The sequence below is a fragment of the Faecalimicrobium sp. JNUCC 81 genome, from assembly GCF_053667625.1.
In genome coordinates this window covers 3,632,539-3,747,881 of the sequence record NZ_CM132203.1, presented here as the reverse complement: position 1 = coordinate 3,747,881, position 115,343 = coordinate 3,632,539, and the positions used below count along the sequence as shown (strand labels likewise).

General features: G+C 32.0%; 107 protein-coding genes, 4 tRNA genes, 9 rRNA genes, 2 riboswitches and 2 other annotated features (2 of these 124 only partly in view). Of the genes, 115 read left to right on the top strand and 5 right to left on the bottom strand.

The window, feature by feature from the left end:
- The 39 genes from rplW to rrf (JNUCC81_RS18190) all read left to right on the top strand — a co-directional run.
- A protein-coding gene (rplW, locus tag JNUCC81_RS18380; protein WP_454094752.1) for a 50S ribosomal protein L23 crosses the window boundary here: on the top strand, nucleotides 1-75 show its end. 216 nt of this gene lie to the left of the window's left edge; the window shows 75 of its 291 coding nt (coding positions 217-291); its start codon lies off the left edge, out of view; the stop codon is at nucleotides 73-75.
- Nucleotides 76-106: 31 nt separating this feature from the next.
- Nucleotides 107-937 carry a 50S ribosomal protein L2 gene (gene rplB / locus JNUCC81_RS18375; RefSeq protein ID WP_454094751.1) on the top strand — a complete coding sequence of 277 codons (831 nt, stop codon included), beginning with the start codon at nucleotides 107-109 and terminating at the stop codon, nucleotides 935-937.
- 35 nt (nucleotides 938-972) lie between these two features.
- A complete protein-coding gene (gene rpsS, locus JNUCC81_RS18370; protein ID WP_454094750.1) occupies nucleotides 973-1,254 on the top strand; it encodes a 30S ribosomal protein S19 in 282 nt (93 codons plus the stop codon).
- Nucleotides 1,255-1,285: 31 nt separating this feature from the next.
- Nucleotides 1,286-1,621, top strand: a complete 336-nt coding sequence (gene rplV / locus JNUCC81_RS18365) for a 50S ribosomal protein L22 (RefSeq protein ID WP_208333411.1) — start codon at nucleotides 1,286-1,288, stop codon at nucleotides 1,619-1,621.
- A 22-nt stretch (nucleotides 1,622-1,643) separates the two neighbouring features.
- Nucleotides 1,644-2,513, top strand: coding sequence for a 30S ribosomal protein S3 (gene rpsC / locus JNUCC81_RS18360; protein WP_208333410.1), 870 nt, complete (start codon nucleotides 1,644-1,646; stop codon nucleotides 2,511-2,513).
- Nucleotides 2,514-2,546: 33 nt separating this feature from the next.
- A complete protein-coding gene (gene rplP, locus JNUCC81_RS18355) occupies nucleotides 2,547-2,978 on the top strand; it encodes a 50S ribosomal protein L16 (RefSeq protein ID WP_208333409.1) in 432 nt (143 codons plus the stop codon).
- Nucleotide 2,979: 1 nt separating this feature from the next.
- Entirely contained in the window at nucleotides 2,980-3,183 is a 204-nt protein-coding gene (gene rpmC / locus JNUCC81_RS18350; RefSeq protein WP_208333408.1) for a 50S ribosomal protein L29, read from the top strand.
- A gap of 22 nt (nucleotides 3,184-3,205) precedes the next feature.
- Nucleotides 3,206-3,460, top strand: coding sequence for a 30S ribosomal protein S17 (gene rpsQ, locus JNUCC81_RS18345; RefSeq protein ID WP_208333407.1), 255 nt, complete (start codon nucleotides 3,206-3,208; stop codon nucleotides 3,458-3,460).
- A gap of 27 nt (nucleotides 3,461-3,487) precedes the next feature.
- Nucleotides 3,488-3,856, top strand: coding sequence for a 50S ribosomal protein L14 (gene rplN / locus JNUCC81_RS18340; RefSeq protein WP_042278261.1), 369 nt, complete (start codon nucleotides 3,488-3,490; stop codon nucleotides 3,854-3,856).
- Nucleotides 3,857-3,878: 22 nt separating this feature from the next.
- Nucleotides 3,879-4,184, top strand: coding sequence for a 50S ribosomal protein L24 (gene rplX, locus JNUCC81_RS18335; RefSeq protein ID WP_208333416.1), 306 nt, complete (start codon nucleotides 3,879-3,881; stop codon nucleotides 4,182-4,184).
- A 25-nt stretch (nucleotides 4,185-4,209) separates the two neighbouring features.
- Nucleotides 4,210-4,752 (top strand): 50S ribosomal protein L5, encoded by a 543-nt coding sequence (gene rplE / locus JNUCC81_RS18330; protein ID WP_042278262.1) that lies wholly within the window; start codon nucleotides 4,210-4,212, stop codon nucleotides 4,750-4,752.
- 47 nt (nucleotides 4,753-4,799) lie between these two features.
- Nucleotides 4,800-4,985, top strand: a complete 186-nt coding sequence (locus tag JNUCC81_RS18325) for a type Z 30S ribosomal protein S14 (RefSeq protein WP_021127555.1) — start codon at nucleotides 4,800-4,802, stop codon at nucleotides 4,983-4,985.
- 33 nt (nucleotides 4,986-5,018) lie between these two features.
- Entirely contained in the window at nucleotides 5,019-5,417 is a 399-nt protein-coding gene (gene rpsH / locus JNUCC81_RS18320) for a 30S ribosomal protein S8 (RefSeq protein ID WP_208333406.1), read from the top strand.
- Nucleotides 5,418-5,447: 30 nt separating this feature from the next.
- A complete protein-coding gene (gene rplF / locus JNUCC81_RS18315; RefSeq protein WP_208333405.1) occupies nucleotides 5,448-5,990 on the top strand; it encodes a 50S ribosomal protein L6 in 543 nt (180 codons plus the stop codon).
- A gap of 34 nt (nucleotides 5,991-6,024) precedes the next feature.
- Nucleotides 6,025-6,393 (top strand): 50S ribosomal protein L18, encoded by a 369-nt coding sequence (gene rplR / locus JNUCC81_RS18310; protein WP_454094749.1) that lies wholly within the window; start codon nucleotides 6,025-6,027, stop codon nucleotides 6,391-6,393.
- Between the two features lie 27 nt (nucleotides 6,394-6,420).
- A complete protein-coding gene (gene rpsE, locus JNUCC81_RS18305) occupies nucleotides 6,421-6,930 on the top strand; it encodes a 30S ribosomal protein S5 (protein WP_454094748.1) in 510 nt (169 codons plus the stop codon).
- A 14-nt stretch (nucleotides 6,931-6,944) separates the two neighbouring features.
- Nucleotides 6,945-7,130 carry a 50S ribosomal protein L30 gene (rpmD, locus tag JNUCC81_RS18300; RefSeq protein ID WP_026899695.1) on the top strand — a complete coding sequence of 62 codons (186 nt, stop codon included), beginning with the start codon at nucleotides 6,945-6,947 and terminating at the stop codon, nucleotides 7,128-7,130.
- Between the two features lie 35 nt (nucleotides 7,131-7,165).
- The gene (gene rplO / locus JNUCC81_RS18295; protein WP_042278274.1) at nucleotides 7,166-7,609 is read left to right on the top strand and encodes a 50S ribosomal protein L15; all 444 of its coding nucleotides are present in this window, start codon (nucleotides 7,166-7,168) and stop codon (nucleotides 7,607-7,609) included.
- A 43-nt stretch (nucleotides 7,610-7,652) separates the two neighbouring features.
- The gene (gene secY / locus JNUCC81_RS18290) at nucleotides 7,653-8,921 is read left to right on the top strand and encodes a preprotein translocase subunit SecY (protein WP_454094747.1); all 1,269 of its coding nucleotides are present in this window, start codon (nucleotides 7,653-7,655) and stop codon (nucleotides 8,919-8,921) included.
- A 15-nt stretch (nucleotides 8,922-8,936) separates the two neighbouring features.
- Nucleotides 8,937-9,587, top strand: a complete 651-nt coding sequence (locus tag JNUCC81_RS18285) for an adenylate kinase (RefSeq protein WP_454094746.1) — start codon at nucleotides 8,937-8,939, stop codon at nucleotides 9,585-9,587.
- The gene (map, locus tag JNUCC81_RS18280; RefSeq protein WP_454094745.1) at nucleotides 9,587-10,333 is read left to right on the top strand and encodes a type I methionyl aminopeptidase; all 747 of its coding nucleotides are present in this window, start codon (nucleotides 9,587-9,589) and stop codon (nucleotides 10,331-10,333) included. The genes JNUCC81_RS18285 and map overlap by 1 nt, the downstream gene beginning before the upstream one ends.
- A gap of 79 nt (nucleotides 10,334-10,412) precedes the next feature.
- On the top strand, nucleotides 10,413-10,631 hold the full coding sequence (gene infA / locus JNUCC81_RS18275) for a translation initiation factor IF-1 (RefSeq protein WP_085283662.1): 219 nt from the start codon (nucleotides 10,413-10,415) through the stop codon (nucleotides 10,629-10,631).
- Nucleotides 10,632-10,664: 33 nt separating this feature from the next.
- A complete protein-coding gene (gene rpmJ, locus JNUCC81_RS18270) occupies nucleotides 10,665-10,778 on the top strand; it encodes a 50S ribosomal protein L36 (protein WP_002509257.1) in 114 nt (37 codons plus the stop codon).
- Between the two features lie 148 nt (nucleotides 10,779-10,926).
- A complete protein-coding gene (rpsM, locus tag JNUCC81_RS18265; RefSeq protein WP_208333401.1) occupies nucleotides 10,927-11,298 on the top strand; it encodes a 30S ribosomal protein S13 in 372 nt (123 codons plus the stop codon).
- A gap of 23 nt (nucleotides 11,299-11,321) precedes the next feature.
- Nucleotides 11,322-11,720 (top strand): 30S ribosomal protein S11, encoded by a 399-nt coding sequence (gene rpsK / locus JNUCC81_RS18260; protein WP_042278289.1) that lies wholly within the window; start codon nucleotides 11,322-11,324, stop codon nucleotides 11,718-11,720.
- A 34-nt stretch (nucleotides 11,721-11,754) separates the two neighbouring features.
- Nucleotides 11,755-12,378, top strand: a complete 624-nt coding sequence (gene rpsD, locus JNUCC81_RS18255; RefSeq protein WP_042278291.1) for a 30S ribosomal protein S4 — start codon at nucleotides 11,755-11,757, stop codon at nucleotides 12,376-12,378.
- Nucleotides 12,379-12,453: 75 nt separating this feature from the next.
- Nucleotides 12,454-13,401 carry a DNA-directed RNA polymerase subunit alpha gene (locus tag JNUCC81_RS18250; protein WP_042278293.1) on the top strand — a complete coding sequence of 316 codons (948 nt, stop codon included), beginning with the start codon at nucleotides 12,454-12,456 and terminating at the stop codon, nucleotides 13,399-13,401.
- 19 nt (nucleotides 13,402-13,420) lie between these two features.
- Entirely contained in the window at nucleotides 13,421-13,762 is a 342-nt protein-coding gene (rplQ, locus tag JNUCC81_RS18245) for a 50S ribosomal protein L17 (protein WP_208333400.1), read from the top strand.
- A 211-nt stretch (nucleotides 13,763-13,973) separates the two neighbouring features.
- Nucleotides 13,974-14,807, top strand: a complete 834-nt coding sequence (locus JNUCC81_RS18240) for an energy-coupling factor transporter ATPase (protein WP_454094744.1) — start codon at nucleotides 13,974-13,976, stop codon at nucleotides 14,805-14,807.
- On the top strand, nucleotides 14,795-15,661 hold the full coding sequence (locus tag JNUCC81_RS18235) for an energy-coupling factor transporter ATPase (RefSeq protein WP_454094743.1): 867 nt from the start codon (nucleotides 14,795-14,797) through the stop codon (nucleotides 15,659-15,661). The genes JNUCC81_RS18240 and JNUCC81_RS18235 overlap by 13 nt, the downstream gene beginning before the upstream one ends.
- Nucleotides 15,655-16,452 (top strand): energy-coupling factor transporter transmembrane component T family protein, encoded by a 798-nt coding sequence (locus tag JNUCC81_RS18230; protein ID WP_454094742.1) that lies wholly within the window; start codon nucleotides 15,655-15,657, stop codon nucleotides 16,450-16,452. Before JNUCC81_RS18235 ends, JNUCC81_RS18230 begins: the two co-directional genes overlap by 7 nt.
- A gap of 11 nt (nucleotides 16,453-16,463) precedes the next feature.
- Nucleotides 16,464-17,195 carry a tRNA pseudouridine(38-40) synthase TruA gene (gene truA, locus JNUCC81_RS18225; RefSeq protein ID WP_454094741.1) on the top strand — a complete coding sequence of 244 codons (732 nt, stop codon included), beginning with the start codon at nucleotides 16,464-16,466 and terminating at the stop codon, nucleotides 17,193-17,195.
- Nucleotides 17,196-17,315: 120 nt separating this feature from the next.
- Entirely contained in the window at nucleotides 17,316-17,747 is a 432-nt protein-coding gene (rplM, locus tag JNUCC81_RS18220; protein WP_208333396.1) for a 50S ribosomal protein L13, read from the top strand.
- A gap of 28 nt (nucleotides 17,748-17,775) precedes the next feature.
- Nucleotides 17,776-18,168: a 30S ribosomal protein S9 gene (gene rpsI / locus JNUCC81_RS18215; protein WP_454094740.1), complete on the top strand. Its 393-nt coding sequence runs from the start codon at nucleotides 17,776-17,778 to the stop codon at nucleotides 18,166-18,168.
- A 90-nt stretch (nucleotides 18,169-18,258) separates the two neighbouring features.
- The gene (gene cwlD / locus JNUCC81_RS18210; protein WP_454094739.1) at nucleotides 18,259-18,966 is read left to right on the top strand and encodes an N-acetylmuramoyl-L-alanine amidase CwlD; all 708 of its coding nucleotides are present in this window, start codon (nucleotides 18,259-18,261) and stop codon (nucleotides 18,964-18,966) included.
- Nucleotides 18,967-19,219: 253 nt separating this feature from the next.
- Nucleotides 19,220-20,722, top strand: a 16S ribosomal RNA gene (locus JNUCC81_RS18205).
- A gap of 134 nt (nucleotides 20,723-20,856) precedes the next feature.
- Nucleotides 20,857-20,932: transfer RNA gene (locus JNUCC81_RS18200), tRNA-Ala, on the top strand.
- Nucleotides 20,933-21,102: 170 nt separating this feature from the next.
- Nucleotides 21,103-24,004 (top strand): 23S ribosomal RNA (locus JNUCC81_RS18195).
- A 66-nt stretch (nucleotides 24,005-24,070) separates the two neighbouring features.
- Nucleotides 24,071-24,187, top strand: a 5S ribosomal RNA gene (gene rrf, locus JNUCC81_RS18190).
- Together the 16S, 23S and 5S rRNA genes with 1 tRNA gene alongside form the textbook arrangement of a ribosomal RNA operon.
- A gap of 156 nt (nucleotides 24,188-24,343) precedes the next feature.
- Here the strand turns inward: rrf (JNUCC81_RS18190) and JNUCC81_RS18185 are convergent.
- Entirely contained in the window at nucleotides 24,344-25,528 is a 1,185-nt protein-coding gene (locus JNUCC81_RS18185) for a pyridoxal phosphate-dependent aminotransferase (protein ID WP_454094738.1), read from the bottom strand.
- A gap of 540 nt (nucleotides 25,529-26,068) precedes the next feature.
- Between JNUCC81_RS18185 and JNUCC81_RS18180 the strand changes: the two genes are divergently transcribed.
- The 19 genes from JNUCC81_RS18180 to JNUCC81_RS18090 all read left to right on the top strand — a co-directional run bounded on the left by JNUCC81_RS18180 (nucleotide 26,069) and on the right by JNUCC81_RS18090 (nucleotide 46,823).
- Nucleotides 26,069-28,420 (top strand): anaerobic ribonucleoside triphosphate reductase, encoded by a 2,352-nt coding sequence (locus tag JNUCC81_RS18180; RefSeq protein WP_454094737.1) that lies wholly within the window; start codon nucleotides 26,069-26,071, stop codon nucleotides 28,418-28,420.
- Between the two features lie 26 nt (nucleotides 28,421-28,446).
- Nucleotides 28,447-28,983: an anaerobic ribonucleoside-triphosphate reductase activating protein gene (gene nrdG, locus JNUCC81_RS18175; protein WP_454094736.1), complete on the top strand. Its 537-nt coding sequence runs from the start codon at nucleotides 28,447-28,449 to the stop codon at nucleotides 28,981-28,983.
- Nucleotides 28,984-29,510: 527 nt separating this feature from the next.
- Nucleotides 29,511-31,013: ribosomal RNA gene (locus tag JNUCC81_RS18170) — 16S ribosomal RNA — on the top strand.
- Nucleotides 31,014-31,321: 308 nt separating this feature from the next.
- Nucleotides 31,322-34,223 (top strand): 23S ribosomal RNA (locus tag JNUCC81_RS18165).
- Nucleotides 34,224-34,388: 165 nt separating this feature from the next.
- Nucleotides 34,389-34,505 (top strand): 5S ribosomal RNA (gene rrf / locus JNUCC81_RS18160).
- Between the two features lie 5 nt (nucleotides 34,506-34,510).
- Nucleotides 34,511-34,599 (top strand) — tRNA-Leu (locus tag JNUCC81_RS18155).
- Between the two features lie 10 nt (nucleotides 34,600-34,609).
- Nucleotides 34,610-34,686 (top strand) — tRNA-Ile (locus JNUCC81_RS18150).
- Nucleotides 34,687-34,796: 110 nt separating this feature from the next.
- Nucleotides 34,797-36,299 (top strand): 16S ribosomal RNA (locus JNUCC81_RS18145).
- A gap of 124 nt (nucleotides 36,300-36,423) precedes the next feature.
- A tRNA-Ala gene (locus tag JNUCC81_RS18140) sits at nucleotides 36,424-36,499 on the top strand.
- Nucleotides 36,500-36,669: 170 nt separating this feature from the next.
- Nucleotides 36,670-39,571 (top strand): 23S ribosomal RNA (locus JNUCC81_RS18135).
- 124 nt (nucleotides 39,572-39,695) lie between these two features.
- Nucleotides 39,696-39,812: ribosomal RNA gene (gene rrf / locus JNUCC81_RS18130) — 5S ribosomal RNA — on the top strand.
- Nucleotides 39,813-39,997: 185 nt separating this feature from the next.
- Entirely contained in the window at nucleotides 39,998-40,189 is a 192-nt protein-coding gene (locus JNUCC81_RS18125; protein WP_208334288.1) for a DUF378 domain-containing protein, read from the top strand.
- A gap of 171 nt (nucleotides 40,190-40,360) precedes the next feature.
- Nucleotides 40,361-41,773: an aminotransferase class I/II-fold pyridoxal phosphate-dependent enzyme gene (locus JNUCC81_RS18120; protein ID WP_454094735.1), complete on the top strand. Its 1,413-nt coding sequence runs from the start codon at nucleotides 40,361-40,363 to the stop codon at nucleotides 41,771-41,773.
- 107 nt (nucleotides 41,774-41,880) lie between these two features.
- On the top strand, nucleotides 41,881-42,570 hold the full coding sequence (locus tag JNUCC81_RS18115) for a dTMP kinase (protein ID WP_454094734.1): 690 nt from the start codon (nucleotides 41,881-41,883) through the stop codon (nucleotides 42,568-42,570).
- A 2-nt stretch (nucleotides 42,571-42,572) separates the two neighbouring features.
- A complete protein-coding gene (locus JNUCC81_RS18110; protein WP_454094733.1) occupies nucleotides 42,573-43,508 on the top strand; it encodes a DNA polymerase III subunit in 936 nt (311 codons plus the stop codon).
- Nucleotides 43,505-44,386, top strand: a complete 882-nt coding sequence (locus JNUCC81_RS18105) for a PSP1 domain-containing protein (RefSeq protein ID WP_454094732.1) — start codon at nucleotides 43,505-43,507, stop codon at nucleotides 44,384-44,386. Before JNUCC81_RS18110 ends, JNUCC81_RS18105 begins: the two co-directional genes overlap by 4 nt.
- A 126-nt stretch (nucleotides 44,387-44,512) precedes the next feature.
- Nucleotides 44,513-45,265, top strand: a complete 753-nt coding sequence (locus JNUCC81_RS18100; protein WP_454094731.1) for a tRNA1(Val) (adenine(37)-N6)-methyltransferase — start codon at nucleotides 44,513-44,515, stop codon at nucleotides 45,263-45,265.
- Nucleotides 45,266-46,099: a 16S rRNA (cytidine(1402)-2'-O)-methyltransferase gene (rsmI, locus tag JNUCC81_RS18095; protein ID WP_454094730.1), complete on the top strand. Its 834-nt coding sequence runs from the start codon at nucleotides 45,266-45,268 to the stop codon at nucleotides 46,097-46,099.
- Between the two features lie 19 nt (nucleotides 46,100-46,118).
- Nucleotides 46,119-46,823 (top strand): HD domain-containing protein, encoded by a 705-nt coding sequence (locus tag JNUCC81_RS18090; protein ID WP_454094729.1) that lies wholly within the window; start codon nucleotides 46,119-46,121, stop codon nucleotides 46,821-46,823.
- Nucleotides 46,824-47,013: 190 nt separating this feature from the next.
- On the opposite strand, the gene JNUCC81_RS18085 is transcribed toward JNUCC81_RS18090, so the two are convergent.
- Nucleotides 47,014-47,442: an Lrp/AsnC family transcriptional regulator gene (locus tag JNUCC81_RS18085; RefSeq protein ID WP_454094728.1), complete on the bottom strand. Its 429-nt coding sequence runs from the start codon at nucleotides 47,440-47,442 to the stop codon at nucleotides 47,014-47,016.
- A 103-nt stretch (nucleotides 47,443-47,545) separates the two neighbouring features.
- Entirely contained in the window at nucleotides 47,546-48,976 is a 1,431-nt protein-coding gene (locus JNUCC81_RS18080; RefSeq protein WP_454094727.1) for a nicotinate phosphoribosyltransferase, read from the bottom strand.
- Between the two features lie 149 nt (nucleotides 48,977-49,125).
- On the opposite strand from JNUCC81_RS18080, the gene JNUCC81_RS18075 reads away from it, so the two are divergent.
- The 13 genes from JNUCC81_RS18075 to JNUCC81_RS18015 all read left to right on the top strand — a co-directional run bounded on the left by JNUCC81_RS18075 (nucleotide 49,126) and on the right by JNUCC81_RS18015 (nucleotide 65,309).
- A complete protein-coding gene (locus JNUCC81_RS18075) occupies nucleotides 49,126-49,689 on the top strand; it encodes a nucleoside recognition domain-containing protein (RefSeq protein ID WP_454094726.1) in 564 nt (187 codons plus the stop codon).
- Nucleotides 49,689-50,210: a spore maturation protein gene (locus tag JNUCC81_RS18070; protein ID WP_454094725.1), complete on the top strand. Its 522-nt coding sequence runs from the start codon at nucleotides 49,689-49,691 to the stop codon at nucleotides 50,208-50,210. Before JNUCC81_RS18075 ends, JNUCC81_RS18070 begins: the two co-directional genes overlap by 1 nt.
- A 72-nt stretch (nucleotides 50,211-50,282) precedes the next feature.
- Nucleotides 50,283-50,491: a binding site (T-box leader), on the top strand.
- A 261-nt stretch (nucleotides 50,492-50,752) separates the two neighbouring features.
- The gene (locus JNUCC81_RS18065; protein ID WP_454094724.1) at nucleotides 50,753-51,580 is read left to right on the top strand and encodes a transporter substrate-binding domain-containing protein; all 828 of its coding nucleotides are present in this window, start codon (nucleotides 50,753-50,755) and stop codon (nucleotides 51,578-51,580) included.
- A gap of 24 nt (nucleotides 51,581-51,604) precedes the next feature.
- Nucleotides 51,605-52,327 carry an amino acid ABC transporter permease gene (locus tag JNUCC81_RS18060; protein ID WP_454094723.1) on the top strand — a complete coding sequence of 241 codons (723 nt, stop codon included), beginning with the start codon at nucleotides 51,605-51,607 and terminating at the stop codon, nucleotides 52,325-52,327.
- A 14-nt stretch (nucleotides 52,328-52,341) separates the two neighbouring features.
- The gene (locus JNUCC81_RS18055) at nucleotides 52,342-53,064 is read left to right on the top strand and encodes an amino acid ABC transporter ATP-binding protein (RefSeq protein ID WP_454094722.1); all 723 of its coding nucleotides are present in this window, start codon (nucleotides 52,342-52,344) and stop codon (nucleotides 53,062-53,064) included.
- Between the two features lie 134 nt (nucleotides 53,065-53,198).
- Nucleotides 53,199-53,420, top strand: a binding site (T-box leader).
- A gap of 47 nt (nucleotides 53,421-53,467) precedes the next feature.
- Nucleotides 53,468-55,405 carry a methionine--tRNA ligase gene (gene metG, locus JNUCC81_RS18050; RefSeq protein WP_454094721.1) on the top strand — a complete coding sequence of 646 codons (1,938 nt, stop codon included), beginning with the start codon at nucleotides 53,468-53,470 and terminating at the stop codon, nucleotides 55,403-55,405.
- Nucleotides 55,406-55,423: 18 nt separating this feature from the next.
- Nucleotides 55,424-56,197, top strand: coding sequence for a TatD family hydrolase (locus tag JNUCC81_RS18045; protein WP_454094720.1), 774 nt, complete (start codon nucleotides 55,424-55,426; stop codon nucleotides 56,195-56,197).
- Nucleotides 56,198-56,319: 122 nt separating this feature from the next.
- Nucleotides 56,320-56,403: riboswitch (cyclic di-GMP riboswitch) on the top strand.
- A 46-nt stretch (nucleotides 56,404-56,449) separates the two neighbouring features.
- Nucleotides 56,450-57,238, top strand: a complete 789-nt coding sequence (locus tag JNUCC81_RS18040) for an EAL domain-containing protein (protein WP_454094719.1) — start codon at nucleotides 56,450-56,452, stop codon at nucleotides 57,236-57,238.
- Nucleotides 57,239-57,489: 251 nt separating this feature from the next.
- Nucleotides 57,490-58,677 (top strand): metallophosphoesterase family protein, encoded by a 1,188-nt coding sequence (locus tag JNUCC81_RS18035; RefSeq protein ID WP_454094718.1) that lies wholly within the window; start codon nucleotides 57,490-57,492, stop codon nucleotides 58,675-58,677.
- 426 nt (nucleotides 58,678-59,103) lie between these two features.
- Nucleotides 59,104-60,276 carry a MalY/PatB family protein gene (locus tag JNUCC81_RS18030; protein ID WP_454094717.1) on the top strand — a complete coding sequence of 391 codons (1,173 nt, stop codon included), beginning with the start codon at nucleotides 59,104-59,106 and terminating at the stop codon, nucleotides 60,274-60,276.
- Between the two features lie 31 nt (nucleotides 60,277-60,307).
- A complete protein-coding gene (locus JNUCC81_RS18025) occupies nucleotides 60,308-61,867 on the top strand; it encodes an AbgT family transporter (RefSeq protein WP_454094716.1) in 1,560 nt (519 codons plus the stop codon).
- A gap of 50 nt (nucleotides 61,868-61,917) precedes the next feature.
- Nucleotides 61,918-63,111, top strand: coding sequence for a M24 family metallopeptidase (locus tag JNUCC81_RS18020; protein WP_454094715.1), 1,194 nt, complete (start codon nucleotides 61,918-61,920; stop codon nucleotides 63,109-63,111).
- 134 nt (nucleotides 63,112-63,245) lie between these two features.
- Nucleotides 63,246-65,309: a sigma-54 interaction domain-containing protein gene (locus JNUCC81_RS18015; protein ID WP_454094714.1), complete on the top strand. Its 2,064-nt coding sequence runs from the start codon at nucleotides 63,246-63,248 to the stop codon at nucleotides 65,307-65,309.
- 61 nt (nucleotides 65,310-65,370) lie between these two features.
- On the opposite strand, the gene JNUCC81_RS18010 is transcribed toward JNUCC81_RS18015, so the two are convergent.
- Nucleotides 65,371-66,264 carry a LysR substrate-binding domain-containing protein gene (locus JNUCC81_RS18010; RefSeq protein WP_454094713.1) on the bottom strand — a complete coding sequence of 298 codons (894 nt, stop codon included), beginning with the start codon at nucleotides 66,262-66,264 and terminating at the stop codon, nucleotides 65,371-65,373.
- A 189-nt stretch (nucleotides 66,265-66,453) separates the two neighbouring features.
- Between JNUCC81_RS18010 and JNUCC81_RS18005 the strand changes: the two genes are divergently transcribed.
- From JNUCC81_RS18005 to JNUCC81_RS17975, 7 genes are all read left to right on the top strand, one after another.
- Nucleotides 66,454-68,154 carry an FAD-dependent oxidoreductase gene (locus JNUCC81_RS18005; RefSeq protein WP_454094712.1) on the top strand — a complete coding sequence of 567 codons (1,701 nt, stop codon included), beginning with the start codon at nucleotides 66,454-66,456 and terminating at the stop codon, nucleotides 68,152-68,154.
- Nucleotides 68,155-68,416: 262 nt separating this feature from the next.
- Nucleotides 68,417-68,947: a ribonuclease M5 gene (gene rnmV / locus JNUCC81_RS18000; protein ID WP_454094711.1), complete on the top strand. Its 531-nt coding sequence runs from the start codon at nucleotides 68,417-68,419 to the stop codon at nucleotides 68,945-68,947.
- Between the two features lie 33 nt (nucleotides 68,948-68,980).
- On the top strand, nucleotides 68,981-69,850 hold the full coding sequence (gene rsmA, locus JNUCC81_RS17995) for a 16S rRNA (adenine(1518)-N(6)/adenine(1519)-N(6))-dimethyltransferase RsmA (RefSeq protein ID WP_454094710.1): 870 nt from the start codon (nucleotides 68,981-68,983) through the stop codon (nucleotides 69,848-69,850).
- A gap of 66 nt (nucleotides 69,851-69,916) precedes the next feature.
- Nucleotides 69,917-71,125 carry a hypothetical protein gene (locus tag JNUCC81_RS17990; protein ID WP_454094709.1) on the top strand — a complete coding sequence of 403 codons (1,209 nt, stop codon included), beginning with the start codon at nucleotides 69,917-69,919 and terminating at the stop codon, nucleotides 71,123-71,125.
- A gap of 83 nt (nucleotides 71,126-71,208) precedes the next feature.
- Nucleotides 71,209-72,324 carry a M20/M25/M40 family metallo-hydrolase gene (locus JNUCC81_RS17985; protein ID WP_454094708.1) on the top strand — a complete coding sequence of 372 codons (1,116 nt, stop codon included), beginning with the start codon at nucleotides 71,209-71,211 and terminating at the stop codon, nucleotides 72,322-72,324.
- 186 nt (nucleotides 72,325-72,510) lie between these two features.
- Nucleotides 72,511-73,419, top strand: coding sequence for a cation diffusion facilitator family transporter (locus JNUCC81_RS17980; RefSeq protein WP_454094707.1), 909 nt, complete (start codon nucleotides 72,511-72,513; stop codon nucleotides 73,417-73,419).
- Between the two features lie 71 nt (nucleotides 73,420-73,490).
- Nucleotides 73,491-74,285, top strand: a complete 795-nt coding sequence (locus JNUCC81_RS17975; protein WP_454094706.1) for a hypothetical protein — start codon at nucleotides 73,491-73,493, stop codon at nucleotides 74,283-74,285.
- A 53-nt stretch (nucleotides 74,286-74,338) separates the two neighbouring features.
- Here JNUCC81_RS17975 and murC read toward each other — a convergent pair whose 3' ends face one another.
- Nucleotides 74,339-75,691 carry a UDP-N-acetylmuramate--L-alanine ligase gene (gene murC / locus JNUCC81_RS17970; protein WP_454094705.1) on the bottom strand — a complete coding sequence of 451 codons (1,353 nt, stop codon included), beginning with the start codon at nucleotides 75,689-75,691 and terminating at the stop codon, nucleotides 74,339-74,341.
- Nucleotides 75,692-75,918: 227 nt separating this feature from the next.
- Between murC and purR the strand changes: the two genes are divergently transcribed.
- The 37 genes from purR to JNUCC81_RS17785 all read left to right on the top strand — a co-directional run.
- Complete coding sequence (gene purR / locus JNUCC81_RS17965) at nucleotides 75,919-76,803, top strand: pur operon repressor (RefSeq protein ID WP_454094704.1); 885 nt, start codon at nucleotides 75,919-75,921, stop codon at nucleotides 76,801-76,803.
- 128 nt (nucleotides 76,804-76,931) lie between these two features.
- Complete coding sequence (gene spoVG, locus JNUCC81_RS17960; protein WP_042278076.1) at nucleotides 76,932-77,210, top strand: septation regulator SpoVG; 279 nt, start codon at nucleotides 76,932-76,934, stop codon at nucleotides 77,208-77,210.
- Between the two features lie 218 nt (nucleotides 77,211-77,428).
- Nucleotides 77,429-78,802 carry a bifunctional UDP-N-acetylglucosamine diphosphorylase/glucosamine-1-phosphate N-acetyltransferase GlmU gene (gene glmU, locus JNUCC81_RS17955; protein ID WP_454094703.1) on the top strand — a complete coding sequence of 458 codons (1,374 nt, stop codon included), beginning with the start codon at nucleotides 77,429-77,431 and terminating at the stop codon, nucleotides 78,800-78,802.
- A gap of 83 nt (nucleotides 78,803-78,885) precedes the next feature.
- Nucleotides 78,886-79,836 carry a ribose-phosphate diphosphokinase gene (locus JNUCC81_RS17950; protein ID WP_208332531.1) on the top strand — a complete coding sequence of 317 codons (951 nt, stop codon included), beginning with the start codon at nucleotides 78,886-78,888 and terminating at the stop codon, nucleotides 79,834-79,836.
- Between the two features lie 134 nt (nucleotides 79,837-79,970).
- Nucleotides 79,971-80,051, top strand: a riboswitch (cyclic di-GMP riboswitch).
- 95 nt (nucleotides 80,052-80,146) lie between these two features.
- Nucleotides 80,147-80,641 carry a type II secretion system protein gene (locus tag JNUCC81_RS17945; protein ID WP_454094702.1) on the top strand — a complete coding sequence of 165 codons (495 nt, stop codon included), beginning with the start codon at nucleotides 80,147-80,149 and terminating at the stop codon, nucleotides 80,639-80,641.
- Nucleotides 80,642-80,689: 48 nt separating this feature from the next.
- The gene (locus JNUCC81_RS17940; protein WP_454094701.1) at nucleotides 80,690-81,163 is read left to right on the top strand and encodes a type II secretion system protein; all 474 of its coding nucleotides are present in this window, start codon (nucleotides 80,690-80,692) and stop codon (nucleotides 81,161-81,163) included.
- A 20-nt stretch (nucleotides 81,164-81,183) separates the two neighbouring features.
- Nucleotides 81,184-81,741: a type II secretion system protein gene (locus JNUCC81_RS17935; protein ID WP_454094700.1), complete on the top strand. Its 558-nt coding sequence runs from the start codon at nucleotides 81,184-81,186 to the stop codon at nucleotides 81,739-81,741.
- A gap of 47 nt (nucleotides 81,742-81,788) precedes the next feature.
- The gene (locus JNUCC81_RS17930) at nucleotides 81,789-82,241 is read left to right on the top strand and encodes a type II secretion system protein (protein WP_454094699.1); all 453 of its coding nucleotides are present in this window, start codon (nucleotides 81,789-81,791) and stop codon (nucleotides 82,239-82,241) included.
- 129 nt (nucleotides 82,242-82,370) lie between these two features.
- Nucleotides 82,371-84,047 (top strand): GspE/PulE family protein, encoded by a 1,677-nt coding sequence (locus JNUCC81_RS17925; protein WP_454094698.1) that lies wholly within the window; start codon nucleotides 82,371-82,373, stop codon nucleotides 84,045-84,047.
- A gap of 11 nt (nucleotides 84,048-84,058) precedes the next feature.
- A complete protein-coding gene (locus JNUCC81_RS17920; RefSeq protein ID WP_454094697.1) occupies nucleotides 84,059-85,267 on the top strand; it encodes a type II secretion system F family protein in 1,209 nt (402 codons plus the stop codon).
- Nucleotides 85,268-85,281: 14 nt separating this feature from the next.
- Nucleotides 85,282-86,880: a hypothetical protein gene (locus tag JNUCC81_RS17915; protein ID WP_454094696.1), complete on the top strand. Its 1,599-nt coding sequence runs from the start codon at nucleotides 85,282-85,284 to the stop codon at nucleotides 86,878-86,880.
- Nucleotides 86,873-87,775 carry a type 4a pilus biogenesis protein PilO gene (gene pilO / locus JNUCC81_RS17910; protein WP_454094695.1) on the top strand — a complete coding sequence of 301 codons (903 nt, stop codon included), beginning with the start codon at nucleotides 86,873-86,875 and terminating at the stop codon, nucleotides 87,773-87,775. The genes JNUCC81_RS17915 and pilO overlap by 8 nt, the downstream gene beginning before the upstream one ends.
- A gap of 122 nt (nucleotides 87,776-87,897) precedes the next feature.
- Nucleotides 87,898-88,944 (top strand): type IV pilus modification PilV family protein, encoded by a 1,047-nt coding sequence (locus JNUCC81_RS17905; RefSeq protein ID WP_454094694.1) that lies wholly within the window; start codon nucleotides 87,898-87,900, stop codon nucleotides 88,942-88,944.
- 18 nt (nucleotides 88,945-88,962) lie between these two features.
- Nucleotides 88,963-90,027: a type IV pilus twitching motility protein PilT gene (locus JNUCC81_RS17900; RefSeq protein ID WP_454094693.1), complete on the top strand. Its 1,065-nt coding sequence runs from the start codon at nucleotides 88,963-88,965 to the stop codon at nucleotides 90,025-90,027.
- A gap of 109 nt (nucleotides 90,028-90,136) precedes the next feature.
- Entirely contained in the window at nucleotides 90,137-91,024 is an 888-nt protein-coding gene (locus tag JNUCC81_RS17895; protein ID WP_454094692.1) for a hypothetical protein, read from the top strand.
- 46 nt (nucleotides 91,025-91,070) lie between these two features.
- Nucleotides 91,071-92,315, top strand: coding sequence for a hypothetical protein (locus tag JNUCC81_RS17890; protein WP_454094691.1), 1,245 nt, complete (start codon nucleotides 91,071-91,073; stop codon nucleotides 92,313-92,315).
- Nucleotides 92,316-92,337: 22 nt separating this feature from the next.
- Entirely contained in the window at nucleotides 92,338-93,117 is a 780-nt protein-coding gene (locus JNUCC81_RS17885) for a prepilin peptidase (RefSeq protein ID WP_454094690.1), read from the top strand.
- A 113-nt stretch (nucleotides 93,118-93,230) separates the two neighbouring features.
- A complete protein-coding gene (locus JNUCC81_RS17880) occupies nucleotides 93,231-93,866 on the top strand; it encodes a prepilin peptidase (RefSeq protein ID WP_454094689.1) in 636 nt (211 codons plus the stop codon).
- Between the two features lie 56 nt (nucleotides 93,867-93,922).
- Nucleotides 93,923-94,483 carry an aminoacyl-tRNA hydrolase gene (pth, locus tag JNUCC81_RS17875; RefSeq protein ID WP_454094688.1) on the top strand — a complete coding sequence of 187 codons (561 nt, stop codon included), beginning with the start codon at nucleotides 93,923-93,925 and terminating at the stop codon, nucleotides 94,481-94,483.
- Nucleotides 94,484-94,499: 16 nt separating this feature from the next.
- The gene (gene mfd, locus JNUCC81_RS17870) at nucleotides 94,500-97,889 is read left to right on the top strand and encodes a transcription-repair coupling factor (protein WP_454094687.1); all 3,390 of its coding nucleotides are present in this window, start codon (nucleotides 94,500-94,502) and stop codon (nucleotides 97,887-97,889) included.
- A 26-nt stretch (nucleotides 97,890-97,915) separates the two neighbouring features.
- Nucleotides 97,916-98,920, top strand: a complete 1,005-nt coding sequence (locus JNUCC81_RS17865) for a peptidylprolyl isomerase (protein ID WP_454094686.1) — start codon at nucleotides 97,916-97,918, stop codon at nucleotides 98,918-98,920.
- Nucleotides 98,921-99,019: 99 nt separating this feature from the next.
- Nucleotides 99,020-99,559, top strand: a complete 540-nt coding sequence (gene spoVT / locus JNUCC81_RS17860) for a stage V sporulation protein T (protein ID WP_454094685.1) — start codon at nucleotides 99,020-99,022, stop codon at nucleotides 99,557-99,559.
- A 120-nt stretch (nucleotides 99,560-99,679) separates the two neighbouring features.
- Nucleotides 99,680-101,293, top strand: a complete 1,614-nt coding sequence (locus JNUCC81_RS17855) for a putative polysaccharide biosynthesis protein (protein WP_454094684.1) — start codon at nucleotides 99,680-99,682, stop codon at nucleotides 101,291-101,293.
- Nucleotides 101,294-101,383: 90 nt separating this feature from the next.
- On the top strand, nucleotides 101,384-102,838 hold the full coding sequence (gene yabN / locus JNUCC81_RS17850) for a bifunctional methyltransferase/pyrophosphohydrolase YabN (RefSeq protein WP_454094683.1): 1,455 nt from the start codon (nucleotides 101,384-101,386) through the stop codon (nucleotides 102,836-102,838).
- 74 nt (nucleotides 102,839-102,912) lie between these two features.
- Nucleotides 102,913-103,191 (top strand): HU family DNA-binding protein, encoded by a 279-nt coding sequence (locus tag JNUCC81_RS17845; protein ID WP_042278050.1) that lies wholly within the window; start codon nucleotides 102,913-102,915, stop codon nucleotides 103,189-103,191.
- Nucleotides 103,192-103,279: 88 nt separating this feature from the next.
- Nucleotides 103,280-103,522, top strand: a complete 243-nt coding sequence (locus tag JNUCC81_RS17840; RefSeq protein WP_208332495.1) for an RNA-binding S4 domain-containing protein — start codon at nucleotides 103,280-103,282, stop codon at nucleotides 103,520-103,522.
- A gap of 62 nt (nucleotides 103,523-103,584) precedes the next feature.
- Entirely contained in the window at nucleotides 103,585-103,839 is a 255-nt protein-coding gene (gene yabP / locus JNUCC81_RS17835; protein WP_208332493.1) for a sporulation protein YabP, read from the top strand.
- Entirely contained in the window at nucleotides 103,840-104,337 is a 498-nt protein-coding gene (gene yabQ, locus JNUCC81_RS17830; RefSeq protein ID WP_454094682.1) for a spore cortex biosynthesis protein YabQ, read from the top strand. It begins immediately after the preceding gene.
- A 7-nt stretch (nucleotides 104,338-104,344) separates the two neighbouring features.
- The gene (locus JNUCC81_RS17825; protein ID WP_454094681.1) at nucleotides 104,345-104,626 is read left to right on the top strand and encodes an FtsB family cell division protein; all 282 of its coding nucleotides are present in this window, start codon (nucleotides 104,345-104,347) and stop codon (nucleotides 104,624-104,626) included.
- 63 nt (nucleotides 104,627-104,689) lie between these two features.
- Nucleotides 104,690-105,610: a Ppx/GppA phosphatase family protein gene (locus JNUCC81_RS17820; protein WP_454094680.1), complete on the top strand. Its 921-nt coding sequence runs from the start codon at nucleotides 104,690-104,692 to the stop codon at nucleotides 105,608-105,610.
- A 90-nt stretch (nucleotides 105,611-105,700) separates the two neighbouring features.
- A complete protein-coding gene (spoIIE, locus tag JNUCC81_RS17815) occupies nucleotides 105,701-108,070 on the top strand; it encodes a stage II sporulation protein E (protein WP_454094679.1) in 2,370 nt (789 codons plus the stop codon).
- Between the two features lie 550 nt (nucleotides 108,071-108,620).
- Nucleotides 108,621-110,414 (top strand): oligoendopeptidase F, encoded by a 1,794-nt coding sequence (gene pepF, locus JNUCC81_RS17810; protein WP_454096421.1) that lies wholly within the window; start codon nucleotides 108,621-108,623, stop codon nucleotides 110,412-110,414.
- A gap of 115 nt (nucleotides 110,415-110,529) precedes the next feature.
- The gene (gene galU / locus JNUCC81_RS17805) at nucleotides 110,530-111,471 is read left to right on the top strand and encodes a UTP--glucose-1-phosphate uridylyltransferase GalU (RefSeq protein WP_454094678.1); all 942 of its coding nucleotides are present in this window, start codon (nucleotides 110,530-110,532) and stop codon (nucleotides 111,469-111,471) included.
- A gap of 277 nt (nucleotides 111,472-111,748) precedes the next feature.
- Nucleotides 111,749-112,750 (top strand): class II fructose-bisphosphatase, encoded by a 1,002-nt coding sequence (glpX, locus tag JNUCC81_RS17800; RefSeq protein WP_454094677.1) that lies wholly within the window; start codon nucleotides 111,749-111,751, stop codon nucleotides 112,748-112,750.
- A gap of 303 nt (nucleotides 112,751-113,053) precedes the next feature.
- On the top strand, nucleotides 113,054-114,652 hold the full coding sequence (rho, locus tag JNUCC81_RS17795) for a transcription termination factor Rho (RefSeq protein WP_454094676.1): 1,599 nt from the start codon (nucleotides 113,054-113,056) through the stop codon (nucleotides 114,650-114,652).
- A 119-nt stretch (nucleotides 114,653-114,771) separates the two neighbouring features.
- Nucleotides 114,772-114,972, top strand: coding sequence for a 50S ribosomal protein L31 (gene rpmE, locus JNUCC81_RS17790; protein ID WP_042278031.1), 201 nt, complete (start codon nucleotides 114,772-114,774; stop codon nucleotides 114,970-114,972).
- Nucleotides 114,973-115,119: 147 nt separating this feature from the next.
- Nucleotides 115,120-115,343: the beginning of a thymidine kinase gene (locus JNUCC81_RS17785; RefSeq protein ID WP_208332479.1), read on the top strand. It continues 361 nt past the right edge of the window; the window shows 224 of its 585 coding nt (coding positions 1-224); it begins with the start codon at nucleotides 115,120-115,122; its stop codon lies off the right edge, out of view.

Genomic DNA, 115,343 nt, shown 5'->3' with positions numbered 1-115,343 from the left:
ACTGCAAGCTTTAAAAAAGCAGTAGTGAAATTAGCTGCTGATAGTAAAGAAATAGAATTCTTCCAAGGAATGTAATTAACCCTAGCAAACGAAGGAGGGAAAACAGATGGCTATAAAAAAGTTTAAACCAACTTCTCCTGCCTTAAGACAAATGACAGTTTTAATTTCTGATGAAATAACTTGTAATGAACCAGAAAGATCTCTTTTAGTTTCACTAAAGAAGAATTCTGGTAGAAACTCACAAGGTAAAATAACTGTTCGTCACAGAGGTGGAGGAAACAGAAGAAAATATAGAATAATAGATTTCAAGAGAAATAAAGATGGAGTACCAGCAAAGGTTGCTACTATCGAATACGATCCAAACAGAACAGCTAACATAGCTTTATTACACTATGCAGATGGTGAAAAGAGATATATATTAGCTCCAGTTGGATTAGAGGTTGGAACTACAATATTATCAGGACCAACAGCTGACATAAAGCCAGGAAATGCTTTAGCATTAAAGGATATGCCAGTAGGTACTGTTGTTCACAACATAGAATTAAAGCCAGGAAAAGGTGCTCAGTTAGTTAGATCTGCTGGAGTTTCTGCTCAATTAATGGCTAAAGAAGGAAAGAAAGCTTTATTAAGATTACCATCAGGGGAAATGAGATTTGTAAGCATAGATTGCAAAGCTACTATAGGACAAGTTGGTAATATAGAACACGGTAACGTTGTTATAGGTAAAGCAGGTAGAAAAAGACATATGGGTATAAGACCTACTGTAAGAGGATCTGTAATGAACCCTTGTGACCATCCACACGGTGGTGGGGAAGGTAGAACTTCAATAGGTAGACCTTCACCAGTTACTCCATGGGGTAAACCGGCACTTGGATACAAAACTAGAAAGAAAAATAAAGCTTCTGATAAGTTAATAGTATCAAGAAGAACTAAGTAATAGATTTACTTTTTGCTCGGAAAGGAGGAAATTAAATGTCAAGATCAACTAAAAAAGGACCTTTCGTCCATGCGAGACTTTTAAAGAAGATAGAAGCTATGAACGCTAGCGGAAATAGAGAAGTTATAAAGACTTGGTCAAGAACTTCAACTGTATTCCCTCAAATGGTAGAACATACTATAGCTGTTCATGATGGAAGAAGACATGTTCCTGTTTATATAACAGAAGACATGGTTGGACACAAATTAGGTGAGTTCGTTCCTACAAGAACTTTCAAAGGACATAAGGACGACGAAAAATCTAATAAAAGAAAATAATAATTTCTGACTAAGGAAGGAGGAATAGCAAATGGAAGCAAAAGCTACTGCTAAATATGTACGTGTATCATCAAGAAAAGCAGGACAAATCTGTGACCTTGTTAGAGGAAAGAATGTTAATGAAGCATTAGCAATATTAAAGTTCACTCCAAGAGGAGCGGCTTCAATAATAGCTAAAGTTGTTAAATCTGCTAAAGCAAACGCTGAAAACAACCATGAAATGGATGTTGAAAATTTATATATAGCATCAGTAGTTGCAAACCAAGGGCCAACAATGAAGAGATTCATGCCTAGAGCTATGGGACGTGCAACAATGATAAGAAAAAGAACTTCTCACATAGAGGTTGTTTTAAAGGAAAAAAAATAATTAGTAGATAGGAGGGAAAATAATGGGTCAAAAGGTTAATCCACACGGACTAAGAGTCGGTGTTATAAAAGATTGGGACTCAAGATGGTTCGCAACTGATAAAAAAGAATTCGGAAACTTATTATTAGAAGACCATAATGTTCGTAAATTCTTAAAGAAAAGATTATATTCTGCTGGTGTAGCAAATATAGAAATAGAAAGATCAGCAAACAAGCTTAAATTAGACTTACACGTTGCTAAGCCAGGTGTAGTTATAGGAAGAGCTGGTGCAGGAATAGATGCATTAAAAGCTGAATTAGAAAAAATGACTAAGAAAACTGTTATAGTTAACATAGTTGAAGTTAGAAACCCAGATAAAAATGCTCAATTAGTAGCAGAAAATATAGCATTAGCTATAGAAAGAAGGGTTGCTTTCAGAAGAGCTATGAAGCAAGCTATACAAAGAGCTATGAAGTCAGGTGTTAAAGGGATAAAAGTTTCTGCATCAGGAAGATTAGGTGGAGCAGAAATGGCTAGAACTGAAGGATACAGCGAAGGAAATGTACCTTTACAAACACTTAGAGCTGATATAGAATATGGTTTCGCTGAAGCTGATACTACTTACGGAAAGACTGGTATCAAGGTTTGGATATGCAACGGTGAAGTTTTACCAACTAGAAACGGTGTAAATCCAAGAGAAGAAAGAAGAAACGATAGAAGAGACAACAAGAGAAACGATAGAAGAGACAATAGAAGAAACGATAGAAGAGGAAATGATAACAGAAGAAACGATAGAGGACAAAGACCTCAAGGTTCTCAAGGATCAAGACCTCAAGGATCAAGACCTCAAGGTGCTCAAGGATCTAGACCACAAGGATCAAGACCTCAAAACACTCAAAACAGAGGAAACTAATATTAGTAAGGTTTAAGGAAGGAGGAAATACTCATGTTAATGCCAAAAAGAGTAAAGCGTCGTAGAGTTCATAGAGGAAGTATGGCTGGTACAGCTCAAAAAGGTAACAAAGTTACTTACGGAGAGTTCGGATTAGTTTCATTAGAAGCTTCTTGGATAACTTCTAATCAAATAGAAGCTGCCAGAATCGCGATGACTAGATATATAAAAAGAGGCGGGAAGGTTTGGATAAAAATATTCCCTCATAAGCCTGTAACAAGAAAACCAGCTGAAACTCGTATGGGTGCTGGGAAAGGTTCTCCAGAATACTGGGTAGCTGTAGTTAAGCCAGGAAGAGTTATGTTCGAATTAGCAGGTGTTCCTGAAGATAAAGCAAGAGAAGCAATGAGACTTGCGATGCACAAACTTCCAGTTAAGTGTAAGTTTGTAAAACGTGAAGATTTAGAAGTAAAGGGTGGTGAATAGGATGCAAGCTAAAGAATTAAGAGATTTAACAGGCGAAGAGCTAATGAGTAAATTAAATGACTTCAAAAGTGAATTATTTAGCTTAAGATTCCAATTAGCTACTGGTCAATTAGAAAATACAGCAAGAATAAAGTTCGTTAAAAAGGATATAGCTAGAGTTAAAACTATCCTTGCTGAAAGAAAGTTAAACGAAACTAGAGCTTAATTTGGAAAGGAGGCTTTTAAACATGGAAAGAGGAAGAAGAAAAGTTAGAATAGGCCGTGTTGTAAGTGACAAAATGGATAAAACTATAGTTGTTGCTGTTGAAGATTTCGTACGTCACCCATTATATAATAAGCCAGTTAAGAGAACTGCTAAGTTTAAGGCTCATGATGAGCAAAACGTATGTAACATCGGAGACAAAGTTAAAATAATGGAAACTAGACCTCTATCAAAAGATAAGAGATTCAGACTAGTAGAAGTTGTAGAGAAAGTTAAGTAGTTTTTTTGGAAAAGGAGGGATTACGATATGGTACAACAAGAGACACGTTTAAGAGTTGCTGATAACTCAGGAGCTAAAGAGATACTATGTATACGTGTACTAGGCGGAAGTAAAAGAAGATATGGTAACATAGGCGACGTTATAGTTGCTACTGTTAAAAGTGCAACACCTGGTGGAGTTGTAAAAAAAGGTAAAGTTGTTAAAGCTGTTATAGTGAGAACTAAGCAAGGCATGAGACGTAAAGACGGAAGTTATATATCTTTCGACGAGAATGCTGCAGTTATAATAAAAGACGATAAGACTCCAGTAGGAACTCGTATATTCGGGCCTGTTGCTAGAGAGTTAAGAGACAATGAATTCATGAAGATAGTTTCTCTTGCTCCAGAAGTACTATAATAAGGAGGTGCAATAGGACATGATGCGTGTTAAAAAAGGTGACACTGTTGTAGTTATAGCAGGAAAAGATAAAGGTAAAAAAGGTTCAGTTGTTAAAGTAATGCCTAAAGCTAATAGAGTAATAGTTGAAGGTGTAAACGTAATAACTAAGCACCAAAAGCCAAGTGCTATAAATCCACAAGGTGGAATAATAAACAAAGAAGCCCCAATTCATATATCTAACATAATGCCTCTTGATCCTGAATCAGGAAAAGGGACAAGAGTTAGATTCGAAATGAAAGACGGGAAAAAAGTTAGAGTATCAGCTAAGAGCGGAAAAGAAATATAATATAGCTTGAAAGGAGGGACCTTAAATGGCTTCTAGATTACAAGAAAAATACATGAAAGAAGTTGCTCCTGCTTTAATGGAGAAATTTGGATACAAAAACGTTATGGAAATACCTAAGTTAGACAAAATAGTTATAAACATGGGTATGGGTGACGCTAGAGAAAATCCAAAAGGATTAGAAAAAGCTGTTGAAGAGATGGAAATGATCTCTGGACAAAAACCAGTTACAACTAAAGCTAGAAAATCTGTTGCAAACTTCAAATTAAGAGAAGGAATGCCAATAGGAGCGAAAGTTACTTTAAGAGCTGACAAAATGTTCTACTTCATGGACAAGTTAGTATCTGTATCTTTACCAAGAGTTAGAGACTTCAGAGGAGTTAACGCTAACGCATTTGATGGTAGAGGAAACTATGCTTTAGGTATAAAAGAACAATTAATATTCCCTGAAATAGAATACGATAAGGTAGATAAAGTAAGAGGAATGGATATAATATTCGTTACGACTGCAAAGACTGACGAAGAAGCGCGTGAATTATTAAAATTATTAGGAATGCCGTTTTCTAAGTAAGCTTAGAAAAGGCCATTTTCTAAGCTAAAACGAAGGAGGGATTCCAAGTGGCTAGAAAAGCGATGGTTGTTAAACAACAAAAGAAGCAAAAGTACGCTACTAGAGAATACACTAGATGTACTATATGTGGTAGACCACATTCAGTTTTAAGAAAATTTGGTATATGCCGTATATGCTTTAGAGAATTAGCGTACAAAGGTCAAATACCTGGTGTTAGAAAAGCAAGCTGGTAAAAGCTTGATTAAAATGGAAGGAGGGTTTTCAATATGACAATGACAGATCCAATAGCAGATATGTTAACTCGTATAAGAAATGCTAACGTTGTTAAGCATGAAACTGTTGATGTTCCTGCTTCTAATATGAAGAAAGAATTAGCTAGAATCTTATTAGAAGAAGGTTTCATAAAAGGTTACGATGTTATAGAAGATGGAAAGCAAGGAATAATAAGAATGCAATTAAAGTACGGACAAGCTGGCGAAAGAGTTATATCAGGATTAAAGAGAATATCTAAGCCTGGTATGAGAGTTTACGCTGCTAACCAAGAAATACCAAAGGTATTAAATGGTTTAGGTATATCAATAATATCTACTTCTAAAGGGATAATAACTGATAGACAAGCAAGAAAAGAAAATGTTGGTGGAGAAGTAATCTGCTACGTTTGGTAATATAAGCGAACAATGTAAGGAGGTGCAACTATGTCAAGAATAGGTGTTAAGCCAATAACTGTACCAGCAGGTGTTGAAGTAACTATAGCTGAAGGAAATGTAGTTACAGTAAAAGGACCTAAAGGAACTTTAACTAAGCAATTTGATGGTGCATTAACTATAAAGCAAGAAGAAAATACTATAACTGTTGAAAGACCTACTAACAACAAGCAACACAGATCTTTACACGGATTAACTAGAACTTTATTAGATAATATGGTTGTAGGTGTTACTAACGGTTTCGAAAAGAAATTAGAATTAATAGGTGTTGGATACAGAGCTCAAAAGCAAGGAAAGAAATTAGTTATGAACTTAGGGTTCTCTCATCCAGTAGAAATGGAAGATCCAGAAGGAATAACTGTTGAAGCTCCTAACCAAACTGAGTTAATAGTTAAAGGTATCGATAAGCAATTAGTAGGAAACTACGCTGCTAAGATAAGAGACTGGAGAAAGCCAGAGCCATACAAAGGTAAAGGTATAAGATACGCTGGTGAAGTAGTAAGACGTAAAGAAGGTAAAACTGGTAAGAAATAATACCAAACATAACCGCTAGAAAGGAGTGAGCCTGATGATAAAAAAAGCTGATAAAAATGCTAATAGACTTCAAAGACATAAGAGAGTTCGTAGAAAAATAGCTGGAACTACTCAAAGACCAAGATTATGTATATTTAGAAGTGCTAATAATATATACGCTCAAATAATAGATGATACTAACAGAGTAACTCTTGCAGCTGCATCTTCATTAGACGCAGAAATAAAAGGATCTGTTAATCATAGAGGAAACAAAGAAGCAGCTAGAAAAGTTGGAGAAATGATCGCTAAGAAAGCTGTAGAAAAAGGAATCACTGAAGTTGTATTTGACAGAGGTGGATACTTATATCACGGTAGAGTTCAAGAGTTAGCTGAAGGTGCTAGAGAAGCTGGACTTAAGTTCTAATTAAAAGTAAGAAGGAGGGAAATGCACATGTTACGTCGTAAGCCAATAGATGCAAGACAACTTGACTTAAAAGAAAAAGTTGTTGAAGTAAGACGTGTTACTAAAGTTGTAAAAGGTGGTAGAAACTTCAGATTTGCAGCGTTAGTAGTAGTTGGAGATGAAAACGGATACGTTGGTGTAGGTACTGGTAAAGCAATGGAAGTACCAGATGCTATCAAAAAAGCTGTAGAAGATGCTAAGAAGAATCTTATACGCGTGCCAATGGTTGGTACAACAATTCCTCACGAAGTAAACGGACACTTCGGAGCTGGAAAGATATTAATAATGCCTGCTAAGCAAGGTACAGGAGTTATAGCTGGAGGACCTGCTAGAGCGGTACTTGAGTTAGCTGGATTAACAGACGTTAGAGCTAAATCTTTAGGATCTAACAACCCAAGAAATATGGTAAATGCTACAATAGAAGGACTTAACTCTCTAAAAACAGTTGAAGATATAGCTAAACTTAGAGGTAAAAAAGTTGAAGAACTTCTAGGGTAAGGAGGTAGTGAAAAATGGCTAAATTACAAATAAAGTTAGTTAGAAGTACAATAGGAACTACTCCTAACCAAAGAAAGAACGTAGAAGCGTTAGGATTAAGAAAAAGAGAACAAGTAGTTGTTAAAGAAGATAATGCCCAAACAAGAGGGATGATAAATAAAGTTAAGCATTTAGTACAAGTTACTGAAATAGCTGAGTAATATTTTGATTGAAGTACGATAAGGAGGTGCAATCCATGAAGTTACATGAGTTAAAACCTGCTAAAGGTGCAGTAAAAGCTAAGAGAAGATTAGGTAGAGGTACTGCAACTGGACAAGGTAAGACTGCAGGACGTGGACAAAAGGGACAATGGTCTCGTTCAGGTGGTGGAGTTAGAATAGGATTTGAAGGTGGACAAATGCCACTTGCTAGAAGACTTCCTAAGAGAGGTTTCTCTAATCCAAATAAAAAAGTATTTACAGAAGTTAACGTTGAATTATTAAATAGATTTGAAAACGGAGCAGAAATAACTGCAGAAGTTTTAAAAGCTACTGGTGCTATAAGCAAAATAGAAAAAGACGGCGTTAAGATCTTAGGCGAAGGAAACTTAGAAAAGGCTGTAACAGTTAAAGTTGCTAAGTTCACTGCTTCAGCTAAAGAAAAAATAGAAAAAGCTGGAGGAAAAGCAGAATTAGTTTAATCTAATCTGCTCTCTGAGCCATTTACAGGCGGGGTGAGTTAACGTGTTAGCACAGTTAAAGCAAGCTTGGAAACTTAAAGATGTAAGAAGAAAAATATTATATACTTTGATGATGATTGTAGTATTTAGAATAGGTGCAAGTATACCTGTTCCAGGAGTAAATACAGATTATATTAAGGCAATGGTAGGCGATAATAGTCTACTTTCCTTATATAATATGTTTACAGGAGGAGCGTTTAGTAACTTCACACTGTTTGCTCTAGGAATAGGGCCATCTATAACGGCATCTATTATAATACAACTTCTAACTATAGGTTTTGAAAGTTTAGAAGAACTTCAAAAGTCTGGTGAAGAAGGAAAGAAAAAAATTAATAAATATACTAAATATATTGCATTAGTATTAGCATTTGTGCAAGCCACTGCAATAACATTAGGAATTGTAAAAAGTGCCTTGATATCAAAGAGTGCATTCTTTGTTATTACAGTTATCTTAACGTTAGTATCAGCGAGTATGATGTTAATGTGGATAGGAGACAAAATTACTGAAAAAGGATTAGGTAATGGAGGATCTGTTATAATATTCATTGGTATTATCTCAGGTATACCAAAAGATGTCATAGCAACTGTTCAAAAGGTTCAAAGTGGGGACATACAAATATGGGCAGCAGCTCTGTTGGCAGTAGTGATACTAATAACAATAGCGGCAGTTACATATATACAAGAAGCCACTAGAAAAATCCCAGTGCAATATGCTAAAAGGGTTGTTGGAAGAAAAATGTATGGAGGACAAAGTTCTCATATACCAATGAAAGTTAACCAATCAGGAGTTATACCAGTAATTTTTGCTAGTTCGCTTTTAGCTTTCCCTCAAACCATAGCTATGTTTATGGGTGCAGATGCTCAAAGTTTTGTTCAAACTTACTTAAGTCCGGTAAGTTCACCGGGAGTTTGGATATATAGATCTCTTGAAGTTCTGCTGATAGTATTCTTCTCTTATTTCTACACAACTGTATCATTTAATACAGAAGATATAGCAAATAATATGAAAAATAATGGTGGATTTATTCCAGGTATAAGACCGGGTCAACCTACAATTGATTATTTAAATAGAATATTATCAAGATTAACTCTAGCTGGAGCGTTATTCCTAGCTGCAATAGTAATGGTATCAGCGATTATTATGTTCTTTATGAAACTTAATATATCATTAGTTGGTACATCTCTATTAATAGTTGTTGGTGTAGCACTAGAACTTAAGAGACAGTTAGAATCAAATTTAGTTATGAGAAGCTACCAAGGTTTCTTAAAATAAATTGGAGATGATAATATGAGAATAATATTACTTGGACCTCCTGGTGCAGGGAAAGGCACACAAGCAGCAGGAATAGTAGAAAAATACGATATACCTCATATATCAACAGGAGATATATTCAGAAAGAATATAAAAGAAGGAACAGAACTTGGAAAGAAAGCTAAAGGATACATAGATCAAGGATTATTAGTTCCAGATGAATTAACTGTAGGTTTAGTTACAGACAGAGTAACTCAAGATGACTGTAAAAATGGATTTATGTTAGATGGATTCCCAAGAAATGTTGCTCAAGCTGAACATTTAGATACGTTTTTAAAAGAAGCTGGTATAGAATTAGACAAGGTAGTTAATATCGAAGTTGATAAAGATATATTAGTTGGCAGAGCTGTAGGAAGAAGAATATGTAAATCTTGCGGTGCTACGTATCATGTTGAGTTTAATGCTCCTAAAGAAGAAGGTATATGTAATGTATGCCAAGGAGAATTATACCAAAGAGCAGATGATACTGAAGAAACTGTATCTAAAAGAATACAAGTTTATCTAGATGAAACAAAACCATTAGTTGATTATTATAGTTCTCAAGGTATAATAGCTAACATAAATGGTCAACAATCTATAGATAAGGTATTTGAAGATATAGTAAATGCTCTAGGATGTGAAAAATAATGATTATTTTGAAATCCAAAAAAGAAATAGAACTTATGAGAGAAGCTGGCAAGATTGTCGCTGAAACTCATGAGATATTAAAAGCAGCTGTTACTCCGGGAATATCTACTTTAGAGTTAGATAAAATGGCTGAAGAGAATATAAGAAAATATAATGCTATACCTTCTTTTAAAGGATACGGGGGTTTTCCAGGTTCTATATGTGCTTCTATAAACGAAGAAGTAGTACATGGAATACCAAGTAAAAAGATATTAAAAGAAGGTGACATTATAAGTTTAGATATAGGAGCCTATTATAAAGGATATCATTCAGACTCTGCGAAAACTCATGGAGTAGGGATAATATCTGAAGAAGATAGGAAATTAATAGAAGTAACAAAAGGAAGCTTCTATGAAGGCATAAAATTTGCTAAACTAGGATATAGATTATCTGATATCTCACACGCAGTACAAGCACACGTTGAGAAACATGGTTTCTCAGTAGTTAGGGACTTAGTAGGTCATGGAGTTGGCTCAGAACTTCATGAAGATCCTCAAATACCTAATTATGGACCACCTGGTAAAGGACCAAGACTTCAAGAAGGAATGGTTTTAGCTATAGAACCTATGGTTAACGCTGGTAAATACCACGTTAAAACATTAAGGGATGGGTGGACTATTGTTACTATTGATAACAAAAAATCAGCTCATTATGAGCATACGATAGCTATTACTGAAGACGAACCGATAATATTATCAAGTCTTTAGTCTTGATAGATAGGTATAAATAATGCTATCTAAGTTAGATCTAATGATTTAACTTATGAAATGGAGGTTTGGTTAGTTAATGGCCAAAAAAGATGTTATAGAATTTGAAGGTACAGTTATTGAAAACTTACCTAATGCTATGTTTAAAGTAAAATTAGAAAATGGACATGAGGTATTATGTCATTTATCTGGAAAGCTGAGAATGAACTTCATAAGAATTCTTGAAGGTGATAAGGTGAATGTTGAGCTTTCTCCATATGATCTTACAAGAGGAAGAATCACTTGGCGTAAGAAGTAGACTATTTAATATTAGTCTAAGGAGGGATTAACAATGAAAGTAAGACCATCAGTAAAACCAATATGCGAAAAATGCAAAGTAATAAAAAGAAAAGGTAAAGTAATGGTTATCTGCGAAAATCCAAAGCATAAGCAAAAGCAAGGATAATAAATTATTACTAGCAATTTATTGATTAATATAGTATAATATTATATTGTGATGTTAACAAAAACGTTCGAAATACTGGGAATTTTGTGGTATTATAATATAATATGGATATTTAAACACTAAAAACTAAGTGTAGGAGGTGCGAATAATGGCAAGAATAGCTGGGGTAGATTTACCTAGAGAAAAAAGAGCGGAAATAGCTTTAACTTATATATATGGTATAGGGAAAGCAACTTCTAATGAAATATTAGCTAAGGCTGAGATAAATGCTGATACAAGAATAAAAGATTTATCAGAAGAGCAAGTTAACGACTTAAGAAAGATAATAGATAGTGATTTCTTAGTTGAAGGTGATTTAAGAAGAGAAATCGCTTTAAACATAAAGAGATTAAGAGATATAAAATGTTACAGAGGTATGAGACATGCTAAAGGTCTTCCACTAAGAGGACAAAGAACTAAGACTAATGCTAGAACTAGAAAAGGTCCTAGAAAAACTGTATCTCGTAAGAAAAAGAAATAATAATTAGATAGGAGGGAAAATCAATGGCTAAACCAAAAAAGAAAGTTACACGTGTAAGAAGAAGAGAGCGTAAAAACATAGAACGTGGTCAGGCTCATATACAATCAACTTTCAATAACACAATAATAACTTTAACTGATGTTCATGGAAATGCTATATCAGCTGCTTCTTCAGGACAATTAGGATTCAAAGGGTCAAAGAAAGCTACTCCTTTTGCATCTCAAATGGCTGCAGAAACTGCTGCTAAGGCTGCTATGGAACACGGTTTAAAAACTGTAGAAGTATTCGTAAAGGGTCCTGGTTCAGGAAGAGAAGCTGCTATAAGAGCTTTACAAGCAACTGGATTAGAAGTAACTATGATAAAAGACGTAACTCCAATTCCTCACAACGGATGTAGACCACCAAAGAGAAGAAGAGTGTAATTATATAAACAAGTAAATTAGGAGGTGTAAAGACATGGCAAGATACACAGGTGCATCATGCAGACAGTGTCGTAGAGAAGGAATGAAATTATTCCTTAAAGGTGACAGATGTTATACTGATAAATGTGCTATAGTTAAGAGAAACTATGCTCCAGGACAACATGGACAAGGAAGAAAGAAAGTTTCTAACTATGGATTACAATTAAGAGAAAAGCAAAAAGTTAAGAGAATATACGGAGTTTTAGAAACTCAATTTAGAAACTTATACGAGCGTGCTGAAAAAATGGCTGGTATAACTGGGGAAAACTTATTAAGTTTATTAGAAAGAAGATTAGACAACGTTGTTTACAGAATGGGATTAGCTTCATCTAGAAAAGAAGCTAGACAATTAGTAGGACACGGTCACTTCTTATTAAACGGACATAAGACTGATATAGCTTCTGTAACAGTTAAACCTGGTGATGTTATAACAGTTAAAGAAAGATCAAAGTCATCTGCTAAATTCAAAGCTTTAGTAGAAGCTAACTCAAGAATAGCTCCTAAATGGTTAGAAGCTAACTTAGAAGAAATGACAGTTAAAGTTGTTGCTATCCCATCAAGAGAAGATATAGACCTTGAAATAGCAGAACACTTAATCATAGAGCTTTACTCTAAGTAATAAGCATATTTTAAAATTTATTTTTGAAATTGTTTACCCTCAGTGGATTAATAAATTTGAAGGAGGGTTTTGTCCATGATAGAAATAGAAAAACCAAAAGTAGATATAATCGAACTTAGCGAAGACTATAGATATGGAAAGTTTGTCATAGAACCTCTTGAAAGAGGCTATGGTATAACTATAGGTAATGCTTTAAGAAGAATATTATTATCATCTTTACCAGGTGTTGCAGTTAATTCTATAAAAATAGATGGAGTTCTTCATGAATTCTCAACTGTACCTGGAGTTAAAGAAGATGTTACTGAAATGATATTAGCATTAAAAGAGCTTTCAGCTACTATAGATGGTGAAGGAAGTAGAACACTTAAAATAGATGCTCAAGGACCATGTACTATCACAGGGGCAGACATAATATGCCCTTCAGATGTTGAAATATTAAGCAAGGATTTAAAGATAGCTACGCTAGATGATAATGCTAAGTTTAATATGGAAATATATGTAGATAAAGGTAGAGGATATGTTTCAGCTGAAGAAAACAAGACAGAGCATATGCCTATAGGTGTTTTACCTGTAGATTCAATATATACTCCTGTTGAAAAAGTGAGCTACCATGTTGAGAATACAAGAGTAGGTCAAAAAACAGATTATGATAAATTAGTACTTGATGTTTGGACTAATGGAAGTATAAATCCTCAAGAAGGAATATCTCTTGCAGCTAAAGTACTAGTTGAACATTTAAATCTATTCATAGACTTAACAGAGCATGTAAGCAATGTTGAGATAATGGTAGAAAAAGAAGAAGATCAAAAAGAAAAAGTTCTTGAAATGACAATAGAAGAATTAGATTTATCAGTTAGATCTTACAACTGTTTAAAGAGAGCGGGAATAAACACAGTTGAAGAATTAGCTAATAAGTCTGAAGATGATATGATGAAGGTTAGAAATCTAGGGAAGAAATCTTTAGAGGAAGTAATCCAAAAGTTAGAAGAACTTGGACTAGGTCTTAAACCAAGCGAAGAATAGTGAGTGAAGGAGGGATAGTATGGCTACTTACCGTAAATTAGGACGTGAGACTTCTCACAGAAACCTTATGTTAAGAAACTTAGTAACTGACTTACTAAGAAGTGGAAGAATAGAAACTACAGTAACTAGAGCAAAAGAAACTCGTAGAATGGCTGAAAAGATGATAACTCTTGGTAAAAGAGGAGATCTTCACGCTAGAAGACAAGTTTTAGCATATGTTATGGATGAAACTGTAGTAAACAACTTATTCACTGATATAGCTCCAAAATATGCTGAGAGAAATGGTGGATACACTAGAATAATCAAAAAAGGACCAAGAAAAGGCGACGCTGCTGAAATGGCTTTTATAGAATTAGTATAGTACGGGAAGGATTAGGCTTAATAGCTTAGTCCTTTTTTGTTTATATAAAAATAACTTGTGATATATAAATATTAATTTGATGTAAGTTTTTTATTTATGATTAAATTTGTAACGTATTGTATATAATACCATTGCCAATTTTTACTTAAACTATGATATAATACTACTTAAAATGATTTTTTAATACTACTTACGAAAAGGAGTATAGTTAATGAACAGTATAGTTAAGGTAAATAACTTATCATTTGAATATATAACAGATGAAGAAAAACTTAAAGCTATAGATAATTTAAATTTAGATGTAAAAAAAGGTGAATTTGTGGCAATAATAGGACATAATGGGTCGGGTAAATCAACCTTATCTAAAAACTTAAATGCTATTTTAATGCCTAGTGAGGGAAGTATACTTATAGATGGATTAGATACTAAAGAAGAAGATAATTTATGGTCTATAAGACAAACTGCAGGTATGGTATTTCAAAACCCAGACAATCAAATAGTTGCAACTGTAGTAGAAGAAGATGTAGCCTTTGGTCCGGAGAACTTAGGAATAGAACCTAACGAAATAAGAAACAGAGTAGAAGAATCTCTTAAAAGTGTTGGAATGTATGAGTTAAAAGATAGACAACCACATTTACTATCAGGCGGACAAAAGCAAAGAGTAGCTATAGCGGGTATAATAGCAATGAAACCTAAATGCATTATATTTGATGAAGCAACGGCGATGCTTGATCCATCTGGAAGAAAAGAGGTTATGAAAACAATAAAAAGACTCAATAAAGAAGAAAATATAACGACACTACATATAACTCACTTTATGGAAGAAGCAGTAGAGGCAGATAGAGTTATAGTAATGGAAAAAGGTAAAAAAATACTTGAAGGTACTCCACGTGAGGTATTTAGCAATATAGATATGCTAAGAAGTATAGGGCTAGATGTACCTTGTATGACTGAACTATCTAGTTTATTAAGACAAGAAGGTTTAGATGTTGATAGTGATATATTAACTGTGGATGAGATGGTGATGAAATTATGTCAATTATAGTAAAAAATTTAACTTATATATATGATGAAGGAATGCCTTTTGCAAGTAAAGCATTAGATAATATTACACTTGAAATAAAAGATAGAGATTTTGTTGGTCTTATAGGTCATACTGGATCTGGTAAATCTACATTAATACAACACTTGAATGGATTGATAAAACCCTCATCAGGAGAAATTTATATAAATGATTTTAATATTACTGATCCAAAACTAAACTTGACAGAGATAAGGAAAAGAGTCGGAGTAGTATTTCAATATCCAGAATATCAATTATTTGAAGAAACAATAGAAAAGGACATAGCTTTTGGACCTTCTAATTTAGAATTAGAGCAACCTGAAATAGATAAAAGAGTAAAAGAGTCTATGGAAGCTGTAGGATTAAATTATGAGGAGTTTAGAAGTAAATCTCCATTTGAATTATCAGGTGGTCAAAAGCGTAGGGTGGCTATTGCTGGTGTTATAGCAATGAAACCAGAAGTTCTTATATTAGATGAGCCAACAGCAGGTTTAGATCCAGGTGGAAGAGATGAAATATTTGAACTTATAAAAAAGCTTCATAGAGAGAATAATATGACAATAATATTATCATCACATAGTATGGATGATATGGCTAAATTAGCTAAAACTATAATTGTCATGAATAAGGGCAATGTTGAATTTATGGGGACTCCTAGAGAAGTTTTTAACTCTAATACGGATAGATTAAAAGAAATAGGATTAGATATACCTCAAGTTTTAGAACTTGCTTTTAAATTAAGAGAACAAGGTTTTGATATAAGAGAAGATATATTAACAATAGAAGAAGCCAAAGAAGAAATATTAAAAATTATGAGAGGAAGAAAAAAATGTTAAAAGATATAACTATAGGACAATATTATCCTACTAATTCGTCTATTCACAAATTAGATGCTAGGGTAAAACTTATAGCTACTTTTGTATTTATGATATCTTTATTCATAATAAATAAGTTTTGGCCTTATGCTATAGTTTTATTATCACTAGTATCTGTTATAAATCTATCTAATATACCTGTTAAATATATTGTAAAAGGTATAAAGCCATTAAAATGGATTATACTATTTACGTTTGTTATAAATGTATTTTTCTTACCGGGAGATGTTATATGGTCATTTGGATTCATGCGTATAACAAGCCAAGGGTTAGAGCAAGCTATATTTATGGCTATAAGGCTTATACTACTAGTTGTAGGAACATCGATACTAACATTAACAACATCTCCTATTGAGCTTACAGATGGTATAGAAAGGCTATTAAATCCATTCAAGAAGATAGGATTGCCGGTTCATGAATTAGCTATGATGATGACTATCGCATTAAGATTTATACCTACATTACTAGATGAGACTGATAAAATAATGAAGGCTCAAATGTCTAGAGGGGCTGACTTTGAAAGTAAGAATATAATTAGTAGAGCTAAGAACCTAGTTCCGTTATTAGTGCCTTTATTTGTAAGTGCATTTAGAAGAGCAGATGAACTTGCTATGGCAATGGAAGCTAGATGTTATAGAGGTGGATATAATAGAACTAAGATGAAGGAAGCTATTGTAACTAAAACAGATTATGCAGCTTACTTTGCACAAGTTATATACTTAGGAGCTATTATAGCTACAAGATTTATTTAAAGAGGTATATAATGAGAAATATAAAGATTACAATACAGTATAATGGTGAAAACTATTGTGGATGGCAAAAACAGCCAAACTCTTTAGGAATACAAGGGAATATAGAAAAAGCCATATACGAAATAACTAAAGAAGAAGTTAAAATTGAAGGTTCGGGAAGAACCGATGCAGGAGTGCATGCATTAGGACAGGTAGCTAACTTTAAGATAGAGTCTAGTATACCTGTAGAAAAGATACCAAATGCATTAAATGCTAAGCTGCCTAAAGACATATCTATAATTGCCTGTAGCGAGGTAGAGGATGAATTTCATTCTAGGTATTGTGCTAAAGGAAAAAGATATAGGTATTTAATATATAACCAATTATATAGGAGCCCTATATACAAGGATACATCATACCATGTTAAGTGTGACCTTGATTTTGAAAGAATGTGTGAAGAAGCTAAACATCTAATAGGAGAACATGACTTTAAGGGGTTTATGAGCTCTGGATCGTCTGTAAAGGATACTGTAAGGACTATATATGATATTACTTTAGAAAGACATGAAGATTTAATTACTCTAGAGATAGAAGGTAATGGATTTTTATACAATATGGTAAGAATAATAGTAGGAACACTAGTTGATATAGGCAGAGGAAGGATAAATGAAAGTTTAGCAGATATAATTAACTATAGGAGTAGAGGTAAGGCTGGTCACAAAGCACCAGCACACGGATTATTTCTTAAAAAAGTTGATTATTAGCTTGACACACCAGGGGGCATGTATTAAAATAAGTTAGAGTGTGTTAATAAGTCCACTTGCCCCGGACTTGACATAAACGGTAAAATTTTTTATATGAAAAAAAGTTAAGGAGGGACAACTATGAAGAGTTATATAGCTAAGCCAGCTGATGTACAAAGAAAATGGTACATCGTTGATGCTGAAGGAAAAACATTAGGTCGTTTAGCAACTGAAATAGCGACAGTACTAAGAGGGAAGCACAAGGTTACTTTCACACCTCACGTAGATGGTGGAGATTTCGTTGTTGTTGTAAATGCAGAGAAGGTAGTTTTAACAGGAAAGAAATTAGATCAAAAATTATACAGATACCACACAGGTTATGTAGGTGGATTAAAGGAAATAACTTACAGAGAAATGATGGAAAAGAAACCAGAAGAAGTTGTATCTCACGCAGTAAGCGGTATGTTATGTAAGAACAAATTAAGAAGTAGAATGATGACTAGATTAAGAGTATTTGCAGGAGCTAACCATGATCATGCAGCTCAAAATCCAGAAGTTTTAAACTTTAAATAATAATTAACGGGTGAAAGGAGGAGTTATCATGGCTAACGTTCAATATTACGGAACTGGAAGAAGAAAAAGCTCTGTTGCTAGAGTAAGACTAGTTGCAGGTGAAGGAAATATAGTAGTAAATGGAAGAACAGTTGAAGAATTTTTTAACTACGAAACATTAATAAGAGATGTTAAACAACCATTAGTTTTAACTAATAATGAAACTAAGTACGATGTTATAGTAAAAGTTGAAGGTGGAGGATTCACTGGACAAGCTGGAGCTATAAGACATGGTATATCTAGAGCTTTATTAAAAGCTGATTTAGATTTAAGACCAGCTTTAAAAGCAGAAGGATTCTTAACTAGAGATGCTAGAATGAAGGAAAGAAAGAAATACGGATTAAAGGCAGCAAGAAGAGCTCCACAATTCTCAAAGAGATAATTTTATATTATTTATGTTTGTACAAAGACTTTGGAATATTCCAAAGTCTTTTTTAATATAAATATATAGGGTGATATTGTGAGAAACTATATGAAACATACAGTCTTTGGTGCAATAGCATTATTACTAATGATAGTAGCTATATTTGAAATAAAAAATGTATCAGAGAGTGTTATGGAATATATGCCTGTAACCAATAAAACTATAATACTAGATGCAGGTCATGGAGGTATAGATCCAGGAAAATTAAGTAATGATAAAGAGATACAAGAAAAAGATGTAAACTTAGCTATTACCCTTAAGCTTAGAGAATTATTAGAGTCAAGTGGCGCTCTTGTAATACTTACTAGGGAAGATGATAGTAGTTTATATACTGAAGATGGTAGCAAGACAATAAGACAAAAGTATAATGAAAATTTAAAAAACAGAAAAAAGATAATAAAAGAATCAAATGCAGATATGTTTGTATCAATTCATTCAAATGCATTTACAGAATCTAAATATTATGGAGCTCAAACTTTTTATCCTGCTGGAAAAGAGGACTCTGTAAATTTATCAAAATACATACAGCAAGAACTTAAAAGAGTGGTAGATAAAACAAATAATAGAGAGATAAAGCCAAGTGAAGATATATATGTATTAAAAGAAAATGAAATACCTTCAGCTTTAATAGAATGTGGTTTTTTATCTAATGATAAAGAAGCTAAACTTTTAGTAGATGAAAAATATCAAGAAAAGATAGCTTGGTCAATATATGTAGGTATTCAAAAATATTTTAGTTCAACTATGAATAAATAATAAAAAAATGAAGATAATAGGTTATATCGAGGTAAATAAATTGCTAAGATATAACCTTTTACTCATTAAAATGGAAAATAAGTAAAAAAATGAAAAAAAGTGTTGACTTAAATTGATATACTTGTTATTATAATAAAGTACTCAAGAGGAGTACATAAGAACTTTGAAAATTAAACAGTAGGTTAATTTATAGAATTTGAAACAACCAAACAAAGCCAGATATATAACAGTATCTGAGCCCAAGTCAAAACTTATATTTAAGAGTTTGATCCTGGCTCAGGATGAACGCTGGCGGCGTGCCTAACACATGCAAGTCGAGCGATTTCCTTCGGGAAAGAGCGGCGGACGGGTGAGTAACGCGTGGGTAACCTGCCCTGTACACACGGATAACATACCGAAAGGTATGCTAATACGGGATAACATGAGAGAGTCGCATGGCTTTCTTATCAAAGCTCCGGCGGTACAGGATGGACCCGCGTCTGATTAGCTAGTTGGTAAGGTAACGGCTTACCAAGGCGACGATCAGTAGCCGACCTGAGAGGGTGATCGGCCACATTGGAACTGAGACACGGTCCAAACTCCTACGGGAGGCAGCAGTGGGGAATATTGCACAATGGGCGAAAGCCTGATGCAGCAACGCCGCGTGAGCGATGAAGGCCTTCGGGTCGTAAAGCTCTGTCCTCAAGGAAGATAATGACGGTACTTGAGGAGGAAGCCCCGGCTAACTACGTGCCAGCAGCCGCGGTAATACGTAGGGGGCTAGCGTTATCCGGAATTACTGGGCGTAAAGGGTGCGTAGGTGGTTTCTTAAGTCAGAGGTGAAAGGCTACGGCTCAACCGTAGTAAGCCTTTGAAACTGAGAAACTTGAGTGCAGGAGAGGAGAGTAGAATTCCTAGTGTAGCGGTGAAATGCGTAGATATTAGGAGGAATACCAGTTGCGAAGGCGGCTCTCTGGACTGTAACTGACACTGAGGCACGAAAGCGTGGGGAGCAAACAGGATTAGATACCCTGGTAGTCCACGCCGTAAACGATGAGTACTAGCTGTCGGAGGTTACCCCCTTCGGTGGCGCAGCTAACGCATTAAGTACTCCGCCTGGGAAGTACGCTCGCAAGAGTGAAACTCAAAGGAATTGACGGGGACCCGCACAAGTAGCGGAGCATGTGGTTTAATTCGAAGCAACGCGAAGAACCTTACCTAAGCTTGACATCCTTTTGACCTCTCCCTAATCGGAGATTTCCCTTCGGGGACAGAAGTGACAGGTGGTGCATGGTTGTCGTCAGCTCGTGTCGTGAGATGTTGGGTTAAGTCCCGCAACGAGCGCAACCCTTGCCTTTAGTTGCCAGCATTAAGTTGGGCACTCTAGAGGGACTGCCAGGGATAACCTGGAGGAAGGTGGGGATGACGTCAAATCATCATGCCCCTTATGCTTAGGGCTACACACGTGCTACAATGGGTGGTACAGAGGGCAGCCAAGTCGTGAGGCGGAGCTAATCCCTTAAAGCCATTCTCAGTTCGGATTGTAGGCTGAAACTCGCCTACATGAAGCTGGAGTTACTAGTAATCGCAGATCAGAATGCTGCGGTGAATGCGTTCCCGGGTCTTGTACACACCGCCCGTCACACCACGGAAGTTGGGGGCGCCCGAAGCCGGTTTGCTAACCTTTTGGAAGCGGCCGTCGAAGGTGAAATCAATAACTGGGGTGAAGTCGTAACAAGGTAGCCGTATCGGAAGGTGCGGCTGGATCACCTCCTTTCTAAGGAGAATTACCTACTGTTTAATTTTGAGAGTTCTTATTTTTTTGTGAAAAACGAATAAAAACTTGCTAAAAATATTGACAAAAATCGACAAATATAGTAAAATATATTTCGTTGAAAAAGTTAATAACATGGGGGTGTAGCTCAGCTGGGAGAGCACTTGCCTTGCACGCAAGGGGTCAGGAGTTCGATCCTCCTCATCTCCACCATATTAGTACTTTGAAAACTGCATAACATTTAGTGATATGACATCATTTTATATATAGACAATGAAGTCTTTAAAATAAGCTAGACAGATAAGTCTTTAAAATCAACTTTAAGCACTGGAATAAACTGAGTGAATACGAAGTTTGTTCAGTAGCGATAACTTTTAATAACTGGTCAAGTTATTAAGGGTGCAGGGCGGATGCCTTGGCACTAGGAGCCGATGAAGGACGCGATAAGCTGCGATAAGCTTCGGGGAGTTGCACGTAAACTTTGATCCGAAGATTTCCGAATGAGGAAACTCACTTAGAGTAATGTCTAAGTATCGTTAAGTGAATACATAGCTTAGCGAGGGGAACCCGGGGAACTGAAACATCTAAGTACCCGGAGGAAAAGAAAGAAATTCGATTCCGTAAGTAGCGGCGAGCGAACGCGGAACAGGCCAAACCAATGAAGTTTTCTTCGTTGGGGTTGCGGACATATCATAAACGAAGAGGTCATCGTAAGTGAAGAGAGTTGGAAAGCTCCGCCATAGAAGGTAATAGCCCTGTATTTGAAACGATAATTCTTTAGATATGATCCAGAGTACCACGGGACACGTGAAACCCTGTGGGAAGCAGGAGGGACCATCCTCCAAGCCTAAATACTACCTAGTGACCGATAGCGCATAGTACCGTGAGGGAAAGGTGAAAAGAACCCCGGGAGGGGAGTGAAATAGAACCTGAAACCCTGCACTTACAAGCTGTGGGAGCACATTATTTGTGTGACCGCGTACTTTTTGTAGAACGGGCCAACGAGTTACGTTAAGTAGCAAGGTTAAGCACTTAAGGTGCGGAGCCGTAGCGAAAGCGAGTCTTAAATGGGCGCTTAAGTTACTTGACGTAGACCCGAAACCGGGCGACCTATCCATGAGCAGGTTGAAGCGAAAGTAAAATTTCGTGGAGGACCGAACCCACGAGCGTTGAAAAGCTCGGGGATGACTTGTGGATAGCGGTGAAATTCCAATCGAGCCCGGAGATAGCTGGTTCTCCCCGAAATAGCTTTAGGGCTAGCCTCAAGGTTGAGAGAAGCGGAGGTAGAGCACTGAATGTCCTAGGGGGTATTGCACTTACCGAAGACTATCAAACTCCGAATGCCGTATTCTTATACTTGGGAGTCAGACTGTGGGTGATAAGATTCATAGTCGAAAGGGCAACAGCCCAGATCGTCAGCTAAGGTCCCTAAATGTACGTTAAGTGGTAAAGGATGTGGGATTGCACAGACAACCAGGATGTTGGCTTAGAAGCAGCCACTCATTTAAAGAGTGCGTAATAGCTCACTGGTCGAGTGATCCTGCGCCGAAAATTTCCGGGGCTAAAACGTACTACCGAAGCTACGGCATCATTATGATGGGTAGGGGAGCTTCGTATGCAGGCTGAAGCGTGACCGTAAGGACGCGTGGACAGTATACGAGTGAGAATGTTGGCATGAGTAGCGAGACGTGGGTGAGAATCCCACGGGCCGTAAACCCAAGGTTTCCAGGGGAAGGTTCGTCCGCCCTGGGTTAGTCGGGACCTAAGCCGAGGCCGAAAGGCGTAGGTGATGGACAACAGGTTGATATTCCTGTACCGCCAATAAACGCTTGAGAAATGGGATGACACAGTAGGATAAGCTAACCACACTGTTGGTTATGTGTGGCTAAGTACTGAGGCAGTCAAGATAGGCAAATCCGTCTTGATAATGCTGGGGTACGATGGGGAGCGAAATTTAGTAGCGAAGTAGCTGATTTCACACTGTCAAGAAAAGTCTCTATCGAGTTTAAAGGCGCCCGTACCTCAAACCGACACAGGTGGGTGAGGAGAGTATCCTAAGGCCAGCGAGAGAACTATTGTTAAGGAACTCGGCAAAATGACCCCGTAACTTAGGGAGAAGGGGTGCCATCCTTTGGATGGCCGCAGAGAATAGGCCCAAGCGACTGTTTACCAAAAACACAGGTTTCTGCTAAGTCGCAAGACGATGTATAGGAGCTGACGCCTGCCCGGTGCTGGAAGGTTAAGGGGATCTGTTAGAGCAATCGAAGCAGTGAACTTAAGCCCCAGTAAACGGCGGCCGTAACTATAACGGTCCTAAGGTAGCGAAATTCCTTGTCGGGTAAGTTCCGACCCGCACGAAAGGCGTAACGATTTGGGCACTGTCTCAACAATAGACTCGGTGAAATTGTAATCCCGGTGAAGATGCCGGGTACCTGCGACAGGACGGAAAGACCCCATGGAGCTTTACTGTAGCTTGACGTTGGGTCTTGGTACTACATGTACAGGATAGGTGGGAGACTTTGAAGCATGAACGCCAGTTTGTGTGGAGTCATCCTTGGGATACCACCCTTGTAGTACTGGGATCCTAACCAGAGGCCTTGAATCAGGTCTTGGGACACCGTCAGGTGGGCAGTTTGACTGGGGCGGTCGCCTCCCAAAGAGTAACGGAGGCGCTCAAAGGTTCTCTCAGTACGGTCGGAAATCGTACGAAGAGTGTAAAGGCAAAAGAGAGCTTGATTGCAAGACATACAGGTCGAGCAAGGACGAAAGTCGGACTTAGTGATCCGGTGGTTCCGCATGGAAGGGCCATCGCTCAACGGATAAAAGCTACCCTGGGGATAACAGGCTTATCTCCCCCAAGAGTCCACATCGACGGGGAGGTTTGGCACCTCGATGTCGGCTCATCACATCCTGGGGCTGTAGTAGGTCCCAAGGGTTGGGCTGTTCGCCCATTAAAGTGGTACGCGAGCTGGGTTCAGAACGTCGTGAGACAGTTCGGTCCCTATCCGTCGCAGGCGTAGGAAATTTGAGGAGACCTGTCCTTAGTACGAGAGGACCGGGATGGACGTACCTCTGGTGTACCAGTTGTTCTGCCAAGGGCATGGCTGGGTAGCTATGTACGGAATGGATAAGCGCTGAAAGCATCTAAGCGCGAAGCCAACTTCAAGATAAGATTTCCCACCGTAAGGGTAAGACCCCAGGAAGACTACCTGGTTGATAGGTCGAAGGTGTAAGTGCAGTAATGTATTTAGCTTATCGATACTAATAGGTCGAGGACTTGACCAAAATTAAAATGATAAATTCAATAAATGTTTGCAGTTTTCAGAGTATTAACTCTAAAATAAAAGATTATGTGGTTACAATAGCAAAGAGGATACACCTGTTCCCATTCCGAACACAGAAGTTAAGCTCTTTAGCGCTGATGGTACTTGGTGGGCAACTGCCTGGGAGAGTAAGACGTAGCTACGTAATCTTTTTTATTTTAATAAAAAAGCTGTTAGCGATTTTAATCCTAACAGTTTTTTATATACGCAAATTATGGCTTATTTAATTTATAAATATATAATGGTGTATAAATAAAAATATATACTTAACTAACTAGTTCATGCAAAGAAGTGCCATTTATTAATTCATAATATCTGATATAAATTGATCTAACTTATTTAATCCTTCTAAGAAGATATTATCAGAACATGCAAAAGAAATTCTAATATAATTATCCATACCAAAAGCTATTCCTGGTACTACAGCCACATTATATTCTTCTAAAAATCTATCGCAAAATTCGATAGAAAAACTTTCATCAAAATTAAATTTTTTAGATATACTCGATAAATCTATAAAGATATAGAATGCTCCATGTGGGTATATATAATCTATATAAGGTATAGAATTAACTCTATCACAAATTAAATCTCTTCTAGACTTATATTCTTTTACCATTTCATTTATATCATTAGAGCAATTTTTTAAAGCTCCATATCCTACATATTGTGCTGTTAAGCTTGGGTGAGATGTTAAATGCCCTTGTATTTTACTGATAGCATTTGCTATTGTTTGATTTGACGCTGAGTAACCTAATCTTAACCCTGTCATGGCTACAGATTTAGAGAAACCATTTACTGTTATAGTTATATCTTTTGCATTTTCACTTATAGAGGCAACAGATACAAAACTATTATCAAAGCATATTTTTTCATAGATTTCATCAGCAAGTATATAGATATTATTTTTTATACAAAAATCTAATATAGATACTAATTCTTCTTTAGTATATACAGCTCCAGTTGGATTAGATGGATTATTTAAAATAAGGACTTTAGTTTTAGATGTAACATAAGGTATAAGATCGTTCGGTGTAATTTTAAAATTATTTTCTTTCTTAGAATCTATAAGTATCGGTTTAGCATTAACTAGTTTTATAATTTCTGGGTAACTTACCCAATAAGGTTTTGGGACTAATATTTCATCTTCTGGATTAGTTAAAGCTAATAAGGAATTTGTTATACAATGTTTGGCTCCACTAGATACCACTATTTCATCTGGAGAATAGTTACAATTATTCTCATTAAGAAGTTTATTGCATATTTCATCTCTGAGAACTTTAAGTCCAGGAACCATATTATATTTAGTTAAATTATTATTAAGAGAACTTATACCACTATATTTTGCATCATATGGAACATTAAAATCAGGCTCTCCAATACTAAGGTCTAAAATATTAATACCTTTAGTTTTCATTTCGGATACTTTAGAGCTTATACCAATTGTATAAGATGGGGCTATAGATGAAACTCTATTAGATAACATGAAATCCTCCTTTATATTTTGAAATTATATATTAAATTAAAATTTTAAATATAGTTTTTACTTGTTTATATATGGAATAATAAGTAAAAAATTGTTATATTAACTTAATATTAGGTATAGTATCTATTTATATATGCATACATTATTGTATGACTAAAATATGTATAAAAGTTATCCACAATACATATTATTACAAGCTTTTATTACAATAAAATCTAAAAAAATGAACTTAGCTTTTAACTACATTATATTGTAATTCCAATGGATATATGACTATAGGCAAAAATTATATAAAAAATAACAAAAATATTTATCATTCTTAAAACTATTACAATTGCTTAGGTTCAAATTATCCACATAGCATTTGCAATGATTTCAGTTAATTTGACTATTATGTACAAATTTGGTAATCTTATTTAGTAGCAATTATGAGAATCCCTTTGACGAAGTTAAAGGGGATTTTTTTAATCTTAATATACTATATGTAGTAGTGCTTATATAAATATGCTACAATATATAGTGATAAGGGGGATTTTACGAATGATTAATTTAGTTAAAAAAAGAGACGGAAGAGTGATACCTTTTAATGCAGATAGAATAACTAGAGCTATATTTTTAGCAGCTAGTAATGTAGCAGAAAAGGAGCATAAATCACCAGATTATAAATTATCAGAAGAATTAACACAAGAAGTAATAAAAAGATTAAATACTAAATTTATAAATGATGTTCCAGGGGTAGAGGACGTGCAAAATGCAGTTGTTAAGGTTCTTATAGAAGAAGGACATGCAAAGACTAGTGAAGAATATATAGTGTACAGAACAGAAAGAAGTAGAATAAGAAATTCTAAAACTAGACTAATGAAAGCCATAGAAGAAATAACATTCGCTGATGCAAATGATGCAGATATAAAAAGAGAGAATGCTAATATAAATGGAAATACAGCTATGGGTACTATGCTTCAATATGGTAGTACAGTATCTAAAGAATTTTGTAAAACACACTTATTAAACCCAGAACATTCATTTGCTCATGATAATGGAGATATACATATACATGATATGGATTTTTTAAATATGGGAACATTAACTTGTTGCCAAATAGATCTTAATAAATTATTCAAAGGTGGATTTTCTACAGGTCATGGGTTCTTAAGAGAACCAAATGATATTATAAGTTACTCAGCACTAGCTGCAATTGCTATACAAAGCAATCAAAATGATCAACATGGAGGGCAAAGTATACCTTTCTTTGATTATGGATTAGCAGAGGGTGTATATAAAACATTTAAGAAATTCTATATAAGTAATATATCAAAAGCTTTAAAATTATTTAAAGGCATAGAAGATAACGGAATAATAAAAGATATAGTTTATAAATGTGAAGAAGAAACAGGAATGAAGGTAGGTATAAAAAGAGAAGAAAAATACTTATCTGTTGAAAGAGAAAAGTTACAAGCTAAGTTTGATATAACTGAAGAAATTGCTAAAAATATACAAACATTCGCCTTTGATGAATCTATTAAAGAAACTGATAAGAGAACATATCAAGCGATGGAAGCATTTATTCATAACTTAAATACAATGCATTCTAGAGCGGGAGCACAAGTTCCATTCTCTAGTATAAACTATGGAACAGATATATCTGAAGAAGGAAGAATGGTAACAAAGAATATATTATTATCATTAGAGAGAGGATTAGGAAATGGAGAAACGCCTATATTCCCTATACAAATATTTAAGGTAAAAGAAGGCATTAGTTTAAACCCTGAAGATCCTAACTATGATTTATTTAAATTAGCATGTAAAGTTTCAGCAAAAAGACTATTCCCTAACTTTAGTTTCTTAGATGCTCCATTTAATGCTCAATATTATAAAGAAGGACATCCAGAAACAGAAGCTACTTACATGGGATGTAGAACTAGAGTTCTTGGAAATGTATGTGGAGAACAGATAGTTAGTGGTAGAGGTAACTTATCGTTTACTACAATAAACCTTCCTAGATTAGGTATAAAACATGGAGTGGTAGATAACAAAGAAGCTAATATAGAAGAATTCTTCAATGAATTAGATGAGAAAATAGATTTAGTTACAGAGCAGTTATTAGAAAGAATGGAAGTACAAGGTAATAAGAGAATGAAAAACTTCCCATTCTTAATGGGTCAAGGTGTATGGCAAGGGTCTGATAAACTTGGTCCAGAAGATAAATTATCAGAAGTTATAAAACAAGGTACATTAACTATAGGATTTATAGGGCTAGCTGAATGTTTATTAGCTCTTATAGGAAAACACCATGGTGAAAGCGAAGAAGCTCAAGAGTTAGGTCTTAAGATAGTATCGCATATGAGAGAAAAAATGGAAGCAGCTAGTGAAAAGTATAACTTAAACTTTTCTATTATAGCTACACCAGCTGAAGGACTTTCAGGAAGATTTACAAGAATAGATAAAAAAGCTTATGGTGAGATAAAGGGAATTACGGATAAAGAATATTATACTAACTCATTCCATGTTCCGGTTTATCATAAATTAAGTGCTTTTGATAAAATAAGAATAGAAGCTCCTTATCATGAACTTACTAATGCAGGTCATATAACGTATATAGAGTTAGATGGTAATCCATCTGATAACCTAGAAGCTTTTGAAACTATTATAAAGGCTATGAAAGAACAAGGAATAGGGTACGGAAGTGTAAATCATCCTGTAGATAGAGATCCTATATGTGGATTCTCAGGAGTTATAGAAAGTAATATATGCCCAGCATGTGGAAGAAATGAAGAAGATAGTGATATCAAGTTTGAAAGAATAAGAAGAATAACAGGTTACTTAGTTGGTACAGTAGATAGATTTAATAACGCAAAACAAGCTGAAGTGCGTGACAGAGTTAAACATAAATAATATAGAAGATAAAGGGGAAATGGATTATGAAGATAAGAATATCATCTCCTACAACTTTTGATAGTATAGTAGATGGTCCTGGTCTTAGAATGGTAGTATGGACACAAGGATGTATCCATAATTGTAAGAATTGCCATAATCCACAAACTCATGATTTGTGTGGAGGATTCGAGGTAGATACTAAAGATATTATTGATAAGTTAAAGATATTAAAATTACAAAAGGGCATAACTTTATCAGGTGGAGAACCATTCTTACAACCAGAAGCTTTAGAAGAAATAGCTAAAGAAGCTAAGGAAAATAAATTAGATATATGGGCTTATACAGGATTTACATTTGAGTATTTGTTAGATAAAAAGAATCCTTCATACTTTAAAAACTTAAATTTGTTAAAGCAGATAGATGTATTAGTAGATGGAAAGTTTATGGAAGAGCGAAAAGATATAAGCTTAAAGTTTAGAGGATCGTCTAATCAGAGAATAATAAATGTACAAAGAAGCTTAAAATATAAGCAAATTATTTTGTCTGAAGAATATATGGAAGATTTATCTGCAGCTAAATAAAAATCTTTTTAATATAAATAAAAATAGTGTAAATAACTTAAAACAAGTTATTTACACTATTTTTTTATCTTTATTGATAATATATAAATAGAAAAATAATTACCTTATATATTATTAATTTATTAAATTAAAATATTTTTTTGTTAATAACTCTGTGAAATATGTGGATACTTTTTTTGAAGCAATGAGAAATCAATGTGAATAATATGTTGATAATGTGGATAAATCGTATAGTTAAAATTCAAACTAAAATATATGTAAAAAAAATATTAAAAAACTGTTGACGATGTTAATTTTAGATGATATAGTTATACTTGTCCTTAAGACGAGGGCAAATAAATAGAAAAACAACAGAAAAAAGTTGACAAAGTTAAATAGCTTTGGTAAACTAAGAAAGTTAAAAAAATAAGCACCAACATGGTTGCTTAAAATGAACTTTGAAAATTAAACAGTAGGTTAATTTATAGAATTTGAAACAACCAAACAAAGCCAGATATATAACAGTATCTGAGCCCAAGTCAAAACTTATATTTAAGAGTTTGATCCTGGCTCAGGATGAACGCTGGCGGCGTGCCTAACACATGCAAGTCGAGCGATTTCCTTCGGGAAAGAGCGGCGGACGGGTGAGTAACGCGTGGGTAACCTGCCCTGTACACACGGATAACATACCGAAAGGTATGCTAATACGGGATAACATGAGAGAGTCGCATGGCTTTCTTATCAAAGCTCCGGCGGTACAGGATGGACCCGCGTCTGATTAGCTAGTTGGTAAGGTAACGGCTTACCAAGGCGACGATCAGTAGCCGACCTGAGAGGGTGATCGGCCACATTGGAACTGAGACACGGTCCAAACTCCTACGGGAGGCAGCAGTGGGGAATATTGCACAATGGGCGAAAGCCTGATGCAGCAACGCCGCGTGAGCGATGAAGGCCTTCGGGTCGTAAAGCTCTGTCCTCAAGGAAGATAATGACGGTACTTGAGGAGGAAGCCCCGGCTAACTACGTGCCAGCAGCCGCGGTAATACGTAGGGGGCTAGCGTTATCCGGAATTACTGGGCGTAAAGGGTGCGTAGGTGGTTTCTTAAGTCAGAGGTGAAAGGCTACGGCTCAACCGTAGTAAGCCTTTGAAACTGAGAAACTTGAGTGCAGGAGAGGAGAGTAGAATTCCTAGTGTAGCGGTGAAATGCGTAGATATTAGGAGGAATACCAGTTGCGAAGGCGGCTCTCTGGACTGTAACTGACACTGAGGCACGAAAGCGTGGGGAGCAAACAGGATTAGATACCCTGGTAGTCCACGCCGTAAACGATGAGTACTAGCTGTCGGAGGTTACCCCCTTCGGTGGCGCAGCTAACGCATTAAGTACTCCGCCTGGGAAGTACGCTCGCAAGAGTGAAACTCAAAGGAATTGACGGGGACCCGCACAAGTAGCGGAGCATGTGGTTTAATTCGAAGCAACGCGAAGAACCTTACCTAAGCTTGACATCCTTTTGACCTCTCCCTAATCGGAGATTTCCCTTCGGGGACAAAAGTGACAGGTGGTGCATGGTTGTCGTCAGCTCGTGTCGTGAGATGTTGGGTTAAGTCCCGCAACGAGCGCAACCCTTGCCTTTAGTTGCCAGCATTAAGTTGGGCACTCTAGAGGGACTGCCAGGGATAACCTGGAGGAAGGTGGGGATGACGTCAAATCATCATGCCCCTTATGCTTAGGGCTACACACGTGCTACAATGGGTGGTACAGAGGGCAGCCAAGTCGTGAGGCGGAGCTAATCCCTTAAAGCCATTCTCAGTTCGGATTGTAGGCTGAAACTCGCCTACATGAAGCTGGAGTTACTAGTAATCGCAGATCAGAATGCTGCGGTGAATGCGTTCCCGGGTCTTGTACACACCGCCCGTCACACCACGGAAGTTGGGGGCGCCCGAAGCCGGTTTGCTAACCTTTTGGAAGCGGCCGTCGAAGGTGAAATCAATAACTGGGGTGAAGTCGTAACAAGGTAGCCGTATCGGAAGGTGCGGCTGGATCACCTCCTTTCTAAGGAGAATTGCCTACTGTTTAATTTTGAGGGTTCATTAGAACATCTCAAAAATAGGGCGTAGCCCGAAATATTACTTTGAGTAACGGATGTTATTGAACGTATGTGAAATAATATCGTTGACGAAGTACGTTAGTACCTTGAAAACTGCATAACATTTAGTGATATGACATCATTTTATATATATGAAGAAGATAACTTCTAAAAATATCAATGACAAGATAAGTCGTTAAAATATCAAACTTTGAGTAACGGAATAAACTGAACGTATGTGAAGTTTGTTCGTTTACGAAACACTTTAATAACTGGTCAAGTTATTAAGGGTGCAGGGCGGATGCCTTGGCACTAGGAGCCGATGAAGGACGCGATAAGCTGCGATAAGCTTCGGGGAGTTGCACGTAAACTTTGATCCGAAGATTTCCGAATGAGGAAACTCACTTAGAGTAATGTCTAAGTATCGTTAAGTGAATACATAGCTTAGCGAGGGGAACCCGGGGAACTGAAACATCTAAGTACCCGGAGGAAAAGAAAGAAATTCGATTCCGTAAGTAGCGGCGAGCGAACGCGGAACAGGCCAAACCAATGAAGTTTTCTTCGTTGGGGTTGCGGACATATCATAAACGAAGAGGTCATCGTAAGTGAAGAGAGTTGGAAAGCTCCGCCATAGAAGGTAATAGCCCTGTATTTGAAACGATAATTCTTTAGATATGATCCAGAGTACCACGGGACACGTGAAACCCTGTGGGAAGCAGGAGGGACCATCCTCCAAGCCTAAATACTACCTAGTGACCGATAGCGCATAGTACCGTGAGGGAAAGGTGAAAAGAACCCCGGGAGGGGAGTGAAATAGAACCTGAAACCCTGCACTTACAAGCTGTGGGAGCACATTATTTGTGTGACCGCGTACTTTTTGTAGAACGGGCCAACGAGTTACGTTAAGTAGCAAGGTTAAGCACTTAAGGTGCGGAGCCGTAGCGAAAGCGAGTCTTAAATGGGCGCTTAAGTTACTTGACGTAGACCCGAAACCGGGCGACCTATCCATGAGCAGGTTGAAGCGAAAGTAAAATTTCGTGGAGGACCGAACCCACGAGCGTTGAAAAGCTCGGGGATGACTTGTGGATAGCGGTGAAATTCCAATCGAGCCCGGAGATAGCTGGTTCTCCCCGAAATAGCTTTAGGGCTAGCCTCAAGGTTGAGAGAAGCGGAGGTAGAGCACTGAATGTCCTAGGGGGTATTGCACTTACCGAAGACTATCAAACTCCGAATGCCGTATTCTTATACTTGGGAGTCAGACTGTGGGTGATAAGATTCATAGTCGAAAGGGCAACAGCCCAGATCGTCAGCTAAGGTCCCTAAATGTACGTTAAGTGGTAAAGGATGTGGGATTGCACAGACAACCAGGATGTTGGCTTAGAAGCAGCCACTCATTTAAAGAGTGCGTAATAGCTCACTGGTCGAGTGATCCTGCGCCGAAAATTTCCGGGGCTAAAACGTACTACCGAAGCTACGGCATCATTATGATGGGTAGGGGAGCTTCGTATGCAGGCTGAAGCGTGACCGTAAGGACGCGTGGACAGTATACGAGTGAGAATGTTGGCATGAGTAGCGAGACGTGGGTGAGAATCCCACGGGCCGTAAACCCAAGGTTTCCAGGGGAAGGTTCGTCCGCCCTGGGTTAGTCGGGACCTAAGCCGAGGCCGAAAGGCGTAGGTGATGGACAACAGGTTGATATTCCTGTACCGCCAATAAACGCTTGAGAAATGGGATGACACAGTAGGATAAGCTAACCACACTGTTGGTTATGTGTGGCTAAGTACTGAGGCAGTCAAGATAGGCAAATCCGTCTTGATAATGCTGGGGTACGATGGGGAGCGAAATTTAGTAGCGAAGTAGCTGATTTCACACTGTCAAGAAAAGTCTCTATCGAGTTTAAAGGCGCCCGTACCTCAAACCGACACAGGTGGGTGAGGAGAGTATCCTAAGGCCAGCGAGAGAACTATTGTTAAGGAACTCGGCAAAATGACCCCGTAACTTAGGGAGAAGGGGTGCCATCCTTTGGATGGCCGCAGAGAATAGGCCCAAGCGACTGTTTACCAAAAACACAGGTTTCTGCTAAGTCGCAAGACGATGTATAGGAGCTGACGCCTGCCCGGTGCTGGAAGGTTAAGGGGATCTGTTAGAGCAATCGAAGCAGTGAACTTAAGCCCCAGTAAACGGCGGCCGTAACTATAACGGTCCTAAGGTAGCGAAATTCCTTGTCGGGTAAGTTCCGACCCGCACGAAAGGCGTAACGATTTGGGCACTGTCTCAACAATAGACTCGGTGAAATTGTAATCCCGGTGAAGATGCCGGGTACCTGCGACAGGACGGAAAGACCCCATGGAGCTTTACTGTAGCTTGACGTTGGGTCTTGGTACTACATGTACAGGATAGGTGGGAGACTTTGAAGCATGAACGCCAGTTTGTGTGGAGTCATCCTTGGGATACCACCCTTGTAGTACTGGGATCCTAACCAGAGGCCTTGAATCAGGTCTTGGGACACCGTCAGGTGGGCAGTTTGACTGGGGCGGTCGCCTCCCAAAGAGTAACGGAGGCGCTCAAAGGTTCTCTCAGTACGGTCGGAAATCGTACGAAGAGTGTAAAGGCAAAAGAGAGCTTGATTGCAAGACATACAGGTCGAGCAAGGACGAAAGTCGGACTTAGTGATCCGGTGGTTCCGCATGGAAGGGCCATCGCTCAACGGATAAAAGCTACCCTGGGGATAACAGGCTTATCTCCCCCAAGAGTCCACATCGACGGGGAGGTTTGGCACCTCGATGTCGGCTCATCACATCCTGGGGCTGTAGTAGGTCCCAAGGGTTGGGCTGTTCGCCCATTAAAGTGGTACGCGAGCTGGGTTCAGAACGTCGTGAGACAGTTCGGTCCCTATCCGTCGCAGGCGTAGGAAATTTGAGGAGACCTGTCCTTAGTACGAGAGGACCGGGATGGACGTACCTCTGGTGTACCAGTTGTTCTGCCAAGGGCATGGCTGGGTAGCTATGTACGGAATGGATAAGCGCTGAAAGCATCTAAGCGCGAAGCCAACTTCAAGATAAGATTTCCCACCGTAAGGGTAAGACCCCAGGAAGACTACCTGGTTGATAGGTCGAAGGTGTAAGTGCAGTAATGTATTTAGCTTATCGATACTAATAGGTCGAGGACTTGACCAATAATTTAAAATGATAAATTCAATAAATGTTTGCAGTTTTCAGAGTATTAACTCTAAAAATGTTATTACTTAGAAAAATATGAAAATATTTCACAAAAAGTGTTGACATTGATAACTTAAGATGGTATTATAATACTTGTCTTAAAACAAAAGAATAAACACAATATGTGGTTACAATAGCAAAGAGGATACACCTGTTCCCATTCCGAACACAGAAGTTAAGCTCTTTAGCGCTGATGGTACTTGGTGGGCAACTGCCTGGGAGAGTAAGACGTAGCCACGTGATGTGCCGAAGTGGCGGAACTGGCAGACGCACAGGACTTAAAATCCTGCGGGACTTACCTCCCGTACCGGTTCGATTCCGGTCTTCGGCACCATAATTTATTAGGACCATTAGCTCAGTTGGTTAGAGCGCCCGGCTCATAACCGGTAGGTCCGGGGTTCGAGTCCCTGATGGTCCACCATAATAAATTAATTAAGAACTTTGAAAATTAAACAGTAGGTTAATTTATAGAATTTGAAACAACCAAACAAAGCCAGATATATAACAGTATCTGAGCCCAAGTCAAAACTTATATTTAAGAGTTTGATCCTGGCTCAGGATGAACGCTGGCGGCGTGCCTAACACATGCAAGTCGAGCGATTTCCTTCGGGAAAGAGCGGCGGACGGGTGAGTAACGCGTGGGTAACCTGCCCTGTACACACGGATAACATACCGAAAGGTATGCTAATACGGGATAACATGAGAGAGTCGCATGACTTTTTTATCAAAGATTTATCGGTACAGGATGGACCCGCGTCTGATTAGCTAGTTGGTAAGGTAACGGCTTACCAAGGCGACGATCAGTAGCCGACCTGAGAGGGTGATCGGCCACATTGGAACTGAGACACGGTCCAAACTCCTACGGGAGGCAGCAGTGGGGAATATTGCACAATGGGCGAAAGCCTGATGCAGCAACGCCGCGTGAGCGATGAAGGCCTTCGGGTCGTAAAGCTCTGTCCTCAAGGAAGATAATGACGGTACTTGAGGAGGAAGCCCCGGCTAACTACGTGCCAGCAGCCGCGGTAATACGTAGGGGGCTAGCGTTATCCGGAATTACTGGGCGTAAAGGGTGCGTAGGTGGTTTCTTAAGTCAGAGGTGAAAGGCTACGGCTCAACCGTAGTAAGCCTTTGAAACTGAGAAACTTGAGTGCAGGAGAGGAGAGTAGAATTCCTAGTGTAGCGGTGAAATGCGTAGATATTAGGAGGAATACCAGTTGCGAAGGCGGCTCTCTGGACTGTAACTGACACTGAGGCACGAAAGCGTGGGGAGCAAACAGGATTAGATACCCTGGTAGTCCACGCCGTAAACGATGAGTACTAGCTGTCGGAGGTTACCCCCTTCGGTGGCGCAGCTAACGCATTAAGTACTCCGCCTGGGAAGTACGCTCGCAAGAGTGAAACTCAAAGGAATTGACGGGGACCCGCACAAGTAGCGGAGCATGTGGTTTAATTCGAAGCAACGCGAAGAACCTTACCTAAGCTTGACATCCTTTTGACCTCTCCCTAATCGGAGATTTCCCTTCGGGGACAGAAGTGACAGGTGGTGCATGGTTGTCGTCAGCTCGTGTCGTGAGATGTTGGGTTAAGTCCCGCAACGAGCGCAACCCTTGCCTTTAGTTGCCAGCATTAAGTTGGGCACTCTAGAGGGACTGCCAGGGATAACCTGGAGGAAGGTGGGGATGACGTCAAATCATCATGCCCCTTATGCTTAGGGCTACACACGTGCTACAATGGGTGGTACAGAGGGCAGCCAAGTCGTGAGGCGGAGCTAATCCCTTAAAGCCATTCTCAGTTCGGATTGTAGGCTGAAACTCGCCTACATGAAGCTGGAGTTACTAGTAATCGCAGATCAGAATGCTGCGGTGAATGCGTTCCCGGGTCTTGTACACACCGCCCGTCACACCACGGAAGTTGGGGGCGCCCGAAGCCGGTTTGCTAACCTTTTGGAAGCGGCCGTCGAAGGTGAAATCAATAACTGGGGTGAAGTCGTAACAAGGTAGCCGTATCGGAAGGTGCGGCTGGATCACCTCCTTTCTAAGGAGAATTACCTACTGTTTAATTTTGAGAGTTCTTATTTTTTTGTGAAAAACGAATAAAAACTTGCTAAAAATATTGACAAAAATCGACAAATATATTTCGTTGAAAAAGTTAATAACATGGGGGTGTAGCTCAGCTGGGAGAGCACTTGCCTTGCACGCAAGGGGTCAGGAGTTCGATCCTCCTCATCTCCACCATATTAGTACTTTGAAAACTGCATAACATTTAGTGATATGACATCATTTTATATATAGACAATGAAGTCTTTAAAATAAGCTAGACAGATAAGTCTTTAAAATCAACTTTAAGCACTGGAATAAACTGAGTGAATACGAAGTTTGTTCAGTAGCGATAACTTTTAATAACTGGTCAAGTTATTAAGGGTGCAGGGCGGATGCCTTGGCACTAGGAGCCGATGAAGGACGCGATAAGCTGCGATAAGCTTCGGGGAGTTGCACGTAAACTTTGATCCGAAGATTTCCGAATGAGGAAACTCACTTAGAGTAATGTCTAAGTATCGTTAAGTGAATACATAGCTTAGCGAGGGGAACCCGGGGAACTGAAACATCTAAGTACCCGGAGGAAAAGAAAGAAATTCGATTCCGTAAGTAGCGGCGAGCGAACGCGGAACAGGCCAAACCAATGAAGTTTTCTTCGTTGGGGTTGCGGACATATCATAAACGAAGAGGTCATCGTAAGTGAAGAGAGTTGGAAAGCTCCGCCATAGAAGGTAATAGCCCTGTATTTGAAACGATAATTCTTTAGATATGATCCAGAGTACCACGGGACACGTGAAACCCTGTGGGAAGCAGGAGGGACCATCCTCCAAGCCTAAATACTACCTAGTGACCGATAGCGCATAGTACCGTGAGGGAAAGGTGAAAAGAACCCCGGGAGGGGAGTGAAATAGAACCTGAAACCCTGCACTTACAAGCTGTGGGAGCACATTATTTGTGTGACCGCGTACTTTTTGTAGAACGGGCCAACGAGTTACGTTAAGTAGCAAGGTTAAGCACTTAAGGTGCGGAGCCGTAGCGAAAGCGAGTCTTAAATGGGCGCTTAAGTTACTTGACGTAGACCCGAAACCGGGCGACCTATCCATGAGCAGGTTGAAGCGAAAGTAAAATTTCGTGGAGGACCGAACCCACGAGCGTTGAAAAGCTCGGGGATGACTTGTGGATAGCGGTGAAATTCCAATCGAGCCCGGAGATAGCTGGTTCTCCCCGAAATAGCTTTAGGGCTAGCCTCAAGGTTGAGAGAAGCGGAGGTAGAGCACTGAATGTCCTAGGGGGTATTGCACTTACCGAAGACTATCAAACTCCGAATGCCGTATTCTTATACTTGGGAGTCAGACTGTGGGTGATAAGATTCATAGTCGAAAGGGCAACAGCCCAGATCGTCAGCTAAGGTCCCTAAATGTACGTTAAGTGGTAAAGGATGTGGGATTGCACAGACAACCAGGATGTTGGCTTAGAAGCAGCCACTCATTTAAAGAGTGCGTAATAGCTCACTGGTCGAGTGATCCTGCGCCGAAAATTTCCGGGGCTAAAACGTACTACCGAAGCTACGGCATCATTATGATGGGTAGGGGAGCTTCGTATGCAGGCTGAAGCGTGACCGTAAGGACGCGTGGACAGTATACGAGTGAGAATGTTGGCATGAGTAGCGAGACGTGGGTGAGAATCCCACGGGCCGTAAACCCAAGGTTTCCAGGGGAAGGTTCGTCCGCCCTGGGTTAGTCGGGACCTAAGCCGAGGCCGAAAGGCGTAGGTGATGGACAACAGGTTGATATTCCTGTACCGCCAATAAACGCTTGAGAAATGGGATGACACAGTAGGATAAGCTAACCACACTGTTGGTTATGTGTGGCTAAGTACTGAGGCAGTCAAGATAGGCAAATCCGTCTTGATAATGCTGGGGTACGATGGGGAGCGAAATTTAGTAGCGAAGTAGCTGATTTCACACTGTCAAGAAAAGTCTCTATCGAGTTTAAAGGCGCCCGTACCTCAAACCGACACAGGTGGGTGAGGAGAGTATCCTAAGGCCAGCGAGAGAACTATTGTTAAGGAACTCGGCAAAATGACCCCGTAACTTAGGGAGAAGGGGTGCCATCCTTTGGATGGCCGCAGAGAATAGGCCCAAGCGACTGTTTACCAAAAACACAGGTTTCTGCTAAGTCGCAAGACGATGTATAGGAGCTGACGCCTGCCCGGTGCTGGAAGGTTAAGGGGATCTGTTAGAGCAATCGAAGCAGTGAACTTAAGCCCCAGTAAACGGCGGCCGTAACTATAACGGTCCTAAGGTAGCGAAATTCCTTGTCGGGTAAGTTCCGACCCGCACGAAAGGCGTAACGATTTGGGCACTGTCTCAACAATAGACTCGGTGAAATTGTAATCCCGGTGAAGATGCCGGGTACCTGCGACAGGACGGAAAGACCCCATGGAGCTTTACTGTAGCTTGACGTTGGGTCTTGGTACTACATGTACAGGATAGGTGGGAGACTTTGAAGCATGAACGCCAGTTTGTGTGGAGTCATCCTTGGGATACCACCCTTGTAGTACTGGGATCCTAACCAGAGGCCTTGAATCAGGTCTTGGGACACCGTCAGGTGGGCAGTTTGACTGGGGCGGTCGCCTCCCAAAGAGTAACGGAGGCGCTCAAAGGTTCTCTCAGTACGGTCGGAAATCGTACGAAGAGTGTAAAGGCAAAAGAGAGCTTGATTGCAAGACATACAGGTCGAGCAAGGACGAAAGTCGGACTTAGTGATCCGGTGGTTCCGCATGGAAGGGCCATCGCTCAACGGATAAAAGCTACCCTGGGGATAACAGGCTTATCTCCCCCAAGAGTCCACATCGACGGGGAGGTTTGGCACCTCGATGTCGGCTCATCACATCCTGGGGCTGTAGTAGGTCCCAAGGGTTGGGCTGTTCGCCCATTAAAGTGGTACGCGAGCTGGGTTCAGAACGTCGTGAGACAGTTCGGTCCCTATCCGTCGCAGGCGTAGGAAATTTGAGGAGACCTGTCCTTAGTACGAGAGGACCGGGATGGACGTACCTCTGGTGTACCAGTTGTTCTGCCAAGGGCATGGCTGGGTAGCTATGTACGGAATGGATAAGCGCTGAAAGCATCTAAGCGCGAAGCCAACTTCAAGATAAGATTTCCCACCGTAAGGGTAAGACCCCAGGAAGACTACCTGGTTGATAGGTCGAAGGTGTAAGTGCAGTAATGTATTTAGCTTATCGATACTAATAGGTCGAGGACTTGACCAAAAAATAAAAATCTAAAGATTTTTATATCGCCAACCGAATCGAAGATTCTGGTTGCTAAAATTAAAATGACTAATATGTTAAATGTTTGCAGTTTTCAGAGTATTAACTCTAAAATAAAAGATTATGTGGTTACAATAGCAAAGAGGATACACCTGTTCCCATTCCGAACACAGAAGTTAAGCTCTTTAGCGCTGATGGTACTTGGTGGGCAACTGCCTGGGAGAGTAAGACGTAGCCACGTAATCTTTTTTTATATTCAAAAAGGTATTCAAATTTTGGATGCCTTTTTATAATTAATACATATAAAAATAAAAATTGGAAATTCTATATAAAAATAAGGATAATATTATAATCGTAATATTATCCTTATATGAATCTATAAATATTAAATATTTATAGATATTTAACTATATAGGAGTGATAAATATGAGAAGATTTGCACTAATATTAGCTATAATAGGAGCTCTTAATTGGGGTATTATAGGTGTATTTGGAGCAGATTTATTAGGGAATATATTTGGAGGTACTTATGCATTAATAAGTAGAATAATATATTCTTTAGTTGGTCTAGCAGGTATATACTTACTATTCACATTTGCATCTAATGATAATGATTAGAAATGATATTTAAGCCGTTGATAATAATAAAAATCAACGGCTTTTATTTATATAAAAAATTAAATTATATAAAATCAAAACATATAGGCAAAGTTTTGATATTATTAAATAAGTAGTAATAATATCAAAGATTGAAACCAGATATAAAGATATAAATATAAGGAGCCATAAATGAAGAACACAATTATAAATGAATTAAAAGAAATAGTTGATATAGATGTAGTATCTTTTCATGTGCCTGGACATAAAATGGGAAAAATATATGATAGGCTAGGATATACATCAATAATAGATAAGATGTATAAAATGGATACTACAGAGATAATAGGAACAGATAACTTACATTCTCCAGAGAGTATAATTAAAGCATCTCAAGAAAGAGCATCGAAGGTATTTAAAAGTGATAATACATATTATATAGTAAATGGTAGCACAAGTGGAATACAAGCCTCTATAATGGCTTCTTGTGGGCCAGGAGATAAATTAATTGTAAATAGAGATTGTCATCAGTCCGTTATAAATGGATGCATATTAGGAGATATAAATCCTGTATATATAAATGAAGATATAAGTAAAGATAATAATATAGTAAATGGAGTTATATTAGAAGATGCTATAGAAGTTATAAATAATAATCTAGATGCAAAAGCTATATTACTTACATATCCAACTTATTATGGAATTACATATGACTTAAAAACTATTTGTGATTATGCGCATAATAAAAATATGATAGTTATAGTTGATGAAGCTCATGGAGCTCATTTAGGATTAAGTGATGAACTACCTAAGACTGCTTTAGGGCAAGGTGCAGATTTAGTTATACAAAGCACGCATAAAACTTTACCAGCATTTACACAAGCATCTATGATACATACACAGGGAAATAGAGTAAATCATTCTAGATTATCATCTATGCTAAGATTTGTTCAGTCATCAAGTCCATCATATACACTTATGGCCTCACTAGAGTTAGCTGTTGATATATATGAAACAAAAGGAAAAGAATTAATGAAGGAGCTTTTATTAAATATAGATGAATTTAAAGAAAATATTAAGGGTAATGAACTTATAAGGGTATATAATGAATATGATAAAACTAAAATATTTGTGGAATCAAAAAATATTGGATTAATAGGATATGAATTAGAAGAAATACTTAGAAAAGAGTACAATATACAGGTAGAATTATCTAACTATTATGGGGTATTATTAATATGTACTATAGGTAATGATGATAAAGATTTTAAGAAACTAGAAATGGCATTAAAAAATATATATGATAGTAATAATATAAAAGAAAATATAAAAGAAGTAGAATATCCAAATATAATACCCAAAAAAGCTTTAAGCCCTAGAGAAGCATTTTATAAGAGTAAAAAAAGTGTTAAAATATATGACAGTATAGGTGAAATAAGTGGAGAATATATAATACCTTATCCACCAGGGATAAGTCTATTATCTCCAGGAGAAATAATAACAAAAGACGTAATAGATTATGTGTTACTATGCAATAAAAAAGGTATGCATATAAATGGAATAAAAGATTCAAATTTAGAATTTATAGAGATTATAAGTGAATAATAAGTAAAGAAATATGGAGGTGGAATCTGATTAAAATAATTATCTAAAGTGTATGAGAGATAATGAAACTAATAATGTAAGAAGAAATTTTAATCAGGATATAAAATATGAATGGAAAGTTAATAATCATAGAAAGTGGATCAGATGCAAGCGGAAAAGCAACACAAACTAAGAAGTTATATGAAAGACTATTAAAAGATGGGTATAATATAAAAAAGGTTGAATATCCAAACTATAAGTCAGAATCATCAGCACTAGTAAAAATGTATTTAAGAGGTGATTTTGGAGATAAACCATCAGATGTAGATCCATATGTATCATCTACATTTTTTGCAGCAGATAGATATGCATCATATAAGACAGAGTGGGAAGAATTTTACTGTAATGGAGATATAATACTTGCAGATAGATATACAACGTCTAATATGGTACATCAAGCCTCTAAAATGGACAAGGAAGGTAGGGACAAGTACTTAGATTGGTTAACAGATTATGAATTTAACATGTATAAGATACCAAAACCTGACTGTGTAGTATTTTTAGACGTACCAATTGAGTTTAGTCAAAAGCTTATGGAGAACAGAAAAAATAAATTTACAGGTGAAGATAAAAAAGATATACATGAAAGTGATATTAAGTACTTAGAAGATTCATATAATAATTCTTTATATATTGCAGATAAATATAATTGGAAGAAAATAAACTGTGTTGAAAATAATGAATTAAGAAGTATAGATAGTATCCATGAAGATATTTATCAAGTTGTTATAAATACAATAAAATCTATGGAGAGTTAGATATGTATTTTGAAAATATAATAGGTCAAGAATTTGCGAAAAAGTATTTAACAAATTCATTAAGAAAAAATAAGATTAACCATGCCTACATGTTTGAGGGTATTGATGGAATAGGGAAAAAGAAATTTGCAGGAGAACTAGCAAAAATACTATTAAATACTGAAAATGTGGACAGTAGTCCAGATTATATAAATATTAATGCAGATGGAAGTAGTATAAAAATAGCTCAGATAAGAAAACTACAAACAGACATAATAATAAAACCACATAAAGAGTATAAAATATATATAATAAATGAAGCAGAAAAAATGACAGTAGAAGCTCAAAATGCTCTATTAAAAACATTAGAAGAGCCACCAGAATATGCTATAATGATTTTAATTACTAGTAACAAGGAAAGACTATTGGACACTATAAAATCTAGATGTGAAATAATAAAATTTCTTCCTATATCTTTATTAGATTTAAAAAAATTCTTAATAGATAAAGGAATAGAGGAACAAAGGGCACAGTTACTTTCAGTTTTTTCTAGGGGAAGTATTGAAAAAGCGTTAGAATTATCAGAGTCAGCTGATTTTGCAATAATGAGAGACGATATACAATCTTATATACAAACTATACTTGATAAGAAGATAATAGATATATTAGAAATACCAGCTAATATGGACAAGTATAAAAAAGAAATCGTTAGTATTTTAGACATTTTTGTAAATTACTTTAGAGATATGATGATGTTAAAAGAAAATATTGATAAAAGTATGATAATAAATGCAGATAAGATAGTATTTATACAAAATATGAGCAAAAAAATTACATATTCGCAAGTATCAAAGATTATTGATATAATAGAAGATACTAAGACAAAGATAAGAAGCAATTGTAACTTTAATATAAGCATACAAGTTATGGCTTTGAATATATATGAGGTGATTAAATGATAAAGATAGTAGGTGTTAGATTTAAAAATGCTGGAAAAATATATTATTTTGATCCAGTTGAATTTGAAATAGAAAAAAATATGGACGTAGTAGTAGAAACTGCAAGGGGACTAGAATATGGGACAATAGTTGTTGGTCCTAAAGAAATAGAAGAAAAAGAGTTGGTTTCACCATTAAAACCAATAATAAGAATAGCTACACCAGAAGATACTGCTGCTTATCTTGAAAATAAAGAAAAAGCAAAAGAAACTTTTGAGTTATGCCAGCAAAAAATAAAAGAACACGAGCTTACGATGTATTTAATAGATTGCGAATATACATTTGATAGAAATAAATTAATATTCTACTTTACAGCAGAAGGAAGAATAGATTTTAGAGAATTAGTAAAAGATTTAGCAGCAATATTTAAAACAAGAATAGAGTTAAGACAAATAGGTGTTAGAGACGAAGCTAAGTCTATTGGTGGACTTGGACCATGTGGAAGAAGATTATGCTGTTCATCATGGCTTGGAGATTTCCAACCAGTTTCAATAAAAATGGCTAAAGACCAAAGTTTATCTCTTAATCCTACAAAGATTTCTGGAATATGTGGACGATTATTCTGTTGCTTAAAATATGAGCATGATGTATATGCTGAAGCTATTGATTCAATGCCAGTAGTAGGGGCATTAGTAAAAGTTGAAGAAGCTAAAGGTAAGGTAGTAGAAATAAATCCATTATTAGAACAAGTTAAAATAGAATTCAATGATAAGACTATAAAGATATGCCATAGAGAAGAAGTTAAAGTTTTACAAGAGCCTAAAAAGTCTGGAAATAGTTTAAGAGCAGAAGGCTTAGATGAAGCTACAATAAGAGAATTAAAGAAATTAGAAGACTAAAATTCTATTTATATAAGTATTAAAAATTATTATAAGATTAAGGGGTAGGATTTTTCCTACCTTTTTTAAAGTAATAATACTTATAAAATAGATATATGTGAAACAGGACATTAAAAGGAGATACTTATGGAAATAAAACTAAAAGAAACAGAAAGAATAGATGATTTACAACTGAAGGGATTAAAGCTAATACAAGATATAACTGGATTCTGTTTTGGTGTAGATGCAGTTTTATTGGCTAACTTTGCAAAAGTAAAAAGAGGAGCTAAAGTTGTTGACCTAGGTACTGGAACAGGTATAATACCTACACTTATTGCAGGTAAAAGTGAAGCTAGTGAGATAATAGGAGTAGAAATACAAGAAGAAGTTTATGAAATGGCTACACGTTCTGTAAAATTAAATAATCTAGAAGATAGAGTAAAAATAATAAATGCAGATATAAAAACAATTGATAAAGAATTAGAAGTACATGGATACCATGTTGTAACATCAAATCCTCCATATATGCATATGGATGGAATTAAAAATCCAAATGATAAAAAAGCTATATCAAGACATGAGGTAAAGTGTAACTTAGAAGATGTTATAAGAGCTGCATCAAGATTAACAATGCCTAAAGGAAAATTCTTTATGATACATAGACCTACAAGATTAGTAGATATAATAGATTTAGGTAGAAAGTATAGACTAGAACCTAAGCAAATACAATTTATACATCCAAGAGCAAATAAGGCTCCAAATTTAATGCTTGTAGAGTTTGCAAAGGATGGAAGACCAGAATTAAAAATACTAGACCCATTATATGTTTACGGTGAAGATGGAGACTACACAGAAGAATTAAGAGCAGTTTATGCAAATGAAGATATAGGAGAAAAATAAATGAGCGGAAAATTATATATATGTCCAACACCAATAGGTAACTTAGAGGACATGACATATAGAAGTATAAGAATATTAAATGAAGTTGATTTAATAGCAGCAGAAGATACAAGACATAGTATAAAACTTTTAAATCACTTCGATATATCTAAACCACTAACAAGCTATCATGACCATAATAAAGATTCAAAAGGTGGATACCTAATAAATAAACTACTAGATGGAGAAAATATAGCATTAGTAAGTGATGCTGGTATGCCAGGAATATCAGACCCTGGAGAGGATATAATAAGACAAGCGATAGAAAATAATATAGAGATAGAAGTTCTTCCAGGTGCGACGGCATCTATAACTGCACTAGTAAGTTCAGGACTTCAGACTGCTAAATTTGCATTTGAAGGATTTTTAGATAGAGATAAAAAGGTTAGAAGAAAGCAACTTGAAGAATTAAAAGAAGAAAGTAGAACAATAATATTCTATGAATCACCACATAGATTAAAAGATACTTTAAAGGATATGTTAAAGATATTAGGTAATAGAAAAATATCAGTAAATAGAGAACTTACTAAAAAGTATCAAGAAATAATAAGGGAAGATTTAGAAACTGTTATAAATATATTCAATGAAAGAGAAATAAAAGGAGAATTTGTTTTAATAGTGGAAGGTTTTACAGGAGAAAAAACTGTAAAAAATAGCTATGATGACCTTAGCGAAAGAGAATATGTTGTAACACTAATTGAAAATGGAATGGATAAAAAAGAGGCAATTAAAGCAGTATGTAAAGATAGAAAGCTAAAGAAAGATGTAGTTTATAAGCAAGTATTAGATTTATAAAAAATTTGGAGTGATATATATGCAACTACAAGAAAATCTATTAGATAGTTTACGTGTAGAAAAAACTTATAATCATTTTCGTGGACTAGACGAAAATCAAATACTAGAGAAAATTATACCTCAAGTAAAGGATATGAAAGTAATTGGAGAGTGTAAATACCATGTAGTAAATGCATATGACCACTCTTTATATGCTTTAGAAGAATTTGAGAGCATAGTAAATGAAAAAAAATTTTTTTCAAGTCATTTAAAAAAAAGAGTAGAAGAATATTTAAATACTGAATTAGATAATAACCTAACTAAATTTCAGTTACTAAAGTTAGGAGTATTTTTACATGATATAGGAAAACCTGCTAGCAAAACAGTTGACAGTGATAAGAGGGTTCATTTTAGAGGGCATGAGATAACAGGTGAAGAGATAACTTTTAAACTAGGACAAGAATTAGGGTTATCTTATAAAAATATAGACACTCTATGCAAATATGTAAGACATCATATGACACTTTTAATATTTTATAAAAATAATGACATGCCAAAAGAAAAGCTATATGAAATATTTGATACATTAAATGATGATGTTATAGGAGTTTTATTATTAGGATATGCAGATATAGTATCGACTAGAAAACTACTAAATCCAAATGAGGATAGTGGCGTAATAAAAACATATATGGATTATGTACTTACTAATTATATTTATAGATATAGCAGACAAAATATATAATATAAAAATACTCTGAAAAAACTTATTTATTTAAATTTTTTCAGAGTATTTTTATATATTAAAGAATTATAAATTATCTAGTCTATAGATGATTTATAATTCTAACTATTTTAAGCTTAAAATAGTTTACCAACATGTTGCTCAAGCAAAAGACCTAGGTTTTAGATCGTTTGAGCAAAGTAAATTTTTACTATAAAATTGATTTTGCTTGAATTGGTGTTGATAATATAACAGATGTTTTAGTTGAACCTATTTTCTTTATAGAATCTATAACAGCTTCAAGCTCGTACATATCTTTAACAATAACTTTTAAAACTGAACAGTCATCACCTGTTATATGGTGACATTCTACTATTCTAGGATCTTGACGAGCATCTTCAATAAATGCTTCGTACTTATTGCTAGGTAAAGAGATATGAATAAAAGCTTTTATAACTCTTCCTAAAGCATCAGGATTTACTATAGCTTTATATCCTTCTATAATACCAGCTTCTTCTAATCTTTTAACTCTTTCTGAAACAGCTGGAGAAGTTAGTCCAACTATTTTACCTAAATCTTTCATAGAAACTCTACCATCTTTTTGCAAGATGTCTATAATTCTGTGATCTGTAATATCCATGTTTTGATCCCCCTTGAGTAAGATTATGTAAATATAATTTTACATTTCAATGTTTTAAAGAGAGTATATTATTGTCCTAAAATAAATGTTAATTTAAGCTATTTTACACAGATTTTTTAGAATCAATCATTTGAGCTTTTAAGTTCCAAAGGTTTTCAGATAAATCAACTTTATAAGTTTGTGGATTTGATATTCTTCTATATTCTTCCCATAAAGTATTAAGCTCATTTTTTGTATAATCTCTTATTTCCATAACGCTTTTTCTTTCATGTTTACATTTACCATTTATAAATAAAGGCTTATGAAGCTCTTTAATCCTATAATTTTCAAATGTTTTAGTTTTCCAAGTATAAATTGGATGGAATATAGTCAAAGGTTTAGATTCATCAATAACTTCATCATGAAGCATAATTAAATCTGCTTCTGCCTTATTATTTTTATTGTATATTCTAACTACTTTTTTATATCCTGGATTATTTATTTTTTCTGGATCTTCAGATATTTTAATTTTTGGCTGGATGATATCGCCTTTATAAGATGCAGCTAATTTATAAACACCACCAAGAGAAGGTGAATCAGCTGATGTTATTAATTTTGTACCAACGCCCCAAGAATTAATAGCAGCACCTTCAGATTTTAATGAAGTTATAGTATATTCATCTAAATCATTAGAAGCTGTAATACGAACATCTGAAAAACCTTCTTTATCTAAAACCTTTTTACATTCTTTAGATAAATATTGAAGATCACCAGAATCTAACCTAATACCTGATGGTTTGTAACCGTTTTTTTCTAAATCTTTAAAGATTTTTATAGCATTAGGAAGCCCACTATTTAATACATTATATGTATCTACAAGTAATAGACATTTATCAGGGTAAATATCAGCATACGCTTTAAAAGCCTCTAATTCAGTATCAAACTTTTGAACCCAACTGTGAGCATGAGTACCTATTAAAGGTATATCAAATAATTTACCTGCTAATACGTTAGCAGTGGCTGAGCATCCCCCTATCATAGCAGCTCTTGCACCATAGGTACCAGCATCAGGACCTTGAGCACGACGTAGACCAAACTCAAAAACAGGGTCTCCTTGTGCAGCAAAGCAAACTCTAGATGCTTTAGTTGCTATAAGTGATTGGAAATTAACAATTGTAAGCAAAGCAGTTTCTATAAGTTGAGCTTGGTATAGAGGTGCTTTTACAGTAAGAATAGGCTCATTAGGGAACATAATAGTTCCTTCCTCAACAGAATATATATCACCTGTAAATTTAAAATCTTTTAAAAAAGTTAAAAATTTATCAGAAAAAAGTTTTAAACTTTTTAAATACTCTAAATCTTCATCTGAAAAGTGAATGTTATTTATATATTCAACAAACTGTTCTATACCACAAACTATAGTATATCCACTGTTGCAGGCATTTTTCCTAAAAAACATATCAAACACAACAATATCTTCATAAACATTTTTTTCAAAATATCCATTTAACATCGTAAGTTGATATAAATCAGTAAGAAGTGTTAAATTTCTCATTATATTTCTCCTTAATAATAAAATTTATAAAAGACCCCACATATATACTAAAACACAATATAGTACAACTTTCAAGTATAAAGTATAACCCACCTATCATAAAATTACTTAGAAGGGAGGAGATTAAAATAGGAAGAATATGGTTTTATATGCTTGCTATCGGAATAATAGGAAGTATATTTTCAAATAATTTAGGAGAGTTAAATAAAGTTATTTTAAATGAAGCATCTCATGGAGTTGAATTTGCTATAAGTTTAGCAGGAGTAATGGCTCTTTGGATGGGAATAATGGGTATTGCTAAAGACTCAGGACTTATAGAAAAAATAGGGCAAAAACTAAACCCACTTATGAGAAAGTTGTTTCCATCAGTTCCTAAAGGACATAAGGCAATGTCTTATATGGTAATGAATATAGCTTTAAATATGGTAGGAGCAGGTAACGGAGCAACTGCATTTGGATTAAAGGCAATGAGTGAACTACAAACGCTAAATCCGAAAAAAGATACAGCAAGTAATGATATGGTAATGTTTATGGTTATAAATATATCTTCAATCCAACTAGTTCCATTTACAATGCTTAAAATAAGAATGGATTTAGGCTCACAAAATCCATCAGAAATTATAGTTACAACATTATTTGCAACTGTAATTTCAACAATAATTGCTATAGTAACTTGTAAGTTATTTGAATCTAGAAAAAGGAGGTATAGATAATGGAGTTATTCTCAAATATACTAGTACCCCTTATAATGTTGTACATAATAGCATATGGAAAGTATAAAAAAATAGACATATATGATAGTTTTGTAAAAGGCGCAATAGAAGGTCTTAAAGCTGCATGGGATATCGTACCGTACATAATTGGAATATTTTTAGCAATAGGTATATTTAAATCTGGAAAAGGTATTGAAATGTTAGAATTTATATTTTATCCGATAGCGCAATTATTTAGTATACCAAAGGAATTAATAGGGTTAATAATAGTTAAGCCATTATCAGGAAGTGGTGCTTTAGGAATGTATACTGAACTTGCATCAAGGGTGGGGATAGATACAACAATAGAACAAATGGGAGCTACAATAGTAGGAGCATCAGAGACGATATTTTATACAATGGCAATATATTATGGTAGTTTAAAAATAAAAAATACAAGGCATACACTAAGTTGCGCTATGATTTGTCATATAGCAGGAGTTATAGCATCTGTATTTATATGCTACGTTTTGCTTACATAAAATTAAAAAATAAATTTTAAAAAAGATATTGACAATTATAAATAATAGTCTATAATTATACTAAATTAATAAAAAAATTCGATGAAAAAGAGAGTAACTTTAGTCAGATTTTCAGCGAGCTAGGGTTGGTGTGAGCCTAGCAAAGATGGTTATAGTGAAGAGAGCTTTGGAGAAGATTACTTGAAGTAATAGTATGGTAATCGGTTTGCCCGCCTTAAGGGATAGAGTGGATAAGATTACTTATCAATAAGAGTGGTAACGCGGAATACTTCGTCTCTTGGTTTTTATAACCAAGAGACTTTTTTATTACACAAAATACTATTATTGTATATATTTAGTATCTTATCAATAAGAGTGGTACCACGAGTTAATTCGTCTCTTAGCATTTATGCTAAGGGACTTTTTTAATACTAGGAAATTATAATTTCCAACACAAATACTTGAACGGCTGTGTCCGTGATATGAGCGAAGTAAGGGAAACCTAGTATATTTAGATGGTTCTATTATCAATTAATAATCAATTAAAAATAGGAGGTAATATTATGAAAAATTTAAAGAAATCAGTTATAGTAGCTTTATCAGGAGTATTAGCTTTAGGAGTGATAGGATGTAGCTCATCAAAAAAAGTGTCAAGTGAAAATAAATCATTTACACAATTAGAACAAATAAAAGAAAAAGGAAATTTAGTAATAGGAACAAGTGCTGATTATCCACCGTATGAGTTCCATAAGGTAATAGATGGAAAAGATGAAATCGTTGGATTTGAAATGGAAATGGCAAAAGAAATAGCAAAAGAATTAGGAGTAACATTAGAAATAAAGGATATGAAATTTGACGGATTACTGCCAGCTTTAAAATCAGGAGTTGTAGACATGGTAGTTGCAGGTATGAGTCCAACAGAAGAAAGAAAAAAAGCAGTTAACTTTACAGATATTTATTACAATGGGGAGCACACAGTTTTAGTTAATAAAGAAAATTTAAATAAATTTAATTCAATAGAAAGTCTAAAAGATGTGAAAATAGGGGTTCAAAAATCTAGTTTACAAGAACAAATAGCAACAGACATATTAAAAGCAACTAATATAAAGGGATTAAGTAAAATATCAGATGTAGTTTTAGAATTAAACAATGGAAATGTTGATGCTATAGTTTTAAGTAAAGAAACAACTAAAGGTTATTTAAAACAATATCCAAATATAGTAGATATTAATATTGATTTAGGTAAAGGAAATACAGAGGGTTCTGCAATTGCTATGAATAAAACTGAAGATATTTCTTTGGTAGAAGAAGTAAATAAGGCAATAAATAAATTAGTTAAAGAAAATAAAATAAATGAGTTTGTTGAAAAAGCTACTAAGTTAGCTCAATAAAAGACATAACGGAGGTACAAATAGATGGATTTTGGATTTTTAAGCGAATACTCTAAGTATTTTATAGAGGGAACAAAAGCAACAATAGGACTATCAGCAATTACTTTGATTTTAGGCTTTATGTTAGGAATAGTAGTTTGTTTGTTAAAAATATCGAAAAGTAAAATATTAAAATTTATAGCAAGTTCGTATATTGAATTTTTAAGATGTACACCTTTACTAATACAAATATCAATAGTTTATTTTGGATTTCCTGGGCTAGGTATAGAGTTTCCTAGTATAGGACCTTTATCATCTGAATTTGTAGCTGCAATATTTACTTTATCTATAAACTCAAGTGCTTATATAGCTGAAATATTAAGATCAGGAATACAGTCAGTAGATAAGGGACAGATGGAAGCAAGTAGATCGTTAGGATTCAATTACTTTATGAGTATGAGATATATAATAATACCTCAAGGTTTAAAAAACTCTCTACCATCATTAGTTAATGAATTTATATCTTTAATAAAAGAATCTTCAATAGTTTCAGTAATAGGAATACCAGATTTAATGTATAAAGCAGATGTAGTAAGAGGAACAACTTACTTAGCATTTGAGCCTTTAATAGTAGCAGCTTTAATATATTTTGTACTTACATTTAGCTTATCAAAGTTAGTTGGCTTACTTGAGTATAAATTAAACAATAAGAGATCAAAAAGTTCAGAAATATTTAATAAAAAGAGAGAATTAGCAGATATAGCTTAAGGGAGGTTATATACATGATAAAGATACAAAATATTAAAAAGAAATTTGGAAAATTAGAAGTATTAAAAGATATTAATTTAGAAATAAAGAAAGGTGAAATCGTAGCAATACTTGGACCAAGTGGATCAGGAAAAAGTACATTATTAAGATGTATAAATTTATTAGAAAAACCTAATGGTGGGGATATATTATTTATGGGTAATAATATATTAGATAAAAAAAGTGATATAAATAAGACTAGAGAACATATAGGCATGGTTTTTCAAAACTTTAACCTATTTCCAAATATATCAATATTAGATAATATAGCATTAGCTCCAATGAAATTAAAAAAGATTTCTAAAGAACAAGCTACAAAAGAAGCTTTAGAATTATTAGATAGAGTTGGTCTTAAAGATAAAAAGGACTCATATCCAGATCAATTATCAGGAGGTCAAAAACAAAGAATAGCTATAGCAAGAGCTCTAGCTATGAAACCAGATGTAATGTTGTTTGATGAGCCAACTTCGGCACTTGATCCAGAAATGGTAAAAGAAGTATTAGACGTTATGAAAGAGCTAGCGAATGAAGGCATGACTATGGCTGTTGTAACACATGAAATGGGATTTGCTAGAGAAGTAGCTAATAAGGTTGTATTTATGGATGAAGGGTATATATTAGAAGAGGGTGTGCCTAGTGACGTGTTTGAAAATCCAAGACACATAAGAACTAAGCAGTTTTTAGATAAAGTTATATAGTTTTGATTATAAAATCATGGACATTAAAAAGGAAATATATTATTATATAAGTACTATTTCATACAGTAATGCATATAGTACTTATAAATAAAATGATATTGTATAAAATAGTAAACATAAGTATAAACTAATATTAATAAGCTATGAAAAGAAGAGTAAATAAAGACTTTTTCTAACAGAGAGCTAGATTAGGTGAAAGCTAGCGTTAAAGAAATTATTGAACATGGCCTTGGAGCTTTCTTATCCAAACGATTTAGTCCTTAAGATAAGACGATTAGACCCGTTAAAAGTCTACTAAGATATCTATACAAATATAGATAAATTAGGGTGGTACCGTGATTAATCTCGCCCCTATGTATTATAGGAGGCGAGTTTTTTAATACAATAAATAGGAGGTAATAACATGACTAAACCAAGTTTTTATGTAACAACGCCTATATATTACCCAAGTGGTAACTTACATATAGGACATACTTATACAACTGTTGCAGCAGATGCAATAGCTAGATTTAAGCGTTTCTGTGGATATGATGTAAAATTCTTAACAGGAACTGATGAACACGGAGAAAAAATACAAAAAACTGCTAGAGAAAAAGGTATGACAGAAATAGAATACTTAGATGGAATGATAGCAGATATAAAGAAACTATGGAACACAATGGACATATCATATGATGATTTCATAAGAACAACACAAGATAGACATAAGGTAATAATCCAAAAGATATTTACTAAGCTATATGAACAAGGTGATATATACAAAGGTGCTTATGAAGGACGATACTGTACTCCATGTGAAAGTTTCTGGACAGAATCTCAATTATTAGAAGGAAATAAGTGTCCTGATTGTGGCAGAGACACTTATTTAGCTAAAGAAGAAGCTTATTTCTTTAAATTATCTAAATATGAAGATAGATTAAGAGAATTATTTGCAGACCCTAACTTCTGTTTCCCAGTATCAAGAAAAAATGAAATGGTTGCTAACTTCTTAGATAAAGGATTAGAAGATTTATGTGTAACTAGAACTACATTTGACTGGGGTATAAAGGTACCATTTGATGAAAAGCACGTTATATATGTTTGGGTAGATGCTTTATGTAACTACATAACAGCTTTAGGATATATGAGTGAAAATGATTCAGAATACAAGAAATTCTGGCCAGCGAACGTTCATATAGTAGGTAAAGAAATAATGAGATTCCATACTATAATATGGCCAGCAATACTTATGGCTTTAGGTGAAGAAGTACCTACACAAGTATATGGACATGGATGGATATTATTTGATAATGATAAAATGAGTAAATCAAAAGGAAATATAGTTTATCCAGAACAAATGATAGAAAGATATGGAGTAGATTCATTAAAATACTTCTTATTAAGAGAATTTGCATTTGGTCAAGATGGAAACTATACTCATAGAAACTTCGTAACAAGATTAAATTCAGATTTAGCTAATGACTTAGGAAACTTAGTAAGTAGAACAGTAGCAATGGTTGAAAAATACAATGGTGGTATAATACCGATGGCTAAGGCAAATACTGAATTTGATAACGATTTAAAAGAAGTTGCTAGATTATCAGTAGAAAATTTTGAAAAAGAAATGGATAAACTTCAATTTAATGAAGCATTAGAAAGCGCTTGGAAATTAATAAGAAGAACTAACAAATATATAGATGAAACTATGCCTTGGGCTTTAGCTAAAGATGAAGCTAATAAAGATACTTTAGATACTGTACTTTATAACTTATGTGAATCTATAAGAATAATAGCTACTCTTATAAACCCAATAATGAATGAAACAGCTAAAAAGATATACTGTCAATTAGGTATAGTTAATGAAGAATTAACAACTTGGGAAAGTGTTAAGACGTTTGGTCTTATAGGAGAAAACACAAAAGTTCACAAAGGTGAAGCTTTATTCCCAAGATTAGATATAGAAAAAGAAGTAGAAGAATTAAATGAACTATTCTCAGAAAAAAAAGACGAGGTAGTTGAAAAACCTTTAGAACACAAAGAAAATATAACAATAGACGAACTAGATAAAGTAGAACTTAGAGTAGGTAAAGTAATAAGCTGTGAAAAGCATCCAAAAGCAGACAGATTATTAGTATCCCAAATTAAAATAGGACCAGAAACAAGACAAATAGTATCTGGAATAGCAGCTTGGTATAAGCCAGAAGATATGGTTGGTAAAGACGTTATAGTAGTATGTAACTTAAAACCAGTTAAATTAAGAGGTGTAGAATCTCAAGGTATGATATTAGCAGCTGGAAATGATGGAGATGACTTAGTAGTTCCAACAGCAATAGGTGCTAATGATGGATGCGAAGTTCGTTAATTAGTTAGGAGAAAAAATATGTTATTTGACTCACATGCACATTTAAATGATGAAAGATTTGATGAAGATAGAGAAGAGCTAATAAAGTCTTTAAGAGAGAAAAATGTTGATTTAGTAGTAAATCCGGGGGCAGATATAGAAACATCAATAAGCGCTATTGAACTTTCAAAGAAATATGATTTTATATATGCAGCTGTAGGAGTTCACCCACATGATGTTGGTGAACTTGATGATACTGCAATAGAAACTTTAAGAAAATTAGCTACTGAAAATGATAAAGTAGTAGCAATAGGAGAAATAGGGCTTGATTATTATTACGATAACTCTCCTAGAGAAGTACAAAAAGAGTGGTTTAAAAAGCAAATAGAGTTAGCTAATGAATTAAAATTACCTATAATAATACATGATAGAGATGCACATGGAGATACTTTTGAAATAATCAAAAATACTAAAAATCCTGAAATAGGATGTGTGCTACACTGTTATAGTGGAAATGTAGAATTAGCTAAGGAATATATAAAAATGGGTTGTTATATTTCTATACCAGGAACTGTAACTTTCAAAAATAATAAAAAAACTAGGGAGGTAGTAAGAGAAATACCTCTAGAGTATTTATTAATAGAAACAGACTCTCCCTATATGGCACCAGAGCCGCATAGGGGCAAAAGAAATGACCCATCATTAGTTCAATTTGTTGCAGATAAGATAGCACAAGAAAAAGGTATATCTTATGAAGAAGTATGTGAAGCTACAAAAGAAAATGCTAAGAAATTCTTTGGTATAAATAAATAAATTATAAAAAGCACATAAAATCTAACTAGATTTTATGTGCTTTTTTTATATATGAAACATATTTTTATAAAAAAACAGAAATGCATATAAATGAATAGACATATATACCATATAGGGTTTAATATATAGTTAGATACTTTGAAGCATATTCTGTATATGGGTACCTAGAATATGTGGAGTTATTGGTACAACCGGCTAAAAATATCTACTGATGTTTTTAGTCTTTTTTTATATAAAATAATGGGAGGGAATATGGGGCCTTTGAATATAAATAAATTTGAAGAAAAATATTGGGCAATAAGAGAAGATATCTTATCTAATGATAAGCCTGGATTTAGCATAGTATATCAGCCTAAAGTCGATATAATAAATAGAAATATAATATCATGGGAGATTTTAAGTAGATGGTATAATCCCAAGTTTGGGTTAGTACCTCCACTAGAATTTATAGAAATAATAAGAGATTTAGATAAAGAATATGAGTTTGATATACATGTATTTGAAAAAATGTGTAAGGATATAATAAAAAGTAACTGTATTTATAACACATATTCTATAAATATATCTATAAATACATTAAAGAGTCCTTCTATATATGAGGACATATTAGGAATAACAAAGAAATATTCAATTAACCCAGAACAAATAATACTTGAAATACTAGAAACAGACCCTATAAATGAATATGAAGGAATTATAGAAACAATAAATAAATTAGATGAAAAAGGTTATAAGATATCAATAGACGATTTTGGAACAGGATATTCTTCTTATTATAGATTATGTAATATTAATTTTGTTGAAATAAAAATACCTAGAGAGTTTTTACCAAAGCCTAATGATAATAAAGAAAAAAAGCTTAAAGTCTTAAGAGGAATTGTTGATATGGGAAAAAGCTTAGGATGTAAAGTAGTTATAGAAGGAATAGAAACACAAGATGATCATAATATAGCTATGAATCTTGGAATAGATTATGGTCAGGGATATCTTTACTCACGTCCAGTATCATTTAAAAAATATACAGAAATGATAATGATGTAATACATAAAAAATTTAGATAATTATTCTAATAAGAAATAGCGCTTATTTACTAAATAAGTGCTATTTTTTATGGTATAAAAGGTAAGTATATTTAAATATCTATAATTTAAAAATAATTTTAAAATTTTTCAAATAACCATTTAGGTCTAAGAAATAACCATTTACACACTATATATTGTAAAAATATATAAAAATATTATTCTTATATAATGATAAGGTATTTTTAATCAGAAAAGGAGGAACTATATTATATGGGTCAAATATGCATTATTTCTGATATTCATTCTAATATTCATTCACTAAGAAAATTCTTAAAATATATAGAAGAAAAATATGATATAGATTATATTTTAAATCTTGGTGATTTTGTTCAAGATGGGCCTAATCCATGCGAAGTATTTGATATAGTTATGAATGACAAAAGATTTATAAATATTATGGGTAATAAAGAATATGAATTAATCAATTATAATCATGATGATTGTTTGTTCTTTGATGAAGAAGAATCACATGAATTATGGACATTAGAAAAATTGGGAAATGATAAATTAAGTAAAATTAAAGAATTACCATTATCTAAGTCAATTGAGTTATTTGGTAAAAAAATTTTTATGATACATTCAAATTATGAACACTCAGACTCCTTTGGAGGTAATAGTTTAACAACTATAATAACAGAAAATTCTATTGAGAAGTTTTCAAAAAAAGAACAAATATTAAATATAAATAGTCATGATTATCTATTAATCGCAGATAATCATCTTGAATGTTTAGAAAATCACGAAAATTATAAAATAATAAAACCTGGAGCTATAAGTTCTTTAAGTAATAATACTATTAAATTTGCTTTAATAGACATTAATAAGGATGAAGAAAGTATTTATTTTAAAAATTTAAAACATGATGCATATGAAGTAGTTGAACAATGTGTACATGATAATGTTCCAGATCCTTATTGTAATATATATACTAATAAAATAAAAAAGGATATCTATGATGTTTATATAAGTTCTAAATATGATACAGATATAATCCCTATAGATTGGTCATTTTTCCCTTTAATAGTTGAAAAATTGATTAAAGAAAGTGACGTTATTCAATTGTCTTGTTTTAATGATGACTTAGAAGTAATTAGTGAAATAAGGTCAAAGTTGAATGTATTAGAAGAAGAGGAAACTGAAATTAACTCAAATCATAACCAAATATTTTTTAAAGTAAAAAAAGATAAAAATATAGTAAATCTTTTAATAAGTGGTTATTTAAATAAAAATAAATTAAAATGGTTTAGCATTTATTTTTATAAAGAAAATGATGTAGATCCTTATTTCATATGTGAACATAATGGATATGAAATTATTATAAATAATTTAAATAAAAATGATATTAATTTTTTTAAGAATATATCTAATAATGAAACTATAACGATAGATTTTTATTAAAATAATATTTTTATTATATTTTTAAGGAAAATAAAAAAGTGTAATTAAACATAAAAAAGCTGGCTTCTATATTAAATATAAGTCAGCTTTTTTATGTTTAAATTAATACTAGATATAATTATCTTATTTTAAGGGTATCTACACTGAAATGGTTATTAAGTAACCTAAAAATCAACCATATAAAACAACCAATTTCCATAAAATGGTTGAAATATTCTAGCTATAATAATATCCAATTATTGTAAAAAAATAATTTTAATATACTAAATTATAGAAAGATGTCGCATAATGTTTAAATATTAACATTGTTGTATTGTATAAGAGTGTAATTTATTATACAATAAAATGAAAATGTTTTCATAGATGTAAATTTGGCATACATATTGCTTAAAACAATAGTATAAAAAATTTTAAGGAGGTATAGTTATGATTTACGATTTTAATCCAATAATGGATCGTAGCAAAAACTATTCGGCAAAACATGATGAAGCAGCAAATAAATTTGGAAGGAAAGATATAATACCGCTTTGGATAGCAGATATGGATTTAAAAACAGCTCAACCAATAATAGATGCTATGATATATAGAGCTAATCAAGGTATGTTTGGATATACATCAAGACCAGAAAGATATTTCGAATTAGTAAAAGAGTGGCAAAAGAAAAAGAATAACTGGGATATAGATATAAAATATATGTCTCATTCAACAGGTGTAATGCCTATGATGTGCCACTTTATGAGAGAATTTTTAGGAAGAGGGGAAAAGGTTATTGTACAGCCACCTGTGTACTCAGAATTTTTCACAGCAGTTGAAGATTGGGGAGGAGAGTTATTATATAACCCTCTTAATTTAATAGATGGAGATTATTATATAGATTTTGATGATTTAGAAGAAAAAGCTAAACAGGGTGCAAAGTATTTAATAATTTGTAATCCACACAATCCAGTAGGTAGAGTTTGGACAAAAGAGGAGTTAACTAAAGTAGGAAAAATTTGCCTAGATAATGGAGTTATGGTTATATCTGATGAAATACATTCAGACTTAATGCTTTGGGGAAATAAGCATATACCAATGGCTTCTATATCAGAAGAGTTTGCAAGAAATACTATGACTTGTATATCAGCAACAAAAACTTTTAACTTAGCTGGATTACAAGTATCAACAACAGTATTCCCAAATATTGAGTTAAAAGAAAAGTATGAAGATGTTCAAGGAAGATTAGATTCTAAGAGAAATAATTGTTTTAGTTTAGTATCTAACATGGCAGCATATGAACATGGAGAAGAATGGTTAGAACAATTACTTGTATATTTAGAAGGAAATATAGATTACATTATTAATTTCTGTAAAGAAAATATACCTCAAATAAAGCCAAATAGACCCAATTGTACATATTTAATGTGGCTTGACTGTAAGGATTTAGGGTTAGATGGAGATGATTTAGTTGATTTCTTTATAAATAAAGCCAAATTAGGGCTAAATGACGGAAGAAGCTTCGGAGAAGGTGGCGAAGGATATATGAGGCTTAATGTTGCTTGTTCAAGATTATTATTAGAAAAAGCAATGAATCAGCTAAAAGAAGCGGTTCTTGGTCTTTAAATAAAATAAAAAATTAATTAGGGGGATTAAAATGCAAGCTGGAATGAAAAAACAAAAGAAAAGTTTTGTACTACGATCGCTAGATACAGTGGAGAGAGTGGGTAACTCTCTTCCTCATCCTGCTACAATATTTATAATATTAAGTGCTTTAGTAATAGCAGTATCAGCAATCATGGGTAATATGGGTGTAAGTGTTTCCTATGATGCGGTAGATACTGCAACAGGAGAAATTGTTAAGAACACTGTAACAGCTCAAAGCTTACTATCGCCAGATGGTATAAGATTTATGTTTACTAATGTAATTAGTAACTTTACAGGATTCTTCCCATTAGGACCAGTGTTTGTGGTAATTTTATGTGTTGGTGTTGCAGAAGGAACAGGATTCTTATCAGCAGGATTAAGAAAAATAGCGAAAGTAACTCCAAGAAAATACGTAACAGCAATGGTTGTATTATTAGGTATTGTATCAAATATAGCATCATCTACAGGTTACGTTGTATTAGTTCCATTAGGAGCAATAATATTTATGAGTTTTGGAAGACATCCAATAGCAGGTCTAGCAGCAGCATTTGCCGGGGTCTCTGGAGGATGGAGTGCAAACTTACTAATAGGTAGTAATGATCCAATGTTCGCTGGTATATCTACTGAAGCAGCTCATATGTTGGACCCTAATTATTTAGTTCAGCCAACTTCAAATTGGTTCTTCATGGTAGTATCAACATTTTTAATAACAGCAGTTGCTACTTATGTAACTGAAAAAATAGTTGAACCAAGATTAGGTGAGTATAAAGCTAAAGAAGAAGAGAAAGTAGTTAATGATATAACTGATCTAGAAAAAAGAGGAATGAAATTTGCGTTAATATCACTGTTATTATATGTTGTACTTATATTAGTTTTAGTAATTCCTGAAAATGGGGTGTTAAGAGATACAGAAACAGGGGGCGTTTTAAGTTCTCCATTTATGAGCAGTATAATCCCTATAATGGGTGGAGTATTCTTAGTACCAGGAATGTTTTACGGAATAGGAGCAAAGGTAGTTAAAAATGATAAAGATATAATAGAGTTAATGGTCAAAGGTATAGGAGGAATAACGGGATTTTTGGTTCTTATATTCTTTGCAGGTCAATTTATAAAGTACTTTGACTATTCAAATCTTGGAACAATAATATCTGTTAACGGAGCTCAAATTTTAGAAAAGACAGGATTTGTAGGTTTACCATTAATAATATGTTTCATAGTGTTAACTGCGATAATAAATATATTTATAGCAGTTGATTCTGCTAAATGGGTTTTAATGGCTCCTATATTTGTACCGATGTTTATGAGAATAGGGTTATCTCCAGAATTAACACAAGTTGTTTATAGAATAGGTGACTCTTGTACAAACGTTATAGCACCATTAATGCCATTTTTCGCATTAATAGTTGCATTCTGTCAAAAGTACGACAAAAAAGCTGGAGTAGGGACATTAATAACTACTATGGTACCTTACTCAATAGCATTTTTATTAGGATGGATAGTATTATTTATAGTATGGTACTTCTTAAATTTACCATTAGGTCCAGGAGCACCATTATTCTATCCTATGTAGTATTTAATTTTAAAATAAATTAAACCATATAAAAAAAGGAAGAGATTATCATGAAACCAAAGACTAGTAAAATAAAAAAAATACTTAAAAAGTATAATATAGATGGTGCTATAGTAAATTCTCCAGAGAATTTTACTTATATAACAGCATATTCTTCACATCAACACACAGTATCTAGACAACCACACTTTGCAGTGGTAATTTTAGATAATAACGAAGATACTAAGCCAGTAGCGATAGGAATGGATTTTGAATCAGAGGCTTTTTCAGATTACATGGATTGTGATGTTAAGAAATATAGTACATGGGTTGGAGCAAAAACTCTTGAACAAGTAATTGCTAATGAAGAAGTAGAATTAAACCCTAGATTTGTTACATCTTTAGATGTTGTTGTTGAGACAATAGAAGAACTTGGACTACAAAACAAAACAGTAGGATTAGAGTTAGATTATTTACCTGTTAACTATTACAAATCACTAGAAGAAAGATTACCAGAAGCTAAATTTGTTAATATATCTAATTTGTTTTTAGAGTCTAGATCAGTAAAAGAAGATGATGAGATAGAATATTTCAGAAAGCTTGCAAGAGTTGCAGATGAAGCATTAAATTATACAAGTCAATTTGTAGAGATAGGAAGAACTGAAAGAGAACTATTTGATATTTATTGTGAAAAGGTAATGGAATCGGGTATATGTTTACCAAGTGGATGGTCTTCTTTCTGCGCTGGTAAAAACTCAGGAAGACTTTGTAGGTCTATAGATAGAAAAATACAAAATGGAGACATAGTAAAATTTGATGGTGGTGTAAATGGAGATACTAATTTTTATACAACAGATTTTTCTAGAACTTGGATTGTAGGAGATGCACATCCTATAGCATATGAAATAAAGGAAAAGCTTTGTGAAGCACAAAGGTTAATGATAGAAGCTATAAAGCCAGGTCTAACTTTTAATGAATTATTTAAAATAGGATTTAATCATGTTAAGGCAGATTATAAGTTCTATGAAAGAGGGCATTTAGGACATAGTATAAGTATGGGACCTCAAACTGCAGATGCTCCATTTGTTTCAATAAATGAAAATAGAGAACTAGAAGAAGGTATGGTTATTTGTATAGAGACACCATTTTATATGACAGGATTTGGTGGGTTTAATATAGAAGATATGATTTTAGTTACTAAAGATGGATGTGAGGTATTAACTCCAATTACTCCTCATTGGCTAAATAAAAATAATTGCAAGTAATAGTAAAGTTTGAAAGGGTTCATATAGTTTATATATGAACCCTTTTACTTTTATTTTGGAAGAAGTATCACATTGAACCTATGTAAATGGGTAAGGTATAATAAAATTATATTTTAATTATAGAAAGGGCATTTATGAAGAAAAAAGTATGTATAGTAACTTATGATAAAGAAGCAGCTTTATTTTATGAAAAAATTTTATCTAATTTGTTTGGAGATACAATAGAGTTAGATACTATGTGGGTAGGAGAAAAACAAAGATTTGATAAGGTAAATCATGATTTATACGTAGTTACTACTTGTTCTTTTAGAGGAGATGTTATAGCCAAGTCTAAATTATCTAAACAAAATGATACGGTTATAATAGAAAGAACTATAGCTAAAGAAAGTCTAGAAAAACTAAAATCAGTTCCAGATGGTACAAAGGCATTAGTTGTAAATATAACGCCAAGAATGTCTATAGAAACTATTGCTCATTTAACGGATTTAGGTATAAATCAAATTAAATTTATTCCATATGATTCAAGTGATGATTATTTGCCTAATTATGATATAGTTATAACACCAGGAGAAACTAGATATACTAATAATTTTAATAAAGAAATAATTGATATAGGTGATAGAGTTTTATCTATAAATACAATCGTTGAAATTGCACTTAAGTTAAATCTAGAGAGCTATTTAGAGATGGAAAATTTCAAGAAATATTTTCAAAGTTTACCTAGGTCAAATTATAGTATAGATCATTTGTTTAATAAATCTATATATCTTGAAAGTAACTTCTATATTCTTCTAGAAATTCTAGAACTGGGTGTAATCGGAGTTGATGAGAACAATAACATTTATGCCTATAACAAAAAAGCAAGATCAATAATTGGTCTTGAATGCAAAGATATAATAGGGCAAAATGCTAAGGAATGCTTAAAAGAGATACCATTTGAAGATTTTAAAATAAATATGAAAGAAATAAATCATAAACTAATAAAAATAAATAATGTCGATATAGTTATATCCGTGAGACCTGTTATAAGAATGGATAAATATATGGGAGCTTTTGTTATTTTACAAAAATTTATGGAAGAAGAAAATAAACAGCTTAAAATGAGAGCTCAATTATCTAATAAAGGTCATTATGCAAAATATACCTTTGATGATATTTTAGGTAAATCTGCAATTATTGAAAAAACTAAAAATCTAGCTGAAAAAATGGCAACATCAAATGCATCAATAGTAATAACTGGTGAAAGTGGGACAGGGAAAGAACTTTTTGCCAACGCAATACATAATGAATCTAAAAGAAGTGAGTATCCCTTTTTAGCTATAAACTGTGGAGCTATACCTGATAATTTACTTGAAAGTGAATTATTTGGATATAATGATGGAGCTTTTACAGGAGCTAAAAAAGGTGGAAAGCTAGGGCTGTTTGAATTTGCACATAAGGGTACATTATTTTTAGATGAGATAGAAGCTATGAGCCCTATGCTTCAGATAAAGTTACTTAGAGTTCTTCAAGAAAAAGAAGTAATGAGATTAGGTGGGGATAAACTAATAAATGTAGATGTAAGAATAATTGCAGCAACAAATGAAAAAATTTCTGATTTAGTTGATAAAGGTAAATTTAGAAAAGATTTATATTATAGGCTATGTACACTACCTATAGAATTACCTCCCCTTAGAGATAGAGGAGAAGATATATTCTTATTAATTGATAAGGCTATGAATGAGTTTGGTGGTAATTTTAAACTTTCAAAAGAAGTTATGATAATGTTTAAAAATCACAATTGGGAAGGCAATATAAGAGAACTTAGAAATTATGTAGAATATTTTTGCTATATAGGAGATGAACTAATAAAAAAAGAAGATTTGCCAGTTTCATTTAAAGAGAGACGAAAATCGGATAATAATGTAGAAAATATAAAAGCTGTATCTGAATTAGAACAATTAAAAAGAATTTCTGGAAACCGAATAGAAGAGTACTTATTTGTATTAAAATCAATAAGTGAAGCTCATAAAAATAGTCTATCGATAGGGCGTAAAGCTATATCTGATAAATCAAAAAAATATGGAATTAATCTTTCAGAACAAGAAGTTAGAACAATACTTACAAAACTAGAAAGTATTAATTTAATATCAATTTCTAAAGGCAGAGGCGGAACTAAGATGCTTATGGAAGGTATAAAATTAGTAGAAAACTTATAAAATTAAGGGTATATTTGAAAACTTTCATATTCAAATATACCCTTATAAAATTTATATTAATTTAATAGCAAAAACATCTCTTTGGAGATGATAAAAAATCTATAAAAATTTTTTCATATTTAGTCAATGTATAGTTCTTTCGATAAGCAATATAATAATTAAATTCTATATTAAATCCACTTACATCAATCTTTTTTAAATTAGAAGATCTAAGTTCTTGTCTTATAGAGACTTCAGGCAAAAATGAAAAACATTTTTGTAGAGAAATAGAATTTTTAATAGCTTCTTGGGAATTAAGAGAATAAATAACATTTAAATTTTCAAAATCTAAATTACTACTTTTAAAATAATTTTTTAAAATATTTCTAGTTGCAGAACCTTCTTCTCTTAAAATAAGTTGTAAACTTAATAGTTCATCTAGTGTAACTTTATCTATGTCTTGATCATATCCACCTACTAAAACCAATCTGTCAGATAGTATAGGTATTGAAATAATCTCATTATCAATATTAGACTCTTGTATTATTCCAATATTTATATGTTTTTCTTTTAATTCATTTATTACTGTATCAGAATTATTTAATTCAAGAGATATTTCTATGTCTTCATAGATTTGTTTAAATGTATATATACTGCAAGGTAGTGCATATTCGCCAATGCTTTTACAAGAACCTATTAATAGAGGTTGTCTCTTACCTTGTAAATTTTTAAGATGAATCTGTAAATTATCTTCTAAAGATAACATTTTATCAGCGTAATCAAAAACTATTTTCCCTTCTTCAGTAAGTTCTACCCCTCTATAGCTTCTTTCTAATAAGTTTACACCTATTTCATTTTCTAGATTTTGTATTTGCATACTTAAGCCAGGTTGAGTTAAATGTAGTTCTTTAGCTGATTTGGAGATACTTTTATACTTAGCAGTCATATAAAATGAACGTAAGTGGTCAAGATTCATGTAATCACATCCTACAATATTATAATAAAAATATTATATTTTACTTTGATATGCTAGTCAAATTAATATAAGCAAGAATCTAAGGTATAAGCAACCTCTATCTAGCTATAACCAATCCTTATTACATAGCAAATTATATATATAGTAAAATAAAATTATTAAAATACTAGTATTAAGGGAGATGTTACTGTGAGCAAAAAGATATTAATAGTAGGGGGAGTTGCAGGTGGAGCATCAGCTGCAGCAAGATTAAGAAGATTAGGCGAAAATGATAAAATAATTATGTTTGAAAAAGGTCCTCATGTTTCATTTTCTAACTGTTGCTTACCATACCATTTAAGTGGAACAGTAGAAAGTCATGAAGATTTAGTACTTATGCACCCAGAAAAATTCTTTAAACAATATAGAATAGATGCAAGAGTACATAATGAGGTTATTTCTATAGATAGAGAAAATAAATCAGTTAAGGTAGTAGATGTAATAACCGGAAAAGAATATACTGAAACTTATGACAAGTTAATATTATCTCCAGGTGCTAAAGCTATAGTTCCTCCAATAAAAGGAATTGATAAAGTTAATTTATTTACAGTAAGAAATGTAGTAGATATAGCAAAATTAAATTATTTTGTAAAAGATATAAAAAGTAAAAATGTATCTGTAATAGGCGGAGGATTTATAGGTGTAGAAGTTGCTGAAAACCTAAAAGAAGCAGGATATAATGTAACATTAATAGAAGCTGGTAATCAAGTAATGAAACCATTTGACTATGATATGGCTCAAATTTTACATAAAGTACTAGATGACAATGGTGTTAATTTAGTATTAGGGGATAGAGTTAATTCTTTTGAAAAAGATACTATAGTGCTAGGTTCGGGTAAAAGAATAGAATCAGATGTAGTAGTTATGGCTATAGGTGTGTCACCTGAAACCAAATTAGCAGTAGAATCTGGAATAGAGCTTGGTGATACTGGAGCTATTAAGGTAGATCAAAATTATATGACAAATGATAGTGACATATATGCTGTAGGAGATGCTATAGAGGTTCATCATGCATTAACCAATTCGGTAACTAGGTTAGCTCTAGCAGGACCTGCTCAAAAGCAAGCAAGAGCGGTAGCAAATCATATAAATGGAATGTCTATAAAAAATACTGGATTTATAGGTTCATCAGTTATAAAGGTATTTGATTATAATGCAGCTTCTACAGGTTTAAATGAAAGATTAATAAAAGATTTAGATTTAAATATAAAATATGAAGTTGTAAGAGTTATACCTCCGGATAGAGTAGGATTAATGCCAGATGCTTCTCCTATGCACTTTAAATTAATATATGAGGTTCCAACAGGAAGAATATTAGGAGCACAAGCTATAGGCAAAGGAACTGCTGATAAGAGAATAGATGTAATTGCTACAGTAATAAAGTTCGGTGGAACTTTAGATGATTTAACCGATTTAGAACTATGTTATGCACCTCCTTTTGGAACAGCTAAAGATGTAGTTAATCACGCAGCATATGTTGGTTCTAACTTATTAGATGGTAAGTTTAAGCAAGTATATGTTACTCAAGTTAGAGATTTAGTGGAACAAGGTGAATGTATAATAGATGTTAGAGAAGAAAATGAATATGAACAGGGAAATGTAAAAGGTGCTATAAATATACCTCTTAGCCAGTTAAGAGATAGAATAGATGAAATACCTAGAGATAGAGCTTTATATATACATTGTAAGAGTGCTCAAAGAAGTTATAATGCATCATTAGCATTACAACAATTAGGATTTAAAGACGTTTATAATGTTGCTGGTGGATTTTTAGGGATATGTTTAAATGAGTACTTTAATGATAAATCAACAGGAAGAGAGTCTATTGTCACTAAATATAACTTTAAATAAAAATTTAAGTTAGGTTCGATATATATTAAAAATAACCTAATTATATAATGTAAAAAAGGTCAAATATGATTTAAGCTAATATTAAACCTAGGATTTTAAGGTTGATAAAGGTGAGGTTATATCTGGCCTTATTTTATTATTTTAAAAAGTATGTTACAAATGTAAGTATAAATGGCAATAATATAATTATTGCTAAAATTTTATAAAAACCTTAAAATATAAGGATATGAGTTTCTAAAATAAGTAAAAAGGTGATTTTATAATGATAAAAGAAATTATAGTAGTAGAAGGAAGAGACGACGTTACAGCAGTAAAAAGGGCAGTTAAGGCAGAACTTATAACTACTGGTGGATTTGGATTCCCTAAAGGAGTTATGGAACGTATAAAAGCAGCTCAAGAAAGATGTGGAGTAATAATATTTACAGATCCAGATTTTGCAGGAGAGAAAATAAGAAAAAAAATAGCAGCAGAAGTACCAGGATGCAAACATGCATTTTTACCAAGAGAAGAAGCTAAAAAAAATGGAGATATAGGTATTGAAAATGCCACTCCTAAAAGTATAATAGCTGCACTTGAAAAAGTAAGAACAGAAAGTACGGATAAAAGAGATGAGTTTTCTCAAGTGGATTTAATAAGAAATGGGCTTATCGGAAATGAAGATGCATCACATAGACGTGATGAGCTTGGAAAAATACTTGGTATAGGATACGGAAATGCTAAGCAATTTTTAAATAGATTAAATAACTATGGAGTAAGTAGAGAAGAATTTGAAAAAGCTCTAGAGACTTTATAAGATAAAAAATAAATAGAACAAAGGAGAAAAAGAATGGATAGACTTTCATCACATAGAGCTACTAAAGATGTAGTTCAAAAACACGGATTTAAGTTCTCTAAATCATTAGGCCAAAATTTTTTAATAGATGATAATGTTATAGATAGAATTTTAGATGGAGCAAGGCTTTCTAAGGGAGATAACATAATAGAAGTAGGTCCGGGAATTGGTACGCTTACTCGTGAAATGGGTAAAGTGGCTGATAAGGTAGTAGCTATAGAAATAGACAAATCTTTAATACCAATTCTTAGTGAAACATTATCAGACCTTGAAAATGTAGAGGTAGTAAACCAAGATATATTAAAGGTTGATGTACAAGAGTTAGTAAAGGAAAAGCTAAATGGAGGACCAGTTAAATTAGTAGCTAATCTTCCTTACTATATAACTACACCAATAGTTATGAAGTTTTTAGAAGAAGACATACCAGTTACAGATATAGTAGTTATGGTTCAAAAGGAAGTAGCAGATAGAATGAATGCAGGTCCAGGAACTAAGGATTATGGAGCTTTATCAGTAGCAGTTCAGTATTATTGTGAAACAGAAATAGTTGCAAAAGCTCCAAGACATATGTTTATACCACAACCAAATGTAGATTCAACAGTTATAGGACTTCATGTCAGACCAGAAATAAAATATCCTGTAGATAATGAAGAAATATTCTTTAAAACTGTAAAAGCATCTTTCGGTCAAAGAAGAAAAACATTACTTAACTCACTAAGTGGATTAGGATTTTTAAGCAAAGATGAAATAAGAGAAGTTTTAGCAGAAGCTAATATAGATGAAAAAAGAAGAGGAGAAACTCTAAGTATAGAAGAATTTGCTACTCTTTCAAATATCGTAAACTCAAAGGTACCTTCAAAATAGAAGGTACTTTTTTATACCCATTAATCATATACTATTTAGAGAAATTATGTTAAGGGGGGGATTAGAGTGGCTTCTAAAAGAAAATTTAAAAGAGATTATATAATTCTTGAAGCTAAAGATATGAACTTTAGATATAAAGAGCGTATTCTACCAAAAGCTTTTGCAAAAGTAGAGATAAATGATGAAAAGTCTGTAGTGGCACTATATGTCGAGAACCTTAAGTACGTTAAAGAGGGATATAGAGTAGTTGCGATACAAAGTGATTATGACACTGTAGATTTAGGAAACATAGTAGTAAGTGAACAAGGAAAAGGTGAGTTTATATTAAATCTAGAAAATAGTGATGCAGAAATAAAAGGAATAGCAATGTTATATGAAAAAACTGTTCCTCTTATAGGATTTAAAGGAAATAAAATTGAAAACTATGAAGAAATACTATTTACAGGGGACGACAGTATTGATGAAGAAGAAGACTTTGAAGAGTATGAAGAAATTGAATATATAGAAGTAGAGGACGGCGAAGATTTTGACGAATATGAAGAAATAGAGTATATAGAAATAGATGAAGAAGAAGATGAGGCACAGCTTAGTAGATATCAGGAAGATATAGAAAATAACTATGAAGAAGTAGAGGAATTTGAAGAGGTTGATGAAGAAGAATATGAAATAGAGGATGAAGTAGAAGACGAGGTAGAGTATATTGTAGAAAATAGTACAGAGGCTAGCGCAAATCTTCCTTATGAGCAGAAAAAGGGTAAAATAAATAGCAAAAATAAAAATGATAAAGTTAATCCTAAAAAAAATTATGAGAATTCATATGAGGCATATCAACAAACACCTAAATATGAATCTAAGTCAGCTGGTGCATTGTTAATGCCAAGACAAATTAAGAAAGGATTAAAATTATTTAGAGAAGTTAAGCCTTTTGTGTCTGATTATATAGAAGATACTAGATGGTGGAAAATAGAGGTAAATCCAGTTACATTATGTGGATATACAATGCCAAATTTAGGATATGTAAATACTTTAAATTATACAATGTATAGTGATACAGTAATGAATTCTTATAAATATAGACATTACTTATTTGGTGTTCAATATGATGAATATAATAAGAGAAAAAATTATGTTTATGCAGTTCCAGGAAATAAACACGAACAACCAGACAAAGGGCGTACAGGGTTTAACACTTACCAACCTTGTGATACTAGAAACGATAATCTAGGATATTGGCTATGTTTTATTGATTCTAGAAGTAGAAGGATAGTAAAGTAAAAATTAAATTTTATATCTATTGATAATATTGAGATATTACTCTAAAATATATAGATATATACTAAATTTTGGGAGGAAATGTCATGATAAATAAACAAAGAGTTATAGATGAATTTCTAGAGTTAGTACAAATAGATAGCCCATCTTCAAAAGAAGGCGTAGTAGCAAAAGTTTTAGTTAAAAAACTAGAAGAAATAGGCTGTGATGTTATAATAGATGATGCTGGTGTAAAAGCAGGTGGCGAAACAGGAAATGTAATAGCTACATTAAAGGGGAATAAAGAAGGAAGAACTTTATTATTCAGCTCTCATATGGACACAGTTAGTCCAGGAGAAGGAATAAAGCCTATAATAGATGAGGCAGCTGGAATAATTAAAAGTGATGGAACTACAGTATTAGGTTCTGATGATAAAGCTGGTATAGCAGCTATATTAGAAGGTTTAAGAGTTATAAAAGAAAATAATATAGACCATTCAGATATACAAGTAGTATTCTCTATATGGGAAGAAGGCGGATTAAATGGAGCTAAATATTTAGACTACTCTAAAGTTAATGCAGACTTAGCATTTGTTTTAGATAGTGGCGGATCTCCAGGAGAAATAATAATAACAGCACCCGCACAGGATGCTATAAAAGTTAAGATAACAGGAAAACCAGCTCATGCAGGACTTCAACCAGAAAACGGAGTAAGTGCTATAATGGTAGCTTCAAGAGCTATAGAAAATATGAATTTATTAAGAATAGACGAAGAAACTACTGCTAATATAGGTATAGTTAAAGGTGGTATAGCTACAAATATAGTTATGCCAGAGTTAGAGATAGTTGCAGAAGCTAGAAGTTTAAGTGAAGAAAAATTAGATGCACAAACAAATCATATGATAGAAACATTTAAAAAAGCTGCTAAAGAATTTGGTGCAAAAATAGAAATACAAACAACAAGAGCATATGCGCCATTTAATATAGATGAAAATGATGAGATAGTAGAACTTGCAAAAAAAGCTTTCTCTAACATGAATATAGAAGGAAAAACTGCTTCTACAGGTGGAGGAAGTGACACTAATATATTAAATAAAAACGGAATAAAAGCTATTAACTTAGGAATAGGTATGAAAAATGCTCATACTTTAGAAGAGTATATAGCAATAGATGATTTAATAAACTCTGCTGTAATGGTAACTGAGTTAATAAAAGAAGCATAATAAGAGATAGTGTATAATATACTTATCAAATCACCTAGCCTAGGCTAGGTGATTTTTCATTTTAGGAGTATTGATAATTAGTATTAAAAGTAAAATGTATCCATTTTCATAGAAAAATAAGTTTTTGCGTCAAAGTAAGTAACAATGGATATAATTAATTTGTGTAAAGAAATAGGGAGGTACGTTATGGAAACTAGATATGACGAAGCAAATAAAGTAACCATACAGGCAATAATATGGAATGTAATTTTAACAGCAATAAAAATAATAGCAGGAGTTTTAGGGAAATCTAATGCAATGATAGCAGATGGTCTTCATTCGGCATCAGATATAGTAAGTTCGGTAGGTGTATTAATAGGTAATTATGTATCAGCAACCCCACAAGATAAAGAGCATAATTATGGACATGAAAAAGCTGAAACCTTGGTATCATTTATACTATCATTGCTATTAATATTTGTATCTATAACAATAGGGGTAGAAGCATTTAAATCTTTACTTAATTTAGATAAACTTCAAATACCAACAGTATTACCGCTTATAGTGTCTGTTATATCTGTACTTATAAAAGAATATCAATATAGAATAACTATAAAGATAGCAAACAAAATCAATTCACCTGCTTTAAAGGCGGACGCGTGGCACCATAGATCAGATGCTTTGTCATCAGTAGCGGCATTTGTAGGTATTGGAGGTTCTATGTTAGGATTTAAAGCATTAGATCCAGTGGCATCAATAGTAGTAGCATTATTTGTTGCAAAGGTAGGAATTGATATATTAAGAAATTCAGTAAATGAACTTATGGATTTATCTATAGATGAAGAACAGTCGAATCAAATAATAAAAATAGCAGAAAATACAGAAGGTGTTAGAAAATTAGGGGAACTTAAAAGTAGAAAACATGGAGCTATGGCATACATAGATTTAACAATATGCGTAGACGGTAAATTAACAGTAATAGAAGGGCACGATATAGCTCATAAGCTAGAAAAGCGTATAATAAATGATATGGAATTTGTAAAAGGAATAACAGTTCATGTTGAGCCATGTGTCGAAGATTGCAAAAATTGCCTAGGAAATAGTGATATAAAATAATTACATCTTAAAAAATGTTGATAAAAGTAATATAATAGTTTTATAATGATATAACCTTAGGGGGAATTTGTATGGCTAAGAAAAGGAAAATAAAAAAAGAATTCTGGATTATAGGTGCTATTGTATTATTTTTTGTCGTATATTTTATAGCATTTAAAATAGGAAGATCAATAGATGAGAAATCTAGTACACAAACTAAAAATATAGAAGAGCAGCAAGAGGAAGATACAAGATCACTTATAAGTCAAATAAGTTCAAAGAAGAAGATATATGTGTCTGATTCTAAAGTAGAAAATGTAAAAATAGAAGAAACTTATTGGGGTGAAATAAAAGTATTATTTAGTGAATTTGCTAAAGTGAGAAATCCAGAATCATTTAGTCCAGTATATAATGGATATTCAGATGACGGAGTAAGATTTTCTACAGATCTTAATTATTTTAGAGTTTATACAGTTAATAGAGAAGAGTACTATAAGATTCCAGTGGCAACTAAGAAAGAATTTAATAAGCTAATAGATGAAAGTATATATACATCATTTGATTTTATTAAGCAATATAAGGGTTGGAAAAATGTAGAGGTAATCTACAAAGATGATACTAAAAATATTCATAAGTGGAAATTTGATGACCTTGCTTATAAAATGGGGGCAAAAAGAATAGTAGGTAAAGTTCAACCAGAAAAGAGTAAAGAGAGAAGTAAGTATGACTTTACGATAAAAATAAAGGGTGAGCATTATGACGCTAAAGTAGAAACTATGAGCAAAGATTATATAAAGATAACTTCAGGAAAAGCAATATCTTACTATGAGGTTACACCTACACTATTTGATTATATAAAAGAAGAAATATTCAAAATAGAAGATTAAAAAATGCATATAATAAAAAAGTATGGTAAATTATTTACCATACTTTTTTATTATTATTCTTGTACTAATGCTTCCGCAACTTTGTATATTGGTCCTGCACCAGCAGTTATAACTAAGTCGTTATCTTTAACATTTTCACGAAGATATTTTTCTATATCTTCAAAACTACTTATATAAGTTACATCTACATGATTTTGGTATAATTTTTCTACTAAATCTTTTGAATGTATATCACCTGGATCATCTTCTCTAGCTGCATATATATCAGTTATTATAACTTTATCAGCAGCATAGAAGGCTTCAGAAAACTCATTTAAAAGAGACTTTGTTCTAGTATAAGTATGAGGTTGGAATATGCACCATAAAGTATTTTTTTTCATTTTTTTAGCTGCAGATAATGTAGCTTTTAATTCAGTTGGATGATGAGCATAATCATCAACAACTAATGCACCATTGTAATTACCTCTAACCTCAAATCTTCTACCAACACCATTATAAGATTGAATATTCTTTCTTATAGTATCCAGATTTATAGAAGAAACAAACGCTGTAAGTATAGCAGCAGATGCGTTATATATATTGTGAAGTCCAGGAACAGCTAATTCAAACTTACCTAGGTTTTCACCTTTGTACTCTAATTCGAATATTCCAAACCCTTGTTCATTAAATTCTATGTTTTTTATTATTGCATCGTTAGATGCTTCTCTTCCGTATTTTATAACAGTAGCTTTAACATCATGTAATATATCTGATGTATTTTCATCGTCACCATTTATTATAAAGTATCCATCGTTAGGTAGTAATTTACCAAATTTATTGAAAGAAGCTTTTATCTCATCTATACCAGAGAAATAATCAAGGTGATCTTCTTCAATATTTAAAACGATAGATATTTTAGGGTTAAAGTTAAGGAAGCTGTCTACGTATTCACAGGCTTCTGTAATAAAGTGATCAGAACTACCTATTTTAACATTACCACCTATAACACTTAAGTTACCTCCAACTAATATAGTTGGGTCTAAATCTGCATACTCAAATATTGTAGATAGCATAGAAGTTGTTGAAGTTTTACCATGAGTTCCAGAAACCGCGATAGAGTTTTTATATTCTCTCATTATTTGACCTAAGAAAGCAGCTCTATTCATAGTAAGTTTATTTTTTTCTTTAGCAGCTACAAGCTCTTCATTATCTGGATGAACAGCGGCTGTGTAAACAACCATATCTATATCGTCAGATATATGTTCTTTTTTGTGACCAATGAAAATTTCTGCACCTTGAGATCTAAGTTTATCTAAAAGGTACGATTCGTTAGCATCCGAACCAGACACTTTATAATTTTTATTAAGGCATATTTCAGCTAAAGCACTCATACTGATACCGCCAATTCCAATGAAATGTATCTTCATAACAAAACCACCTTTCTTTTTAATTAAGTTCTACAATATGAACTATATATGTGGTATAATAATAAAATGTTCAATATTTTATCATAAATATACATATACTAAACTACATACATATATAATATATTTATAAACTAATCAAAACATAACAAATATTATATCATAATACATATTGTTGTGCATTACTTAGTTTACAAAGGATACAACTACAATTGTAGGAGGGAAATTTAATGAAATTTAAAAGAACTGAGAGAATCGGAGCAATAGTAAAGATACTATCTGATAATCCAAACAATATATTTACATTAAGTCATTTTACAAATCAATTTAACGCAGCAAAATCTACTATAAGTGAAGATTTAATAGTTGTTAAAAATGTATTTGAAAAGCTAGAATTAGGTAAAGTTATAACTATATCAGGAGCAGCTGGAGGAGTTAAATACATACCTAAAACATCAAAAGCAGAAAATGAAGAATTTTTAATGGAACTATGCGAAAAAATAAGTGATTCATCAAGAATACTTTCAGGAGGATTTTTATATTTAATCGATTTAATATATGATCCAACTATCGCTTCTAAAATAGGAAAAATATTTTCTTCAAATATAGATTATTCGGATGCTGATTATGTTGTTACAATGGAGACTAAAGGAATACCTATGGCTTTAATGACAGCAAAGGCTATGAATTTACCGCTTGTTATAATAAGAAAAGACATAAAAGTATCAGAAGGTCCGACGCTTAGCATGACATATGTAAGTGGTCATAACTCTAAAAAAGTAGAAAGTATGAGTTTACCAAGAAAGGCGCTAAAGCCAAACAGTAAAGTTATACTTATAGATGACTTTATGAGAGGTGGAGGAACTATCAAGGGAATGGTAGACCTTATGAATGAGTTTGGTGCGGAAGTTATTGGGACAGGAGTATTTATATCAACAATAACTCCAGAAGAAAAAATGGTAAAAGACTACATATCATTAATTCAATTAGATGTAGATGGGGAAAATATAATAGTAAAACCAAACTTAAAAACATTCAAGTATGAATACCAAAATGAAGAGATCGAAGGCATAATTGAAGACATAGATACGTTAGAAGAAGACAACGAAGAATAATCCTACAAAAAATAATAAATTTTATAAAAATAAGAAGGGTATTGTAAAGATTCCTAGAATTATTATAAAAAACAGTCTAATATTATAAATATATTAATTTGTCAAAATTAAAAGGGGGATATAGGGATATGAAGATAACTGACGTAAGAGTAAGAAAGATAACTGATGAGGGGAAAATGAAATGTATAGTTTCATTAACTTTTGACAATTTATTTGTTGTACATGACATAAAAGTAATAGAGGGGCATAATGGGCTATTTATAGCTATGCCAAGTAGAAAAGTTGGAGAAGGTAACTTTAGAGATATCGCACATCCAATAAATGCTGAGATGAGAGAAGTATTAGAAGATTCTGTTTTAAAAGCATACCACGAAGCAGTTGCTCAACTAGAAGTTGCAGCTGAATAATTATAAAATAAAATTATAAATATAAAATAAATTATTGGGAGTCGAACTATTCGGCTCTTTTTTGTATTTAAAATTTTTGTTTAAATCTATACTTTTTTGTAAAAAGATGCTATATTAGTTAGTGATACTAAAGACATTGTATACAAACAAGTAAATTTACATAAAATAAATACATATAAATATATAGAGAATAAAACAAAAATGAATGGAGTGGAGATATGAACTTTAAAGCTATAATCCTTGCTGCAGGCAAAGGTACGAGAATGAAGTCTAAACATCCAAAAGTTGTACATAAAGTATGTGGTAAAGAAATGGTAAACCACGTAATAGATGTTTCTAAAAAATCTGGTGTCGAAGACGTAGTTGTAATATTAGGACACGGATCAGAAACTGTAAAAACTCAAATACCGCAAGATAGTATGATAGCAATGCAGACAGAACAATTAGGTACTGGTCATGCTGTTAAAATGGCGAAAGAATATATAAATGATAATGACACAATAGTAGTTCTTTGTGGGGACACACCTCTAGTGAAAGAAGAAACTTTAAAAAGACTATTTGATTATCATATAGAAAATCAATATCACGCAACAGTTCTAACAACGAAAGTTGAAAACCCAACAGGATACGGAAGAATAATAAGAGATGAAAATGAAGATTTATTAAAAATAGTAGAGCAAAAAGATGCTAATGAAGAAGAAAAGAAGGCAAAAGAAATAAATTCAGGAATTTATTGTTTTGATGGAAAGAGCCTAAGACAAGCTCTAGATTTATTAGATAATAATAATGCTCAAGGAGAATACTACTTAACAGATACTATCAAGATAATGAGAGATAAAGGTCAAAAAGTAGGAGCTTATAATGGTTCAACAATAGAGGAACTTATGGGGGTTAACTCAAGGGTTGAATTATCAAAAGCTGAGGAAATAATGAGAAGAAGAATAAATGAATCTCATATGGTAAATGGAGTTACTATAATAGATATTAACTCAACATATATAGAATCAGATGTTGAAATAGGAAATGATACAATAGTATATCCTGGATCTATGTTAAAAGGAAATACAAAAATAGGTTCAAGTTGTGTAATAGGAATGAATTCTAGTATAACAAATTCTACAATAGGAGACTATACAGAAGTAGAAAGTTCAACAATAATAGATAGTACTGTTGGAGAAAATACTACAGTAGGTCCATATGCATATCTAAGACCAAAGAGTAATATAGGAAATAATGTTAAAATAGGAGACTTCGTAGAAGTTAAAAATGCTACTATAGAAGACAACTCTAAAGCATCACATCTTTCTTATATAGGAGATGCCCATGTTGGCAAGAATGTAAATATAGGTTGTGGAGTAGTATTTGTAAACTACGATGGAAAAAATAAATTTAAATCAGTAGTAAAAGATGGAGCATTTGTAGGATCAAACTCTAACCTAGTTGCGCCTGTAACAGTAGAAGAGAAGGGATACATTGCTACAGGATCTACTATAACTGATGATGTTCCACAAGGATCATTAGCAATAGCAAGACAAAGACAGGTAGTAAAAGAAGGATGGGTAGAAAAGAAAGACTCAAAAGGTAACAAATAATTAGCTTATTATTTTAGACTAAAGATTAGCCTAAAATTTATTAATAAATATATCATAGTTTTTAAATTTTCGGGAGGATACCAATGAATACTAGCGGAAGCGAAATCAAAATACTTGCAGGAAATTCATCTAAGGAATTAGCATCAAAGATTGCTGATTTTATAGGTGTACCAGTATCAGATTGTGAAGTGGGTACATTTAGTGATGGTGAAATATGTTTAAACATGAACGAAACAGTAAGAGGGTGCGACGTTTTCGTAGTTCAATCTACTAACAGTCCAGTAAATGATAACCTAATGGAACTATTAATCATGATAGATGCATTAAGAAGAGCATCTGCTGGTAGAATAACAGCAGTTATACCATACTACGGATATGCTAGACAAGACAGAAAAGCGAAATCAAGAGATCCAATCACAGCTAAGTTAGTTGCTAATCTTATAACAGCTGCTGGAGCAGACAGAGTATTAACTATGGATTTACATGCTGCACAAATTCAAGGATACTTTGATATACCATTAGATCACTTACAAGGTGGAAATATATTAGCTGATTACTTCAATGAAAAAAACATAGAAGATTTAGTAGTAGTTTCTCCAGACTTAGGAAGTGTTGCTAGATCAAGAAAGTTTGCTAATAGCTTAAACGGAGAAGTTCCAATAGCTATAATAGACAAGAGAAGACCTAAGGCTAATGTATGTGAAGTAATGAATATAATTGGAGAAGTTAAAGGTAAAAATGTTATATTATTAGATGATATGATAGATACAGCAGGAACAATAGTAAATGCTGCAAATGCCCTTAAAGAATTCGGTGCTAAAGAAGTTTACGCTTGTTGTACTCATGGTGTATTATCAGGTCCAGCAATAGAAAGAATAGATAATTCAGCAATAAATGAATTAATTGTACTTGATACTATACAACTTTCAGAAGAAAAGAAAATAGATAAAATAAAAGTTAAAACAGTAGCTCCATTATTTGGAAATGCTATAAAGAAAATATTTGCTAACGAATCAGTTAGTGTATTATTCTAATTAACAAAATGCACCTCATTTTTATAATGTAGGTGCATTTATTATTTACATAAGTAATTATAATTTGAAAAAATTTCCAACATGTGTTGACTGGTTATATTATGCTAAAGTATAATATACTAAAGTTAAATTTTTATATAGAGTAACAAAGAAGTACATCCAGTATATGGGCGCTTTGGATGTATGGAGTTAGTAGCGCAACCGACGACTATATTCAATTCATTATCATTGAAGTATAGTCATTTTTTATGTTCTAATTTATTAAAATAGTAAAATTTAGGTATATAAGGCAAAGAATAGGAGGGATGCAATGAGGTATAAGAATAATAAAGGATTTACCTTAGTAGAGCTTCTAGTAATAATAGCAATAATAGGAATATTAGCAGTAGTATCATTACCAGCATTATTTGACAATATAAATAAGGCTAAAGTTTCAGAATTACTATCTGATTATAACGTTATAAAAGCTGGTATAGCTCAATATTACTCAGATAATAACTATAAATTAAAGTCAGAAATAGTAGCGAATACAGACGGTTCAAATACAATAAGATTACATTCTTATCTGAGTGAACAAAAAAAGATACAAGATTATTTTGATAATATAATAGATGAAACTCCATTTGGAGGAAGATATTATATTTCAATTAATAGTAGTAAAAATTCAGTAGTAGTACATGGAGAAGATATGAATCAATCTTCTATAAATGTTATAAATAGATTTTCTAAGTACATAAAAGAAAAATCGAACGGGGGTATAGATGTAAATAGTGGTCATTTTTCAATGAATATAGCTCCACAATAATAAAATGATTTAATTATTAATTTAGTATAAAAGATAGAGGAATATATTATGAAAAAAAATAGAGGGTTTACATTAGTAGAGTTATTAGTGGTAATAGCAATAATAGGAATATTGGCGGCAGTAGCATTGCCAGCATTATTTAAAAATATAAACAATTCTAAAATGGCAAAACTAAAATCTGAGCTTAATGCATTTAAGTCATCTTCAATGGTATATTATACTGAAAATAATAGGTTACCAATTAATAAAAATGAAATGTCTGAAAATATAGAAGAAATGCCCAAAAGAACTCCTTTTACAGTAAATGTGAGAAATAAGGGATACAATATAATTCCAGTATATAAAAAGGATTCAAAAGAGTTAGAGAGAATTGACATTGGTATGGAAGTAAGTGAAAGTGCTATTTCAAGAAAATACTTTGAGCAAGATGAAGAGTTAAAGAAAGTTTGGAAATGTGTAACGACAACTCCAAATGAATCAAATATATACGGTGTATATGTAAGTATATATTCACCAAACTAAAGTTAATAGGGGGAGTTTATATGAAAAAGAAAAATCAAAAAGGATTTACGTTAGTAGAACTATTAGTAGTAATAGCAATAATAGGAATACTAGCAGTAGTAGCAGTACCTGCGTTATTTAAGAATATAAACAAGGCGAAGGTAGCAGATTTACAAGCAGACTATAATGCATTTAAGAGTGCATCATTATCATACTATACAGATAAAAATGAATATCCTGTAACATCAACGCCAGCAGAAGGCACAGAAATTAAATGGGATGCCAAGATATCAGAGTATATGGAAAGTGTACCATCAAAATCACCATTGGCTACAACAGGAGATTATAAAATAGAAACTGTAACTGTAGATCCTAAAGTTGGAAAAGATGGTTCAGAGTCTTTAGCGTTAGTATCTACAGGAAATAAAATAAGTGAAGATCAAGCAAAAAAATTACAATCTGAACTTGGAACTACGGTAGGTTTAGTTGTTAATGGGAAATTTGAAGAAGTTAATTCTAGTGGGTCTAATATAGTTGGTGACAATGTTACGATAGGATTAATACTTATAAAAAATACTTTAGCAATACCGTCTAAATAATTTGTATTATAAAATTAAAAATATATAAGTATGAGAGGTTATAAAATATGAAAAAGAAAAATCAAAAAGGATTTACACTAGTAGAATTATTAGTAGTAATAGCAATAATAGGAATATTAGCAGTAGTAGCAGTACCTGCATTATTTAAAAATATAAATAAAGCAAAAGTAGCAGATTTATTAGCAGATTATAATGCATTTAAAAGTGCAACATTATCATACTACTCAGATAAAAATGATTATCCAGAAGGATTAACAGGGTTAACAGGAGCTAACGAAGCGAAAGATTTAGATGAATATATGGAATCTGTACCAACTAATTCACCTTTTGGAGGCGATTATAAAATTGATACAACAGGTTCAGATGCAAAATTCAAAATAAAATTTACTTCAAGTCAAACAATACCTGAAGATATAAAGAATAAGATAGAGGCAGATTCAAATAATGCTATAAAGGTAGTAGATGGTAGTAAGGTAACTATGACTATAATAAAAAATTAATAAATATTTAATACAAAATAGCTATATTTTTAATATAAATATAGCTATTTTTGTATGTAACTATACATTATATAATGTAACGAACAGAATAAAAAGGTGCTATAATTATTTGGAGACGGGGTGAGTAAAATGTCACACAAAGTAAGGATAGGAGACAAATTAGTTGAGAGTGGATATATATCCAATGAACAACTAGAAAGAGCATTATCTCTACAAAGAGGTACAGGTAAAAGAATCGGAGAAATTTTGATAGAACAAGGTTTAATAAGTGCAGAAACATTAACTTCAGTACTTACAGAGCTTTTAAATATAGAAAGTGTATTATTAACACCATCAATGATAGACCCAAGGGCAACAGGCTTAATACCAGAAAACATATGTAAAAGATATACAATATTCCCATTTAAAATAGAAAATAATCATTTATCAGTCGCAATGGCAGACCCACAAGATAGAGTTGCTATGCAAGATATACGTCGAATATCAGGAAAAAGTATAATACCATATATATCAAGTATGGGAGAAATTAATCAAGCAATAGACTCATCTTACTCAAGTGCTGATTTAAATAAAGCAATAAATGAGTATGTTCAAACAAAAAAAGAAAGTGCTCATGATGAAATAAATTTAGATGATGATGTAAATGCAGCACCAATAGTAAGGTTAGTACATAGTGTGATGGAAAGTGCTGTTAGAATAAAAGCTAGTGATATACATATTGAGCAAGATGGCGATTTTATGAGAATTAGATTTAGGGTAGATGGACTACTTAGAGAACATATGAAAACAAGTGCCAAGCCATATAAAGCAGTAGTGAGTCGTATAAAGATTATGGCAGGACTTAATATATCAGAAAAAAGACTTCCTCAAGATGGAAGAATTATTCAAAATATAGATAATAAGAGTATTGATTTCAGAGTATCTACAATGCCAACTAGCAAAGATGAAAAAGTAGTTATGAGGGTACTTGATAAAGCAAGTTTTATGGTTGGAAAACATGGGCTTGGTTTAAATGATAATAATATTAAAGCATATGATGAACTACTATCAAAACCATATGGACTTATATTGGTAGTAGGTCCAACCGGAAGTGGTAAAACAACTACACTATACTCAATGCTTAATCAATTAAATAATATAGAACAAAATATATTAACTATAGAAGATCCAATAGAATATGAGCTTGAAGGTATAAATCAATCACAAATAAATGTAAAAGCAGGTCTTGACTTTGCAAATGCATTAAGAGCATTTATGCGTCAAGATCCAGATATTATAATGGTTGGAGAAATAAGGGATTTAAATACAGCAGAAATTGCAATAAGAGCATCTCTAACAGGGCATTTAGTTTTAAGTACGCTTCATGCAAATACAGCAATAGGCGCAATATCAAGGCTTATAGATATGAATGTTGCTAGTTATTTAATAACATCATCTATAATAGGTGTTGTATCTCAACGTCTAGTAAGAAAGTTATGTAATGACTGTAAAGAACCATATAGTGCTGAATTGGGAGAAAAACAAGCTTTAGGGTGTTTACCAAATGAAGAAGTCAAATTATACAAATCAGTAGGTTGTCCTAGATGCGGAAATCAAGGTTACAAAGGTAGAATTGGTGTTTATGAAATTCTTATGATGGATAAAGAAATAAGAAATTTAATAAATTCAGGTGCTAAAGAAGATGAAATATTGGATGCAGCTAAGCTACATGGAATGGAAGTTCTAAAAGATGATGCAGTAAAAAAAGTTTTAGATGGAACTACTACAATAGAAGAAATGTTAAAGGTAACATTCGCAGCTCAATAAGAGGTGGTTAAATGAAGAATTATAAATATACAGCATTAATGTTAAATGGAAAAAAGACTAAGGGAGTAATAACTGCTAACGACTTTAATGATGCGAGGAAAAAGTTAAGAGAGAAAAAGGTTAGAGTTTTAGAAATTAAAGAATATAAAGAATGTTCTTTATTTAGCAATAGGAAATACTCTAAGAAAAATCTTAAATCAGATACAATAAGTCACTTCTGTAGACAATATGGAATAATAATTTCATCGGGTATAAATAGTATAACGGGACTAGAGAGTTTAGCTAAAAGGTCAGGAAATAAAACTTTATCTGAAGAAATAAATAGATTAGTAAATGATATAAAATCTGGCTCAACTCTAGCAGATTCTATGCTAGATGATAAATCAAAGTTTCCAAAGTTGTTATCAGCAATGGTAGCAACAGGTGAAGCTACAGGGACATTGGAAGATGTATTAAAAAGCATGGCAACATTTTATTCAAGAGAGCATAGAATAACTCAAAAAATAAGGAATGCATCTACATATCCAGCTATAGTTGGAGTAGTAAGCTTTATTATGTTATTTATATTTACTAGTTTCATAATGCCAAAGATGATGGAATCTATTATAGAAACCGGAGCAACAATGCCACCTTTAAGTAGATTTATAATGAATATGGGTATGTTTATGAAGACATACTGGTACGTAGCTTTATTAGCAATAATACTTGGATTTTTACTAATTAAGAAATATGTTAAAACACCTATTGGTAGGCACAATAAGGATTTTTTGGTTACAAAAATACCTTTACTTAATAAAGGTATAAATGCGATTGTATCAATGAGATTTTCAAAGGCACTTTATTTATTTATTTCAACTGGGTTTCCATTACTTCAAGGGTTGGATTATATAAGAGAGAGTTTAAATAACTCAATAGCAGAAAATGCAGTAAAAGAAGCAAAAGAAGGGGTTATAAGAGGAGAATCTCTGGCAGACAATCTTGAAAAATCAGGATACTTTGATCCTGTTCTTATACAAATGATTTCTATAGGAGAGCAAACTGGTCAACTAGAAAATATAAGTAATCAAATGTCAGAGTTTTATGAACATGAAGCAGAAATATATTTAAATAGAATGGTATCGATGATTGAGCCAATAATGATAGTAATGGTTGGGGTAATGGTAGCATTCTTAGTAATAGGTGTATTTTTACCAATGTTAAGTATTTATGACGCAATTTAGGAGGAAATATACAAATGAGTAGACTTTATATATCCTACTATGGAGATTTTATTTCTGTAGTTGATGGATATTATAAGAAAGACAAATTCATCATAGATGATGTATATTTTTTATCATCAGATGACGTAGAACCAAACTTCACAGATAAATATAATTTATTAAAGTGCGCTCTTAAAATAAATAAATCAAAGGCAAAGAGTGCTATATTATGTTTAAATACAAATGATGTAATTGTTAAATCTAATAAAATAGCGAAAATAGACTCAAAAGATTTAGATGCTATTATGTCTATGGAAATAGATGAAATGATTTCTCTTGAAAGAGAGGAATATAACTTTTCGTATGAAGTATTAAGAGAATTTAGTGACCAAGGTGAAGAATATTTAGATTTAATATTAGCTGGTTTATACACTAAAGAAGCTGAATCTATAATAGATATTTTTACTGAAAATAATTTAAAGCTAGAATGTATAGATATATTACCAGCATCATATTCGAGGGTATTAAAAGAAGTTGAATATAGCGATATTATGATTGTCGACACTGGAGATTATAGTAGTGCTATAGAAATATATAAAGAAGATTCTCTTTATATTCACGATAACGTTCCGATTAAGTTAGGTAACAATGCACAAGATTATGATTATATGAGACTAGTCGACGAAGCTAATGGACTTATGAATTATTATTCATCAAGAAACTTTGGTAAGATAGTAGATACCATTTTAATAGTTGGAAAATATGCTCATAATGAAGGAATTAAAAAAAATTTCTCCAGATTGTTTAGTAGTGAAATAATACCAGGAATAGAAAATTTATATGATATATATACAGATATAAAAGGTGATATTCAATATAATGAGCTTAATATGATAGTTGACATTATAGGGTGTATGCTAAGAGAGTCTGAAAAATCTCAATACAATAGAATGAATCTATTACCTATAGAAGTTAAAAGACAACAAGAAAGAAAAAAACAGATATCGAAAATTTTAAAGATAATTCCATTAGGATTAATAGTACTTTACATACCGATAATCTCATTAATTATGATGAAAAAATTAACTGATAATAAGTTAGAAGAAGTTAATACTCAAATAGTTGATATTAAAGAAGAATATAAGCAGATTGATGATATAGAAAATAAGATTAAGCTTAAGCAAGAGGAAATAGAAATATATGATATGCTTACAAATAGAGAACCTAGATGGGGTGAAATGCTTACAGCAATAGACAAGAATATTCCTTATAAAGTTTGGTTAGAAAATTTAAACTTATCTTATATACCGCAAGATATTAAACAGGAAGATAGTACAAGTAATGAAAATATCAATAGTAATTCAGATGATGAAAATAAAACTGAAGCTACTAAAGTAGAAAAAGAGGTACCTTTATATGATAAAGTACCAAATAGTATAAGTATGAGCGGAACGGGAGCTACTCCAACTGATGTTGCTAAATTTGTATATAATATTAAGTTATTACCGTATTTTGAAGAAATTAAGTTTTCGGGAGTGACTGAAAAAATATCAGGTGATGAAAATAGTAAAAAAACTTCCTATAGTTTTAGTATAACAGCTAAATTAAAGGAGGGATTGATAACTAATGAGTAGAGAAATAAAAGAAATTAATAAAGACATTGAAGAGAAAAAGAGTATATGGCAAGCAGATATAAAGGACTTATTTAAAAAAGACATTCTAAAAAGAGAAGTTAGTGTTAAAGGACTGTTTATTACTTTAGGAGTAGTTTTAATTTTAGGTTTATATGGTTATTTTATTGTATATCCGAAATTTAATAAATTTATGGAGTCTAAAAATAATCTTGATAGTTCATTAAAAGAGATGAATAATTATAAAAAAGAATTAGAAGAACTTCCAGAAAAACAAGAAAAATTAGATAACTTAACAAGAGAAGCTAGAGTAAAAAGCAAGCAACTAAGCCATGATATGGAAGATGGCTTATTCTTAATAGGTCTTGATAAAGTTATGAAAAGTTTAGATATAAAGTTAAATAACTACCAAATATCAGATAGTGTAGATTATACGAATTTCTATGCAATACCAATGTCATTAAATGTAGAGGGAGATTATAGAAGAATAAGAGAATTAATTTATTACTTAGAAGAACAAAAAAATATAACTCAAGTAATGGATTATAATATGACTGCTAAAATGACTGAGGTAAAAAAAGAGACTACTAAAAGAGTATATTGGACTAGAGAGGATACTAATTATCATTTGGATAAAGAGTGCAGCAATATGATAGAAGGAAATGTTCTATATGGAACACCAACTCAAAGTGGAGGTAGAAAACCAGATTCGGATTGTGTAGGGGATGTAGTAAACACTATAGATGTGAAAGTTACATCAAAAGCGAGTGGAGATATATCAGCAAATATTAACTTTATAGTATATAGTTCAGATAAAGATATAATTAAGCTAGAGACTGATAATCCATCAACTTGGAAACCTGGTAAGTATAATCCATTCCAAGATACATCGAATTAGACAGAGTTTAAACTAAAAAATTATAAATTGCATCTTATAGTCTAAGTCTATTAAGATGCAATTTGTTTATAAGAGTACATTAATAAATGTAATGAATTAGTTATGCAAGGATGTGAATTATATTGTATAGAAAAAATAAAGGATTTACTTTATTAGAAGTTTTGATATCTTTAGCAATAATCGTATTTATAATGTTTGCATTTTTTAAAATATATAATAGCTCAATAAGAGTTAATACAAAAAATGATAGAGATATAAAAGCATTAAATTTAGCTCAAAATGAGCTAGAGAATTTAAGAAATCAAATAAAAACTTTAGGGGGTAAAACATATTTAAATGTAGGCGAAGATAAGATTGAAATAAATGAAATAAATGAGATAAGCGATAAAATAGATATAAGTGATATAAATGAAAAAACTAAAAACTATAAGCAAAATTATAATGATGATGAAATGAAACCAAGAAAATACGATATAAAATTAAACTTATATAAAGAAAATATTGTAGATAAAATGTATTTATTTCATATCTATGTACTTGTCGAATCAGAAGATAAGCATTTTACTAAAAGAAAGGTTGAGTTATCTACATCTATATTGAGTAAGAATACCAATGATATAGATACAGAACAAAAACCAAATCCTCCAACAGAAAATAAGCCAGATCCAGATTTTATAAATGGAATATCGTACATATATTTTAACGGAAGTAGCAGTTCACTTCATGTAGGAAATGATATAAATACTACTAATAATAGAATTTTAAATACAAAAAATAATGAATCAAGTGTAAATATTAGTGAAAAAACTACATTCAAAATATCTTTTAAACCAGGACTCAATAATAATAAGATATATTTAAATAGTGTTGTAAATGATGAAGAATATTTTTTTGATAATAACAATGATACATTGTTTAGAGAATATTATAAGCCGTCATATATTAAAATAGAGTCACGAATAGGAGATGAATCTAGAAATAGCTTAATTAGAGATATAAAGATAAATGGGGAATTAGTAAAGCATGAATTAAATAAAGAAGAAAGATATTTTGAATTTTATATTGGAGAGTCTGAAGAAGTTAATATAGAATTTGATGTAATAAAACAATTGAATAATTATGGAGGAGAATATTTTAGGGTTTCATTTGGGAAAAGTAAAAATAATTAGTTACTAAGGAGAAAGAATATGAATATATTTAGCTTGCTAGAGATAGCGATAGAGCTTGGTGCATCAGATGTACATATAACTGTCGATTGCCCACCAAGGGCTAGGGTAAAAGGAAAGTTTGTAAATCTTAGGGAAGATAGTTTGACTCCTCAAGATACGGAAGATATGTCCAGGGAAATAACTGGATCTAGGAAGTTTAAAAGATTACAAGAACATGGAGAGGTTGATTTTTCTGTGTCTATTGATAACGGAGATAGATTTAGGGTTAATGCATATAAACAAAGAGGTTATTATGCAATAGCAATAAGAACAATAACAGCAACGATACCAACATTCAAAAATTTAGGATTACCAGAGGTTATATCTACATTTTCAGAAAAACACAAAGGACTAGTTTTAGTAACAGGACCTACAGGAAGTGGAAAGAGTACAACTTTAGCAAGTTTAATAGATATAATAAATGCGAATAAAGAAAGACACATAATAACATTAGAGGATCCTATAGAGTATGTACATAATCATAAAAAAAGCATAGTTAATCAAAGAGAAGTTGGAAGTGATACTGAAAGTTTTAGTTCGGCCCTTAGGGCAGCACTTAGACAAGACCCAGATGTTATTTTAGTTGGAGAGATGAGAGATCCAGAGACCGTATCGATAGCTTTAACAGCAGCAGAAACAGGACATTTAGTTTTTTCTACCTTACATACAATAGGGTCAGCGAAAACTATAGATAGAATAGTAGATATGTTCCCAGCTGAACAGCAGCAACAAATAAGAACGCAGTTATCTACTGTTTGTGAGGGTGTAGTATCTCAACAATTGATACCGACGATAGATGGAAGAAATCGAGTGGCAGCTCTTGAAGTTATGATAGCAACATCAGCTATAAGAAATTTAATAAGAGAAAATAAAACATATCAAATACAAAATATAATACAAACAGGATCTAAATTAGGTATGCATTCTATGGATCAGGAACTTGCTAGTTTATATAGACAAGGAAAAATATCGAGAGAAAGTGTACTTAGTAGATGTACTGATTATGAATATACATCAAGGATAATTGGTGGAAATAATTATTAGTATTTATATAAAAAATTTATATGTCTAGTTAGGGGGGGCTGGTATTAAAGAAAAGTTAAAAAATATAAAGGGCATCACTATTATTGAAGTTATTATAGCTATTTCTATAATGATTTCAGTTATATTTATTGGATATAACATTATAAATGGAATTACTAAAACTACTAAAAGTCAAAGTATTATTACCGGATTTCAACAGTCTGCTAATTTACTTAATAAATACTTAAGTAAGGATTTAGAGAAAAGTAAAGAAGTGAAAATTATTGATAATGGAAAATCTAGTTATAGCTATGATATAAAAATATATGATGATACTGTAATTAAATATGTGACATACAAAGATGGATTAAATTATACAGTAGAGAGGCAGGAAGATGGAGCTAAATTTGAAATAATAAACAAACAACCTGTTTTAAATAAAGAAAGACCTTTTTCAATAGATTTGGACAAAGAAAATAATTTATATAAAGTAGGTATTTATATAGAAAAAAATGATATATATAGATTTGATGTATCACCTAAGATTAGCAACCCAATTGTTATAGAAGATATAGCTAATACAGACATAATAATTGAAACAGATGATGATATCTATGAAGCTAATATTTCAGTAGGAAATGAAATTTTTAAGATAGATAAATTTTCAGATAAAGAGTATAAACCTGTAAAAATTATTATAGATTTTGAAAATGAAGAAATTGAAATAATAGATATCCTTAGTAATCAAAGGTGGACACTAAATCCAGAGATTTTTAAAAGTAAGTTCAAAGAAAAATATATAAAAACTTCTGAAATTAAAATTTCATCAAATGGTGACTTTATAATTAAATCTCCTAATGTATCTATAAAAGGATATGGTAATATAGACATTAAAGATGTAATTAATTCAAAAGATAATAATGATGGTTGTATTATTAAGATAAAAGAAGGAAGGGAAATAAAAAACATATCTTTTAATATGGATATACATGGGACGACTAAAATGATATTTAAATAGTAAAATAAAGTTTAAAATATATATTTCTAATAGAAAGGGATAGTAAATGTGCAAGAAATTAAAGAATAATAAAGGTTCTACACTAACATTAGCTATATTTGCACTAGTATTGATTACTATATTTATAGGTGTGATTTACAGCCAAATATCTAATCAAATAAAGCTAAATAAAAGCACAGAAACTTATATAGGAGAAAAATATTTAGCTGAATCTGGGGTAGAAATTGGACTTTCAGAATATTTAAAAACAATAAGATTAGATGGAAGTGTTATTGAAAATAAGATTGATAGATTGCCCTTAGAAATAGTTAAGCAATATTTACTACAAGCTAAATATATAAATAATAATAGTGGTAATATTGAAGATAGTATTAATAATATATTGCAAAAAATAGAATCTAAAAATCCTGATTTAGTAGAAATTAAAAAGTTGATTGAAACGCTATTGAATTCACCAAATCTAGGATCTAACAATCATGAAAAAAGATTAGTTAGAGAAGAAATATTGATTGCGAAAGAATATTTATCAAACATTATGTTTGGTAATCAAAACCCTGTAATAAATATTAAATATATAATAGGTAGATGCATAATAAATATGGATTTATGTGTAAGGGATATGAATAATAATTTTAAAATATCATCGACAGATAAAGAAGCTCATAACTATATTAGGGATATAAAGAATAAATTACTAGATATAAATAATAACATACAAAATTTTATAGGTAACCCTCATAGCATACAAAACTTAAGAATTTACATAAATGAACTAAATAAAAGCATAGAGAATATAAAAAGAATAAAAGATGTAAAAGATTTTAATATATTAAATCAAGCAGATATGAAAAAGATATATGGAAACTACTTAACAGAAGATTTATTTAACATTTTTTCAAATAGGATAAGTACTATAAGTTTAGAATTAGAACTTTTAAAAGAATATATACAAAATGAGCTATCAAAATTAGATCCCAACTTAGCTCCAGATAATAAATTATACTTATATGTTGATGATGAATTAGAATGTACAGGAAAAGAAGGAAGATATTTTAAAAGTAAAATATCAATATCTGATGATAGAGAATATGATAGGTCATTTATAAAAGAAGAAACAAGCACTAAATATGAAATCCTTAAGGAAGGTGCTTATATAAAAATTCCAATTAAAATCGAAAGTATATCAGGAAAATACAAAATAGAATCAAAGATAAATGTTGTAGTAGATAAAATAATGTCTGACAAAAACTATAATATTAAATATGAAGTAATTAGTTGGGATAAAAAATAAAGGGATAGGTGGATAATTTAAAATGGAATATATAATACAAATATATGTATTTATAGTTGGAGTGATATTTGGAAGTTTCTTCAATGTATGTATATTTAGAATACCAAATAATCAATCAATATCAAATCCGCCATCGCACTGTTATAATTGCAATAATAGACTAAAACCATTAGATCTGGTACCAATACTAAGCTGGGTATTCTTAAATGGTAAATGTAGATATTGTGGTCAAAAGATATCTCAAAGATATCCACTAATAGAGCTATTAACAGGTATATTATTTGTATTAATATATAATGTATATGGACTAAACTATATAACTCTATATTATTTAGTATTAATATCACTACTTATAATAGTAACTTTTATAGATATAGACCACTTTATAATACCAGATAGTCTAATGATATTTGGAATAATATTTGCAGTATTATTTAATTTAACAGGTCAAGGAATAGCACTAAAAGACAGTATATTAGGAGCACTAATATGTGGCGGAGGAATGCTAATACTTATAAATTTAATAGAATTTATCGTTAAAAAAGAAGTAATGGGCGGAGGAGATATAAAACTCTTTTTTATGACTGGGTTATTCCTTGGAATAAAGGGTGGACTTTTAACAATACTTCTAAGTATATATGTAGGTGCGATTTACGGTATAGGAGTAATGATATACAGTAAAATAAAGAAACAAGATTACAACTCAATGATACCTTATGGACCATTTATATCTGTAGGTGCATTAATAACAGTTCTATGTGGAACTAATATAATAAACTGGTATTTAAGCATATTTGTTTAAGGAAAAAAGATAATCGAATTTCTGATTATCTTTTTTATATAATGAATAATATATTGAATTAAAGATGTGAAATAAGGTTAATACTAATATTAACCCTACTATTATATAAAATTATGATTTATATAATAGGAATTTCTATAATTTTAGCGTATTTAGCAGACAAATGCTTATATAAAATATGCAAAGAAATAATAAAAACTAAGTATATAACATCATTTATATACGTAAGTATAGTATTAACTACAGTATTAATTTATTATAAATATCAATCAACATCATATTTTATTAAATACATATTATTATTACCATTTATAATAATTATCTCAATAATAGACTATAAAACAACATACATATATGATATAACATTAGTTAGTGGTATAATTGTTCAAGGTGCAATTTTCCTAATAACAATAAATTCTAAAGAAGAATTGATAAACTATATAGCAGCATTATTAATAGGGCTAACGATACCATTTGTATTAGCAAAAACAACCAAAGGATTAGGAGAAGGAGACATAGGCTTATTTGGCTTATGTTGTTTTTCGTTGGGATACAATTATAGTTTTTATTTGATTATTTTATCTTTTATTTTAGCTTCTATATATTGCATGTATTTAATTTTAATAAAAAAAGGTAAAATAAGAAAAATACCATTTGCACCATTTATATCATTAGCAACGATTATGATAATGTTAACAAAATACGATTTATTAAATTTTTATTTTTATAATATCGATCGATTATTTTGAACCATGTATGGGCGAAGTAAAATTTTACATAATCAACAATTAAAGGAGGAGACGAAATGTACGTAATAGTAGGGTTAGGAAATCCAGGAAAACAGTATGATAAGACAAGACACAATGTTGGTTTTGATGTTATAGATATGTTGGCGAAGGAATATAGCATAAGTGTGACGAAGATAAAACATAAGGCTTTAATTGGAGAGGGAAGAGTAGGAGCAGAAAAGGTTTTATTAGTTAAGCCACAAACATATATGAATCTAAGCGGAGAAACTTTAATAGATATATATAAATACTATAAAGTAGATTTGAGCAATATAATAGTAATATATGATGATATCGATTTAGACGTTGGAAAAATAAGAATAAGAAAAAAGGGTAGTGGTGGAACTCACAATGGTATGAGGTCAATCACTAAATGCCTTGGGTCAACAGATTTCCCAAGGGTAAGAGTTGGTGTTTCTAAACCAATGCCAGGACAAGACCTAGCTGACTTTGTATTATCAAGGTTTAGAAAAGAAGAAGCTATTGATTTAGCAACAGGGTTAGAAAAGGCCTGTAATGCCGTAGATTGCATTATAAGAGAAAATATAGATTTATCTATGAATAAGTATAACGGATAGCAAGAGGGGGATTTAAATGAAAGAAGATGTTTTTATATACCCTTTGCAAAATTCAAAAGAATATAAAGATATAATAAATTGCATACAAAAAAATAAAGGATCATTACTAATTAATGGTCTTTTACCAATGCAAAAACCTCATATAACATATTCTATATTTAGAGATTTAGATAGACAAATCGTATTTGTAGCAAATAGCGATTTAGAAGCTAAAAAAATATATGAGGACTTAAGTTTTTATATGAAAGATAAGGTAGAGTATTTAGGATTTGGAGATATTCACTTTTATCATTTAGATGCAAAGGATAGAAATGAAGAAGCTAAAAAATTAAAGGTGTTGCTAAAATTAGCTAAAGGTGAAGATATAATTTTAGTAACATCTATTGAAGCTATTCTGAAAAAATATACACCTAAGGATATATTATTAGAAAATATATCTACTTATAAAATAGGGGATATTATTAATTTAGAAAAATTAAGTGAAAAATTAGTTTCATTAGGTTATGAAAGAGTATCAGCAATAGAAGGATTTGGACAATTTAGTATAAGAGGAGGAATAGTAGATATTTTTTCTCTAGAATATACAAATCCAATTCGTATGGAATTATTTGATGATGAGATAGATTCTATACGAACTTTTGATGTATTTTCACAAAAATCTATAGAGAAAATAAAAGAGTTTTCTATAACTCCGTCTAGGGAATTTATATACCCACATATAACTGAAGATGCTACTAACAGAATAAAAAAAGATACTACAAAAAATACTAATGAAGATGTATTTAACGATATAGATAATATACTTAGTAAAACTTATTTTGAAGGTATAGAAAACTATATAGATTATATATATACAGACGAGAATAAAAGTTTATTTACTTATTTAAAGGATGATGCAATCGTATTTTTCAATGATATAAGCAGAACAAAAGAAAGATGCGAAAATTACACTAATGAATTTAGAGAAAACTATAAGCTAAACCTTGAAAGAGGATTAGCTATAAAAAATCAAGGTAAACTACTATATGGTTATAGTGATTTAGAGTTTATTTCAGAAAATAAAAAATTAGTATTAAACACACTACTTCCAAAACCTATAAATGATTTTAATATAAAATCTATTGTTAATTTTGAATGCAGAGAAATACCAAATTTCAATGCTAAAACTGAGGTTTTAGTTGAAGAATTAAATCGGTTAAAATATAACGGTTATAAAATTATTTTAGCGACGAATACATCAGATAGAGCTAAAAAATTACATTCTGATTTATTAGATTTAGGTTTAGAAGCTATAATAGCTAAAGATAGGGATATGGAGTTAAAGTCTTCTCAAATAGTAATTATACCTGCTCGTATAAGTAATGGATTTGAGTATAAGTCTATAAAATTTGCAATTATTACTGATAATGAAATGATAGGTGTTCATAAAAGAACATCAACTTCAAAATCAAGTAAGGCTAAAAAAGGTAAAAAAATCGAATCATTTATGGATTTAAATGTTGGTGACTATGTAGTTCATGAAAATAGCGGTGTTGGTAGATACACAGGTATTGAACAGATTACTGTTAATTCTATTAAAAAGGATTACATGAAAATAGTTTACCAAGGTGGAGACAATTTATATGTACCAATAGATCAAATGGACAAGGTACAAAAATATATAGGTGCAGATGTTGAAAAAGTTAAATTAAATAAGCTTGGAACAAACGAATGGAGCAGGGCTAAAGCTAAGGTTAAAAAAGAAATAGAAGATATGACAAAAGATCTTATAGAACTTTATGCTAAACGTGAAAAAGTAAAAGGATATAAGTTTGATAAAGATACACCTTGGCAAAGTGAGTTTGAATCGTTATTCCCTCACCAGGAAACAGATGATCAATTAAAGGCTATCGAAGAAACTAAAAAAGATATGGAATCAGATAAAGTCATGGATAGACTTATCTGTGGAGATGTTGGATATGGTAAAACGGAAGTAGCTATAAGAGCAATATTTAAAGCTTGTATGGAACAAAAGCAAGTTGCAGTATTAGTTCCTACGACAATACTTGCTCAACAACATTATAATACATTTAAAGAAAGATTTGAGAATTATCCAATAAGAGTAGAAGTTTTAAGTAGATTTAAAACTCCAAAGCAACAAAAACAAATTATAGAAGATGCTAAAAAAGGTTTAGTAGATGTACTAATAGGTACTCATAGAATAGTATCTAAAGATATAACTTTACCTAATTTAGGACTTGTAGTTATAGATGAGGAGCAAAGATTTGGAGTTAGACATAAAGAAGCACTAAAACAAATAAAATCAACTGTAGACGTGCTTACATTGTCTGCTACGCCTATTCCAAGAACACTTCATATGTCTCTTAGTGGAATAAGAGATATGAGTGTTATAGAAGAACCTCCTCAAGAAAGACATCCAGTAATTACTTATGTTACAGAAGGTAAGGAAAGTATAATACAAGATGAGATTGAAAGAGAATTAGGTAGAGGTGGTCAAGTATTCTTTGTATACAATAGAGTTGAACGTATAGAAGAAATGGCTAGTATGATACAAAAATTAATACCTGATGCAAGGGTTGCTGTAGCACATGGAAGAATGACATCTAAGGCACTTGAAAATATAATTTTAGGATTCCTAAATAAGGAATTTAATGTATTAGTTTGTACAACTATAATTGAAACTGGTATGGACATATCAAATGCTAATACTATGATTGTATATGATGCAGATAAAATGGGACTAGCACAGCTTTATCAGCTAAGAGGTAGAGTTGGAAGAAGTTCTAGACAAGGTTATGCATATTTAATGTATGAAAAAGATAAAGTGCTTAGCGAAATAGCGGAGAAAAGACTAAAGGCTATAAGAGAGTTCACTGAGTTTGGATCCGGATTTAAAATAGCTATGAGAGACCTTGAAATAAGGGGAGCAGGTAATATATTAGGATCTCAACAACATGGTCATATGGCAGTAATAGGGTATGAATTATATGTCAAGATGTTAAATGATGCTATTAAGAAAGTTAAAGGTGAGCCAATTGTTGAAGAGCTAGATGTAGAAATTGATTTAAGTGTAAATGCATATATACCAGATACTTATATTACTGATGAATTATTAAAAATAGAAATGTATAAAAAGATTGCTTCTATAGAAAATAAAGATGATATGAATGATGTATCTGAAGAGTTAGAAGATAGATTCTCAGATATACCAAAAGCAGTTCAGTGTCTGTTAAAGATAGCTTATATAAAAACGTTATGTAAAAAGCTTAAAATAGAAAAAATAAGACAAGTTAAAGATGAAATATTATTAATTCCTACAACTAGATACAAGACAAAGGAAAAAGTAGGGTATAATATAGTTACAGAATTGGAAGAACTATTAGAAAAAATGTGTAGTGTTAAATAACTTAATAACAGAAAGGGTGTTTTAATTTGAAGAAGATAATGGCAATAGCTATGTCTATAATGTTAGGGGTGTCTATGACTGCTTGTAGTAGCGGTCCTAAGGACGATGATGTTGTAGCGACAGTAAATGATAAGAAGATAACTGTTGCGGAGTATAAAAAGGCTTTAGATTTAAATAAGCAAGCTACTGAGTCTATGTATGGAGAAAGTATATGGGACATGGAAGTAGAAAAAGGTAAAAAATATAAAGAGTTCTTTAAAGATTCAGTTATGGAGCAAATGATAAATACTCAAATATTATTTGAACAAGCTAAGAAAGAAAATTTATTACCATCTAAAGAAGACGTAGATAAGAAATTTAAAGAATTTGAAAAAAGTATAGCTGAAAATAAAGCTTACAAAGAAAATATGAAAAAGCTTGGAATAACTAATGAAGATATAAAGAAAGAACAAGAAATTGGTTTAGCAATACAAAATTATCAAGACAACTTTAAAAAAGTTACAAAAATAAGCGATGAAGATATAAAAAAATACTATGAAGATAATAAAAAAGAATTTTATGAGGATAAAGTTAGAGCATCTCATATATTAATATCTACAGTTGATGAGAATAATAAACCTCTTTCTGAAGCTAAAAAGGCAGAAGCTAAAAAGAAAGCTGAAGATATACTTAAAAAAGCTAAGAGTGGGGAAGAATTTGCAAATTTAGCGAAAGAATACTCAGATGACAAAGGATCAGGTACTAAGGGAGGAGATTTAGATTTCTTTGAAAAAGGAGCAATGGTTCCTGAATTTGAAGCTGCTGCTTGGGGGTTAAAAGTAGGTGAAATATCTGAATTAGTGGAAACTCAATTTGGATACCATATAATAAAGGTAACTGATAAATCACAAAAACAATTAACTTTTGATGAAGTTAAAGATACTATAAAAGACAAATTATTAGGCAATAAATATACAGAAACTATTAAGAAATTAACAAAAGATGCAAAAATAGAAAAAAATGAAAAATCAATAGAGAGTGTAAAATTCTAAAAATAAAAAGCTATGTTTAGTAAAACATAGCTTTTTTTGCATAATTTTCTTTTCATTGGTAAAAATAAGCTTAAAGTTACTAATGGAGGGATCAATTTAATGAGAGCGACAGGGATTGTTAGAAGAATAGATGACTTAGGAAGGGTTGTAATTCCTAAGGAGATAAGAAAGACTCTAAGAATTAGAGAAGGAGATCCGCTAGAGATATTTACAGCGAAAGATGGAGAAGTAATATTAAAAAAATACTCACCAATAGGAGAGTTAAATGAATTTTCTCAAGAATATGCAGAAACTTTAGGAGAAACTTTAGGCTATGGAGTTTTAGTTACGGATTTAGATTCTATAATAGCTGTTTCAAAATTAGCCAAAAAAGACTATAAAGAAAAAAGCATAAGTGATGAGCTTGAACAGCTAATAGAAAATAGAGAAGTAAAACATAGCGATAATAGTAAAATATTAGCTTTGCATAAAGATGATCCAATGGAGTATACTAGTCAGGTAATAATGCCGATAGTTAGCTCTTCAGGAGACTGTATAGGATCTATAATACTAGTTTCTAAAGAGTCAAATGCTTTATCTGAAGGTGAAGAAAAAATATTAAAAATAGCTGCTAATTTCTTAGGAAAACAAGTTCAATAGTTATTTTAAAATAAGACCCTAAATTTTTAGGGTCTTTTAAAGTTATAGTAATATATTGAATAAGTTGTTGAATATATGATATATTAAAGTTTGTTATATAAATAAGATGGAGGTTATGTTATGAATAATAACAAGAATAAAGACTCATTCTTAAAAGGCGCCTTTATACTTGGAGCGGCAGGTATAATCGTTAAAATAATAGGTGCATTTTTCAGAATTCCTCTTGGCAACTTAATAGGGGAAGAAGGTATGGGATATTATCAAGCAGCGTATCCTGTGTATACTTTATTTTTAACATTAGCAACAGCAGGTTTTCCAACTGCACTTGCTAAATTAGTCTCAGAAAAATCGGCAATCGGTGATTATAAAGGAGCACATAAGATATTTAAAGTGTCATATACAGTATTATTTATGACAGGTCTTATAGCATTTGCTATATTTTTCTTTGGTGCAAATTACATAGTAAATAATATAATAAAAAATCCAGGTGCATATTATGCAATGATTGCAATTTCACCGGCGCTTTTATTTGTGCCTGTGATGTCTTCTTATAGAGGATATTTCCAAGGTAGAAAGGAAATGACAAAGATAGCAATTTCTCAAATTGCAGAGCAGTTTTTTAGGGTTGTTTTAGGATTAGGATTAGCATATTACCTAATGGATTTTAAAGGTCCTGAATTAGGAGCTGCAGGAGCAATAACTGGGGCTACTATAGGAGCTGTAGTTTCTATAATTTACCTGGTATTAGCATACTTAGTAGAAGGAAAGAAGCGTAAGGCTGAAATAAAAGCAAGTAAGCATTTCAAGGACGAATCTGTTTCTAGAATATTAAAAAAAATATTAGTAGTTGCGATACCTATAACAATAGGTGCTTCAGTGATGCCTTTAGTTAATATGGTAGATACTGTTATAGTTATAAGAAGACTTGCTGTAGCAGGATTTACTGTTGATCAAGCAAATGCAATGTTTGGTCAATTAACAGGGTTTGCTATGGCAATAATAAATCTACCATCAGTAATAACTATTGCAATGAGTATGAGTTTAGTTCCAGCTATATCTGAATCATATGCAGTAGGAAACAAAGTAAAGGTTAAAAAAGATATAAAAAGTGCTATAAAAGTAACATCGTTAATTGTACTTCCAGCAGCGTTTGGTATTGCAGCACTAGCATCACCTATAATGAGGCTTTTATATCCTAGTCAACCACCGATGGTTGGAACTTTACTTCTAGTTCTTACTCCTTGTGTAGTATTCTTAGGATTAATGCAAACTATGAACGGTATACTTCAAGGAATGGGAAAACCAATGGTTCCAGTTATAGCTCTAGGTGTAGGTATGTTATTTAAAATAGTTATAAGTTATACTTTAACAGCTATACCAGAAATAAATGTATTTGGTTCTGCATTAGGAACAGTATCAGCTTACTTAATAGCAGTTTTAATAGAATTATCTTATATAAAAAGATCGACGCATATAAAATTCTCATCTAAAGAATTTGTTATAAAGCCATTGATAACAGTTTTAACTATGTTTGTTGTAGTTAAGTTAGGGTATGGATTATTAAGTGGAATAATAGGCGGTAAATTAGCAACTGTTGTAGCGATTGCAATAGGTGCAGTTGTTTATGGATTAGTACTATTATTCATAGGCGGAATTAAAAAAGAAGAAGTATTAACTATGCCAAAAGGTGATAAGATTTATAAATTACTAAAAAAACTTAACCTTATGAGATAGAAAAAACAATAGAAATACAAACAAAGGGAATAATTATATGTAGAAAATTTCCTTTGTTTGTGTTATTAAATAAGTAAGAGGAGTTATGATATGGGAAAAATAAGTATTGTAGGACTTGGACCAGGAGATTATTCTCTGATAAGCCAAGGCGCATTAGAAGCTTTACAATCAAGTTCTAGAATTTTTCTAAGAACAGAAAAACATCCTACTGTGGACAAGCTTAAAGAAACTATACAATATACTTCTCTAGACCATTTTTATGATAGCGAAGAAAATTTTGAAAATGTATACGGTAAAATTTCTGAGTTTATCGTAGAAGCATCTAAGGATGGAGATTTAGTATATGCAGTACCAGGCCATCCAAGGGTCGCAGAAAAGACTGTAAGCATAATAGAAAGACTAGCTAAGCAAAACAACATAGAAGTGGAAACAATAGCTTCTATGAGCTTTGTAGACGCTATGTTTAATTATTTAGCTATAGACCCAGCAAATGGGTTTAAATTACTAGATGCTTTTGAAATAGAAAATTCATATATAGACACAGATACTAACATGATAGTAACTCAAATATATGATCATTTTATAGCATCAAATATAAAGCTAAAATTAATGGAATATTATGATTATGATCAAGAAGTATGTATAGTAAATGGTGCAGGTGTTAAGAATCTAGAGAGTAAGAAGTATGTTCTATTACATGAACTAGATAGAAGTGAAAATTTATTTAGTTATTTAAGCAGTTTATATATACCAAAAAGTACTAAAAAGATGTATAATACAGTACATGAGCTAGAAAAAATAATGAGCACATTAAGAGGTCCATCTGGATGTGATTGGGATAAAAAACAAACACATGAATCGCTAAAAAAATACCTTATAGAAGAAAGCTATGAGCTTTGCCAAGCTATTGACAATGATGATGTAGATGAGATCATAGAAGAATTAGGAGATATTCTACTACAAGTAATATTCCACTGTCAAATAGGGCAAGAAGAAGGATTCTTCGATTTAAAAGAAGTAATAAAAGGAATATGCACAAAGCTTATACATAGACATCCTCATGTTTTTAATGGACAAGACTTAGATATGTCTAATTTTGAAAAGACTTGGGAAGAATTAAAGCAAGAGGAAAAAGGTGAAACTAGTATAACTGATGGATTAAAGAGAATACCAACGTATTTACCAGCACTTTTAAAGGCTGACAAGGTTCAACATAAAGCAGCACTTGTTGGATTTGATTGGGACAAAATAGAGGATGTATTTAAAAAAATTGAAGAAGAATATCAAGAACTACTTGACGAATGCAAAGCAGGAAATATAAAATACATAAAGGAAGAACTAGGAGATTTATTATTTTCTATAGTAAATTTAGCTAGATTTTTAAATATAAACCCAGAAGAAGCCTTGAACTGTACAAACCAAAAATTCATAAATAGATTTGAATTTATGGAAAAAAGTGCAATGAATCTAAATAAAGATTTTGAAAAAATGACACTTGAGGAAAAGGACAAACTTTGGAATAAGGCTAAAGCCAATAAACTATAAAATAAATTTGTCAAAAATCTAGAATTTTTATTAAAATTAAATTCTATATTATAAAAACTTTAGGAGGTAGTATCGTGAACAAAGCTGAATTAGTATCAAAAATAGCTGAGAAAAGTGAATTAACAAAGAAGGAAGCAGAAGCTGCATTAAACGCTTTTATGAAATCTGTTGAAGAAGCATTAGTAGAAGGTGAAAAAGTTCAATTAGTTGGATTTGGAACATTCGAAACAAGAGAAAGAGCTGCTAGACAAGGTAGAAACCCAAGAAACCCAGAAGAAGTTATAGAAATACCAGCTTCTAAAGCTCCAGTATTCAAAGCTGGAAAAGGGCTTAAAGATATAATAAATGGATAATTAATTAGTGAAAAAAGTGTGGGATAATTACCACACTTTTTCTGTATAATGATATAATAGCAAAAGTTACAACTTAGGAGGATGAAATATGAGATTAGATAAATTTTTAAAAGTATCAAGAATAATAAAAAGAAGAACTGTAGCTAAAGATGCATGTGATAAAGGAATAGTTACTATAAACGGAAAAGTAGCTAAATCTTCATCAGAGGTTAATATAGGAGATTTATTAGAAATAAAATTCGGGGAAAAAATAATGAAATTTAAAATAAATGAAATAAGAGAGCATGTACTAAAAAATGATGCCAAAGAAATGTATGAGATAGTAGAATAAATTTAGTATTCCCGCAGTATATTTATAGTAGTATGAATTGAAATATTAACTGGGGGGATCTTATGGAACATAATATAACATTGAAAGAAAGAGAAAACTTAGTTATTTCGGGTGTAGAGCATATATATTCTTTTAATGACAAAAAGGTAGAAGTAAAAACTTCTGCAGGTGAAATGGTAATAGAAGGCGAGAACCTAGACATGAGCAAATTAAGCATAGATGAAAATATTATAAGTGTAACTGGAACAATAAATTCTATAGTATATGCTAAACCTAAACAGCCACAAGAAAATTTCTTTAAGAAAGTATTTAAGTAGATGATGCCATTTACTCAAGATGCAAGTTCTTTCTATGCAACTATTTATGGTGGAATAGTTATAGGTTTACTATTTGATATTTATAGGGCTCTAAAATCCAATTTTAAGTTTATGAAATACTTCTCAGTAGTATTTGATGCACTATTTTGGATTTTAGCTACCTTGGTAATATTTATAACAGTAAATACTGTAGAATCTTTTGAACTTAGATATTATCATTTTGTGGCATTATTTATTGGTTTTATCTTATATTACAACACCGTAAGTAAATTTATTTTATCAATAATAAATAAAATAATTTATTTAATAACAAGTTTTTTCATAAAAACTGTAAAATACATAGTCAGTATTTCAAACAATTTGTATTACATTATAATCTACTCAATTCACTTTTTATTTGATATGATATTTTATATACCTAATATGATTTTAGCAACTAAGAGTGCTGTAAAAAGAAAATCTAAAAGTAAAATAAAAAGAAAAAGAAAAAGGGTGTAGATTAGAGATGAACATAAGAAAAAAATTTTCTGGTCAGTTTGCGGTTATGTCTGTATTTGTACTTTGTATCTGTGTAAGTTTAATAACGGGGTTTATATTTCAACTTACAAAGTTAAAAGAGTATAAAGGTGAGATAGCAAGCTTAAACAAACAAATAAGTGAGACTAAAGAAGAAATAAAAAATCTAAAAAAAGTAGATAAGACTCAAGACTTAGAAACCGTTGCAAGAAAAAGATTAAATATGGTTAAGCCAAATGAAACTATATATATTGACATGGGAAGAAGGTAACTTAGTTGCCTTCTTTTTACATAATTAAGTATTCTAACTAAACAAAAGATAAGGAGAGAAGTAATGAAAGTAGGAGCTGTAGATATAGGTACTAATTCAATGAGATTATTAATAGCAGATTATATAGATGGTAAAATAATAAATAGAGAAAAGTTTGTTAATACAACTAGAATTGGACAAGGTGTAGATGAAAATGGATATATAGGAGAAGATGCTATACAAAGAAATATAGATGCTTTAAAAGAATTTGAACTTACTTGCAAAGAACAAGAATGTGAGTATATATATTGTATGGGAACATCTGCGCTTAGAGATAGTAAAAATGGAGATTATTTTGTAGACTTAGCTAAAGAAAAGACAGGGATAGATGTTGAGATAGTAAGTGGTAGTGAAGAGTCTAATCTAGGATTTAAAGGGGTATTAGAGGGATTAGAAGATAAAAAAGATATATTAGTTATAGATATAGGTGGAGGATCCACAGAATTTATTATAGGAGATAGAGATGGAATAAAGTTTGCAAAAAGTGAAAATGTAGGTGCTCTTAGAATTACAGAAAAGTTTTTAAAAAAAGATCCTATATGTGAGGTAGAATTTGAAGATATGTCTAATTTTATATTGAATGAAATTAGAGATACCTTAAAATATATTAAAGAAAAGAAAATAGAAAAACTTGTGGGTATCGGTGGAACAATAACTTCTCTATCGGCGATGAACCAGAAATTAGAAGTATATTCTATGGAAAAGATACATAATAGTAGTATAAGTAATGAAGATATAAAAACAATTCTACAAAATTTAAAGAAAATGACATTAAATGATAAAAAAACATTAAAAGGCTTACAACCTAAAAGAGCGGATATTATAACAGCTGGTGTAAAAATATTAAATATAATAATGGAAAACCTAGAAATAGAAAATATAACAGTAAGTGAATACGATAATTTGGAAGGCTTAATATGTCAAAAGTTACAAAAAATGTCTTAATATTTTAGGACAAGCAAAACCGAATATGACAAAAAAAAATCCCCCTCTTTGCTACAATTTCTTTATAAGCAAATGAGGGGGAGATTTTTTATGGAGAAAACTGTAGCGAGTGTAAAAAATAAAAACTTAGATTTAAAGAACATAAAGATAAAAAGATACATTGATGCAAATACAATTTTATTTGTTATAATGGGATTTCTATTAAGTAGATCGATATTAATAGGGTCAATAGCTCCATTGGGAGTGGCATTTTTCTTATATATATCAAAAACGGAAAGATATAAGCTACCAGTATTTATATCTGTGTTAGCAGGTACATTTTTATCGGCTAATAGTATGTCCTATAATCTTAAATATACAGTATGCCTATTTATACTTTTGATTATTAGCAAGAAGCTAAAAGGCATAACCTCTATATTAAAGTTAGCATTTATAGGTAGTGCAATAATTATACCTATATCTATAGGACAAGCATTTTTATCTGACACTTATATGTACGATATATTTTTAGCTTTTATTGAAAGTGTAATTACTTTTATAGCTACGTATATATTTTCATTTGGAATAGGATTATTAACTAATTCAAATAATAGGATATCAGTTAAGGTTGAAGAAGCTATATCTATAAGTTTAATAATGACTTTTAGCATAATTGGAATAGGCGATATATCATTATTAGGTGTTTCTTTTAGAACTGTTTTAGCGACTGTATTAATTTTAGTGTCTGCAATTTTAGGAGGCTCGCCTATGGGTTCAGCTTCTGGAGTAATAGTTGGAATAGCATTTATAATAAATAATGTAGGTTCAGTTATATACATGGGAATCTATTCTTTTGCGGGGCTTGTAGGTGGAGCTTTTAGTAAATTAAATAAATATTTTTGTATATTAGGATATATATTAAGCTGGATAATAATTTATGCATATACCTCTGGAATTACTTCGAATTTAACGCAGATTAGAGATATGCTAATAGCTTGTTTAATTGTGGTTTTATTACCACAGAAATTTTTTGCTAAAATTGAGAAGCTTGTAAGAACAAATATCACCTCAAATGAAGTAATATATGATTATATAATGAGAAGTAAAAATTTAACTAACAATAGACTTATAAATATGTATAAGGCATATGATGAACTTGCTTATACATTTGATAAAATAAGAGAAAAAGAAAAGGTAATAGATCAAAGAGATATTGCAACTGTTGTTGATATGATACATAACGATGAGTGTAGAAATTGTGGAATGAAAAGACGTTGTTGGGAAATGAAATTTAACCATACTTATAGCTTAATGTATGAAATTTTAGAAAAGCTAGAGGAAAATGGAGAAATAACTATAGATGATGCATCGGATGAATTTATTAAAGAATGTATAAAGCCAGAAGCGATAATAAAGGTATCAAATTACTATTACAAAATGTTTGCAATAGATTATAATTGGAATCTGAAGTTTTCGGAAAGTAGAAAGCTAATATCTAATCAAATTAGAAGTATATCTAAATCTATTGAATCATTATCAAATGATTTAGAAAGTAGCATAATTTTAGATATAGAAAAAGAAAAGAGCATACATGATCATTTAGAAAGAAATAACATACAGGTTGATAGAGTAAGTTATATAAGTAAGGGTGAAGATGATTTTGAAATAACTATAGAAAAAACCACTTGTAGTAGTGGTTGTATGTGTGAAAAAAGTCTTATAGAAGTAGTTTCAGATTTTGTTGAAGAAAGTTTATCAGCACAAAAGATAGGATGCCATTCTCTAGGTGAAAGGTGTAAAATAATCCTAACCAAATCACAAAACTATAAAGCTATTACGGAAGTATCTTCTATGTCCAAAGATGGTCATATATTATGTGGAGACAACTATACGTATATGGATATAAATGATGGTAAGTATATGATAGCAATAAGTGATGGTATGGGAAAAGGAAAAAAGGCATATGAAGAGTCTGCTATTACTATTGATATATTAGAGAAAATGATGGATGCAAAGATTGAAGATGAAATAATTATAAATACTATAAATAACATGTTATTATTAAAATCTTCAGATGAGATGTTTTCAACTTTAGATTTAGGTATCATGGATTTAAAAAAAGGGTCTTTAGAAACTATAAAGATGGGAGCTTGCTCTACGTATATAAAAAGAGAGAATGAAGATATAGATTTAGTATCATCATCATCTCTTCCAGTAGGAATATTATCAGATATAAAGTTAGATAGAAAAGCTGTTAAGGTGAAAGATGGAGATTATATAATAATGGTTTCTGATGGAATACTTGATGCAGGTAAGAATAAGAACTTAGGAGATAATTGGCTAATTTATTTTATACAAAAGATAGATACTACAAACCCTAAGGAAATAGCAAATCTAATATTAGATAGAGCTATAGAAATACAAGATGGAAATGTTGAAGATGATATGACTGTTTTAGTTACAAAAGTGTGTGCAAGTTAATTATAAATAATATATCAACAAGGTATGGATAAAATGTTAATGAATTGTGGATAAAATTAAATATAGCTAAGAATGTTGGAATTTCAAAGTTCGACAAAATACTACAAATACATTTTTATTTGGATATTTTTGAAAACACCTTAATTAATAGCATTTATTAACAAAAATACGTGGATAAGTTATAAAATATGTTGATAACTTCAAAAAAAGTGTTAATAAACTGTTATAAATTAGAAAAAGTGAAAAAATAAAGATATTTATATATACTGGAAAAACTAATTTTTTGTCGTAAATCTACCTGTGAATATGTGTATAAATATGTGGATAAGTATTTAATTGATAAGAAATTTCTAATGGTAATAGTTGAATAATATGGACTCAAAAAGCCATCCTAATAGATAAGTAGATTTTATTGAAAGGATGGCTTTTTATGGGTAAAAAACTGTGTAAAGTAATAATACCTTTATGTATATCTATTTTTTGTACTATACCAATGAGCACAAAAACTGATGCACAATGTATTAGCAAAATTAATTATATTACTCGTTTTATGAACAATAATGAAGAAAAAGAAGAACAAGAAAGTAAAGAAGAACCACAAAAACCAAGTATTGATTACACTAAAACTTGTTGGAACTTACAATCATTATATAAAAGTGATGATGAGTGGAAAAAAGAACTTAAATCATTTAGTAAAGATACTAAAGAGCTTAAAAACTATATAGGAAAAGTTACAAAATCAAAAACTCATCTATCTTTTGCTTTAGACATTAAAGAAAAGCTAGATGTAAGAGTTAATAAGCTATCTGCATATGTTAAATTAAAACAAGATACAAATAAAAATTCTTATAAGTATTTAGACCTAAATGATAGTATGGGTAAAGTTTATAAAGAATATATGGGAATATGTTCAGATTTAGAGTTAGAGATATTAAAATTATCAGATAAAGAATATGAAAAGATAATATCAGACAAGAAGATAAGCAAAAAGTATGGCATGTACCTAGGAGATATTAGGAGATGTAAAAAGTATTATTTAGATGAAAAGAGTGAAGATATACTTGCAAATACTTCATCAATGTCTTCTCTCCCAGGACGTCTTTATGATTTATTTAAAAATATGGATAAAAAGACTAATTTAACTCCAGCTGAGTACGCTTCAGCTATGGGAAGTAGCGACAGAGAAGATAGAAAAAAAGCATATCAAAGTGAATTTTTAGCTTACGATGACAATATAAATATTTTATCAGGTTTACTAATAGGTCAAGTTAAAAAGAATGTATTCTACGCAAGTGAAAGAGGATATGATTCATCTTTAGATATGTATTTAAAGTCAGATGATATAAACACAAAGGTATATGATAAATTAATAGAAACAGTAAGTAAAAACACCGATAGCCTTCATAAGTATGTTAGTCTTAGAAAAAAAGTTTTAAACTTAGATAAGGTATACTATTATGATATGTTTGTTCCTATGTTAGAGCCTATTGATAAAAATATTACCTATGATAAAGGTCAAGGGATAGTATATTCAGCTTTAGCTCCACTTGGAGAAGAATATGGAGATATACTTTATAAAGCATTTAATGAAAGATGGGTAGATGTATATTCTAACGAAAATAAGGTAAGTGGTGCATACTGCTTATCAGTTTACGGAAATCATCCCTATGTATTATTAAATTATAATAATAGTTTAGGTTCAGTATCTACATTAGCCCATGAATTAGGTCACGCGGCATATGAATATATAAGTTCTAAAAATCAAAGTTACTTTAATTCAGATCCATCAATATTTACTCATGAAGTGGCATCTACAACTAATGAGGCATTGTTATATGAGACTCTTATAAAAAATGCTAGCAATGATAAAGAAAAAGCATATTATATAACTCAATATCTAGATTTAATAAAAGATACTTTATATATCCAAACTATGTATGCTGAGTTTGAAAAAAGTATACATGAAATGGTTGAAAAAGGAGAAAGTGTAAACGCCTTAGTATTAGATGACACTTGGGGATCACTCTTACAAAAATATTATGGGAAAGATTATGAGTTAGATCAATTGGCAAAAGTAGGTTGGTCTAGAATACCACATTTTTATAATAGTTTTTATGTATATAAATATGCTACAGGATGTAGTGCAGGAGTTAGTTTTGCACAAGATATATTAACTAATGGACCGGATAATTATATGAATTTCCTTAAACAAGGAGGATCAGATTACCCTATAAATTTACTAAAAAATTCAGGTATCAATTTAACTAGTACTAAACCAATAGAAGGTACTATTAAAAAATTTGATGGCTTAGTCAAAGAACTTGAAAAACTAGTATCAAAATAATTTACATGACAAGTTTAATATATTAGTGTTAAAATATATATCAAAAGTCCTATTTATAGGGCTTTTTATATATTAAAATAATAGACTCAATTTATTTAGTGGAGGTAATAATTTTATGCAAAGAACGGTTAAGAAGGCTGTAATACCAGCTGCAGGTTTAGGTACTAGATTTTTACCAGCAACAAAAGCACAACCAAAAGAAATGTTACCAATAGTTGATAAACCAACATTACAATATATAATAGAAGAAGCAGTTGCTTCAGGGATAGAAGAGATACTTATAATAACTGGTAGAAATAAAAAATCAATAGAAGATCACTTTGATAAATCTGTAGAATTAGAACTAGAGCTTGAGCAAAAAGGAAAAAAAGAATTATTAGATATAGTTCAAGGTATATCTAATATGATAAATATACACTATATAAGACAAAAAGAACCTAAAGGTTTGGGAGATGCAATATACTGTGCAAGACACTTTATAGGAGATGAACCATTTGCTGTAATGCTTGGAGATGATATTGTTGACAATGAAGTTCCTTGCTTAAAGCAACTTATAGATGCTTATGAAGAATACAGAACTACTATACTAGGTGTACAAAAAGTTGATGCAAAAGATACGGACAAGTATGGAATAATAGCAGCAAAGCATATAGAAGAGAAAGTTTATAAGGTTAAAGATCTAGTAGAAAAGCCAGAGCCAGGAAAAGCGCCATCTAATATAGCTATACTAGGTAGATACATAATAACTCCTGAGATATTTGAAATATTAGAAGATTTGCCAGCTGGAAAGGGTGGAGAAGTCCAACTTACAGATGCCTTAAAAGAACTATCTAGAAAAGAGGCTATGTATGCTTATAACTTTGATGGTAGAAGATATGATGTAGGAGATAAGTTAGGATTTTTAGAAGCGACTGTAGACTTTGCTCTTAAAAGACCAGAACTTAGAGACGGATTTATAGAATATCTAAAAAAAATTAGCGACAAATTTGATAATCAAAAAATAGATAACACTGGGGGAAAGATAAATGGCAAATGTGAAACAAAAAAAGAGAAATAAAGCTATAGCTATATTTATTGTAGCAATTCTTGTAGTATCAAGTATGACGGCACTTTTAAGCGTACTTACATCAATGATGTAGTAAAAAGCTGGTCTTTATTTTAAAGATCAGCTTTTTTATTTGATGTATAAATTAGAGTTATTAACAATACTATATTGAAAATACGAACTAATATATCATACTAATTACTTAAAGTACACATATATGTTTACTAATTAACAAATATAATATATAATTTTCATTAATAAGACTAACTAAGGAGATGAATATATTATTATGGATAGAAATTTAGCATTAGAACTTGTTAGGGTAACGGAAGCAGCGGCATTAGTATCATCGCAATTTATGGGAAAAGGCGATAAAAATGGTGCTGATGGTGCAGCAGTAGAAGCTATGAGAAAAGCTTTTGAATCGGTTAAAATTAATGGAGAAGTTGTTATAGGAGAAGGGGAATTAGATGAAGCTCCTATGTTATATATCGGTGAAAAAGTAGGTATCCAAAATGAAGATAGTATGGAAGTTGACATAGCAGTAGATCCTTTAGATGGAACTACTTTAATAGCGAAAGGTCTTCCAAATGCTATATCAGTAATAGCTATGGGATCTAAAGGGAGTTTATTAAATGCACCAGATACATATATGAAAAAGATTGTAGTAGGTCCAAATGCTAAGGGAGCAATAGATCTAACTAAGAGTCCAGAAGAAAATATTATATCTGTGGCAAAAGCTTTAGGTAAAAAAACAACACAAATGACTATAACAGTTCAAGATAGAGAAAGACATAATGATATAGTTGAAGCTGCTAGGAAATTAGGATCTAGAATTCAAATGTTTGGGGATGGAGATGTGGCAACAGGAATAGCTACTTGTTTCGAAGAAACAGGGATAGATATGATGATGGGTATTGGTGGAGGCCCAGAAGGAGTAATATTAGCTGCAGCTATAAAATGCATGGGTGGAGATATGCAAGGTCAGATATATCCATTAAGTGAGCAAGAAAGAGTAAGATGCCATGAAATGGGTTACTCTGATGAAGATCTTGAAAAAGTTTTAGATATAGATGATTTAGCTAAAGGAGATAATTTATTCTTTGCGGCAACAGGAATTACAGAGGGGGATTTACTAGAAGGAGTAAAACATGTAGGTGGCAATAAAGCTAAGACGCAATCTGTAGTAATGAGAGCTAAAACAGGTACAATAAGATTTGTTGATGCAATTCATAGTCTAGATAAAAATGATATATTAGTTGAATTAATGAAAAAATATAATATGGAATAAATTTAAAACTTATAAAATACTAATTAAAATAGACAACATATTTATCATGTTGTCTATTTTATATGTTAAATGCACATAAATTTTTATAAAAATTAAGTTTAAAATTAAGAAAAGTGTTCAATATATACAAGTAGATGAAAATTAACTTTATTCTTACAATTAGTTTTAATTTTTATTTGTTGACCTTAGTATATGAGTGATGATATTATTAAAATTAATTGTTAAGTAAAACTTTTCTTTTTCACACCTTTAATTTCCAAAAATAATATATGAAAATTATATAATTATATAAATGAAAAATAGATGAGGAGGATTTTTTTGAGTTTAGAGAATATAACACTAGATGAATTAGGCAGTAAGACTTTGCCTCAATTGAAAGAAATAGCTAAGGAATTAGGTATAAAATCAATTAGTAAGTATAAGAAAAATGAATTAATTGAGTTAATAAACGAAAGTAATAAAAACAATACTAAAGAAGAAAAAAAAATAGATAAAGAAGAGGGTGTAAAAACAAATAATGTTTTTACAAATGAATCGCAAGAGAATAATAAACAATCAGATAATAGACAAACTCAAAATAGAGCTTATGTAAAGCCTTATGAGAGAAAAGAATCGGATAATAAATATTCTAGAAATACAGAAAGCAGATACCAAAGAAATGATAATAGACAACCTAATAACGAAAATAGAAGTCAAAGTATAGATAATAATAACCCAAGAAATAATAACAATAAAAATTATTACACTCCAAAAGTAGTAGATGAGTCTAAAATAGTAGATGAATTTAATACTTCTAAAGATGATGAGGTAATGGGAGTTCTTGAAATATTACCAGATGGATTTGGATTCTTAAGAGGTTCAAATTATTTATCTACAGAAAATGATGTATATGTATCACCATCTCAAATTAGAAGATTTAATATGAAAACTGGTGATAAAGTAAAGGGAATAACTAGACACCCTAAAACTGGTGAAAAATTTAGAGCACTTTTATATGTTCAAAAAATAAATGATGAAAATCCAGATACAGCAATAAAGAGAAGAGCGTTTGAACTGTTAACTCCTATATATCCAGAGGAAAGATTAACATTAGAAAGAAGTCAAAATGATATAGCAACGAGATTAATAGATTTAATATCTCCAATAGGTAAAGGCCAAAGAGGTTTAATAGTAGCGCCTCCTAAAGCAGGTAAAACGAGTCTTCTTAAAAATGTTGCAAATAGCATTGCTAAAAACCATCCTGACGTTGAATTAATAGTACTTTTAATAGATGAAAGACCTGAAGAGGTAACTGATATGAGAGAATCTATAAATGGAGATGTAATTTATTCTACATTTGACCAAGTATCGAGTCATCATGTTAAGGTTGCAGAAATGGTTTTAAATAGAGCTCAAAGATTAGTTGAACATGGAAAAGATGTAGTTATATTATTAGATAGTATTACAAGACTTGCAAGAGCTTACAATTTAACAATATCTCCAACTGGTAGAACTTTATCAGGAGGTTTAGATCCAGGAGCACTTCATGGACCTAAAAAATTCTTTGGAGCTGCTAGAAACATAAGAGGTGGTGGTTCACTTACGATACTTGCCACTGGATTAGTAGAGACAGGGTCTAGAATGGATGATGTAATCTTTGAAGAGTTCAAAGGTACTGGTAACATGGAATTAAATTTAGATAGAAAATTAGCTGAAAAGAGAATATTCCCAGCAGTAGATATCTACAAGTCTGGAACAAGAAGAGAAGACCTATTACTTACTGAAGAGGAAAAATCTGCATTATGGAGATTAAGAAGAGAAATGAGTAACAATTCTGTACTAGAAGTTACTGATAAAGTTATCGAACTTCTTAAGAGAACTAGAAATAATGATGAGTTTATAAAATCAATAAAAGCACTTTAATAGGAATTCAAAAACTCCTTGAACCAAGAAAAAACTTATGCTATAATGGTGTAGTTGATAATGCAAAACGAAAAATTAATATATTTAATTTATAAAAATAAGAGAAGAGGTGACTAAGAATGCAAAAAGATATACAACCAAAATACCAAGCTGTAGAAGTACGTTGTGCTTGTGGAAACACATTCCAAGCTGGTTCTGTTAAGGACGAGATAAAAATAGAAATATGTTCTGAGTGCCATCCTTTCTATACTGGAAAACAAAAGAATATAGAAGCAGGTGGAAGAATAGACAAGTTCAAGAAGAGATTCAAAATGGACTAGTTTTTATAAAAGTGGAGTTGGGCAGCCAACTCCTATTTTATTGAAATAATGATGATAAATCTTTAATCCTAGTGATTAAATTAAAATATAGATTATTGAAATTCAAGCTAATGAAAAAATAATTATTAAAGAATGGGGGTACTAAGTATGTATAGACCAGTCAATCATGGATATATAGAAGTTGTAATTGGACCTATGTACAGTGGTAAAAGTGAGGAACTTATAAGAAGAATAAAAAGAGCTAAAATAGCAAAGCAAAATATCGTTGTATTTAAACCTAAAATAGATGACAGATATAGTAAAGAAGATGTAGTTTCTCATAGTGGAGACAGTGTAAATGCAATACCGATTAGTAGTCCAAAGGAAATATA

Bases quoted from the DNA above. Each gene is read 5' to 3' on its own strand.
- rplB (WP_454094751.1), top strand. From the start codon at position 107: ATGGCTATAAAAAAGTTTAAACCAACTTCTCCTGCCTTAAGACAAATG.
- rpsS (WP_454094750.1), top strand. From the start codon at position 973: ATGTCAAGATCAACTAAAAAAGGACCTTTCGTCCATGCGAGACTTTTA.
- rplV (WP_208333411.1), top strand. From the start codon at position 1,286: ATGGAAGCAAAAGCTACTGCTAAATATGTACGTGTATCATCAAGAAAA.
- rpsC (WP_208333410.1), top strand. From the start codon at position 1,644: ATGGGTCAAAAGGTTAATCCACACGGACTAAGAGTCGGTGTTATAAAA.
- rplP (WP_208333409.1), top strand. From the start codon at position 2,547: ATGTTAATGCCAAAAAGAGTAAAGCGTCGTAGAGTTCATAGAGGAAGT.
- rpmC (WP_208333408.1), top strand. From the start codon at position 2,980: ATGCAAGCTAAAGAATTAAGAGATTTAACAGGCGAAGAGCTAATGAGT.
- rpsQ (WP_208333407.1), top strand. From the start codon at position 3,206: ATGGAAAGAGGAAGAAGAAAAGTTAGAATAGGCCGTGTTGTAAGTGAC.
- rplN (WP_042278261.1), top strand. From the start codon at position 3,488: ATGGTACAACAAGAGACACGTTTAAGAGTTGCTGATAACTCAGGAGCT.
- rplX (WP_208333416.1), top strand. From the start codon at position 3,879: ATGCGTGTTAAAAAAGGTGACACTGTTGTAGTTATAGCAGGAAAAGAT.
- rplE (WP_042278262.1), top strand. From the start codon at position 4,210: ATGGCTTCTAGATTACAAGAAAAATACATGAAAGAAGTTGCTCCTGCT.
- rpsH (WP_208333406.1), top strand. From the start codon at position 5,019: ATGACAATGACAGATCCAATAGCAGATATGTTAACTCGTATAAGAAAT.
- rplF (WP_208333405.1), top strand. From the start codon at position 5,448: ATGTCAAGAATAGGTGTTAAGCCAATAACTGTACCAGCAGGTGTTGAA.
- rplR (WP_454094749.1), top strand. From the start codon at position 6,025: ATGATAAAAAAAGCTGATAAAAATGCTAATAGACTTCAAAGACATAAG.
- rpsE (WP_454094748.1), top strand. From the start codon at position 6,421: ATGTTACGTCGTAAGCCAATAGATGCAAGACAACTTGACTTAAAAGAA.
- rpmD (WP_026899695.1), top strand. From the start codon at position 6,945: ATGGCTAAATTACAAATAAAGTTAGTTAGAAGTACAATAGGAACTACT.
- rplO (WP_042278274.1), top strand. From the start codon at position 7,166: ATGAAGTTACATGAGTTAAAACCTGCTAAAGGTGCAGTAAAAGCTAAG.
- JNUCC81_RS18285 (WP_454094746.1), top strand. From the start codon at position 8,937: ATGAGAATAATATTACTTGGACCTCCTGGTGCAGGGAAAGGCACACAA.
- map (WP_454094745.1), top strand. From the start codon at position 9,587: ATGATTATTTTGAAATCCAAAAAAGAAATAGAACTTATGAGAGAAGCT.
- infA (WP_085283662.1), top strand. From the start codon at position 10,413: ATGGCCAAAAAAGATGTTATAGAATTTGAAGGTACAGTTATTGAAAAC.
- rpmJ (WP_002509257.1), top strand. From the start codon at position 10,665: ATGAAAGTAAGACCATCAGTAAAACCAATATGCGAAAAATGCAAAGTA.
- rpsM (WP_208333401.1), top strand. From the start codon at position 10,927: ATGGCAAGAATAGCTGGGGTAGATTTACCTAGAGAAAAAAGAGCGGAA.
- rpsK (WP_042278289.1), top strand. From the start codon at position 11,322: ATGGCTAAACCAAAAAAGAAAGTTACACGTGTAAGAAGAAGAGAGCGT.
- rpsD (WP_042278291.1), top strand. From the start codon at position 11,755: ATGGCAAGATACACAGGTGCATCATGCAGACAGTGTCGTAGAGAAGGA.
- JNUCC81_RS18250 (WP_042278293.1), top strand. From the start codon at position 12,454: ATGATAGAAATAGAAAAACCAAAAGTAGATATAATCGAACTTAGCGAA.
- rplQ (WP_208333400.1), top strand. From the start codon at position 13,421: ATGGCTACTTACCGTAAATTAGGACGTGAGACTTCTCACAGAAACCTT.
- JNUCC81_RS18240 (WP_454094744.1), top strand. From the start codon at position 13,974: ATGAACAGTATAGTTAAGGTAAATAACTTATCATTTGAATATATAACA.
- JNUCC81_RS18235 (WP_454094743.1), top strand. From the start codon at position 14,795: ATGTCAATTATAGTAAAAAATTTAACTTATATATATGATGAAGGAATG.
- JNUCC81_RS18230 (WP_454094742.1), top strand. From the start codon at position 15,655: ATGTTAAAAGATATAACTATAGGACAATATTATCCTACTAATTCGTCT.
- truA (WP_454094741.1), top strand. From the start codon at position 16,464: ATGAGAAATATAAAGATTACAATACAGTATAATGGTGAAAACTATTGT.
- rplM (WP_208333396.1), top strand. From the start codon at position 17,316: ATGAAGAGTTATATAGCTAAGCCAGCTGATGTACAAAGAAAATGGTAC.
- rpsI (WP_454094740.1), top strand. From the start codon at position 17,776: ATGGCTAACGTTCAATATTACGGAACTGGAAGAAGAAAAAGCTCTGTT.
- cwlD (WP_454094739.1), top strand. From the start codon at position 18,259: ATGAAACATACAGTCTTTGGTGCAATAGCATTATTACTAATGATAGTA.
- JNUCC81_RS18185 (WP_454094738.1), bottom strand. From the start codon at position 25,528: ATGTTATCTAATAGAGTTTCATCTATAGCCCCATCTTATACAATTGGT.
- JNUCC81_RS18180 (WP_454094737.1), top strand. From the start codon at position 26,069: ATGATTAATTTAGTTAAAAAAAGAGACGGAAGAGTGATACCTTTTAAT.
- nrdG (WP_454094736.1), top strand. From the start codon at position 28,447: ATGAAGATAAGAATATCATCTCCTACAACTTTTGATAGTATAGTAGAT.
- JNUCC81_RS18125 (WP_208334288.1), top strand. From the start codon at position 39,998: ATGAGAAGATTTGCACTAATATTAGCTATAATAGGAGCTCTTAATTGG.
- JNUCC81_RS18120 (WP_454094735.1), top strand. From the start codon at position 40,361: ATGAAGAACACAATTATAAATGAATTAAAAGAAATAGTTGATATAGAT.
- JNUCC81_RS18115 (WP_454094734.1), top strand. From the start codon at position 41,881: ATGAATGGAAAGTTAATAATCATAGAAAGTGGATCAGATGCAAGCGGA.
- JNUCC81_RS18110 (WP_454094733.1), top strand. From the start codon at position 42,573: ATGTATTTTGAAAATATAATAGGTCAAGAATTTGCGAAAAAGTATTTA.
- JNUCC81_RS18105 (WP_454094732.1), top strand. From the start codon at position 43,505: ATGATAAAGATAGTAGGTGTTAGATTTAAAAATGCTGGAAAAATATAT.
- JNUCC81_RS18100 (WP_454094731.1), top strand. From the start codon at position 44,513: ATGGAAATAAAACTAAAAGAAACAGAAAGAATAGATGATTTACAACTG.
- rsmI (WP_454094730.1), top strand. From the start codon at position 45,266: ATGAGCGGAAAATTATATATATGTCCAACACCAATAGGTAACTTAGAG.
- JNUCC81_RS18090 (WP_454094729.1), top strand. From the start codon at position 46,119: ATGCAACTACAAGAAAATCTATTAGATAGTTTACGTGTAGAAAAAACT.
- JNUCC81_RS18085 (WP_454094728.1), bottom strand. From the start codon at position 47,442: ATGGATATTACAGATCACAGAATTATAGACATCTTGCAAAAAGATGGT.
- JNUCC81_RS18080 (WP_454094727.1), bottom strand. From the start codon at position 48,976: ATGAGAAATTTAACACTTCTTACTGATTTATATCAACTTACGATGTTA.
- JNUCC81_RS18075 (WP_454094726.1), top strand. From the start codon at position 49,126: ATGCTTGCTATCGGAATAATAGGAAGTATATTTTCAAATAATTTAGGA.
- JNUCC81_RS18070 (WP_454094725.1), top strand. From the start codon at position 49,689: ATGGAGTTATTCTCAAATATACTAGTACCCCTTATAATGTTGTACATA.
- JNUCC81_RS18065 (WP_454094724.1), top strand. From the start codon at position 50,753: ATGAAAAATTTAAAGAAATCAGTTATAGTAGCTTTATCAGGAGTATTA.
- JNUCC81_RS18060 (WP_454094723.1), top strand. From the start codon at position 51,605: ATGGATTTTGGATTTTTAAGCGAATACTCTAAGTATTTTATAGAGGGA.
- JNUCC81_RS18055 (WP_454094722.1), top strand. From the start codon at position 52,342: ATGATAAAGATACAAAATATTAAAAAGAAATTTGGAAAATTAGAAGTA.
- metG (WP_454094721.1), top strand. From the start codon at position 53,468: ATGACTAAACCAAGTTTTTATGTAACAACGCCTATATATTACCCAAGT.
- JNUCC81_RS18045 (WP_454094720.1), top strand. From the start codon at position 55,424: ATGTTATTTGACTCACATGCACATTTAAATGATGAAAGATTTGATGAA.
- JNUCC81_RS18040 (WP_454094719.1), top strand. From the start codon at position 56,450: ATGGGGCCTTTGAATATAAATAAATTTGAAGAAAAATATTGGGCAATA.
- JNUCC81_RS18035 (WP_454094718.1), top strand. From the start codon at position 57,490: ATGGGTCAAATATGCATTATTTCTGATATTCATTCTAATATTCATTCA.
- JNUCC81_RS18030 (WP_454094717.1), top strand. From the start codon at position 59,104: ATGATTTACGATTTTAATCCAATAATGGATCGTAGCAAAAACTATTCG.
- JNUCC81_RS18025 (WP_454094716.1), top strand. From the start codon at position 60,308: ATGCAAGCTGGAATGAAAAAACAAAAGAAAAGTTTTGTACTACGATCG.
- JNUCC81_RS18020 (WP_454094715.1), top strand. From the start codon at position 61,918: ATGAAACCAAAGACTAGTAAAATAAAAAAAATACTTAAAAAGTATAAT.
- JNUCC81_RS18015 (WP_454094714.1), top strand. From the start codon at position 63,246: ATGAAGAAAAAAGTATGTATAGTAACTTATGATAAAGAAGCAGCTTTA.
- JNUCC81_RS18010 (WP_454094713.1), bottom strand. From the start codon at position 66,264: ATGAATCTTGACCACTTACGTTCATTTTATATGACTGCTAAGTATAAA.
- rnmV (WP_454094711.1), top strand. From the start codon at position 68,417: ATGATAAAAGAAATTATAGTAGTAGAAGGAAGAGACGACGTTACAGCA.
- rsmA (WP_454094710.1), top strand. From the start codon at position 68,981: ATGGATAGACTTTCATCACATAGAGCTACTAAAGATGTAGTTCAAAAA.
- JNUCC81_RS17985 (WP_454094708.1), top strand. From the start codon at position 71,209: ATGATAAATAAACAAAGAGTTATAGATGAATTTCTAGAGTTAGTACAA.
- JNUCC81_RS17980 (WP_454094707.1), top strand. From the start codon at position 72,511: ATGGAAACTAGATATGACGAAGCAAATAAAGTAACCATACAGGCAATA.
- JNUCC81_RS17975 (WP_454094706.1), top strand. From the start codon at position 73,491: ATGGCTAAGAAAAGGAAAATAAAAAAAGAATTCTGGATTATAGGTGCT.
- murC (WP_454094705.1), bottom strand. From the start codon at position 75,691: ATGAAGATACATTTCATTGGAATTGGCGGTATCAGTATGAGTGCTTTA.
- purR (WP_454094704.1), top strand. From the start codon at position 75,919: ATGAAATTTAAAAGAACTGAGAGAATCGGAGCAATAGTAAAGATACTA.
- spoVG (WP_042278076.1), top strand. From the start codon at position 76,932: ATGAAGATAACTGACGTAAGAGTAAGAAAGATAACTGATGAGGGGAAA.
- glmU (WP_454094703.1), top strand. From the start codon at position 77,429: ATGAACTTTAAAGCTATAATCCTTGCTGCAGGCAAAGGTACGAGAATG.
- JNUCC81_RS17950 (WP_208332531.1), top strand. From the start codon at position 78,886: ATGAATACTAGCGGAAGCGAAATCAAAATACTTGCAGGAAATTCATCT.
- JNUCC81_RS17945 (WP_454094702.1), top strand. From the start codon at position 80,147: ATGAGGTATAAGAATAATAAAGGATTTACCTTAGTAGAGCTTCTAGTA.
- JNUCC81_RS17940 (WP_454094701.1), top strand. From the start codon at position 80,690: ATGAAAAAAAATAGAGGGTTTACATTAGTAGAGTTATTAGTGGTAATA.
- JNUCC81_RS17935 (WP_454094700.1), top strand. From the start codon at position 81,184: ATGAAAAAGAAAAATCAAAAAGGATTTACGTTAGTAGAACTATTAGTA.
- JNUCC81_RS17930 (WP_454094699.1), top strand. From the start codon at position 81,789: ATGAAAAAGAAAAATCAAAAAGGATTTACACTAGTAGAATTATTAGTA.
- JNUCC81_RS17925 (WP_454094698.1), top strand. From the start codon at position 82,371: ATGTCACACAAAGTAAGGATAGGAGACAAATTAGTTGAGAGTGGATAT.
- JNUCC81_RS17920 (WP_454094697.1), top strand. From the start codon at position 84,059: ATGAAGAATTATAAATATACAGCATTAATGTTAAATGGAAAAAAGACT.
- JNUCC81_RS17915 (WP_454094696.1), top strand. From the start codon at position 85,282: ATGAGTAGACTTTATATATCCTACTATGGAGATTTTATTTCTGTAGTT.
- pilO (WP_454094695.1), top strand. From the start codon at position 86,873: ATGAGTAGAGAAATAAAAGAAATTAATAAAGACATTGAAGAGAAAAAG.
- JNUCC81_RS17900 (WP_454094693.1), top strand. From the start codon at position 88,963: ATGAATATATTTAGCTTGCTAGAGATAGCGATAGAGCTTGGTGCATCA.
- JNUCC81_RS17895 (WP_454094692.1), top strand. From the start codon at position 90,137: ATGATTTCAGTTATATTTATTGGATATAACATTATAAATGGAATTACT.
- JNUCC81_RS17890 (WP_454094691.1), top strand. From the start codon at position 91,071: ATGTGCAAGAAATTAAAGAATAATAAAGGTTCTACACTAACATTAGCT.
- JNUCC81_RS17885 (WP_454094690.1), top strand. From the start codon at position 92,338: ATGGAATATATAATACAAATATATGTATTTATAGTTGGAGTGATATTT.
- JNUCC81_RS17880 (WP_454094689.1), top strand. From the start codon at position 93,231: ATGATTTATATAATAGGAATTTCTATAATTTTAGCGTATTTAGCAGAC.
- pth (WP_454094688.1), top strand. From the start codon at position 93,923: ATGTACGTAATAGTAGGGTTAGGAAATCCAGGAAAACAGTATGATAAG.
- mfd (WP_454094687.1), top strand. From the start codon at position 94,500: ATGAAAGAAGATGTTTTTATATACCCTTTGCAAAATTCAAAAGAATAT.
- spoVT (WP_454094685.1), top strand. From the start codon at position 99,020: ATGAGAGCGACAGGGATTGTTAGAAGAATAGATGACTTAGGAAGGGTT.
- JNUCC81_RS17855 (WP_454094684.1), top strand. From the start codon at position 99,680: ATGAATAATAACAAGAATAAAGACTCATTCTTAAAAGGCGCCTTTATA.
- yabN (WP_454094683.1), top strand. From the start codon at position 101,384: ATGGGAAAAATAAGTATTGTAGGACTTGGACCAGGAGATTATTCTCTG.
- JNUCC81_RS17840 (WP_208332495.1), top strand. From the start codon at position 103,280: ATGAGATTAGATAAATTTTTAAAAGTATCAAGAATAATAAAAAGAAGA.
- yabP (WP_208332493.1), top strand. From the start codon at position 103,585: ATGGAACATAATATAACATTGAAAGAAAGAGAAAACTTAGTTATTTCG.
- yabQ (WP_454094682.1), top strand. From the start codon at position 103,840: ATGATGCCATTTACTCAAGATGCAAGTTCTTTCTATGCAACTATTTAT.
- JNUCC81_RS17825 (WP_454094681.1), top strand. From the start codon at position 104,345: ATGAACATAAGAAAAAAATTTTCTGGTCAGTTTGCGGTTATGTCTGTA.
- JNUCC81_RS17820 (WP_454094680.1), top strand. From the start codon at position 104,690: ATGAAAGTAGGAGCTGTAGATATAGGTACTAATTCAATGAGATTATTA.
- spoIIE (WP_454094679.1), top strand. From the start codon at position 105,701: ATGGAGAAAACTGTAGCGAGTGTAAAAAATAAAAACTTAGATTTAAAG.
- pepF (WP_454096421.1), top strand. From the start codon at position 108,621: ATGAACAATAATGAAGAAAAAGAAGAACAAGAAAGTAAAGAAGAACCA.
- galU (WP_454094678.1), top strand. From the start codon at position 110,530: ATGCAAAGAACGGTTAAGAAGGCTGTAATACCAGCTGCAGGTTTAGGT.
- glpX (WP_454094677.1), top strand. From the start codon at position 111,749: ATGGATAGAAATTTAGCATTAGAACTTGTTAGGGTAACGGAAGCAGCG.
- rho (WP_454094676.1), top strand. From the start codon at position 113,054: ATGAGGAGGATTTTTTTGAGTTTAGAGAATATAACACTAGATGAATTA.
- rpmE (WP_042278031.1), top strand. From the start codon at position 114,772: ATGCAAAAAGATATACAACCAAAATACCAAGCTGTAGAAGTACGTTGT.